The organism is Kineococcus anabasis (assembly GCF_054590795.1).
The window spans coordinates 58576-170327 of sequence record NZ_BAAIHU010000011.1; the positions used below are offsets into that span (position 1 = coordinate 58576).

The following is a 111752-nucleotide window of genomic DNA, read 5'->3' on the forward strand; positions in this document are numbered from 1 at the left end:
GGGCTCATGCCCCAGCTGCACCGTCTGCGCGTGCGCCTGCTGGCTGGTACCCGCTAGCACCTGGAGGCGGTGTCCGGCGACGCTGTGACGGATCGCCGTGACCGGGCACGTGTCAGGGCAGCGGGGTGGCTGTGCCGCTCACGGTCACCCCGCCCGCCGCCGGGACGTCGACGAGCAGGACGCTCGGCCGTCCCACGTGCCGGCCCTGGTGCACCACGACGCGAGCGGGAGGTGCGATGGCCCCCAGTTCGCGCAGGTACGCGCCCAGCGCCGCGGCCGCCGAACCCGTGGCGGGGTCCTCGGTGATGTCGCCGACCGGGAACAGGTTGCGGGCCTCGACCACGGTGTCGCCGGGCGCCGACGGATCGCTCTCGTGCGCGTGCACGACGGTGACGGTGCCCGTCCACCCCTGCTCGTCCATCAGGGCGCGCACCGCACCCGGCTCGAACGTGAAACCGTCGAAGACGTCCTCCTCGCTGATCGCGACGACGGGGTGCCAGTTCCCCGCGAAGGCCTCCCGCAGCGGCAGCCCCGGGTCGAGGTGCTCGCGCCCGAGACCCAGGAGCCGCAGCAGACGGGTTCCCACCTCCTCGTCCAGGGCGCGCACCTGCGGCTCGACGGTGGTGAAGGACGCCGTCGGGCGCCCTTCCCCGCCGAGGGCCGTGCCGACCCGGATCGGGCCGACCGCGGTGTCGAGGGTGAAGTCCCCCGCTCCGCGGCGTTCCGCCAGCGCCACGGCCGTCGCGATGGTGGCGTGACCGCAGAACGGCACTTCGGCCACGGGGGAGAAGTACCGGAGGCGCACGTGACGCTCGTCCCCGGTCACCGCGGTGTCGGTGACGAACGCGGTCTCCGAGTAACCCACCTCGGCCGCGATCGCCCGCATCCGCTCCTCGGTGAGACCCGTCGCGTCCAGCACGACGCCCGCCGGGTTCCCTCCGTCCTGCCGCGCCGCGAAGGCGGACAGGCGCAGCACCTCCACCGCCCCGGCAGAGGCAGCGGGGACAGCAGGGGCTGCCGCGGTGGTCGGGTCGGGAGCGGTCGCGTGGTCGATCACCGCCCCACCCTGGCGCGCCCGGGACCCCCCGGCACAGAGCCATTCCACGGCGATTGGCCTGGACCCGGCGCCGCTGGGGCGGTTCCCGCTCGCCACCGGTTCCGGGTTCCCCACCGCGCGGGACCCGTTCGCCGGGCGCTCGGGCCGGTAGCGGGCACGTCTGGCTACCCTGCCCGGGTGCGTGATCGTGTGGCGGGTGACGAGGTCGGTGCCCTCCTCGACGCCTGGGTCCGGTGCTGGGTGCTCGCACGTGGCGTGGGGGGAGCGGTGCGGACCTCCCACTGGTGGCGGGTTCCCACCGGCACGAGCGCGGAGCGCTGCCGGTGGGTGCTCACGACCGCCTCCCCCGAGGCCGTGCGCGACGCGGCGGCGGAGGCCGGCGTCGCCACCGACCACGTCAAGACCGCCGGTGAGCCCGTCACGTGGCTGCCCCACCTCGGTCAGGGCTGGCGACCGGAGTCCCCGACGTGGCTGATGAGCACCTGCCTGGACATGGCCGCGCCCCCTCGCGCACCGGCCGGGTACCGCGTCGAAGCCACCACGGCCGAGCACACCAGCACGGTCACGGTGTACGCCGACGACGGCACCCGGGCCGCTCGCGGACACGCCGCGGTGGTGGGCGGGTGGGCGACGTTCGACCGGATCACCACCGAGACGCAGCACCAGCGCCGGGGCCTGGGGTCCCTCGTCATGACGCACCTGACCGCGACGGTGGCCGGGGGCGGCGCCCGCCAGGGCGTGCTGGTGGCGAGCAGCGAGGGCCGGGCCCTCTACACCACGCTGGGCTGGCGCTCGCGCTCACCGATCACCGGCGCCTACCGCGTCGCGGCCACGGGAGGTCCCCGCTGACACCGCACCGGGACACGCCACCTGCGGCGGTGGGTCGTTCAGCCGGCGGGGGCGGGGCCGGCGGCAGCCAACGGCAGGGCCTCGACGACCAGCACCGGGCCGAGGAGAGCGGCGTGGGGACCCCGGAGGAGGTGGACGGCCGCCTCCTCCAAGCTGTCGCGGTGCAGGGCGTCGGTGACCGCGGCGAACAGGTCCTCGGGATAGGCGAAGCTGTGCGCGGTGGTGACGACGGCGATGCGGGCATGTTGCGGCAGCCAGCGCACCAGCGCCCGGGCACCGTCCTGCAGTCCCAGCGGAGCACTGCCGCAGTCGCCGTCGATGACGCAGGCCTCCACCGGCGTCCCCGTGGAAGGCGCGGCCCCTGACCGCGGCCGGCGCCTGGTGCCGTCCCCTGCCACCTCCCCGGCGGGCTGTCCCTCCTCGATCCCGGCGGAGGTGTGGCCGACGGGAGCATGGCCGGCGGGGAGGCCGTAGATGGCCGGGGCACCGCAGCGCACCGCCCGCGCCCGGCCGCTGGCCCCGACGTCGACGAGGGTCGCGCTCACGTACCCCCGCGGCGCCAGACCGGCGACCAGCGTGTCCAGCTCCCCCGCCACCTCCACCAGCGCCGCGTTGCTGCGCGCGGCGCTCACGGTGAACGCGGCCTCCACCTGAGCCGCCAGGGTGCACAGGTGCTCGACGTGGCCGGCGACCGTGCCGAGCAGCATCCGCAGGCCGCCGTCGGCACGGGAGACCACGGCAGCCAGCTGCCCGGCCTCTCCCGTGCTCAGCAGCACCACTGCGCGCGCCCCCCTGCCCCCCACCGCAGGGGTGGCGGTCAGGAGCGCTGAAGCGGTCGGCACCGTGTGTGGTGCAGGCGCCGTGGACGTGCCCACCACCGAACCCGCAGCAGCGCCCGCAGCGAGGCCCGGCGCGGTGTCCGGCGCCGCCCGGAGCGCAGGAGAGGGCGACGAGGCGCGGGGGGCGCCTCGCTCACGGACGTGGGCGAGCAGGGGCATGACGGTGAGGAAGACACCGGCGGCGACCCAGGACCGCGCCTCGTCGGCGTGCCCGTCCCGCACCGCGGACAGCGCCGGGCTGAGCGCGAGGAGCGCGGCGACGGCGGAGACCCAGCCGGCGAGGCCGGCGCGGCTCGCGCCTGCCACGACGCCGGGCACCAGTGCCCATCCCAGCGGGGAGTCCACCCGCGCGACGCCCATCGCCACGGCGTTCAGGCCCACGACCGTCAGGGCAGGAGGCAGCGTCAGCACGGCCACGGCGCCCACACGGACCTCGCCCACCCCAGCCCCCTCACATCGGACTTCCACCCCGGCGACCCGGGCCGTGCCGAGCCCTGTCGTGCGAGCTCCCGGCACGCGAGCTCGTGCGACACCATCGCCGCACCCTGTCGGCCCGGTGCGACGCGCCGGGCGTTCCCCCTCACAGCGTGCGTCCCTCCTGCGGGAGCCTACGACGGGGCTCCCACACCGCACACGTCCTGCACCCCCGGGTCGCCCCCGGCACGTACGCGCACATCGCGGGGGCGCCCGGGCGTGGGACGGCGAGGACCCCGCCCGGCGGGCCCCTCCCCCGGGAGGACGACCCGGGCGTAGTCCCGTGGTCGTGCACGAGCGCACCGATCCGGGGACCGGGTCCCGACCACAGGCGGACGCCACGTGCGCCGCGGGCTTCCTAGCGTGCTGCCGCGGCTCCGGAGCCGCCCACCGCACGACCACGACCCGGTGCGGGTGCACCGGGCCCAGCGTTGAGGAGATCCCGTGAGGTACACCGTCCGTGCAGCGACCGCCCTGATGGCCACCGTGGCCGTGGGGGTGCTGGCCGCGCCGGCTCAGGCCGACCCCAGGGTCGGCGGTGAGATCGGCGTCCGCTACGAGGCCCTCGGCGGCGAGCGCGGCCTGCTCGGCGCGCCCCGCACCCCCGAGATCCGCACCCCGAACGGCAAGGGCGCCTACGTGGTGTTCGACCGCGGCTCGATCTACTGGTCCCCGCAGAGCGGGGCCCACGAGGTGCACGGCGCCATCCGCGACGCCTACGCCTGGGGTGGCTGGGAGAACGGCTACCTCGGGTTCCCCACCACCGACGAGGTGCGCACCCCCAACGGACGCGGCGCCTACAACGTCTTCCAGGGCGGCTCGGTCTACTGGTCCCCCGCCACCGGCGCCCACGCGGTCCGCGGCGCCATCCGCGACACCTGGGGCGCCCACGGCTGGGAGGGCGGCACCCTGGGCTTCCCCACCAGCAGCGAGTTCAACATCCGCGGCGGCAAGCGCACGAACTTCCAGAACGGTTTCATCGAGTGGACCCCCCGCGCAGGGACCACCATCGTGGGGAACTCCGGGGTGGCCGGCTGCCCGTCCCCGTTCAACCGGGCCACCCCCGAGCAGGCCGCCGGCTGCACCGTGCGCGGCTGGGAACTGCGCCGCGGCGACGTCCTGGCGACCTACGCCACCAACGCCGTGGCCGGGGAACTCCTCGCCACCCCCTACACCCGCGCGACCGCCGACGGGTGCAGCCGCCCCGCCCGGCCGACCACCACCGGAACCTCCGGGATCGAGTGCGTCTACTTCCTGCCCCCCCGCGCCGGTGACCCCACCGGCGAGGGCGTCGAAGCCCACCTCGGCATCGGGGTCCACGACGGCTACGGCGCCGTCGTCGAGGACGTCGTGTTCATCGGCTGACCCGGCCGGCCGCCCGGGGGCACGGAGGGGAGCCGCCGCGCGGAACACGTGCGGAAACACGTGCGGGGGGACGGCCACGGGCCGTTCCCCCGCGCGTGGTCAGCCGGGAACGCACCACCCGGCGCCGGGGCTCTCAGTCCGCGTCGGCGGGCACCCGTGCCGGCGCCCCGAGCACCAGGTCGCCGTACTCGTCCCGGTGCTTGCGCACGAAGCGGTCCACGAACGGGCACAGCGGCACGATCGCCAGGCCCTGCCGGCGCACGTCGTCCAGGGCGTGGCGCACCACGACCGAGGCGATGCCCCTGCCCTCGTGGCCGGGCAGGACCTCGGTGTGGGAGAACACGAGGAACCGGGGGGCGCGGGAGTACGCGGCGAACGCGGCGAGTTCCCCGCCGACGCGGCCCTCGTAGCGGTGCATGTCGGCGTTGTCGGTCACGGTGACGTCCACGGTCGGCTCCGTTCTGTGCCCGGGTGTGAGCGGCGCACAGGCCCGGACACTACGCGGTCCACCCAGGACCCGGAACCGTCCTGGCCTCACCGCTCCCCCAGCCTGCCCGCCAGCGCCACCGCGTCGTACGGGGCGCGCGAGGCCATGGTGTTGTCGAAGTACACGTACACGTCCCTCCCACCCGGCGCGTCCGGGTGCGGCGTCAGCAGCGGCGCCCCGTCCGGGGTCCCGCCCGCCGCCCACGCGCGCACCCGCGCGGCCCAGGTGTCCAGCTCGCCGTCGGTGTAGCCGCTGGTGTACAGCTCGCGGGAGCCGTGCAGCCGCACGTACACGAAGGCCGCGGTGACGTCCGCCAGCACCGGGTAGCGTCCCGCGCTGTCGGCGACGACGAGCGCGACACCGTTGCGGCGCAGCAGCTCCACGGCCTCGGCGCACGCGAAACTCGGGTGCCGCACCTCCACGGCGTGCCGCACCGGACGATCCACCTCCGGCGTGGTGGCCGGGTGCCCGTGCCGGGCGGCCAGCTCCACGGCCCGCCCGGCCGTGCGGGGCAGCAGGTCGAGGAACGCCGCCAGCTTCTCCGGGTCGAACCGCAGCCCCGGCGGGAACTGCCACAGCACGGGACCGAGCTTCTCCCCCAGCTCCAGCACCCCGGAGGCGAAGAACGCCGCGAGGTCCGCCTCCACGCCCACCAGGCGCCTGGAGTGGGTGGCGGTCCGCTCCCCCTTCACGGCGAGCACGAAACCCCCGGGGGTGCGCTGCGCCCACGAGCGGTACGACTCCGGCCGCTGCAGCGCGTAGAACGAGCCGTTGACCTCCACCGACCCCACGTGGACGGCGAGGTGCTCCAGCTCCAGCCGCTGCGGCAGGCCCTGCGGGTAGAACTCCCCGCGCCACTCGCGGTAGGTCCAGCCGGAGGTGCCGACGAGGGTGCGGGGCACGGGCGCGGAACTCAGCTCAGGGCGGAGGGCCGCTGCAGGACGTCGAGCAGGTCGGGGACGCCGCAGGCCGCGGCGAGCGTGTCGGCGTAGGACTTCAGGAGCCCCTGGGCGACGGCCAGCTCCTCGCGCAGCGCCACCGCCTGCGGCCACGCCCGCTCGTGCGCGAGGGACGACACCCCCTCGGGCCGCTGCGCCTCCCAGTCCTCCAGCGCCGGGTGCCAGCGGCTGAGCAGCGGCCGCAGCCCCGCGTCCAGGACGGTGACGGCGAGGATGCCGAAGCTCAGGGAACCGTCCCGGCGGGGGCGGGCCACCTCGGGCCCGTGCTGTCGCAGGATCTCCCGGGTGGTGCCGAACAGGGAGTGCAGGCTGGTCAGCGCCTCCCGGAGCAGACCCTCGTCGGCGCGCAGGGGCACGACGGCGACGCGGGTGACCAGCTCGACGTACAGCTCCCACGCGGCGCTGCGCTCGACGTCGCCGGGCTCCCACTCCCCGGAGACCTCGAAGATCCCCAGCTTGAGGGCCACACCCACCGTCTTCGGTGCTCGCACGGGCACCCACCCCCTCGTCCTGTCACGGCACCGGAAGCTGACCGCCTCCGGCGGCTTCGCGCAACCCCTCGCGGAGGCACGGCACCGGCCCTACCGTGGGTGACGCAGCGTAGTGCGACACGGCGGGGTGCGCCGGATGCTGCCGGGGGGCCTGGATGAGCGAGGCGGTCCGCGACGGGTGGGTGTCCCCTCGGGTGCTCATCTCCTACGCCCACGACGACCCCGGGCACGAGGAGCGGGTGCGCCGGTTCTGGACGTTCCTGCTCGCGTGCGACGTCGACGCGCAGCTGGACCTCCTGGCGGCGAACGAGCAGCAGGACTGGTCGGAGTGGATGTCGCGGGAGCTGCGCACCGCCCGGTTCGTCGTCGTCGTGGCCTCGCCCGCCTACCGGGAGCGCGCGGAGGGCAGGTCGCCCGCGGGCACCGGCTGGGGCGTCGAGTGGGAGGCGCGTCTGCTGAGGGACCTCGTCGCCAGGGACGAGGAGCGCGCCCGGGAGGTGCTCGTGCCCGTCGTCCTGCCCGGCGGCAGCGTCGAGGACCTGCCGGACTGGCTGACGCCGACGATCCGCACGCACTTCCGCGTCGACGACTTCACCGTCGGAGGCGCCGAGGCCCTGCTGCGGCTGCTCACCGACCAGCCGGCGGAGGTCGAGCCGCCGCGCGGGCAGCGCCCCGTGCTGCCACCGCGCCCCCTGGCGTGGACCGCACCCGGGCGCACCGTCCGGGACCGCCGGACGGAGGTGCGGATCTCCGCCTCCGTCCGGGACGGCGAGCTGGTGAGCGAGGTGTCGATGGCCGGCTCGGTCCTCGGCGCCCGGACCGGCCCGCTACCGCGCGACCTGAGCGGTGTCTGGTCGTGCCTGTCCGGGAGCCCGGCGCGGGCGGGCGGGGAACTGGCCGCGGCGGGGCGGGCGCTCGCCGGCGCCCTGCTCGACGACGGGACGCACCGGCTCGTCGCGGACTTCCTCGCGACCCGCTCCGTGGAGCACCAGGTCGACGTGGTGCTGCACGCCGACCGGGAGGCCCTCGGCCTGCCCGTGGAGCTGCTCCGCCTGACCACCGGCTCGGGGGTGGACCTCGGTCCGCTGGGGCTGCTGCGGGGGACGACCGTGCGCCGCCGGGTGGCCGGGTTGCCGCCCGGCGCGCCGGCGGCCCGCCCGGGACCGTTCAAGCTGCTCGCGGCGGTCGCGGCTCCGGAGGAGACGCTGACGCGGAACCGCCCCCTGGACGTGGAGGCGGAGATGCAGGCGGTGCTCGGCGCCGTCACCGGTGTCGGCACCGGCGGTCAGGTCCGCATCCTGGAGGTGGCCTCGCCCGGCCAGATCGGGGAGGCGCTGCGGCGCGACGAGTACCACGTGCTCCACCTGTCCGCCCACGGGACGCCCACCGGGGTGGAGCTGGAGGACGAGGACGGTGCACCGCGTCCCGCGACGGCCGGGCAGCTGCTCGACGTCCTGGTGGACGCGGGCCGGCCGGCGCCCCTGGTGGTCCTGTCGTCCTGCTCGGGCGGGTCGGCGGACGCCGAGGCCCTCGCCGGGGCCCTCGTGGCGGCGGGCGCCGACCGGGTGCTGGCCATGCAGGCCCCCGTCACGGACGTGTACGCCACCCGGCTGGTGGCGGCGTTCTACGCGGAACTGGCCCGGGAGCCGCAACCGGTGGCGCAGGCGCTCGGGCGTGCCCGCCGCACGGTGGAGCGCGAGCTCGACACCCGGGACGTGCCGCACCGTCCGGAGTGGGGTGTCGCGACGCTGGTGTGCCGGGACGCGGACCCGCCGCTGACCGACGCCTCCGCGCGGGCCCCCCTGTCGTCCCCGCCCGTCGTGCCCTCCGGGACGTCCGTGCGGGAACTGGGGGTCGGTCAGCTCATCGGCCGGCGCCGGCAGGTCCGCGAGTGCCTCGCGGTGCTGCGCCGGACCCCGGCGGCGGTGGAGGAGCACGGCGCCGCGGCGGGGGTGCAGCTCCTCGGCATGGGCGGGATCGGCAAGACGGCGATCGCGGGCCGGGTGGTGTCCCGCCTCCGCGAGGACGGCTGGGTGGTCGCCGTGCTGGAGGGGCGCTGGAACCCCGGGCAGTTCTTCGCCTCGGTCGCCGGCGCCCTCGCCGCCGACAGCGGAGCGGCACAGCGCTTCGCGGCCGCGGACGACGAGCAGCGGCTCCTGGCGGTGCAGGAACTGCTCGGCACGCGGGAGCTGCTCGTGGTGTTCGACGACTTCGAGCAGAACCTCGGCCCGGGTGGGGAGGGCTTCCTGGACACGGGGTTCGAGGACGTCTTCACCCTGCTGGGCCGGTCGGCCAGGGCGGGCGCGCTGCTGGTGACGTGCCGGTACCCGGTCCCGGTGCAGCGGCTGGACCTCGTGGAGATCCGGGTGCCGCCGCTGAGCCCGGCGGAACTGCGGCGGCTCTTCCTGCGCCTGCCCGTCCTGCGGGAGCTGCCCGCCGAGGACCGGGCGCTGCTCGTCCGCACGATCGGTGGCCACCCCCGGCTCATCGAGTACGTCGACGCCCTCCTGCGGGGCAAGCCGGCGCGCCTTCCCGAGGTCCAGGACAAGCTCCGCGACCTGGCGGCGCGCGAGGGCGTCGACCTGCGCAGGCCGCAGCCGCTCGGCGCCGCCCTGGACCGGGCGCTGGTGCTGGGCAGCGCGGACGTCCTCCTGGGGGAGCTGCTCGGTCTGCTCACCCCGCTGGAGCGTCGCGTGCTGGACCAGGTGGTGGTGTGCCGCGCGCCGATGGACCTGGACGACCTGCTGTTCGCCCTGAGCCCGGAGGCCGCTCCGGTCGGCTCCGTGGACGTGCCCGGGACGCCCGCCGACGCTGACGTGGCAGCCGCGGTGGAGCGGCTGGCCGACCTCACCCTGCTCGTGCCGGGGCCGGGGATCCTCGTGCACCCCTGGACGGCGGAGCAGCTCTCGGCCAGCCGGCGGGACGAACAGCACCGGCGTGCGCTGGCCGTGCGCTGGCGCCGGAACGAACGGGGCGCTCTGACCTACGAGGACCTGGTCGACCTGCACCGGCACCACGCGGCGCTGGGCGAGTACGACGAGGTCGCGGGTCTGGCGGTGCGGACCTCACGCGTCTTCAGGAGCGCCCTCGTGCTCAGCGCGTTCGCCGCAGCCGTCCGCGCCCTGATACCGCCGGCGGAGCGTTCGTGGATCCTGGTGACCGAGATCGAGGTCGGCGCCCTGCTCGCCTGCGGGGATGCACCCGCTGCCACGCGGCTCGTCCACCGCGTGCACTCGGCGGCCCGACGACGCGCGGAGGCCGACCCGGACACCACCGAGTGGCAGCGCGACCTGTCCGTCAGCCACAACAAGCTCGGGGACCTGGCCCTCGCCGCCGGGGACGGCGCGGCGGCCCGCGCCCACTACGAGGCGGGCCTGGGCATCCGCCGGCGCCTCGCCGACCTCGATTCCGGAAACACCGAGTGGCAGCGCGACCTGTCCGTCAGCCACAACAAGCTCGGAAGCCTGGCTCTCGCCGTGGGGGACGGCGCTGCCGCCCGCGCCCACTACGAGGCGGGCCTACGGATCCGCCGGCACCTGGCCGACCTCGACCCCGGCAACACCCGGTGGCAGCGCGACCTGTCCATCAGCCACGACAGGCTCGGGGACCTGGCCCTCGCCGCCGGGGACGGCGCCGCGGCCCGCACGCACTACGAGGCGGGCCTGAGCACCGCCCGGCGCCTGGCCGACCTCGACCCCGACAACACCGAGTGGCAGCGCGACCTGTCCGTCAGCCACAACAAGCTCGGGAACCTCGCCCTCGCCGTGGAGGACGGCGCCGCCGCCCGCGCCCACTACGAGGCGGGCCTGGGCATCCGCCGGCACCTGGCCGACCTCGACCCCGGAAACACCGAGTGGCAGCGCGACCTGTCCATCAGCCACGACAAGCTCGGGAACCTCGCCCTCGCCACCGGGGACCGCGCCGCGGCCCGCACCCACTACGAGGCGAGCCTGACCACCGCCCGGCACCTGGCCGACCTCGACCCCGGGAACACCGAGTGGAAGCGCGACCTGTCCGTCAGCCACGACAAGCTCGGGGACCTCGCCCTCGCCACCGGGGACGGCGCCGCGGCCCGCACCTACTACGAGGCGGGCCTGAGCATCCGCCGGCACCTCGCCGACCTCGACCCCGGAAACACCCAGTGGCAGCACGACCTGTCCGTCAGCCACGACGAGCTCGGGGGCCTCGCCGTCGCCGCCGGGGACGACCGGGGAGCGGCCGATCACTACTCGGCGGCACTCGCGGTCCTGCAGCGGCTCGTCGACCTCGACCCGACGAACACCGGGTGGCGGGACGACCTCGCCCAGGTCCGGGACCGGCTCGCCGCGCTCCCCCGCACGATCGACGTCACCGACGTCGAGGAGGAACGGCCCGCGCGCCGCCGGTGGTGAGGACCGCGGCACTGAGCACCCTCCCCCGCCCGGCCTGAGCAGCCCGCCACTCACGCCGCGCCGCCCACCGGCCGCCACGCTCGTCGGTACCGGAGGTCTCCCGGCCACCGGCCAGCGAAGGAGGAGATCAGCATGAGCGCACAGCAGCGCGCGTGGCGCCGCCCGGTCCGGCGCGGCCTGCGGTCCGCCGCCGTCACCGCGGTCGCCACGGTGGCCGCGGTGGCACCGCTCGCCGTGACGGCGGCCCCGGCGGCGGCGGAGCCCGGGTGGATCCGCATCAACGCGTTCCACAGCAACCTGGTGGCCACGGTCCCGGCGCCGTGGACGGCGAACGGCCTGCAGGTCCAGCAGCACGCCTGGGGACCCAGCGCGTGGAACAGCCAGTGGAAGATGATCCAGCGGGGGTCGAGCGGCCGGACCTTCCAGTACGAGAACCGCTACAGCCACCAGTGCCTCGACGTGCGGGGCCGCTCGCTGCTGAGCGGCGCCGCGGTCGTGCAGCGGCCGTGCGACGCGACCTCGACGAGCCAGCGGTGGACCCGCGTCCAGGACCCGGTGCTGCCGGTGTGGCACATCCGCAACGTCCGCAGCGGCAAGTACCTCAAGGTCTCGGGCGGGTCGACGGCGGCCGGTGCGGGCTTCGTGCAGTGGAACTACTCGCCGACGTCGACGAGCCAGATGATGCAGATCTGGTGACCCGGCCGGACCCGCACCGGGAACGTCAGCGCGCCCGGTGCGGGTCGCTCCCCGCCCGCGCCAGTTCCGCCAGGGCCCGCAGCGAGCGCTCCATGCCCTCGCCCAGCGCGCCGCGCCGGTCGCGCCCGCCGAAGAACCGCTCGATGACGAACCACCCGAGCCGGGTGAGGGGGCGGGTGACCTCGTAGCCGACGGTGACGCGGGTGCCGTCGCCCTCGGGTTCGAACCTCCACCGCCAGGCGACGGTCCCGGCGAACGGCTCGGTGCGGGCGAAGGCGAAGAGGCGCCCGGGTTCGACGGCGGTGACGACGGGCCGGTTGGTGAGGCTGCGGCCGCCGATGGTGTTGGTGGCGGCGAAGCGGGCGCCGACGGCGGGGCCGGTCGCGCCGCCGGTCCAGCGGCAGGCGGTGACCTCCGGGGAGTACTCCGGGGTGCGGGTGACGTCGGAGACGATGCGCCACAGCACGTCGGGCGGGGCGGCGACGAGCAGGGAGCGCTCGTCGCGGTCGAGGGTCTGCATCAGGTCCTCCTGCGGAACCGGTGGTGGGCGAGGAACATCTCGAGCACGTCGTCGGTGAGACGGCTGAAGGAGCCGTCCTCGAAGGGGACTCCGGGTTCGTTGGCCAGCTGCTGGCTGACGAGGCCGCTGAGCAGCACGGTGAAGGTGCGCAGGGCGTCGTCGCCGTCGGCACCGGGGGCGAGCTGGCGCAGGCGGACGGCCTCGGTGAGCTGCACCCGCACCTGCGCCACGGTGGCGACGCTCGCGGCGAACGTCTCCGGCGAGGGCCGGAAACCCGGCACGGGCCGCCAGAGCATCAACTGCGCGAGGGCGGGGTTGAGGGTGCACCAGCGGACGAAGGCGCGGGTGCCGGCGCGCAGGCGCTCCACCCCGGGTGCGGCCTCCTCGGCGGCGGACCGGACGGCGGCGTCCATCGAGGCGACCCCGCGGGCGAACAGCGCGTCGTACAGGGCGTGGAGGGAGGGGAAGTACTTGTAGAGGGACGGTCCGCGCATGCCGGTGCGCCGCGCGACCTCCGAGACGGTGAGCGCCCCGACGCCGGCCTCCGTCACGACGGCGACGGCGTGGTCGAGGGCCTCCTCGACGACGGCGGCGCGGCGACGCGCCACCCGGTCAGGGCTAGAGGTCGTAGCCACAGCTTCAGCATGTAGCCCCTCGGCGGAGCGGTCAACCCCCCGGCACACTGCCCCGGTGATGGACGACGCGACCTACTTCGCCACCCTGCCCGCCAAACCCCTGGCCGCGGGGGTCCTGTTCGGCGACGGGTCCGGCCGCGTGCTCCTGGTCGAGCCGACGTACAAGCCGGTGTGGGAGGTGCCCGGCGGGATCGTCGACCCCGGGGAGTCCCCGCTGGCCGCGGCCCGGCGGGAGGTGCGCGAGGAGCTCGGGCTGGACCGGAAACCCGGCCGGCTGTGGTGCGTGGACTGGCGTGCCGCCGCGCCGCCCGCGCCGGAGGCCGTGCGCTTCCTCTTCGACGGCGGCACCCTGTCCGCCGGGGAGGCGGCGCTCGTCACGCTGCCCGCCGCGGAACTGCGCTCCTGGGCGTTCCACGACCTCGACACCGCCCGGGAGCTGCTGCAGCCCAACCTGTTCCGCTGCGTCGCCGCCTGCCTGGCCGCACCCGGCGCCACCCTCTACCTCGAGGACGGGCTGCCGCCGGCCCGGTGAGCGCCCTCAGCACACCACCCGGGTCAGCGCCTCCCAGCCCGCCGCGAGGTCCCCGCCGGAGACGGCCGGGGACCACAGGTGCCCCTGGCCCGTGCCCACGCCCATCAGGCGCAGCTCCGCCGCGACGGCGGCCCTCTCCACGCCCTCCGCGGTGACGGCCAGCCCGAGGGCGCCGGCGAGGTCGGTCACCGAGCGGACGATCGCGCGGTCCTTGGGCTCGGAGTCGAGGTGCTCGATGAACATCTTGTCGATCTTCAGCCGTTCCACGGGCAGTCGCCGCAGGTGCGCCAGGGACGCGTACCCGGTGCCGAAGTCGTCGATGGAGCACGAGACGCCCTGCGCGGCGAGGTCCTCCAGCACGTCGCGGGCGTCGTCGTCGGCGAGGGCGGACTCGGTGAGCTCGACGGTGAGGATGTCGCGGTTGTCCACCAGGCGGCGGCGGATCGCCGCGGCGGTCCCCGGGTCGCGCAGGCAGTGGATGCTCCAGTTCACCGCGACCGGCAGCGCGGGCAGGCCCGCCTCCCGCCACGCCCGGCACTGGGCCACCGCCTCGTCGATCACCCACAGCGTCAGCGGGCCGATGAGGCGGCTCTGCTCGGCGAGGCCGATGAAGTGCTCCGGCGCCACCGGTCCCCGGCCCGGGTGCCACCAGCGGGCCAGCGCCTCCACGCTGCTCGGTGCGCCCGTCACGAGGTCCACGACCGGCTGGTAGTGCAGCTCCAGCTCCCCGGCGCTGATGGCGGTGCGCAGGTCCCCGATGAGCTTCAGGCGCAGCAGCCGGGGGGCGTCGAGGGCGGGCTCGTACGCCGCCCAGGGGCTGCCCGCGGTCTTGGCCCGGTGCATGGCCACGTCGGCGCGGCGCAGCAGCGTCGAGGCGTCGGAGCCGTGCAGCGGCGCGAGGGCGTACCCGGCGCTGACGCCCAGGCGGATGTCGACGGCCGCGGCGGTGAACGGCTCCGCGAAGGCGTCGGCGATCCGGCCGGCGAGGGCCTGCAGGGCGGGCATCGTCGTGCCGGGCACGAGGACGGCGAACTCGTCCCCGCCGAGCCGCGCGGTCACCGAGGAGGCGGGCACGGCCGCGACCAGCCGCTCCGCGACGCGCTGGAGGACGAGGTCGCCCACGGCGTGCCCGAGGGCGTCGTTGACGTCCTTGAACCCGTCGAGGTCGAGCAGCAGCACGGCGCAGCTGTGCCGGGAGTGCAGCTCCTCCTCCAGCCGCTGGCGCAGCAGGACCCGGTTGGGCAGGCCGGTGAGGGCGTCGTGCAGCGCCTGCTGCCGGTTGGCCTCCTCCGTCAGGGAGCGGTCGACGGCCGCGGAGAGGAGGGTGGCGATCTGCTGGAGGAAGAGGACGTCCTGCGCGCCGACGTGCCCGGGGTCGTGGTGGGCGACGACGAGGGCGCCCCACACCTGCTGCGGGCACTGCACGGGCACCACCGCGGAGCTGCCGGCGTCGCAGCCCGGCACCAGGGGGCGGGCCGGGCGGGCGGGCGCCCCGCGGTCCGCGCTGTGGTCCGGCACGTGCACCGGGACCCCGCCGCGCAGGGCCAGGCCCAGGGTCGTGCCCGACAGCTCCGCCAGCGCCAGGTGGCCGGGCAGGGGACGGCCGTGCCGCCGCGGGGTGCAGGCGTGCAGGGTCACGTCCGGGCCCTCGACCCGGACCACCGCGACGGCCGCGCCGGGCAGGGCCTCGGCGGCGCTGCGGTGCGCGAGCTCCAGCAGCTCCCCGAGGTCGGTCCCCCCGACGGCGTGGCGGCCGAGGGCGACGACCGCGTGCTGGCGCCGCGAGAGCTGCTCCCGCTCCCGCAGCAGCCAGCGCAGGTCCGGGGAGGCACCGGGCCCGTCGAACCCGGCGGCCGCGTCCGCGAGCACCGCACCGTCCGCCGGCAGCGCACCGTCGGCCCACAGCGGCCGCGGGTGCGGGGCGGTGTCGGCGCCGTCGGGCGACCAGGGGTCGTGGAGCCGCCGGGCGTGACCGTCGAGGCTCCCGCGCACCACCTCCGTGGCACGCTCGCGCGCCGACCGCGCCCGCCGACGCGCGTCGGTGCTGTCACTCATGGTGAGCGTTTACCACAGGGGGCGCGGCCGGGCACAGGACCGACCCGTATCGATGGCCGTTCCCCCTCGGCCCGCGCGGCGGCGCGGTGCCCCGCACGGCGGGCGGGATCGGGGCGGCGGGAGGAGGGTGGGACGAGCAGGACCACCTTCCCGGCGGTCGCGCCGGCCGCCACCGGCTTAGCCTCGAGGAGGCGTGCGCCGCCGCCGCGCGGCGCCGCCGGCAAGCACCTCGGGACACAGCCCGTCCCGAGCAGCACCCCTGAGCAGCACCCCCGAGCAGCACCCCCGAGGAGCCCAGCCCCATGCCCACCGCTTCCGCCTACGCCGCCACGTCCGCCACCGCGCCCCTGGAGCCGACGACCGTCGAGCGGCGCGAGGTCGGCCCCCACGACGTCCTCATCGACATCAGGTTCGCCGGCATCTGCCACTCCGACATCCACACCGCGCGCGGCGAGTGGGGCGAGGTGCTCTACCCGCTGGTGCCCGGCCACGAGATCGCCGGGGTCGTGGCGGAGGTCGGCGCGGAGGTCTCGCGCTACGCCGTGGGCGACCGCGTCGGCGTGGGCTGCTTCGTGGACTCCTGCCGCGAGTGCGAGAACTGCCTCGCGGGCGAGGAGCAGTACTGCGCGAAGGGCGAGACCGGCACGTACAACGCGATCGGCCGCGACGGCAAGCCCACCGCCGGCGGGTACGCCACGAACATCGTGGTCGACGAGAACTACGTCTGCCGGATCCCCGAGGGCCTGGAGCTGGACGTGGCCGCGCCGCTGCTGTGCGCGGGGATCACCCTGTACTCGCCGCTGAACCACTGGGGCGCGGGGCCCGGCAAGAAGGTCGCGATCGTGGGCCTCGGCGGGCTCGGGCACATGGGCGTGAAGATCGCCGCGGCGATGGGCGCGGAGGTCACGGTCATCAGCCAGTCGCTGAAGAAGCAGGAGGACGCCCTGCGCCTGGGCGCCACCCACTACCGCGCCGCCAGCGACGAGAACACCTTCACCGAGCTCGCCGGGACGTTCGACCTGATCGTCAACACGGTCTCGGCGAACATCGACCTCAACGCGTACCTGAACCTGCTGAAGCTCGACGGCACCCTGGTGCTCGTCGGCCTGCCGGAGAACCCCATCCCGGTCCAGGCGTTCTCCCTCGTGCAGAACCGCCGCCGCTTCGCCGGCTCCAAGATCGGCGGCATCCGGGAGACCCAGGAGATGCTGGACTTCTGCGCCGAGCACGGCCTGGGTGCGGAGATCGAGGTCATCGGCGCCGACGAGATCAACGAGGCGTACGAGCGCGTCATCGCCAGCGACGTGCGCTACCGGTTCGTCATCGACACCTCCACGCTGCAGGGCTGAGGACGGCGGGTGCGGGGCGAGGGGGGCGGGTGCGCGCGGCACCCGCCCCCCTCGCACACCTGCCGCGCCCTCACCCCCCGGCGCCCGGCAGCGCCTGGCGGGCGGCGTCGACGGCCTGCGCGAACTCCTCGGCGGCCGCGCGGTCCGCGCGGGTGCGCAGCCGCACCGGGCGCCCGTCGACGACGAGCTCGACGCGCAGGCTCCCCGCCGCGCCGAGCAGTCCGCGCGGAGCGCGCACGCCCACCGCACCGACGGAGGCGAGCGGTACGGATGCGACGGACGGGCCGCCGAGGAGCTGCGGCTGCGCCAGCCAGAGCCGCGCGGCGCTGACCGCGAGGACCCCGGAGCCGGACGGGCCCGCGAACGGGCCCGACGCGAGGGGCAGGACCGCGAGCGGGGTGTCGCCCTCCTGGGCCATCCGGCCGAGCAGGAGCGCGTGGGAGGCGTCGCCGAGCACCCCCGAGTCCTACCGCAGCACGCGTCCCGAGCGGACAGGAGTACCGCCACGACACCCTCCCCTATTGACAATCGATAGGAACCGAGCGATCCTCGATACATGCTCACCGAGCGACGGGCGGTCGCCCTCCTGAGAGTCGTCCTCGTCGTCCTCTTTGCGGTCCTGGTCTTCTTCCAGGTCGTGTCCCTGCCCGGGGAGTTCGCGCACACCGCCCGGCAGGACCCCGAGCGCGCCCACCTGCGGTGGCCGGCGACGGCCGTGTCGGTGTTCTGGGTGCTCTGCGTGCAGGTGGTGGTCGTCTGCACCTGGAAGCTGCTCACCCTGATCAGAAAGGACCGCATCTTCAGCGAGGCCGCCCTGGTGTGGGTGAACGTGATCGTGTGGGCCGTCGCCGCCGCGTGGGCGGTGCTCGTCGCCGCGTTCCTCTACGTCGGGTTCAACGCCTCCGACCCGGGCCTGCCGCTGCTGCTGTTCCTCGCGACCACCGGCGTCACCGTGCTCGGCCTGCTCATGGTGGTGATGCGCGCCCTGCTGCGGCAGGCCACCACGCTGCGCACCGACATGGACGCGGTGATCTGATGCCGATCGTGGTGCGCCTCGACGTGGAACTGGCCCGGCGCAAGATGAGCGTCGCGGAGTTCTCCGACCTGGTCGGCCTCACCCCCGCCAACATCGCGGTGCTGAAGAACGGCCGCGCCAAGGCCGTCCGCTTCAGCACCCTGGAGGCCATGTGCCGGGTCCTCGGCTGCCAGCCCGGCGACCTGCTGGAGTGGGTCGAGGACTGAGCCCCCCGTGGAGGGGTCCAGGACGTGCCCTGCGGATCATCGGCGGCCATGGCCGCGCCCCATCAGCGTCATGAGCGGATGGTCCGCTCCTCCAGCATCGATCACGAGATGTCGATGACGAGGCGTGACCCTTCTGCGTCCGGTCCTTGCAGTCCCGCTGGTGTTCGCCCTCACCGGAGCCGGCGCGACGGTGGCGATGCCCGAGCTGACCGAGCACTCCCACCAGAAGCACCTGCGCGAAGCGGTGGAGGTGGCGCGCGGTCTGCAGGCACCCTTCGGCGCGGTGGACTCCACCGTCTGCAACGGCGACGGTCAGGTGGCGTGCTGGGAGAGCCCCGAGCCCGTCAAGGTCGTGGCCACCAAGCTCGCCCGCGGCATGGACGTCCAGGCCGACAAGGCAGCGGCTATCACCTGCGAGCAGGTTCCGGTGGGCACCACCGGCGCGCACCTGTCCGCTGACTCCTGCTTCGTCAGGGTCCGCTTCGGTAGCCATGGCACCTTCGCCTTCGTCGAGCCCCTCGTCGAGCGCGACGACACCGGGATTGCTTCCGTCGTCGGTACCCGCATCAGCCTCAGCGCCGCCTGACCACCCGGCTCCACGCCGCCCGGCACCGCGCCTGACCAGCGGCATGTGCGGGCGCGCCGTGGGGCGGCGAGCTGGACTGTCGTCCGCCGACCTCGCGCACGGGACGCAGCGAGCCGCCGTGGCTGTACGCCAGCACGGTGCTGTACGCCAGCACGGTGATGCCCGGCTCCAGCTCCTTCTGCAGCTCGTGCGCCAGCCGATGCCTCTCTCGGGTCCAGCGCTGGAGCACCTCGGCGGCGACGGGCACGTGGACGTCCCAGGATTCCCACTCATCGCGCCAGGCATCCGGCTGAGCCCGCGACTGTGCCGAGACAGCCAGCCGGTCGATGTCCACCGGGCGCCGCCACCGGCGCAGCGCCGCGTCCTCAGGCGTCCGAATGGTGGTGTCCTCACAGAACTCCACGCCGAGGTGCACCTCCACGGGCAGCGCCTCGTCATCTTCCATGAGTCCGGTCTGGCCGGGGCCCACTTCGCGCTCCTCGGCGGAGGGGTGAGGTCGGCGCGCGGTCATGATCGGGCACTGGATGCGGGCAGGGTCGGATGTTCGATATGGGCCATGACCGCGCCGGTAAGGGCATGACCGAGGACGCGTGCGCCTGTCAGACTTCCGCGGTGGCTGTCCACCATCCTGCGACGATCGTCCCCACCAAGCTGGAACTGTTGCAGGCGTGGGTACCCCACCAGCCGTGGCTCGGCGACGCTGATGCCTCCACCCTGACCAAGCTCGGCTCCTACCGCTTCGACGACCCCGACGGTGAGGTCGGCATGGAGACACACCTGCTCGCCACCGCCGACGGCCAGGTCCTGCAGGTGCCGCTGACCTACCGGGGTTCTCCCAGGGCGGGCGCGGAAGACTCGCTGATCACCACCATGACGCACACCACGCTCGGCGACCGCTGGATCTACGACGGCTGCCACGACCCCGTTTACGTGCGCGCACTGGTCACCACGATCCTGACCGGCGGGCGCGAGGCCGACCTGTACGCCGCCACCGACACCGGTCTGGTGCTGGAGCCGGCGACGACGCACGTGCGCGGCAGTGGATCGCTGCCGACCGCCGACGTTCCGGTCCTGACGTCGCCGGTGGTCGGCCACGCCGGGACGACGACGACCATCGACGTCGGCGTCAGGCTCACCCTGCCGCGGGTCGTGCTCGCCACGACGCCGGGAGCGGGGGCGGGTGCTGCGCTGAGCGGGACGTGGCCCGGGCAGGGGACCCCCGTCGTCTTGGCGACCGTCGACGGCCGTGCCTGATCGGACGTGCATCCGGCACGGCGACCATCGCCGCGGCGCAGCGTGTCAGGTGCTCGTGAGCAGATCCGCGGTGCGGCCCAGGTGAGCGTGTCGGCGTCCGGTGGAGACGTGCGCGTGGGTGGGTACGGGATGCCGCCCGTGCGCAGGCGTGCCTCGGCGGTGATCGTGTGCGGTGGCGCAGAACTCATGGTCAGTGAAGCCACCCACAGCAATTCCGGTCGCCACGACGGGCCGTCCTACCTCACCCTGCCTGGCGGGGGCGTCGGCGAGTCGCGTCCGGGCGTCCACGACGAGCCGTGCGAGTGCCCCGAGGTGGTCGCGCTGGAATGGGTGCCGATCCCCGTGGTGTGCTCGCTGGCCGAGACGCCCTCGCAGCTGGCGGAGTTCTTGCTCGATCTGCGGCACGGCTGACTGGCGCCGGCGCCACCGTTCACTGCGCCCGTAGGCATGCGCGGGCGACCATATCGGCGTCAGAGCACCAGGAGCGGCAGGCTGAGTGCATGAGCTTGTCCGCGCTGCTGCGTGATCTGCCGGTTGATGTGGACCTGCGGGCTCAGACGGAGCTGGGGTGCCCTCCACAGTTCCTGACCATCGAGGGCGTGCGGCGCACTCGCGGACGGGCGCTGGCGTCGGCTGAAGCCGTCACTCACGCGAAACGGGGTCGCCCCGCCTACGTGCTCACCTTCGGCAAGTGCTCCCAGGTGCCGCCAGAACTGCTGGCAGCGGTACTGGATGATGAGGACTTCCAGTTCAGCGCCCGATGCGATGAAGCAGACATCCGCATGTACGGACAGCGCCACCCCGGCGAGCCGGACACCCGACTCGTCGTGGCCACCATCGCCCTACGCGTCGAGTGATCGAGAGCCGGACCGCTCCAGCGCCCGCAGCGCGGTCAGCGGTCGGTTGGGCGGCTGCTGATCGGATATCCGGACGGTGAGGAGGAAGTCCTCACCGTCCGATGGGATCACGGCACCGGTCCGCAGGTCCTCCAGGTGGCCGCCGTCCTCTGGATCGTTGCCGCACAGGGCGTGCCCGCTTGGCAGCCGCAGGATCGGCCAGGTGACCCCGCCGCCCTGGACGACCTGGATGTCGATCACTCGTCCTCGGATGCGCTCGACGGGTCCGAGGTCGTGGTGGCTCTCGATCAAGTGCACCTGGCCGTCGGGACCTGTCCAGCGGAGGCATTCAAGATCGACGATCTGACCGCGTTCCACGGAGGACCCGCAGCACTGGTGCTCCCAGCCACCTACCTCCACCACCACGTCCACGCGAGCAACCTAACCGTGTGCCCCGGGCGGCCCACACCGCGCCCGCAGGGCGGCACGCGCGGGCGACCTGCACCGAGGCGTGGTGGCTAGTACGTGCCTGACAGTGCCGCGGTGTGTGCGCCTGACCGGCCGCGGCGGCGCTGGAGACCCGCATGGATGAGCCAGGTCGAGAGGGTCAGCACCAGGGCGGCGACCGTGCTGAGGAAGGCGAGCACGATCGCGCCGATGATGCCCAGGGGGTCGCTGTACACCACGACCGGCACGGCGACGGCGTTGAAGGGGATGAGCACCGCCGGCAGGACCGGCCAGGGGCCGATGCGGAGGGTGCCGACCACGGCCGTGGTGACCAGGAGCACCAGCAACGCCAGGAGAACCCAACCCACCCACGACGGCCACGAGGAGTCGTCGGGGCCGATCGACAGAGCTAGACCGAGGAACGCGGGAAAGGCCGCACCGGACGCGGCGACCCCCAGCATCCACGCCACGTCCCGCCCCTGACGACGGCGCACAGCCTGTCGAGTCTCAGACATCGCCGGAGTTCCCCACACGGTCATCCCTGGCACGATCATCGTTGGTCGGGCCGGCCGCCGCCTGATCGACCAGAGGGCCGCACCGGGTCAACCGCTCGCCCATCGGCAGGACCGGACCCCGACGCCGGTCATGATCGCGCCCGCGGGGCGTCATGAGCGACGCGCCCGCAGGGCGGTGTGAGCGGCACCCGGTAGCATCCGGTCGCGATCACCGCTGGGGGACCTGAGAGTGGACCCGGCACCCGCCCGGGTGCCGCTTCGACGATCTTGAGGAGTCCCCTGTGGGCATCGAGGACATCAAGCAGAAGGTCGGCGGCGCGGGCGTCGAGAAGGCCAGCGACGCGGGCATCGAGAAGGCCGGCGACGCCGTCGAGGCCAAGACCGGCGGCAAGGGCGGCACCATCGTCGAAAAGGGCGAGGACGCCGTCGACCAGCGGATCGGCGAGTAGTTCCTCCGCAGCGGCGCGGTCCGGTGCCCCCGGACCGCGCCGCCCCCGACGGGGTGGGCCGCGGCAGCAGGACCTGACGACGTACTACGAGAACTCGTCCTGCGGATCAGGGAAGCATCCCGAGCCGGCCATGGTCACGCCTGACCAGCGGCAGAGCCGGACATCGGTCGGGGGACGTCAGCCCGGAAGCAGAGCCTGTCGGGCGCGGGCGAGCAGCCCGGCTGGGTCGTGGAGGGTGCGGTGTCCGTCGCGGAGGACGCGATGGGTGCCCCGGTCCAGGGGGAGCTGAGCCCAGGAGGGTGGGACCAGGCCGATCTCCACCAGGAGACCGGAGCGCAGCCGGAAGCGCCGCTCCAGCAGCGGTCCCCAGGTCGCTGTCCGGACGAGTCGGCTTCCTGGTCGCATGCTCAGGAACCAGCCGGTGTCGGCAGCCAGGTGCGCGAACGCGGGCGTGAGCACGACGAGATCGACGTCACTGGCCATGCGGGCTCGCCCGTGGGCGTAAGAGCCCACGAGGGCGACCGCTTCCACGTCGTCGTGTCCTCGCGCCCAGCTCGTGACGTCTGTGAGCAGCCGCTCCACCTCTCGGTGGCGTCCCTTCAACCGCGCGCTCATCCAGGGATCATCCCGAGGTGAGCGCTGCCATCGGAACACCCGCTCATCGGTGCGGACGTTCCAGCACCCACCACGATCCGCAGGACACGCCCTAGTCGTGCACCCGCTCGCCCGCCCCCGCCGCGTCCTGCCGCTGCGGCGCCGTCCAGCTCGCCAGCAGAGCCAGCGCCTGCCGCGACGCCGAGCCCGGCTCGGCGCTGTGCACGACGACCACCTGCTCCACCGGGCCGGGCAGCAGCAGGTGCTCCACGGACAGCTCCAGCGGCCCCACCAGCGGGTGGTGCAGGCGCCGGACGCCGTGCAGGCGCGAGTAGACGCGCTGGCTGGCCCACCAGCGCGCGAACTCCTCGCTCACCACGGACAGCTCCCCCACCAGCGCGGCGATCACCGGGTCGCAGGCGTCCTTGCCGACCTGCCGGTGCAGCACGGCCACCGCGTCGGCGGCGACCTCCTCCCAGTCCACGAACAGCTCCCGCGCCGCGGGGTCCGTGCACAGCCAGCGCACGATGTTGCGCCGGGCGGCGGGCATGGCGTCGAAGTCCGCGAACACCGCGCGCCCCAGCGGGTTGCTCGCCAGCACCTCCCCCCGGCTGCCGAGGACGTACGCCGGCAGCCCCTCCAGGCTGTCCAGGAGCTGGCGCACCCCCGGCCGCACGTGCTGGGTGGCGCGGGCGCGGCTGCGGCCCGTCCCCGCGGAGGGCCCCACGAGGTCCCGCAGGTGCGCCACCTCCACCTCGTCCAGGCGCAGCGCCCGCGCGATCGCGCTGAGCACCGACTCGGAGACGTTCAGGGCGCGTCCCTGCTCCAGGCGCGTGTAGTAGTCCACGCTGACCCCGGCCAGCGAGGCGACCTCCTCCCGCCGCAGACCCGGCACCCGCCGCGCCCCCGGCGCCGCGGGCAGCCCCACGTCGGCCGGGGAGACCGCCGACCGCCGCGCCCTCAGGAAGTCCCGCACCGCGTGCTCGCGTCCCATGCGCCCAGTATCGGCGCAGGCCGTGCCCGCGCCCGGTCGTGCGGGAGGCCCGGTGGGCCGGGCGGGGAGCGGATCAGCGCACCGTCACGGGGAAGCACCCTCCGACACCAGGTGGTTCACTGGGGGTCACGTCGGCGACGAGATGACAGGAGCGGCGCACCCGCGCCCGGACCGGAGGTCGAGGGCCCTTGCTGCAGGTGGTCCTGCCTCCCAGGCCACGGTCCGTGGCGGTGGCCCGGTGGCTGCTCACGGAGTGGTGCAGCCCGTGGGTGGAGGCCGGCGATCTGGACGCCGACCTCGTGGAGCGCGCCGAGCTGCTGGTCTCCGAGGTCGTCACCAATGGCGTCGTCCACGGCTCCGGCCTGGTGCGGATGGCGGCCCGCATCGGCCCGCAGTTCCTGCACGTCGAGGTCGCCGACGAGGGCGGCGGCATGCCCCTGGTGGCCGCCCAGCGCAGCGACGCCGAGCACGGCCGCGGCATGGCGATGGTGGAGATGCTCAGCTCCCGCTGGGGTACCGAGCTCGGCGTGGGGCCGCTCGGCAAGACCGTGTGGTTCGAGCTGCGCCCGCTGACCGTCTGAGCGGCACCGTCCCCGGGGCCGCACCGGGTGGCAGCGGAGAGCTCAGCGCACCGTGCGCGGCCGGCCCGCCGCCCAGCCCGCACCGGCCTGGACGAGGGACAGCGCGAGCAGCAGCGCCAGCGGGGCCTCCCAGCCACCCGTCGCGCCGTTCAGGACGCCGACGACCACGGGGCCCGCCGCGGCGAGCAGGTAGCCGACGGCCTGCGCCATGCCCGACAGCGCCGCCGCGCCCCGCGCGTCCGCCGCGCGCTCGCCCAGGAACGACAGGGCCAGCACCACCGAGGTGCCCATCCCCAGGCCCAGCAGGACGCTGGAGAGGGCCACCGCGGCCGGGGCGAGGAGGAGCAGGCCGAAACCGGCCGCGGTGAGCAGCGAGCACGCCACCGCCGGGGCCACCCGGGAGCGGCGCCCGCGCAGCAGCAGCGGCACCGAGCTGCTGGCGAGCAGGCCCGCCACCTGCAGGAGGAACAGCTGCCACCCCGCGGCCACCGCGTCCAGGCCGGCGCGGTCACGCAGCAGCGTCGGCAGCCACGCCAGGGCCACGTAGAAACCCACCGACTGCAGCCCCATGAAGGCGCTCACCTGCCAGGCGAGGCCGGAGCGCCAGGGCATCCGGGCCGGGCCCGTCCCCGGCACCGCGCCGGTCGCCCCGCCGGTCGCGGGCCTCCCGGCCGGGCCGAGCCGGATCCGCGCCCACACCGCCACCGCCAGCAGGGCGGGCAGCGCCCACACCGCCAGCGCCGTGCGCCAGCCCCCCGGCGCGGAGTCGGCCAGCGGCTCGGCCGTGCCCGAGGAGAACGCCGCCCCCAGACCCATCACCACCACGTAACCGCTCGTCAGGGCCGCCACGCGCGCCGGGAACTCCGAGCGCAGCAGGGCGGGCAGCAGCACGTTCGCGACGGCGATCGCCACCCCCACGAGCAGCGTGCCGCCGTACAGGGCGCCCACCCCCGCGGCCCCGCCGGCCGGGACCCAGCGCAGCCCCGCCCCCGCGCACATCGCCGCCAGCCCCGCCAGCAGCGTCGCCCGGTTCCCCCAGCGGTGCGCCACCCCCGGTACCACGGCCGAGGCGCCCGCGAACGCGAGCAGCGGCAGCGCCGTGAGCAGCCCCGAGGCGGAGGGGCCCAACCCCAGCTCGGCGTCGATCCGCGGCAGCAGCGGGCCCACCCCCGTGATCGGGGAGCGCATGACGGTGGCGACGAGGACGAGGCCGGCGAGCAGCAGGGGGATCCGGGAGCGGGGCATCGCCGTCCATCGTCACCCGGGGGACCCGCGCCCGCCCCCGCACGCCCTCCCGGACCCGGGGACGACGGCGGGAGCGGCGCGTACCCGCGGCGCCGGCCGCCGGGTCACCAGCGGTGGGCGACGTCCACCACGAGCCGGTCGGTGTCCCCGGGACCGTCGAGGACCTGCACCCGGAACGGCAACCGCGCCCGCACGCCCAGCCCCACGGTGGTGTTCCCCTCGAACGTGCTGCCCCAGCCGACCTGCCGGAACGTGCGGAACCCCCGCACGTCCACCACCTCGGCGGGGTCCGCGGGCACGAACGTCGAGCGGCCGTCCTCGTCGTGGGCGGGCGCGGTGGCCACGACCTCCAGGCGCGCCCCGCCGCGCAGGGGAACGGGATCCCCGGAGCCGTCCGCGCGGACCTCGCGCACGTAGCGGACGAAGTGACCGGGCAGGCCGCCGTCCACGTCGACGACGAGACGGTCGAAGCACGCGTGCCGCCCGGCGCGGACCCCGGCCACCTCCCCGCGCGGCACGGCCCGCGAGACGTCCTCCGGCTGCGAGCCCCACCCCGTGGGGCACACCACCGCACCCGCCGGCGGGGCCGGGACCACCCACGCCAGCGATGCCAGCACCAGCGCGGGAACTCCCCGCCGCGCCCGGGTCCGGTTGCCGCCCACGACGACTCCTCCCCGCGGCGCCACCGGGGTGCACCGTCGCACCGGGCGCGGCGCCGACCTCCCGATCATCCTCCGCGCGGGCCCACCGCACCAGGGTCCCGTCCTGCGGTACACAGGCGTCTCCACCCGCGGCACGGAGGGAGCGCGACGGTGACGGGGTACCCCGTGGGAGAACCGCACGAGGAGGGCCTCCTCGACGTCGGCGACGGCCACCGCCTGTGGTGGTGCGCCAGCGGGAACCCCGCCGGCACCCCGGCGGTGGTGCTGCACGGCGGGCCGGGCAGCGGGTCCAGCCCGGCGTGGCTGACGGTGTTCGACCCGGCCCGCTACCGGGTGGTGCAGTTCGACCAGCGCGGGTGCGGCCGCAGCACCCCGCACGCCGCCGAGGACCCCGCCGCCCTGACCGCCAACACCACGGCGCACCTCGTGGCGGACGTGGAGCGGCTGCGCGAGCACCTCGGCGTGGAGCGCTGGCTGGTGCGCGGCGCCTCGTGGGGCTCGACGCTCGCCCTGGCGTACGCGCAGGCCCACCCGGGACGGGTCCGCGCGGTGGTGCTGTCCGCGGTCGCCACCACCACCCGCCGCGAGGTGCGGTGGGTGACCCGGGAGATGGGCCGGGTCTTCCCCCGCGAGTGGGAGCGGTTCCGCGACGGGGTTCCCGCGGACGCGCGCGACGGGGACCTCGCCGCCGCGTACGCCCGGCTGCTGCGCGACCCCGACCCGCGGGTGCACGAGCGGGCGGCGCGCGACTGGTGCGCGTGGGAGGACGTCCACGTCTCCCTGGTACCCGGGTACCGGCCGGACCCGCGCTACGACGACCCGGGGTTCCGCCTGGCGTTCGCGCGGCTGGTGACGCACTACTGGTCGCACGCGGCGTTCCTCGGGGAGACGGAACTGCTGGACGGGACGCCCCGGCTGGCGGGGATCCCCGCGGTGCTCGTCCACGGCCGCCTCGACGTGAGCAGCCCGCTGGAGACCGCGTGGCACCTGCACCGCGCCTGGCCGGGCAGCGAGCTCGTCGTCGTGGGGGACGGCGGGCACGGCGGCCCGCGTTTCGCCGAGCACCTCGCGCGCGCCCTGGACGGGTTCGCGGACACGGCCTGAGCTCAGCGCCCCGCGAGCGCGGCCCGGAGCCGGTCCCGCACGCCCGGCCACTCCGGGGCGAGCACCGAGTAGAACGCGGTGTCGCGCACCGTCCCGTCGGCGGCGGTGCAGTGCGCCCGCCGCACGCCCTCCGGCCGGGCCCCGAGCCGCTCGATCGCGCGGCGGGAGCGGGTGTTGCGGGCGTCGGTGCGGAAGCACACCCGCAGCGCGCCCCACACCCCGAACGCGTGGGTGAGCTGGAGGAGTTTGACCTCCGTGTTGACGCCGGTGCGCTGCGCCGAGGCCGCGTACCAGGTGCTGCCGATCTCCAGCACCGTGGGCGGCAGGTCGTCGGAGGGTCGCGGCGCCACCGCGGGGGGTGGCCCCGTCGCGGGCACGACCTCCAGGTCCCAGAACCGGGTGGTGCCCACGACGCGGCCGTCCGCGAGGCGGCGCACCGCGTGGGCGAGGCAGCCACCGGCGGCCTGCACGTCGAGGGCGTCCAGCACGTACCGCCGCGCCTCCTCCTCGCCGTCGGGCACCCGGGTGAAGGCGTAGGCGGAGCGGTCCCCGGCGGCCGCGGCGGCCAGCCCGGCGACGTGCTCCGGCGCCAGCGGTTCCAGGCGCACGCGGGTTCCCTGGAGGGTGGGGACGGTCAGCACCGGGCGAGGATGCCACGGCCCGGGCGCGGCCCCCTCAGCCGGCGGAGCGCTCCCGCCGCAGCCACAGCAGGCCCAGCACCGGCAGGACGAGGGGCACGAACAGGTAGCCCTGCCCGTAGACCGACCACACCGTCGCGTCGGGGAAGGCGGCCCGGTCGGCGAGGCTGAGGGTGCCGACGGTGAGCACCCCGGCCAGCTCGACGCTGCAGGAGGCCCACGCGAGCGTGCGCCACACGCGGCCCCGCCGGGCGAGGCCGAGGGTGGCGAGGACGTAGACGAGGGCCGCGAACGCGGACAGCGCGTAGGCCAGCGGCGCCTCCCCGAAGCGGGTGGCGATCTGCACGGCGGCGCGGGAGGTGGCGGCGACGGCGAAGAGGCCGTAGAGCGCGACGAGGACCCGGCCGAGCCCGCGGTGGTCCTCGCGGTCCCGGCCGCCCGGCCGTGCGCTCACCGCTGCACCTGCCACAGCAGGAGCATCCGGTAGGCGACGACGGCCAGGCCGAGGCAGGCGACGGTGAGCACGAGAGGGCTGTAGCGGGAGCGGTCCGCCAGCGACCACAGCGCGGCGGCGGGCAGCAGGAGGGGGGCGAGCACGAGGTAGGCGACGGCGGTGACCGTCTCCGCGGGGCGGGTGCCGTCGAGCGCGTCCACGGCGAGCGCGACGGCGAGGACCAGCAGCGCCAGCTCGGTCGCGGCCAGGGCCACCAGCAGCGGCAGGCCGACCCGCCGGGCGCGCGCGGCGAGGACCCCCGCCCACGACGCCGAGCCGAGCGCCAGGACGCTCACCACCGCCACCAGCGCACCCGTCACACCGGCACTCTAGGCGGCGCCTCCAGCTCGGCCGAACCACCGCCGTGACCCTCCGCGACGGCCCGCGGTGCGCGACCTGCCCGTTCGGCCTACCCGGTGGTGCCGTGGAGCACAACGGGTGAAAGTGCGTGCACAGAACTTGGTTGAGACTTCATCCTTCTGGTGCTGCCCAGTGCACCGCGACGGCGATGGCTGCTCCAGGGCGCCCCCCGGTCCGCGCCGGACCGGACCACCACCTCCCGAGGAGACCGCCCTCTCATGCCCAGCTCCACCACGCCGAACCCCGCCTCCCCGCGCCGGGCCGCCCGCCGCTCCGTCCCCCCGCTCGTGGTGCTGGCCCTCGCCGCCGGCCCGCTCGCCTCGCCCGCGCTCGCCGCCGACACCACCGCCCCGGCAGCGGTGCGGGGCATGGTGACCAGCTCGGACAGGTCGCGGGCGAAGCTGGACTGGACGGGCAACACCGAGAAGGACCTCGCGGGTTACCTCGTGTACAGGGCGACCTCCCCGGGCGGGAACTTCACCAGGCTCACCGCGGCGCCCCGCACGTCCTCCGACTACAGCGACACCACCGCCCCCGCCGGCTTCCCGTCCTACTACCGGGTGAGCGCCGTGGACACCAGCGGCAACGAGTCGGCCCCCGTCTCCGCGACCGTCACCCGCAAGGACGGCGTCGCCCCCGCCGCGCCGAAGGCCCTGACGGCCGTGCGCACCGCCGCGGGTGTGGTGCTGGAGTGGGCGGACAACACCGAGGCCGACCTCGCCGGGTACGTCGTCTCCCGCGCCTCCACCTCCGGCGGTACGTACACGAGGCTCACCGCCACCGCGCTGACGGCCTCCACGTTCACCGACACCACCGCCGCGGCCGGGGTGAACCACCACTACCGCGTCACCGCCGTCGACCACGGCGGGTACGCCTCCTCCACCGCCTCCGTCGCCGTGCTGCTGCCCGACACCACCGCCCCGGCGGCGGTGCGCGGCGCGGTGACCTCCGCGACGACCAGCGGCGTCAGGCTCGACTGGGCCTCGAACGGCGAGTCCGACCTCGCCGGCTACCACGTCTACCGCGCGTCCTCCGCCGACGGGGAGTTCACGAAGCTCACCGCGGCGCCCCGCACCTCCTCCGACTACACGGACACCACCGCCCCGGCCGGCGTCGTCTCCCACTACCGCGTCACCGCGGTGGACCGCGCCGGCAACGAGTCCGCCGCCGTCGCCCTCAGCGCCACCCGCCCGGACGGCGTCGCCCCCGCCGCGCCGAGGTCGCTGACCACCACCGGGACCGCCACGGGCGTCGTCCTCGACTGGGCCGACAGCACCGAGGCCGACCTCGCCGGGTACGTCGTCTCCCGCGCCTCCAGCTCCGGCGGCACCTACACGAGGCTCACCGCCACCCCGGTGACGGGCTCCACCTACACCGACACCACCGCCCCCGCCGGCGTCGTGTCGTACTACCGCGTCAGCGCCGTCGACACCAGCGGCAACACCTCCGCCACCGCCTCCGCCACCGGCGCCCCCGCCGACCTGCTCGCACCGGCACCGGTGACGGGCATGGTCACCTCCGCCGACACCTCCCGCATCAAGCTGGACTGGACCGGCAACACCGAGCGGGACCTCGCCGGGTACCTGGTGTACCGCGCGTCCTCCGCCGACGGGGAGTTCACGAAGCTCACCGCCACCCCCCGCACGTCGTCCGACTACAGCGACACCACCGCCCCCGCCGGCGTCGTCTCCCACTACCGCGTCACGGCGGTGGACCGCAGCGGCAACGAGTCCGCCGCGGTGACGGTCAGCGCGGTGCGCCGGGACACCACCGCCCCCGCGGTCGTGACCGGTCTGAGCGCCAGCGGTGACGCGAACGGCGTCGTGCTCGACTGGGCCGACAGCACCGAGGCGGACCTCGCCGGGTACGTCGTCTCCCGCGCCTCCGGCGCAGGCGGCACCTGGGCCAGGCTCACCGCCACCCCGGTCACCGGCTCCGCCTTCACCGACACCACCGCCCCCGCGGGCGTGGTCTCGTACTACCGCGTCAGCGCCGTCGACACCAGCGGCAACACCTCCGCCACCGCCTCCGCGAGCGCCCGGCGCACCGACACCGTGGCCCCGGCCGTGCCCGCCGGGCTGGCCGCGGAGCGCGCGACGTCCGGCACGGGCCTGTCCTGGTCCGCCGTCGGCGACGCCGACCTCGCCGGGTACGTCGTGTACCGCTGGTCCACCGAGGCCGGGCCGCTGACCGGCCAGAAGCTCACCGCGAGCCCGCTGCGCGCCACCACCTTCGCGGACACCGGCGCGGAGGCGGGCGTGGGCTGGTCCTACGCCGTGGCCGCCGTCGACACCAGCGGCAACGAGTCCCCGACGTCCGAGCCCGTCGCGGTCGCGGCGGTCGACGTGACCGCCCCCGCCGTGCCCGGCGGCCTCACCGCCACCGGTTCCGCCGGTGCCGTGGAGCTGGACTGGGCGGACGGCACCGAGCCCGACCTGGCCGGCTACCTCGTCTCCCGCGCCCCCGGCGCGGAGGGGGCGGAGTTCACGCCGCTGACCACCACCCCGGTCACCACCTCCGCGTTCACCGACACCACCGCCGTTCCCGGAACCGCCTACCGCTACCGGGTGACGGCCCTGGACACGACGGGCAACGCGTCCACCGCCGTCGAGGTCCAGGGCACCCGCCCGGTCGAGAAGGTCCCGGTGGCCGGCGCGGACGTCACCGTGGCCGCCGACGGCTCCGGCGACCACACCACCATCGCCGCGGCCCTGGCCGCCGCACCCGCCGGGAACGCCCCGTTCGTCATCGGCGTCCGGCCCGGCACGTACCGCGAGACCCTCGCCGTCACCCGCGCCGGCGTGACCCTCCTGGGCGCCACGGCGAACGCCTCCGACGTCGTCATCACCTACGGCAACTCCGCGGGGACCCCGAAGGCGGACGGCACCGGGACCCTCGGGACCTCCGGCAGCGCGACGGTGCTCATCAGGGGCAACGACGTGACGGTGAAGAACCTCACCATCCAGAACGACTTCGTCGAGACCGGTGCCGCCGGCGAGCAGGCCGTCGCCCTCAAGACCGTCGGGGACCGCCTGGTGTTCGACAACGTCCGCCTGCTCGGCGACCAGGACACCCTCTACGCCGACTCCCCCGGCGCGGGGGTCCTGGCCCGCTCGTACTACGTGAACTCCTACGTCGAGGGTGACGTCGACTTCATCTTCGGCCGCGGAACCGCCGTGTTCGACCGCTCCACGATCAAGGCCGCCACCCGCGGCAGCACCTCGAACAACGGCTACATCACCGCGCCGAGCACCGACCGGTCGCTGACGTTCGGGTTCCTCGTCACCGACAGCACCATCACCAGCGACGCGCCCGCCGGGACGTTCTCCCTCGGCCGCCCCTGGCAGCCCAGCGGTGACGTCAACGCCGTCGGCCAGGTCCTCGTCCGCGACACCGAGCTGCCCGCGGCCGTCAGGTCCAGCCCCTGGACGGACTTCGGCACGAGCGCCTGGCGCAACGCCCGGCTCTCCGAGTTCGGCAACAGCGGTCCCGGTGCCGGCACGAACGCCGACCGGCCGCAGCTGAGCGCGGCCGAGGCGGCGAGGTTCACCAAGTTCACCTACCTCGCCGGTGCCGACGGGTGGAACCCCACCGGGCAGACCCCGCCCCCGCCGCCCGCCGACACCACCGCCCCCGCCGTCCCGGCCGGCCTGGGCGCCGAGGCGGCCGACAGCTCCGTGGCGCTGACCTGGACCGCGGTGGGCGACGGCGACCTCGCCGGCTACAACGTCTACCGGTCCACCGGGTCCACCGTCGCGCTGACGGACGCGAACCGGCTGAACCCGGCCCCGCTGACCGCGCCCGGCCACACCGACCGCACCGCCGCCAACGGCAGCAGCTACACCTACGTGGTCACCGCCGTCGACAGGGCCGGCAACGAGTCCGCCGCCGGCACCGCGGTCACCGCCAGCCCGGTCGGGGTGGCGCTGCCCGCCCACGACGTCCTCGTCGCGGCCGACGGCTCCGGGCAGCACACCTCGGTGCAGGCCGCACTCGCGGCCGCACCGGCCGGTACCGCGGCGAAGCCGACCGTCATCGCGGTCAAGCCCGGCGTCTACAGGGAGATGATCACGGTCTCCCGGAACTTCGTGACGATCGTCGGCACGACCGGCAGGGCCTCCGACGTGGTCCTCACCTACGACAACGCCGCCGGCACGACCGTCCCGGGCACGACCACCACCTACGGCACCGGCCGGAGCCAGTCGGTGCTGATCTCCGGCAGCAACGTCACCGTCCGGGACCTCACCATCGAGAACTCCTTCGACGAGGCCGCGGTCGTGCTGTCCGGCGAGCAGGCCGTGGCGCTGAAGACCACCGGCGACCGCCTCGTCTTCGAGAACGTCCGCCTCCTGGGCAACCAGGACACCCTGCTGGTGGACTCCCCCGACGCCCCGCGGGTCGCGCGCTCGTACTTCTACGACAGCTACGTCGAGGGCGACGTGGACTTCATCTTCGGTCGCGGCACCGCCGTGTTCGACCGCAGCACCATCCACGCCCTGTCCCGCGGCAGCAACAGCAACAACGGCTACATCACCGCGGCCAGCACGTCCGACAAGAACCCCTACGGGTTCCTCATCACCGACAGCACCATCACCTCGAACGCCCCCGCGGGCACGTACTCCCTCGGCCGGCCCTGGCGCGGCTGGGCCGACGGCTACACCGTCGGCGGGGTCGTCCACAACTCCCGCGGGCAGGTCACCATCCGCAACACCGCCCTGCCCGCCGCGGTCCGCACCACCCAGCCCTGGGCGGACATGAGCCCCAACCTGTGGACCGACGGCCGCTTCTCCGAGCACGGCAACACCGGCCCGGGAGCGGGTGTCAACGCCAACCGCCCGCAGCTCTCCGACGCCGACGCGGCCGGGCGCACCGCCCAGGCGTACCTCGCCGGCACGGACGGGTGGAACCCCGTCCGCTGATCCCCGCGCGACACCGGGTGGCCCCCGCACGGATCCGTGCGGGGGCCACCTGCGTCCCCGGGCGCGTCGGGTGCGCCGTCCGCGGCGCCCGGGCGGGCGCGGTCCTCAGGAGCGGGCCAGGGCCAGCACCGCCCACGTCCCGGCGAGCGCCGCGAGCACCGCGGCGGCGGCCGTCGCGGCGAGCACCCGCCCGTCGGCGTCCCCGGAGCGGCGGTCCCGGTCGCGGCGGGAGGCGCCGTGGTGCAGGAGCGCCACCAGCGCCAGGCCGGTGGCGGCCGCGCAGACCGCCGCGATCCCCAGGCCCTCGACGAGCAGGCGCACCACGACCGCCGCCGCCACGACGAGGGCGAGGACCGTCCGCTGCCACGACAGGGCGGTGCGCTCGCGCTGCGCACCCGGCGGGGCCTGCCGCGGGGGCCTCACCGCAGCACCGTGCCCACGAGCAGCAGCAGCACCGCGAGCAGCACCCCGGCGGCCAGCGGCCCGGCCAGCACCGGCGCGGGCAGCGGCTCGGCGCGGCGCACCGCCCGCTCGGTGCGGGCCCAGCCCCGCCACGCCTGCACCGGCGCGGCGACGGCCAGCGCCAGGAGCACCAGGCTCGCGGCCAGGCGCAGGCCGGGGTGCACGGGCACCCGCAGCGCCTCCAGCGCCACCCCGGCCGCCAGCAGAGCCAGGGAGGTGCGGATCCAGGCGAGGAAGGTGCGCTCGTTGGCCAGGGAGAACCGGGCGTCCGGCTCGGAGCCGGTGCCGTACACGCTGCGGGGCCGGCGGCGATCCGGCCGCGCGGGGAGCTGCGAGGGCTGCTGCGGCACGTCGGCAGCCTGCCGCACGGCCGGGCGGGCCGCAGACCGCCCCCGCCCCGGCGTGGCACCGGCCACGCGACAGGGGCAAGATCGAGCCATCCGCTCCCGCAGCGGCCGACCAGGAGACCCGCCACCCGGAAGAGGACCCGATGACGCACCCCCGCGCCGGCAAGTTCGCCGAGGCGAGCGACCTGATCGACGTCGCTCACGTGGTCACCCGCTACTACACGGTGCAGCCCGACCCCGAGGACGTCGCCCAGCGCGTCAGCTTCGGCACCTCGGGCCACCGCGGCTCCAGCCTGGACGGCGCGTTCAACGAGGCGCACATCCTCGCGACGACGCAGGCGATCGTGGAGTACCGCCGCGACCAGGGCTACGACGGCCCGCTGTTCCTGGGCCGGGACACCCACGCCCTCTCGGAGCCGGCGTGGACGACGGCGCTGGAGGTGCTCGCCGCGAACGACGTGACGGTCCTGGTGGACGCCTCCGACCGGTACACCCCCACCCCTGCGATCTCGCACGCGATCCTGCGCGCCAACCGCGAGGGGGGCGGCTTCCGCTCCAGCGGCCTGGCCGACGGCATCGTCGTGACCCCCTCGCACAACCCGCCCCGCGACGGCGGCTTCAAGTACAACCCGCCGAGCGGCGGTCCCGCGGACACCGACGCCACGAGCTGGATCGCCGACCGCGCCAACGAGCTGCTCGCCTCGGGCCTGGACGGGGTGCGCCGCATCCCGTTCGGCCGGGCGCGCCGGGCGGCGGAGTCGTACGACTTCCTCGGCACCTACGTGGACGACCTGCCCTCGGTCCTCGACATCGACGCGATCCGCGGCGCACGGGTGCGCATCGGCGCGGACCCGATGGGCGGCGCGAGCGTCGACTACTGGGGCGCCGTCGCCGAGCGGCTCGACCTGGACCTGACGGTCGTGAACCCGCTGGTGGACCCGACGTGGCGGTTCATGACCCTCGACAGCGACGGCAAGATCAGGATGGACTGCTCCTCGCCGAACGCGATGCACTCCCTCATCGACCGGCGCACGGAGTTCCAGATCTCCACGGGCAACGACGCCGACGCGGACCGCCACGGCATCGTCACCCCCGACTGGGGGCTGCTGAACCCGAACCACTTCCTGGCCGTCGCCATCCAGTACCTGTTCTCCTCCCGCAACGGCTGGCCGGCGAACGCGGCGGTCGGCAAGACGCTGGTGTCCTCCTCCCTCATCGACCGCGTGGTGGCGGGCCTGGGCCGGCGGCTGCTGGAGGTGCCCGTCGGGTTCAAGTGGTTCGTGCCGGGCCTGCTGGACTCCTCCGTCGGTTTCGGCGGGGAGGAGAGCGCCGGGGCCTCGTTCCTGCGCAAGGACGGCTCGGTGTGGACGACGGACAAGGACGGCATCCTGCTGGCGCTGCTGGCCGCGGAGATCCTCGCCCGCACGGGCCAGACGCCGAGCCAGCTGTACAAGCAGCTCACCGAGCGCTTCGGGGAGCCGGTCTACGTGCGCAGCGACGCCCCGGCGACGCGGGAGCAGAAGGCGGCGCTGGGCAGGCTGTCGGCGGAGCAGGTGAGCGCGACGACGCTGGCGGGCGAGCCGATCCTGTCGAAGCTGACGGAGGCGCCGGGCAACGGGGCACGCCTCGGCGGCCTGAAGGTCGTCACGGAGAACGCGTGGTTCGCGGCGCGCCCGTCCGGCACGGAGGACGTGTACAAGATCTACGCGGAGTCCTTCCTGGGCGGTCAGCACCTGCGGCAGGTGCAGCACGAGGCGCAGGAGCTCGTGGACGGGGTGCTGTCGGGCCGCGGCGGCGACGGTGCGGGCATCCCGGTGTCCGCGGCGCTCGCCGGGGCCGCCGCGGGCGTGAGCGCGACGGACACCGCCACGGACACCGCCACGGACACCGCGACGGGTGACGCCACGGGCCCGGAGGACGGGGAGGGCCGGGAGACGCTCGACCTCACCGCCACCGAGGTCACCGACGCCGCGCAGGAGGAGGGCCAGGGCATGCCGTACGGGCTGATGGGGTCGATGCGGACGAAGCCCGGGACCCGCGAGGAGGTCGTCAAGATCCTCCTGGAGGAGGTCGAGGCCCTGCACTCGGTCGGCTGCTACCAGTACGTGGTCGGGGAGCTGGAGAACGACCCCGACACCATCTGGATCAGCGAGGTGTGGGAGAGCAAGGAGGCCCACGAGGCGTCGCTGCAGCTGCCCGCGGTCCGCGACGCGATCACGCGGGCGATGCCGCTGCTGACCGGTGAGTTCTCCAGCCACGAGGTGCGGGTCGTCGGCGGCCTGGGGATCTCCTCGGGCGCGGGGCTCTGAGGCCCGCCCGGCGGCCGGGTCCCGGAGGCCCGCCCCCGGCGCCGGGTTCCTGACACCGGGTTCCTGACACCGGGTTCGCAGGACGAGGACCGACGGGGGCGTTCCGCCCGTGACGCTGCGGCGTCCGGGCCGGGACGCCCCCGTCGGTCGTTCCGGGGCGTCCAGGCGGTATCGCGCCGACACTGCGTACCCGCGAGAGGACCAGCTGCACATCGCATCACCCGTTCGGACCACTCCCGCGCGCGGTGGTGCTGTCCCCTCAGCAGGGTGACGGGCGTGCCCTCCCTCATGACCCGCACCCTGTTGCTGCTCGCGGCCCTCGCCACGGCCGCCGGGGTGGTCTGCCTGGTCGTCGACGGGTGGCGCAACGCCGCGTTGTTCGCCGGGGTCGCCCTCGTCTGCACCGGGGCCCTGCAGTTCCGCACGGACGCGCCCGCCGGGGCCCGCGACCCCCGGGACAGCAGCGCCGACCAGCCCATCGGCGGCTGACGGGGCCCGTCCGCGCACCGCACACTGAGGCCCCGCACAGCCCGGCACCGGAGAGGGAGCATGCCCGAGAGACCGCAGGACCCCACCCCACCCGTCTCCGGCCTGCTGCGAGCCCTGCGCCGCGCCCAGCTGCTCCGCGAGCGGGAGGCCGCCGCCCTGCGCCGGCGGCTGCGGGGCCTGCGCCCCCGCCCGCCCCAGTCCATGCCGGTGCCCCGCGTGGCCCAGCGCCCCGGGTCCTCCCGCACCATCGCCCGCCCCGGCGGGAACGACGAGCCGCTGCCCGGCTGACGCCGCCCACCGGCTCCTACCCTCGTCACCGTGGAGGCAGCCGAGCACAGCGCCGGGACCGGTGACGCCGGCGAGGACGCCACCGCGTTCGCGCTCCGCGCGGCACGGGCGGCGGGGCACCCCGGCGGCTCGGTCGGCCGCCCGGACGTCGAGGGTGGCGAGAACTCCGTGACCGTGCTGGGCACCGGGGCCGGGCGCGTCGTCGTGCGCTCCCCCCTCCCGGGGCACACCTGCGACCTCGACCTCGAGGTCTGGTGCGCCCGGCGGGCCGCGGAGCACGGGGTCGGAGCGGCGGAGGTGCTCTGGCTGGGCGAGGTGGACGGGCGACCCGTCCTCGTGCAGCGCTACGTCCCCGACGCCGGGACCGCGGAGGTGCCGGCGGCCGAGCGGTGGCGGGTGCTCGGGCAGCTCGCCCGGCGGACCGCCCGCGTCCCCCTGCCCCCCGACGCGCCGGCCGGGCTGTTCTCCCGCTTCGGCCGGGACCTGCCCACCGCGTGGGTCGCGCACGTCGGGTACAACCTCGACGCGCTGGACGGCGACGACCTCCTCGTGACCCTCGGCGTCCACAGCGCCGCGGAGCGCGGGCCGCTGCGCGACCTGCTGGCCGAGGCCCGCGAGCTGCGGCTGGACTTCGGGCTGGTGCACGGCGACCTCGCCCCGCGCAACCTGCGCGTGGTCCCCGGCGCCGCGCCCGTCCTGCTGGACTGGGGCTCCGCGACCACCGGTCCCGTGCCCTTCACCGACCTGGTCCACCTGCTGCGCAAGCGGTCCGAGGTGGGCGAGCCGAGCGGGGAGCACCTCGCGGCGTTCCTGGACGGCTGGGGTGAGGCGGTGGAGGGGCGCGCGGTGGCCCTGACCCGGCTGGTGAGCTCCCTGGACCTGGTGCGCTGGGCGCTCGACCGGGCACCCGGCCGCGTCGCGGAACAGGTCCGCGTCGCCCGCCGGGAGGTGCGCCGTGCCCTGCCCCTCGCGGGCGGCGCGTGAGCCTCAGGAGCCGAAGTCGGTGCCCGCGCTCAGCTCCCGCCACTTCTCCAGCTCGGCGCGCTGGGCGTCGAGGACCCCCTCGAACGCGGCGAGCGCGTCCGTGCCGAGCAGCAGCAGCGCGGGCGGCTCCGGTGCCTCCACCGCGGTGATGACGGCCCGCGCCGCCTTCGCCGGGTCCCCCGGCTGGGTGCCGTGGACCCTGTCGCGCTCCTTGCGCCGGGGCCCGGCCGTGCCGGCGTAGTCGGCGATGGGCTCGGCGGACTGCGTCAGCGACCGGCCCGCGAAGTCGGTGCGGAAACCTCCCGGCTCCACGACGGTCACGCTGATGCCCAGCGGCTGGAGCTCGCTGCGCAACGAGCCGGACATCCCCTCCAGGGCCGCCTTGGCCGCGGCGTAGTAGCCCGACCCCGGCGGGCAGATGCGCGCGCCGATCGAGGAGACGTTCACGATGGCGCCGCTGCGCCGCGAGCGCATCCCCGGCAGCACCGCCTTGATCGCGGCCACCGCGCCGAAGAAGTTCGTGGCGAACAGCCGCTGCACGTCGGCCTCGTCGCCCTCCTCGACCGCGGCGCGGTAGCCGTACCCGGCGTTGTTCACCAGGACGTCCACACCGCCGAAGCGCTCCCCGGCCAGGCGCACCACCTCGGCCACGCGCGCGGGGTCGGTCACGTCCAGCGCCAGCGGCAGGGCGGTGCCGGGGTGCGCACCGGCCAGGTCCTGCACCGTCGTGACGTCGCGGGCGGTGACCACCGCGTTGTCGCCGTGGTCGAGCACCGCCTCCGCGAGCGAACGGCCGAGGCCGGTGGAACAACCGGTGATGAGCCAGGTGCGCATGCCCGGATCCTCCCCCCGGGCAGCGGGCCGCGCCACCCCCGCGCGCCACCCCTGCGCGCTCCACCCGCGCGCTCCACCCACCGGGTGCGGCCGGCACGTTGCGAAGGCGTGGCGCGGGGTAGGGGGACGCCATGACGCAGAGGACCACCGGGACAGGACCCGCGAACACCGAGCGCACGGCCGGCACCGTCCTGGTGGCCGGGGTGGGCGGTGTCATCGGCCGGTACGCCGCAGCCGAGCACGCCCGGCAGGGCCACCGCGTGGTCGGCCTGTCACGGCGGGTGCCCGACGACCTGCCCACCGGGGTCGAGCACCGCGCGGTGGACCTGGCCGGGGCCGCACCCGGCGCGCTGGACGGCGTGGACGACGTCACCCACCTGGTGTTCGCCGCCTACGTCGAGACGGGTTCGCCCGCCGAGCTCGTCGCCCCGAACGTCGCGCTGCTGCAGGGCGCGCTGGACCTCGCGCAGGGCGCCGGGAACCTGCAGCACGTCACCCTCTACCAGGGCGGCAAGGCGTACGGGGCGCACCTGGGGGCGTTCCGCACCCCCGCGAAGGAGTCCGACCCGCGCCTGCTCGCGCCGAACTTCTACTACGCGCAGGAGGACGTGCTGCGCGAGCGGGCGGCCCGGGACGGCTTCGCGGTCACGGTGCTGCGCCCGGAGGCGGTCATCGGCTACGCCACGGGCAACCCGATGAACCTGCTGATGGCCGTGGCCGTCTACGGGAGCCTCTGCGCCGCCTCGGGGGTGCCGCTGTCGTTCCCCGGCAGCCGCGCCGCCTACGAGGCGCTGTACCAGTCCACCGACGCGGAACTGCTGGCCCGCGCGACGGTCTGGGCCGGGCGCAGCCCGGCGGCCGACGGGCAGGTCTTCAACGTCACCAACGGCGACCAGTACCGGTGGGCCAACCTGTGGCCGAAGCTCGCGGACGCCTTCGGCGTGGGCGTCGGGCACCCGCTCACCTCACCCCTGGCGGAGACGGTGTCGGACAAGGAGCCCGTGTGGCGGCGTCTCGTCGAGCGCCACGGGCTGCGCCCCACGCCGTGGGAGGACCTGGTGCGCTGGCCGTTCGCGGAGTTCATCTGGAACTCCGGGTACGACAACGTCAGCTCGACGATCAGGATCCGGCAGGCCGGGTTCGCCGACTGCCTGGACTCCGAGGACCGCTACCTGGAACTGGTCGAGCGGCTGCGCGCCGACCGGGTCATCCCGCCCCGCGGCGCGCGGGCCTGACCCACCGGGAGCGGTCTGGTGGCGCCCGGCCCGGTGCGCTGGGAAGCTGGTCCCGTGGAGCTCGGCAGCTACGGCATCTGGCGTCACGCGGTGTCCCTGGAGCCGCAACTCGCCCGAGAGGTCGAGGACCTGGGGTACGGCACCCTCTGGATCGGCGGCTCCCCGCCCGGGGACCTGGAGCTCGCGGAGTCGCTCCTGGCCGCGACGGAGCGCCTCGTGGTGGCGACCGGGATCGTGAACATGTGGACCACCCCGGCCGAGGAGGTCGCGGCCTCCTACCACCGCCTCGCCAGGCGGTTCGGCGGCCGGTTCCTCCTCGGCGTCGGCATCGGGCACCCCGAGGCGACGGCGGAGTACCGCAGCCCCTACGCCACGATGGTCGCCTACCTCGACGCGCTCGACGCGGCGGGCGTGCCCGCGCAGCACCGGGTGCTGGCCGCGCTCGGGCCGCGGGCGCTGGTCCTGGCCGCCGAGCGCACCCGCGGCGCCCACCCCTACCTGGTCCCGGTGCAGCACACCGCGAGCGCCCGCGAGCTCCTCGGGCCCGGGCCGCTGCTCGCACCGGAGCACAAGGTGGTCCTCGACACCGACCCGGAGCGGGCACGCTCCGTCGCGCGGCCCGTCGTCGACCGGCCGTACCTGCGCCTGCGGAACTACACGACGAACCTGCGGCGGCACGGGTTCGGGGACGAGGACATCGCCGGCGGCGGCAGCGACCGGCTGATCGACGCGCTCGCCGCCCACGGCGACGCCGCGGCCGTGGCCGCCGGGCTGCGGGCACACCTCGACGCGGGCGCCGACCACGTGTGCGCACAGGTCCTCACCGCGGCCGGCGCCGACCCGCGCCCCGCGCTGCGGGAGCTGGCCGCGGCGCTCGAACTGAGCTGAGCACGGGCCGCCGCCCTCCCCCGTGGCGGCGGCCCGCTCAGCTCCCCCGCGGCGCGGGAACCGCTACCGCGCCTGTACCGGCACCCGCCCGGACCCGGCGAACGGGATCCCCGCCGGGCCGTCCTGCGCCGCCACGGGGTTCCGCCACAGGCCTCGGCGCGCCAGCACCGGCAGGACGCCCTCGCCGAACCAGTACGCCTCCTCCAGGTGCGGCACCCCGGACAGCACGAACTCCTCGACGCCGAGGGCGGCGTACTCCTCGATGCGGTCGGCGACCTCCGCGTGGCTGCCCACCAGGGCCGTGCCCGCACCACCGCGCACCAGACCCACCCCGGCCCACAGGTTCGGGGAGACCTCCAGCGCGTCGGTGCGCCCGCCGTGCAGGGCGAGCATCCGCTTCTGCCCCTCGGACCCGCTGCGCGCCAGACCTTCCTGGACGTGTGCCACGACCTCGGGGTCCAGCGCGGCGAGCAGGCGCTCCGCCTCGGCCCACGCCTGCGCGGAGGTGTCGCGGGTGATGACGTGCAGGCGGATGCCGAAGCGCACGGTGCGGCCGGCGGCCTGCGCCTCCCGCCGGATCCAGGCGATCTTCTCCGCGACCTGCGCGGGCGGTTCCCCCCACGTCAGGTACACGTCGACGTGCCGGGCCGCGACCCGCCCCGCCGCCGGGGAGGAACCCCCGAAGTACAGCGGCGGCACGGGGTCGGGCAGGCGGTTCAGCGACGCGCGCTCCACCCGCAGGTGCCGCCCCGCGAACGTGACCTCCTCACCCCGCCACAGGGCGCGGGTGATGCCGAGGAACTCGTCGGTCCGGGCGTAGCGCTCGTCCTTGCCGAGGAAGTCGCCGTAGGCGCGCTGCTCCGCGTCCTCGCCGCCGGTGACGACGTTGAGCAGCAGCCGGCCCGGGGAGTGCCGCTGGAACGTGGCCGCCATCTGCGCCGTCAGCGTCGGGGACACCAGCCCGGGCCGGATCGCGACGAGGAACTTCAGCCGCTCGGACTCCCGCGCGAGCATGGCGGTCGTCAGCCACGCGTCCTCGCACCAGGCGCCCGTGGGGATCAGCGCCCCGGTGAACCCGAGCTGCTCGGCGCCGCGGGCGATCTGCCCGAGGTAGGCGAGGCTCGCGGGACGGTCCCCCGCGGCGACGGTCAGGGCGGTGCCGTGCCCGCCGCCGACGAGGTAGCGGCTGTCCCCGTACGAGGGCAGGAACCAGTGGAAGACGAGGCTCATCGCGGAACTCCTGGGGCGGTGGCGTGCGGCGGGCGGACGGCGGTGGGCGCGTCCGGGGAGCGGGGCGGTGCACGGGTGACCGGGCGGGGTGCCCGGCGCGGGCGGGCGGCCGGGTGCGGTGCCGGGGGCGGCCGGGTGGGGCGCGGGCGCGCAGCGGGGACGAGGGGTCGCCCCCGCGTCAGCCGGTGGTCAGGCCCGACAGCCCTGGCCGCAGATGCGCCCGAAGTCCACGTGCAGCCGGCGGGTCAGGCCGCAGGAGGTGGCGCCGGTCGCGGCACGCGGCAAGGCGGCGCCCACGGGGGCGGGCACGCTGCGGCCGGACGACATGGACGGCACCCTAGCCACGGCCGGGAACGGCGGTCCACCCCGACCGGGGGGGCGGGGGCGGGGACGTTCTGCTGCGACACACCCGCGCGCCGCGCGCGGAACGTCCCCACCCCGGGCCGGGAGGACGCGGGCGGGGACGTTCTGCCGCGACACACCCGCGCGCCACGCACGGAACGTCCCCGCGAGCGGAGAGCCCCACGAGCGGAGGGCCCGCGCGGGGGTTCACCGGGGACGCGCCCACCCGCCCACGAGGTGGTCGGTGATGCGGAACGCGCCGGCGAGGACGGTGAGCACGGGGTTGACGCCCCCGTTCGTCACGTGGACCGAGGCGTCCGCGACCCGCAGGTTGCCGTGCCCCCACACCCGGCCCCACGGGTCCACCACCGACGTCGCCGGGTCGGTGCCCATCCGGCAGGTACCCGCCTGGTGCTGCCCGGAGCTCGGGCCCGCGGGGGTGCCCGTCACGGGGACCGCCCGCTCCGCCCCGGCGGCCCGCAGCCACGTCGACGCCAGCACGCTCAGCAGGTCCCGGCCGCGCACGTCCTCCGGGTGCACGCTGCCGCCGAGCCGGGCGACGGGCACGCCGAAGCGGTCCCGCACCCCGGGGTCGACGCGGACCCGCGCACCGGCGGTGGTGACCTCCTGCACGGGCCCGACGACCCGCAGCACGCGCCGGCGCAGGCGCAGCACCCCGGCCACGGACTCCTCCCCCCACCCCGGGACCAGGCCGGCCTCGACGAGCGTGCGGTACGCCGACGCCGGGGTGGGGACGAACTCGTTCGCGAGGATCCCGCCGCCGACGATGCCGGGGTTGCCGTGGCGGAAGTCGGTCGTGGCCACGGACGGGCCGGGCCCGTCGAGGTCGTCCACCTCGTCGGCGAACATACCGGTGGCGCCGCCGTACAGGTGGCCCTGCAGGTGGCGGCCGACCTGACCGGTGCGGTTCCCGACGCCGTCGGGCTCGGCGTCGCTGCGGCTGTTGAGGAGGAGCCGGGCGGACTCCACCGCGCCGGCGGCGACGACGACCTCCTGCGCGAGCACGGACGCGCGCCACGTGCGCCCGCCGGCGGACCCCACGAGCGCCACCCCGACGACCCGTCCGCGCCCGTCGGTCAGCAGCCGCTCGGCCTGCGCCTCCAGCACGATGCGGCAGCGGCCCGTGGCGAACGCGCGGGGCAGCACCGTGTTCTGGCTGCCGTTCTTCGCGTCCACCGGGCAGGCGAACCCGACGCAGGCGCGGCACCGCGCGCACGCGCCGCGGCCCAGGTGCTCCGCGGAGTTCACCAGCAGCGGCACGTCGACCGTCCCCCACCCCAGGGACGCCGCCGCACCGGCCAGCAGCTCCCGGGTCGGGCCGGAGGGCAGCGGCGGCATCGGGTACGGCGCCGAGCGGGGCCCGTCGTGCGGGCCGCGGACCGGACCGCCGCAGACGCCGACCTCCTCCTCCGCCCGCCGGTAGAACGGCTCGAGGTCGGCGTAGGTGATCGGCCAGTCGGCCAGGGCGCTGCCGTCGGGAACCCCGTAGCGGGTGGCCATCGCGAAGTCGTCGGGCGCGAAGCGCCACGCCTGGGCGCCGTAGACGCGGGTTCCGCCGCCGGCGGTCATCGCGTTGTTACCCCACGCCGGGTCCGACGGGCGCAGCAGCACCGGACCGCCTGCGGCGTCGAGGACGCGCGGCTCGCCGGGGCCGTCGTCGGGTCCGGTGCGGTGGCCCAGGCCCCACCAGGCGCGGGGGTTGCGCAGGTGGTCCCCGGTCAGCTCGGCGGGACCGGGCCAGCGGCCGCGCTCGACGACGAGCACCCTGCGCCCGGACTCGGCCAGGCCGCAGGCCGCGACACCGCCGCCCGCACCGGAGCCGACGACCACCGCGTCGTAGCGGGCGTCGAGGTCGCCGGGGTGCACGACGGCGGGGTCGGCGGTGGCGACGGGAACGGGGACGGGCCAGCCCCCCGCCGGGTCCGGGGACCAGCCGAGCAGATGCCAGGACGCGGCGCCGTCGTTGCCGCCGTTGCCCGGGTCGGCCCACCAGCCGCCGCTGACGACCCCGGCGAACCACGCCCAGTCGGCGGCGGTGCCGGCGCCCGTCGCGAGCGCCTGCACGGCCCGCGCGCGGGCGCCCGGGCCGGCCGCGGCGAAACCCTCCGGCGCGGTGCGGCGGTCCGCCTCGTCGAGGAGGGAGGTCACGCGCGGGGCGAGGTCCGGCCGCTCCGCCAGGTAGCGGTCGAGGAACCGGGCGGACCCGGCCGCGGAGGCGGAGGGCCACGCGCCGGACGGACCGGCGGGCACGACCACGTCGCAGAGGGCGTCCAGGGCGGCACGGCGGGCGGGGGTCTCCTCGTGCACGGGTCCTCCTCGGCGGCGCTGCGCGTGCGGGGGACGGTGCTCCCCCGCACGGATCCTCCCCGAGGCCGGGGACGTTCCGCCGCGACACGCCCGCGCGCCCCGCGCGGAACCTCCCCGCCCCGGGTGGGCGCGGCCCTGCGCTACGGTGCCGGCACAACCACACACCGCGGGAGCTCGCACCGAGCGAGCTGAGAGGACGGCTGGGGCCGTCGACCGTCGAACCTGTCCGGGTAATGCCGGCGTAGGGAGCGAGATCACGATGACGCCTCCGGCGAGCAGTTCCACCACGCCCACGAGCGGGATCCTCACCACCGGGCCCATCGCGGGCAGCAGCAAGCGGTACGAGCCGGTGCCGGGCCACGAGGGGATGCGGATCCCGTTGCGCCGCGTGCACCTCAGCAACGGCGAGCACCTCGACCTGTACGACACGTCCGGCCCCTACACCGACGACACCGCGGGGATCGACGTCGAGGCCGGTCTGCCGCGCACCCGCGACTCCTGGAACCGGCCGGAACCCGTCGGCGGCGCCGCCACCCAGCTCGCGTGGGCGCGGGCGGGGATCGTCACCCCGGAGATGGCCTACGTCGCGGCCCGGGAGGGTTTCGCCCCCGAGTTCGTGCGCGACGAGGTCGCCCGGGGCCGGGCCGTGATCCCGGCCAACCACCGGCACCCCGAGATCGAGCCGATGGTCATCGGCAAGGCGTTCGCGGTGAAGGTGAACGCCAACATCGGCAACTCCGCCGTGACGTCCTCCGTCGCGGAGGAGGTGGAGAAGATGGTGTGGGCCGCGCGCTGGGGCGCCGACACCCTCATGGACCTGTCGACCGGCAGGGACATCCACCTCACCCGCGAGTGGATCCTGCGCAACTCCCCGATCCCGGTGGGCACCGTGCCGATCTACGAGGCGCTGGAGAAGGTGAAGGGCGACCCGGCGAGGCTCACGTGGGAGGTCTACCGGGACACCGTGGTCGAGCAGTGCGAGCAGGGCGTGGACTACATGACCGTCCACGCGGGCGTCCTGCTGCGGTACGTGCCGCTGACGGCGCGGCGGGTCACGGGAATCGTCTCGCGCGGCGGCTCGATCATGGCGGCGTGGTGCCTGGCGCACCACCGGGAGAACTTCCTGTACACGAACTTCGCGGAGCTGTGCGAGATCCTGCGCCGCTACGACGTGACGTTCTCCCTGGGCGACGGCCTGCGGCCGGGCTCGATCGCGGACGCCAACGACGAGGCGCAGTTCGCGGAGCTGCGCACGCTGGGCGAGCTGACGAGGGTCGCGAAGTCCTACGGCGTGCAGGTGATGATCGAGGGCCCCGGCCACGTCCCCATGCACAAGATCGCCGAGAACGTGCGGCTGGAGGAGGAGCTCTGCGAGGAGGCCCCCTTCTACACGCTGGGCCCGCTCGCGACGGACATCGCTCCCGCGTACGACCACATCACCTCCGCGATCGGCGCGGCGATGATCGCCCAGGCGGGCACGGCGATGCTCTGCTACGTCACCCCCAAGGAGCACCTCGGCCTGCCGAACCGGGACGACGTGAAGGTCGGTGTCATCACGTACAGGATCGCCGCTCACTCGGCGGACCTGGCGAAGGGCCACCCGCGGGCGCAGGAGCGTGACGACGCCCTGAGCCGGGCGCGGTTCGAGTTCCGCTGGAACGACCAGTTCGCGCTGTCGCTGGACCCGGACACCGCGCGGGAGTTCCACGACGAGACGCTGCCGGCGGAGGCCGCGAAGACCGCGCACTTCTGCTCGATGTGCGGGCCGAAGTTCTGCTCGATGCGGATCTCCGCGGACGTGCGGGCCTACGCGGAGGAGAACGGACTCACGAGCGTGGCGGAGGTCGAGGCGGCGGCGGCTGCGCAGGAGGGGATGGCCGCCAAGTCCGCCGAGTTCCGCGAGCGCGGCGGCGAGGTCTACCTGCCGCTGGCCTGACGGCCCCCGGGTGGGTCACCCCGTGTGGGGACGTTCTGCCCGCGACACGCCGGTGTCGCGGCGCGCAACGTCCCCGTCTCACGGGGCGCCGCCCGGGTGGGGACGTTGTGCCCGCGACACGCCGGTGTCGCGGCGCGCAACGTCCCCGTCTCACGGGGCGCCGCCCGGGTGTGCGGGAACCCCACCCAGGAGTACAGGAACCCCGGGCGGGGCTCAGCCCACCGGCACGACAGCGCGGTGCTCCAGCCCGGCGGGGATGCCGGTGGCGCCGGCGGCGAGCGAGCGCAGCAGGACCTCCACGTCGCCGGCGGTCAGGCCGGTGAACCAGACGAGCCCGGTCAGGGCGCGGCCGCCGCTCCCGCGGGCGAGGCCGACCTGGGCGCCGGGCACGTCACGGCGGGGGGCGTCGAGCAGCACGAGGACCGCGTCGGGCCGCTCGCGCACGACGGGGCGCAGGCGGTGCAGCAGCCCGGGCTCACCGGGGGCGACGAGCACCCAGGTCAGCGCCGTCACGGCGGGCCCGCTCATCCCTGCCGGGCCTTCCAGCGGGGATTGCGCTTGTTGATGACGTAGACCTTGCCGTGGCGGCGGACGACGATCGAGCCGTCCTTGTTCTTCAGGGCCTTCAGGGACGCGCGGACCTTCACGGGGACCCCTCCCTCACCAGCTGGACTTGGTGACGCCGGGGAGCTGGCCGGCGTGGGCCATCTCCCGCAACCGGATGCGGGAGAGCCCGAAGGCCCGGAAGGTGCCGCGGGGGCGCCCGTCGACGGCGTCGCGGTTGCGGAGCCGGACGGGGCTGGCGTCGCGGGGCAGGCGCTGCAGGGCGAGGCGGGCCGCGGCGCGCTCGGCCTCGGTGGCGCCCGGGGCGACGGCGAGGCGCTTGAGCGCGGCCCGGCGGTCGGCGTGGCGGGCGACCACCTCGCGCCGCTGCTCGTTGCGCGCGATCTTGCTCTTCTTGGCCATGGGCAGCTCCCGGGACGTCGGCGGGTTCGGTGCGGACGCCCCAGTAAAGCATAACGATTCTCATTAAGGGAGCTGGTCCGCCTCCTCGCCGCGCAGGTCCAGCACCGGCGGGGGCGCGAACCCCGCACGCAGCGGCCACTCCCGCAGCAGCGCCACCAGCTCCCCCTCCGGCCGGGGCGAGCTGAACAGGTGCCCCTGCGCCCGCTCGCAGCGGTACCGGCGCAGCAGCTCGGCCTGCTGCGGCGTCTGCACCCCCTCGGCCACCACCACCGGCCCCAGCGCCCGGCCGACCCCCACGATCGCCCGCACCACCGCGTCGCAGCCCGCCTCGGCCCCCAGCCCCGCCACGAACCGCGCGTCCACCTTCAGCACGTCCACCGGCAGCTCGCTCAGCCGCGCCAGGCTCGAGGACCCCGTGCCCAGGTCGTCCACCGCGAAGCGGACCCCCCGCTCCCGCAGCACCCGCACGTCGTGGCCCAGCGCCTCCACCAGCAGCGGGGCCAGCGTCTCCGTCACCTCCAGCACCAGCCGGTCCGGCGGCAGGGAGTACCGCTGCAGCGCGTCCAGCACGTCGTCCGCCAGGTCCTGCGACTCCAGCTCGCGGCTGGAGACGTTCACGTGCACCAGCGGCGCGGCGGCCCCCAGCAGCTCCTGCCAGCCCGCCGCCAGCCGGCACGCCTCCGCCAGCACCCGCCGGCCCAGCTGCGGCATCAGCGGCCCCGCCTCCGGCAGGAACTCCACCGGCGGCAGCAGGCCGCGCTCCGGGTGGTGCCAGCGCAGCAGAACCTCCACCGCCACGACCGCCCCCGTCTCCAGGTCCACGATCGGCTGCCCGTGCAGGACGAGCTGGTCCTCCGCCAGCGCCGTCCGCAGCTCCTGCAACAGCCGCACCGACGCCGGCCGCCCCGGCTGCGCCGCGTCCCGGGTGACGATGCGGTCCTTGCCCGCCCGCTTCGCCTCGTACATCGCCTCGTCCGCCACGTGCACGACGTCGCCGGCGGCGTCGCCCGGGCCGGCCACGGTCGCGCCCACGCTCGCGGAGACGGTGAACGTCCCGCCCCGCAACCGGTAGGGCTGGCGCACCACCTCCAGGGCCCGCGCCGCCACCGCCACCAGGTCCGCCGCCGCGGCGATGCCTGGGCACACCACCGCGAACTCGTCCCCGCCGAGCCGGGTCACCGTGTCCCCCGGCCGCACGCACCCCTGCAGCCGCTCCGCCACCTGCACCAGCAGCTCGTCGCCGGCCGCGTGACCGGCGCTGTCGTTGACCGCCTTGAAACCGTCCAGGTCCAGGTAGAGCAGCCCGGTGCGCAGTCCCGAGCGGGCCGTCTCCGACAGCGCGTGCTCCAGCCGGTCCGCCAGCAGCGCCCGGTTCGGCAGACCGGTGAGCGTGTCGTGCAGCGCCTGGCGGGTCAGCACCTGCTCCGCCTCCCGCCGGCCCGTGACGTCCTCCACGATGAGGATGAGCTGGGGCTCGCCGCCGGTGTGCGGCAGGGCCGACACGGCGCACGCCCCCCACGCGACCGTCCCGTCCGGCCGGGCGAACCGCAGCTCCGCGCGCACCGTCCCGGCCCGTCCCGCGGCCAGGTCCGCCAGCGCCCCCGCCGGCAGCGCGTCCCCGCCCTCGCCGCCGAGAGCGGCCACGTCCGTGCCGAGCAGCTCCTGCGGGCCGCGCCCCGTCAGCCCGCACAGCGCCTCGTTGACCTGCAGCAGGCGCCCGGTGCCGCTCCGGTCGAGGGAGGCCAGCGCCATGCCGACGGGGGCCGTCTCGAACGCCAGCCGGAAGCGCTGCTCGCTCTCGGCCAGGGCCTGCTCGGCGCGCCACTGCTCCGTGACGTCCGCGGCGATCGCCATGAACCCGGTGATGGCCCCTGCGGTGTCGCGCATCGCGCTGACCGTCACCCGGGCCTGCAACCGGTGGCCGTCGCGCCGCACGAACGTCCACGCACCCGTGCCCGCCCGCCCCTGCACCGCCTCCTGGACGAGCACGGAGAAACGGGGCTCGATCCCCAGCTCCCCGGCGCGGTGGGCGATCTCCGCGGGGTCGTGCCACAGCACGGGCGTCCGCCCCAGCACCTCGGACTCGGTGTACCCGAGCATCCGCCGGGCGCCCTCGTTGAAGAGGGTGACGCGCCCCTCCGGGTCGGTCGCGATGATCGCCTGGTCGGTCGCGGCGGCCAGCACGGCGGCGAGGCGGTCGCGGGCGTCGCGCACCTCCTCCGCGGCGCGCCGCGCGTCGGTCACGTCGTGCAGCACGGCCACCACGGCGTGCTCCCCGGGCGGGCCGGGCAGCGGCCGGACGCTCACGCTGAGGATGCGCCCCTGCGGGCAGCCCGCGTGGCGCACGAGCAGCTCGCTGTCGGTGACCTCCTCCCCGGCGAGGGCCCGGGCCATGGGGCGCTCCCGCTGCGGGACCGGTGAGCCGTCCGGGCGGAACCAGCCGTGGTCGGCGGCCGGGCGGCTGAGGTCCACCACCTGGGCGCGGTGCCCGGTCAGCTCCTCCGAGCGCGGGTTGTGCAGCACGACCCGCCCGTCCGCGCCGAGCACGACGATGCCGTCGGCGGTGCTGCGGATCACCGCGTCGAGGAGCCCGGCCTGCTCCTCGGCCTCGCGGGCGGCGGCGTGCAGGCGGTCGATGAGGGCCTGCCGCTCGTCGCGGTGCAGCGCGACAGGCAGGCTGACGAGGGCCAGCACGAGCAGGTAGGACTGCGCCACGAGGACCCGGTCGGCGTCGAAGACCGCGGCGAACGGCCCGTGGTCCAGGTGCGTCAGGACGACGACGGCGGTGCCGACGAGCAGGACGTGCAGCGCGGTGACGGTGGCCCCGAACCGCGCGCCGACCCAGACGCTCAGGGGGAGCAGGACGAAGCTCAGCGGTGGGGAGGCGCCCATCCCGAAGACGGCGCCGTACCCGGCGGCGAGGAGGACACCGACCACCGCCAGTTCCACGGCCCGCCGTCCGCGCGGGAGCCACGGCGGCGCGTCGGCCAGCCGCAGCCCCGCGGCCGCGACGACGACGGTGCCCACGGTGGAGCGCAGCACCCACGCCCCCACGCCCTGCAGGAGCGTCTGCACGGTGAGCACGCCCGCCGCGGCGGCGACCACCCCGCCGACCGCGGCACCGGCGGCGGCACCCACCACCGCGGCGGTGAGCAGCGCCCACAGGTGCACGGGCCTGCGCAGGGGCCAGCCCGGGTCCCCGGCGAGGCGGCGGAAGGCGGCACAGGCCACGAGCGCGCTGAGGATGCCGCTGCCCGCGAAGAGGACCGCGAGCACGGGAGGCGCGCCGGTGAGGGCGTTGACGAGGGTGGCGAGGGCGAGGGCGAGGACGCAGTCGAGGGCGACCTGCCGGGGGCGGCCCCAGGAGGTGGCGAACCAGAGGAACGCGACGCCCACGGCCGGCCACACCACGGCCAGCACCCCTGTCGGCGTGGCGGTGGTGCGGGCCAGCCAGCACGCGGCGGCGAACCCGAGCGCGAGGAGGAGGCGCCGGAGCCGGGGGTCGGCGCGGGCGGCCGGGAGCCGCCCGGCACGGGTCCGCCCGTCGTGCGCCATGCCCAACCCCCACGCCCCGGTGCTCTGGTGATCACCACCGTAGGCACGCGAATCGCTTCACCGCCAGCGATGCGGCCGACACTCTCGGTAAACACTGCGCTGGAGACCCTGGCGCCGGGCCGAGGCCCGGGCATAGCGTCGGGAGCGGCCCGGGCCCGGGCCGACCGCCGTCCTCGGGCAGGCCCCCATGACCTTGCAGCTGCACGCACGACCGGCGGGTCCCGTGGCTCTCGTGACGGTCACCGGCGAGCTCGACGCCTGGTCCGCCGTCGACCTGCGCCGCGTGGTCGGCGACCTCATCCCCCGCAACCCCCACGTCGTGCTCGACATGGCCGGCGTCGGGTTCCTCGACTGTGGCGGCATCGGGGCGCTCGTCGCCCTGGACCGGGCCGCCACCGACGCCGGCGGCACCCTCGGGCTGCGGGGCCTGGACCCGCGCCACGTCGCGCTCCTGGACGTGTTCGGGCTCACCGACCGCTTCGGCGCCGGCCCGGCGCGGCCCACGCCCCTCGTCGTCCCGGAGGGCGGTCCCGGCCCGGGCTCAGGGGACCGGGTCGTCGCCGCGCGCGGAGGCTGACGACCTCTCCACCGGGCCCGCCGGGAACGATGCCGCGGACGCCCCGGCGCGCTGGACGACGGCCACGCCCGCGCGCAACCCCCGCCCCCGCCCGACGAGCACCACGCGCAGCCCCCCGGAGCGGGCGAAGAGCGCGGCCACGACCGCGGCGGAGCAGATCGCCAGCGCACCGGCCGTGACCAGCGCGGCGCGCACGCCCAGCACCTCCACGAGCCAGCCCTGCAGCAGCGCCCCGGCGGCGTGACCTCCCAGCAGCACCGGCGTGAAGAGCGCCATGACCCGGCCCCGCATCGCCTCGTCCGCGCTGAGCTGCACGATCGCGCTCGCGCTGACGAGGAAGGTGAGGGTGGCCGCGCCGACCACGACGAGCAGGACGTCGAAGACGAGGACGTGCGGCGACAGGGCCGCCAGCGCCTGGGTGAGGCCGAACACGGCCGCGCACGGCACGACCCCCCGCGCCCGCGCCAGGACGCCGCGGCCGGCGAGCACCGCGCCGAGCATCGAGCCGAGGGCGGACAGGGACGTGAACAGGGCGTACCCGCCGGCGCCGGTGTGCCACTCGTCCCGGGCGAACGCCGCGAGGACCACGGGCCCGTTCATGCCGAACGCCCCCAGGAGCCCCGCCAGCAGGACCATCCAGCGCAGCACCGGGCGGGACAGCACGTGCGCGAAACCGGCCCGCACGGCGGCGAGCCCCCGGGCGGCGCCGTCCACCGCCCCGCCGTGCATCTCGCCGGGACGCAGCATCCACAGCAGCACGAGGACCGCGGCCGCCGCCGCGGCGTTGAGGAGGAACGAGCCGGCCTCCCCCACGGTGTGGATGAGCACACCCGCCACGGCCGGGCCGACGAGGGCGGAGAGCTGGAAGGCGGTCGCGTTGAGGGTGATGGCGGGGCGGACGCGGGCCCCCTCCACGAGGTCGGAGACGATCACCTGGCGGGCCGGGGCGTCGATCGCGGACACGACGCCGAGGCAGGCGGCACAGGCGTACACCGCCCACAGCCGGACGGACCCGGTCGCGACCAGGACGCCGAGACCGGCGGCGAGCAGGCACGTGAGGCCCTGCGAGAGCAGCAGCAGGGAACGGCGCGGGAAGCGGTCGACGAGCACGCCGGCGAAGGGGCCCAGCAGCATCAGGGGGAAGAACTGCAGCGCGACGGCGACGCCGACGGCGGCCGGGCCGCCGCCGAGCTGGAGGACGAGCCAGTCCTGGGTGACGCGCTGCATGGCGATGCCGGTGGTCGACACCAGCTGCGCGACGAGGAAGATCCGGTAGTTGCGGACCGTGAGCACATCGCGCCACGGGCCCCGGACACGGCCGCTCGAGAGCACTGTCCCTCCTCCGGGGCGGCCTGCGACGGCGACCCCGGAGGAGGCTACCCAGGCCGGGAAAGCGTTTTCAAGACGTGGCCCCGCCTGCGCCGAGCCGGTGCGCCTCGCGGTCGGCGGAGGTGCGGACCGCGGCGAGCACGTCGTGCAGCCGCGTCAGCCCGTCGGCGTCCAGCCCGAAGGCGCGCTCCAGGGCCGCCGGGACCCCGGCCGCCTGCTCCTGCAGCGCCTCCCCGGCGGGCGTGAGGGTGATCTCCACGGAGCGCTCGTCGTCGGCGCGACGGTGCCGGGCGAGCAGGCCCCGGGCCTCCAGCCGCTTGAGGAGGGGCGAGACGGTGCCGTAGTCCAGATCCAGCTCGTCGACGATCTCGCGCACGCCGGCGGAGCGGCGCCGCCACAGCAGGAGGAGGACGAGGTACTGCGGGTAGGTCAGCCCGAGCGGCTCCAGGACCTGCCGGTAGACGCCGGTCACCGCGCGCGAGGCCGCGTAGAGGTCGAAGCACAGCAGGGGCGCGGCCTGTACCGCGTCCCCGGTCGTGACCGCCGCGTCCGGTCGGGTGTCAGCCATGCACCCAGGGTAGGCGATCGCATCGTCCACGATGCGATCGTGAGCCAGGTCACGCCGCACAGGGTTGCCCGCCCCGGTTACATCGTGCACGATTCAGTTGCACACGATGATCCAGCGACGAGGAGCAGCACGATGGCAACGGTCAAGGTCGGCACCGAGAACTCCACCGACGTCGAGCTGTACTACGAGGACCACGGCAGCGGGCAGCCCGTCGTCCTCATCCACGGCTACCCCCTCGACGGCGCCTCCTGGGAGAAGCAGACCGCCGCGCTGCTAGACGCCGGCCACCGCGTCCTCACCTACGACCGCCGGGGCTTCGGGCGCTCCAGCAAGGTCGCCACCGGGTACGACTACGACACCTTCGCCGCCGACCTCGACGCGTTCCTGACCGCCCTGGACCTGCGCGACGTCGTCCTGGCCGGTTTCTCCATGGGCTCCGGCGAGGTCGCCCGCTACGTCGGCACCCACGGCACGGACCGCATCGCGCGGGTCGCCTTCCTCGGCTCCCTCCAGCCCTTCCTGCTGCTGACCGGCGACAACCCCACCGGCGTGCCGCAGAAGGTCTTCGACGGCATCCTCGAGGCCGCCACCGCCGACCGGTACGCCTGGTTCGAGGCGTTCTTCGCGGACTTCTACAACACCGACGAGAACCTCGGCACCCGCATCAGCGAGGCCGCCCTGCGCGCGAGCTGGGCCACCGCGATCAGCTCCGCGCCCGTCGCCGCGCACGCCGTCGTGCCCACCTGGCTCACCGACTTCCGCGCCGACGTGGACGCCGTGGCCGCCTCCGGGATCCCCGCGCTCATCCTGCACGGCACCGGCGACCGCATCCTCCCCGTCGACTCCACCGCCCGGGTGTTCCGCGAGCGCCTGCCCGAGGCGACCTACGTCGAGATCGAGGGCGCCCCGCACGGGCTGCTGTGGACCCACGCCGCGGAGGTCAACACCGCGCTGCTGGAGTTCCTGCGCGCCTGACCGCACCACCGCAGGAGGACCACCCCTCCCCCCGGGGGCGGAGCCGCCGCACGCGCGGTTCCGCCCCCGACCCGACGCCCCGGGACCGGCCCGGCTGGTCGCCGGCTGAGCCACCGCGGTGTCCGATCCCCGCCAGACGGGGCCCGCTCCGGGCGGCAGACTCCAGGCATGCGCACGGCAGCAGCACCCGCGGCCCTCGACCCCGAGGCCTGCTACCGCGCCGTGGCCGGGCGCGACCCCCGCTTCGACGGGCGCGTCTACCTCGGCGTCTCCACCACCGGCGTGTACTGCCGCCCGTCCTGCCCGGCCCGCACCCCGCGGCCGGAGAACTGCCGCTGGTTCCGCACCGCGGCCGCCGCCGTCGCCGCGGGGTTCCGCGCGTGCAGGAGGTGCCGGCCCGACGCCCTGCCCGGCACCCGCGACCGCGACACCTCCGACGCCCTGGCCGACCGCGCGCTGCGCCTCATCGCCGACGGCGTCGTGGACGAGGCCGGGGTGGCGGGCCTCGCGCGGCGCCTCGCGGTCTCCGAGCGCCACCTGGGCCGCGTGCTGCTGGCCGCCGTGGGTGCGGGCCCGCAGCAGCTCGCCCGCACCCGCCGCGCGCAGACCGCGCGGATGCTCCTGGAGCAGACGGCGATGCCCGTCGCGGACGTGGCCTTCGCCGCCGGGTTCGCCAGCGTGCGGCAGTTCAACGACGTGATGCGGTCGGAGTTCGCGCTGACGCCCTCGGCGGTGCGCCGCCCCGGTGCCGGGCGGGACGGCGCGGCGGACGGGCGCGGCGGGGGCGGCGGCGGGGAGCTCACCCTGCGCCTGCGCCACCGGGCACCGCTGGACCTGCCCGCCCTGCGGGAGGCGCTGGCCCGGCGGGCGGCCCCCGGCCTGGACGTCCTGGAGGGCACCCGGCACACGCGCGCCGTCCCGGGCGGGCACGGCCCCGCCGTGGTGCGCGCCGACCTCGGCGGGGCGGCGGGACCCGGCCCGGCCGGTGCCGGCCACGTCGCCGTGCGGCTGCGCCTGGCGTCGCTGGACGACCTCGGCGCGGTGGTGGCGCGGGTGCGCCGCTGGCTGGACCTGGACGCCGACCCGGTGCAGATCGACGCCGCCCTCGCGGCGGACCCGCTGCTGGCGCCGCTGGTGGCCGCCCGCCCGGGGCTGCGGGTGCCCGGCGCCCCCGACCCGTTCGAGGCCGCGGCGCGCGCCGTCGCGGGGGACCCGCCCCCGCGGCTGCTCACCGCCCTGGGCGCGGACCTCGGCGGCGGCCTGCGCGCCTTCCCCCCGCCCGGGGTGCTGGCCGCGGCGGGCCCGGACGCGCTGGGCGGGCACGGCGTCGCACCGGGTGCCGCCCGCGCGCTGCACGCCCTCGCGGAGGCGGTGGCCTCGGGGCTGGACCTCGGCCCGGCGTGCGAGCGCGGCCGGGTGCGGGAGGTCGTGGCGCACCTGCCGGGCCTGGCGCCGCAGCGCGCCCGGGAGGCCGCGGGCGCGGTCGTCGCGCTGCACGACCCCGACGCCCTGCCCGCCGGCCCGGCGCTGCGCGGCGCGCTCGGCCTGCCGGACGCCGCGGCCCTGCGGGCCCGGGCGCGGGCGTGGCGCCCGTGGCGCGCGTACGCCGCCGCCCACCTGACCACCCGGACCAGCGCAACCGGCCCGATCCCGACCAGCCCGATCCCGCGGGAGGAACCGCGGGAGGAACCGGAGACGACGTGAGCACCGTCCTGCTGTCCTACGCCCTGCCGTGCCCCCGCAGCGTCCTGACGGTGCTCGTCACCGCCGAGGACGGCCTCGTCCGCGCCGCCGGGTACGGCGACCCGGCGGAACTGCACGGCCGCCTCACCCCGGCCCTGCGCGCGCTGCCCGTCACCCCCGGTGGGGCCGACGACCCGGTCGCCAAGGCGGTGGGCGCCTACGCCGCGGGGGACCTCACCGCCCTGGACGCCCTCCCCGTCGACCAGCCCGGCGGGGAGTTCCTGCAACGGGTGTGGACGGCGATGCGGGCGGTCCCGGCGGGCACCACGGCCACCTACACGGCGCTGGCGGCGGCGGCGGGCAGCCCGGCCGCGGTGCGGGCGGCGGGCACGGCGTGCGCGCGCAACCTCCTCGCCCCCCTCGTGCCGTGCCACCGCATCCTGCGCAGCGACGGCGGCCTCGGCGGGTACCGGTACGGCCTCGCCGTCAAGGAGGAGCTGCTGCGCCACGAGGGGGTCCTGCGGGGCTGACGGGCCCCGCCGGACCCGTGCGCGGGCAGCGTCCACGGGGCCTGACGGCGGAGTCGGCGGTCGTGGCCCGCGACGTCCCCGCCTGGGCGCGGCGGCACGACGACCCCTTCCTGACCGCGCGCCCAGCGGGATCCCCCTCGACGTCTCCGCGCTGCACACCCTCGCGCAGGCGCTGATCGGCACCGGCGACCACGCCGGGGCGGAGGACGCGGTCCGCACCAGCCGGCGCTACCGGGAGATGTCGCTGCGGGACCACCTCACGGACCTGCGGGACCGCCGCTACGTGGAGGAGCGACTGCCGGCGGAGGCGGACCGGCTGCTGTACGAGGCCGAGCACGGCGGCCGCGACCGCGTGGCCGGCGGCGCCTGAGCCTCACACCCGGCCGTCCCGCTCGGCGGGGACGGCGCGCGCCGCGCGCGGGTCGTCCGGGTGCCGCGCGGCCCACGCCTGTTTCGCGTCGAGCAGTTCCGCCGTCACCCGCCACGTCTCCAGCGTCGAGGGCGGGTGCACCCCGGCCGCGCGGGCGAGGTCGCGGCGGTGGGCGTCGGTCAGGGCCAGCACGTCCGCGCCGCTCAGGCCGTGGTCCCACGCGTGCACGGCCAGCGCCCTGGCCTTCGCGGCGCGGTTGCGCAGCGCCACGTCGGTGTGGGCGAAGTCCACCGCGGGCCGCGCCCCGCCGTCGTCCACCGCGGGCCGCGCCCCGCCATCGTCCCGCTCCGGGTCCCGCTCCTGCACGGGGCACATCCTGCCCGGGCCGGTCCGCCCACCGCTGTACGGTTCTGCCGCCACCGCGCCGGGCGGGCGGCGGGGAGGAGCGCGGGGACGTGGAACGGCGGCGCGAGGAGTACGTACTGACGGACGATCCCGCGCGGGTCGACCTCGCGCGCGTGCACCGCTGGCTGTCGGAGCAGTCGTACTGGGCGGCCGGGCGGTCGCCGGACGTGGTGCGCCGCTCGGTCGAGGGTTCCGTCCCGTACTCGGTCCTCGCCGGGGACGAGCAGGTGGGTTTCGCCCGGGTCGTCACGGACCACGCCACGTTCGCCTGGGTGTGCGACGTGTTCGTCGACGCCCCGCACCGCGGGCGCGGTCTCGGCAGGTGGCTGGTCGACGCCGTGGTCGAGGACCTCTCGGCGCGGGGGGTGCCGCGGTTCCTGCTCGCCACGAGGGACGCGCACGACGTCTACCGCGGGTGCGGTTTCGAGGACCTGGTGGGCGCCGACCGGTACCTGGAGATCGACCGCCGGCCCACCCGCGCCGCCGCCCTCGGCCTCGGCTGACGGGGCGAGCGGGTCCGGGACGCGGCGCCTGCGGGTGCGGCGCGGGGCGATCGCTGGTGAGCTTGCCGGGGACGGTCCCGGCGGCGGCCGGGCGGCGCGGGACACGGCAGCAGGACACGGCCACAGGACACGGCGGAGGAGCGGGCATGGGCGGCAGCCGACCGGGGACCCTGCTGGCCGCCGCGGCACGGGGAGCCGTGGCGGGCCTCGCCGGCGTCGCCGCGATGACCGCCGGCGAGAAGGCCGAACAGGCCCTCACGCACCGGCCCGACTCCTACGTGCCCGCCCGGGCGCTGCTGACGCTGCTGGGCCGCCGACCGGGCGAGGGCGAACGGCCGCTGCTCGCGAACCACGCGATGCACTGGGGCACCGGCGCCCTGCTCGGCGCGCTGCGCGGGGTGTGGGCGGTCACGGGGCTGCGCGGGCCGCGGGCGCACCTGGCGCACACCGCGGCGCGGCTGTGCTTCGACCAGACCGTGGAGAACGCCACCGGCGCCGGCGCACCCCCGCGCACGTGGCCGGTGCGCGAGCAGGCCGTCGACATCGCGCACAAGGCGGTGTACTCGGTGGTCACCGGGATCGTCGCCGAGCGCCTCGTGGCACCGGAGCTGGAGTCCCGGCGTGGCACCACCAGCCACTGAGACGGGGCGCTCGGCGCGCGCGGCGGCGGCGGTCGGGGTGGGCCTGATGGCCGCCGTCGACGAGATCGTGTTCCACCAGCTCCTGGGCTGGCACCACCTCTACGACCGCTCCACCCCCGCGGTCGGGCTGCTGTCGGACGGGGTCCTGCACGCGGTGGAGCTGGTGCTGCTCGTCGCGGGGGGTTTCGCGCTGGCGGACCTGCACCGCCGGGCGCTGCTGTCGGCGGCGTGGGCGCGGGCCGGGCTGCTGCTGGGCGCGGGGGGTTTCCAGCTGTTCGACGGCCTCGTGAACCACAAGGTGCTGCGGCTGCACCAGGTCCGCTACGTCCCGGACGTGCTGCCGTACGACGTGGCGTGGAACGGCGGCGCGCTGCTCCTGCTGCTGGCGGGTGCGGTGCTCGCGGTGCGGGCGCGGCGCGCCGGTGCCCGGTAGCGCCGGCTCCCCCGGGCACCTGCACGCGCACCTCGCCGGGCACGCGCACGGGGGCGGCGCGGATCCCGGCTGGTTCCTGCCGCTGGCGGTGCTCGCCGCGGGGCTGGGGCTGCACGCGCTGGCGGTGGCGCGGCGCCGCCGCCGGTCGGGGCGGGGCTGGAGCAGGTGGCGGACGGCGTCGTGGGTGGTGGGGGTCCTGCTCGTGGCGGCGGCGCTGAGCCCCCCGGTGGTGGGGTCCGCCCGCCAGGGGGTGAGCGGGCACGTCGTGCAGCACCTGCTGCTGGGGATGTTCGCCCCGCTCGGGCTGGTGCTCGCCGCCCCGTTCACGCTGCTGCTGGGTGCGGTGCCGCCCGCCGTGGGGCGCCGCCTCGGCGCGGTGCTGCGCAGCGCGCCGGTGCACGTCGTGGCGCACCCGGCGGTGGCCGTCGTGCTGGACGTGGGGGTGCTGTGGGCGGTGCACCTGACGCCGCTGCACGCCCTGACCGCCCGGCACCCCGCCCTGGGCGGGCTCGTGCTCGTGCACTACCTGCTGGCGGGGTGCCTGTTCACGTGGGCGGTGGCGGGACCGGACCCCGCGCCGCGCCGGCCCGGGTTCCGGGTGCGGGTGGGGGCGCTGCTCGTGGCGGTCGCCGCGCACGCCACGCTGGCGCGGTCGATGGCGGCGCGGGCGGCGGGGCTGGACGGGGCCGCGGCGGTGGACCTGGAGCAGGCCGCGCGGTGGATGTACGCCGGCGGCGACGGCGCGGAACTCCTCCTGGCCGTCGCGCTCTTCGCCGGCAGGTACCGGCGCGACCGCCCCCGGGGTGCGGGTACCGCGACCGGGCGCGCCGCTTCGCCGGGCCCTGCCGGCGGGACCCGCGCCGGCTGAGGACCCGGCCGGTCCGGCACCGGGCGGGGTCAGCCCTCCCGGGCCCTGCGGGTCTCGCGGTCGTTGGCCTTGCGGATCGCCTGCACCAGCTCGTCCTTGGTCATGGAGGAGCGGCCGGGGACGTCGAGCCGCTGCGCGATCCCCAGCAGGTGCTCCTTGGTGGCGTTGGCGTCCACACCACCCGCGGTGGGGCGGCCGGTGTCCCTGCCGCCCTCGGCCTGCGGGTCGGAGGGCCCCTTGTGGTCCTTGGGCTCCCAGTGGTCGCCGACCTTCTCGTGGGTGTGCTTCAGCGCCGCGTAGGCCGTCCGGTGGGCGCGCTCACCGTCGCCGTACTCCTCCTCGGCGTGCTCCAGCGTCTTCGCGTACGTCCGCTGCGCCTTGGCGTCGGAGCGGGCGATCGTGCTGGGCAGGTCGTCCGGGTCGGGCTGGTCCGGGTTCGTCGCCATGGCGGCGCGGTACCCGGGGCGGGATCGGGCAAACGGGCCGCCGCGTCGACCGGCGGCCTGCTGGGTATGACCTGTCCATGACCGGCCACCCCACCGACGTGCACGACGACGTGCGCCGCGCGGCGCTGCCCCTGCGCGACGAGGGCGACCTCGACCCGCTGCTGGAGCGCATCGGCGACGCCCGGTTCGTGCTGCTGGGCGAGGGGTCCCACGGGACGTCGGAGTTCTACACGTGGCGGACCGCGATCACCCGCCGGCTCGTCACCGGGAAGGGTTTCTCCTTCGTGGCGGTGGAGGGCGACTGGCCCGACTGCCACCGGGTGAACTGCTCGGTCACCGCCGCGCCCGGCGCACCGCAGGACCCGGCGGAGGTGCTGCAGGGGTTCGGGCGGTGGCCGACGTGGATGTGGGCCAACGAGGAGGTCGTGGACCTCACCCGCTGGCTGCGGGGGCACAACCTCACCCTGCCGGAGGACGAGCGGGTCGGCTTCTACGGGCTGGACGTGTACAGCCTGTGGGACTCCCTGCGGCAGACGCTGGGGTACCTGCGGGAGCACGAACCCGCGCACGTGGACGCCGCGCTGGAGGCCTTCTCCTGCCTGGAGCCGTTCGCGGAGGACCCGCAGGAGTACGCGATCGCCACCCGGCGCTGGGTTCCCACGACGTGCGAGGGGGCGGTGGCGGAACTGCTCGCCCGCCTGCGCAGCTCCCCCGACGGCACCGGCCGCGCACGGGACGCCCGGTTCGGGCGGTGGTGTGGGAGCACAACACCCACATCGGGGACGCCCGGTACACCGACATGGCGGCGGGCGGCATGGTGAACGTCGGCCAGCTCGTGCGGGAGCGGCACGGCGAGGACGACGCGGTGCTGGTGGGTTTCGGGACCCACAGCGGCAGCGTGGTCGCCGCCCGCGCCTGGGACGAGCCGTCGCGGTCGCTGCCGCTGCCCTCCGCGCGCGCGGGCAGCCTGGAAGCCCTGCTGCACGAGGCGCTGCACGACGCGCCCACCGGGCCGGACGCCCTGTTCGTGTTCCCGCGGGCACCGGAGCAGCCGGACTGGCTGGTGGAGGTGGTGGACCACCGGGCCGTGGGCGTCGTGTACCGCCCCACCCTGGACCGGGTCCGCAACTACGTCCCGACCGTGCCCGGCCGCCGCTACGACGCGTTCTGCTGGCTCGACCGGACCCGCGCGCTGACCCCGCTGCACCAGGAACCGCGCGCCGGCGAGGAGGACGACACCTGGCCGTTCGGGGAGTGAGACCGCATGCCCCCCGCCGTCGCGGGTAGGGGGCGGGTGACCGCGACGACGACCGGAGGGGACACCGTGTCCGACGAGTTCAGCAAGGGCGACAAGGTCGAGTGGAAGAGCCACGGCAGCACCGCCGAGGGCACCGTGGAGAAGAAGATCACCGAGCGCACCGAGGCGGCGGGCCGCACGGTCGCGGCCTCGGAGGACGAGCCGCAGTACCTCGTGAAGAGCGAGAAGTCCGGTGGCGAGGCCGTGCACAAGCCCGGCGCGCTGCACGAGAAGGAGTGAGCGGGGGCGCCGTGAGCACGACGAGGGCACCCGAGGGCCTCGAGGAGGTCTGGGACGACTTCCGCTCCGCGGTCAACATGTCCGCCGGGCAGCTGGAGGAGTGGCTGGACACCGACGAGTCGCAGTCCGTGGGCCAGAAGGACCCCGGCGGCGACGAGTCCACCGGGCACGCCTCCGGCCGGCGCATCGTCCAGATCCTGCACACGAAGAAGGGCGACCTCGACGACGACGACGTCCAGCACATGCACAAGGTCGTCGGCTACGTCCACCGCCACCTCGCCCAGCGCCCCGACGGGGACGTGGAGCACAGCCGGTGGCGGTACTCGCTGATGAACTGGGGTCACGACCCGCTGGAGGGTTGAGGTGCCCGGGACGACACCGCCGGGGCAGCCGCCCGGGCGGACGGGGACAGAGCCGCGGACCGCGCGCTCACCGCTGCAGCTGCGCCTGGTGCTGGCCGTCTTCGGCGTGCTCTTCTGCGGGGCGTTCGCGGTGGTGGCCCTCACGTCGGCGGACCGCCCCGGCTGGCTCACCGCCCTGGGGGTGGTCACCGCGCTCCTGGCGGTGGCCGGCGTCGTCGACGCCGTCGTGGTCACCGGCCGCATCAGGCGTTCGCACGCCGGGAGGCTCTGAGCGTCCCACCGACCGGGTGCCTCAGCGGGCACATCCTGTAGGACCGTCTCCGCCCTGCACCCCGGATCGTCGACCGGCGTACGGCAGAGGAAGAGGTCGCCCTGTGGTGGGGGGGGGGCCCCCACCACAGGGCGCCCGGCTCACGGGCGGCGCTTGCCGCCCGCGAGCTTGCTGACGATCTTCTGGATGACCGCACCCTTGAGGATCCCGGACACCAGGCCCATGGGCACTCCTTCCCGAGCAGTCGGTGATCTCCCTGTCGGCTGCCGGTACCCCCGCAGCGCCCGGCCATGCGCATCTCGTCCCCCAGGACCCCGACCACGGCCGAGCAGGTGCCGGACGTGGCGGCGGTGCCCGTCGTGCGCCCGCCGCCCGCCCCGGCCCCTCACGCGGCCTTGCCGGGGTGCAGCAGCACCTTCGTCCAGCCGTCCTCGCGGGCGTCGAAGCGCGCGTAACCCTCCACGGCCTGCTCCAGGCCCAGCTCGTGGGAGACGATGATCCCGGGGGTGGCGCGCCCGGCCACGATGAGGTCGCGCAGCTGCCGGTTGTACCGCTTGACGGGTGCCTGGCCGGTGCCCATCTGCTGGCCCTTGGTGAAGAACGTGCCGTAGTCGAAACCGATGCGCCCCTCCTTCGCGCCCTCCGTCGCGGCGCCGGGGTCCTGGGGCACGTACACGCCGACGACACCGATGCCCCCGGCGGCGCGCACCACCTGCACGAGGTTGTCCAGGACGAGCTCGGGGTGCTCCTCGCCGGTGTGGTCGTGGGCCTGGTAGCCGACGGCCTCCACGCCGCGGTCGACACCCTGCCCGCCGGTGGCCTCCAGGATCTGCTGGACGGGGTCACCGGCGGAGAAGTCCACCGGGGTCGCACCGAACCTGCCCGCCAGCGCGAGGCGGTCGGCCTCCTTGTCCACCACGAACACCTGCGAGGCGCCCTTGAGGACGGCGGCGTGCGCGGCCATCAGCCCGACGGGGCCGGCGCCGAACACGGCGACGGTGTCGCCGGACGCCATGCCGGACAGCTCCACACCGTGCCAGCCGGTGGGGAAGACGTCGGAGAGCAGCGTGAAGTCGTTCTCGTGCTCGGTGCCCGCGGGCAGTTCCAGGAGGTTGAAGTCCGCGTACGGCACGCGCAGGAACTCCGCCTGCCCGCCGTCGTAGGGGCCCATGTTCGCGTAGCCGTACGCTGCGCCGTCGACGCCCTCGGTGGGGTTGGTGCGCAGGCAGAACGAGGTCCAGCCGTGCTCGCAGTTGCGGCAGGAGCCGCAGGCGATGTTGAACGGCACCGAGACGCGGTCGCCGACCTTGATCCGGTCGACACCGGGGCCGACCTCCTCGACGATCCCCATGTTCTCGTGGCCGAGGACCTTGCCCTCCTCCACGCTCGTGCGCCCCTCGTACATGTGCAGGTCCGAGCCGCAGATGTTGGTGGTGGTGATGCGGATGACGGCGTCGTTCGGCTGCTCGACGCGCGCGTCCGGCACCTCCGCCACCTCGACCCTGCGCGGGCCCTGGTAGACGACGGCCTTCATGTCTGCTCCTCCGGGTCGGGACGGGCGACCGCTCGCGCACGGCCGCACGGGTTCCCCGCGCTCCTACCCGCCGGCCCCGGGCCCATGCGGAGGTCGTCCAGCGTTCACCTACCCGTGCCGGGCTGCGCAGCCGTCACTCCGGGGTGCCTCACGTCCGCGCCGTCGTCCCCCCATCGCCAGCAGGGCGGAGGAGGCGATGGGGAACACCGCGGGCGGCAGCAGGCTGAGGATGTCGTCCGCCCACGCCGCCAGCAGGTCGACCGACGGCCTCGCGGGTCCTCCGCGCACCGCGCGCGTGCCGCCACCTCGGAGATCCGTGACCAACGAGACGCTCCGCGCAGGCACACGGTCCGCGGCGAGCGCGGCGGCCTCCTCGGTGACCACCTCCCGGGGCAGGAGGACGGCGTCGATGTCGACGGTGACGCGGCGGACGTACTAGGCCGGGGCGATGGCCGCGCCGCCCACGAGGTACAGCTCCGCGCGCACACCGCGGGCGTCGAGGCGCCGGCCCAGCTCGGTGAGCAGCTGCCGGATCGCCGCGGCGTCCAGCTCGATCCGGCCGGAGCCGTGCGGGGGCGCCACCTCAGACCGCCCGCAGGGCGTCGGCGGTGATCCAGGTGCCGAGTTCGCCCAGTTCCGGCGGGGTGCGAGCAGCGGCGGCGCCGCGACGAACCACCACTGCCGCGACGGCCCGCACCGCGTCCAGGCGGGGCGGTCGATCCCCGCCAGACGGCACTCGCGCCCCACGGCGGCGGCGAGCAGGTGGGGGTACCGCCCGCTCGCGGGGGAGCCCAGCGCTCGTCACCGGTGGACGCGGGGGGCAGCAGGAACAGGTCGCGGTCGGCGGGCAGCTCCAGCGACCGCAGCACCGCCAGGGCGTGCGCGAGGAGCCGCAGCGCGAACGTGGTGTCCCCGCGCTCCAGCTCCGCGGCGAGCGCGCGCGCGGTGGAGGGAGCGGTGGGCAGGTCCCCCGCACGTAGCGCGAGGCGGGGCCGGGGGCGAGGAGTGCGGCCGCCCGGACCCCGTCGTCCTCGGTCACCGGCGCGGGGGCGCCGGTCAGGGCGGCCGCCCGGTCCGGGTCCAGGCCGAGCGTGCGCAGGTGCGTCCCGGGGCTCGCCACGTGCCGCAGCGCAGGACCGCACCGCACACGGACGCCCCCGCAACCGGTTCCCGGCGCGACGTTCCCGAACAGTGCCGGACATGATCCACCAGACGGCACCCCGCTCACCCACGGGTGGCACGGTTTCACGTACCGTGCGACCCTCGGCGGGCCGGACGGAGATGCCCGGCGGGACGACCTGGAGGTGGTCCGGTATGACACCCGAGGGAACGGCGACGGCCGAACCGCGGACGGCAGGACGCAGGCAGTTCCTCAACGACCCCGACGACGTCGTCGCCGAGGCGCTGGAAGGGTTCGAGCGCGCGCACCCGCGGCTGGTGCGCTGGAACCGCGAGCCCAGCTACGTGATCCGCGCGGACGCCGGGACGGGCGCCCGCCGCAAGGTCGGGCTGGTGTCCGGGGGCGGCTCCGGGCACGAACCCCTGCACATCGGTTTCGTCGGCACCGGGATGCTCGACGCCGCGGTCCCCGGGCAGGTGTTCGCCAGCCCCACCGCGCTGCAGGTGTCCGCCGCCACCCGCGCCGTGGACTCGGGCGCGGGTGTCGTGCAGATCGTGAAGAACTACACCGGCGACGTGCTGAACTTCCGCATCGCGCAGGAGATCGCCTCCGACGAGGGCGCGCGGGTGCGGCAGGTCCTCGTCGACGACGACCTCGCCACCGACCCGCTGCTGACCGGCAACCCCGACGGGCCGGGCCGGCGCGGCACGGCGGCCGTCCTGGCCGTGGAGAAGATCTGCGGCGCGGCCGCCGAGGCCGGGGCCGACGTCGTGGAGGTCGCCGAGCTCGGCCGCCGCGTCGCCGGCTCGGCCCGCACCCTGTCGATGGCGCTGCAGGCGGGCACCCACCCGGGGCAGCACCGGCCCTCCTTCGACCTCGGTCCCGCCGAGGTCGAGTACGGCGTCGGCATCCACGGCGAGCGCGGGGTGGGGCGCAGGGCGTTCGGCACGGCCGCGGAGCTGGTGCCGCAGCTGACGACGCCCGTGGTGGAGGCGCTCGGCCTGGCCCGCGGCGACGCGGTCCTCACCATCGTGAACGGCCTCGGCTCCACCACCCCCCTGGAGCTGTCGCTCGTCTTCCGGGAGGTGACGCGGGTCCTGGACGGGCTCGGCGTCACCACCGCCCGCTCCCTCGTGGGGCCGTACGTGACCGCGCTCGACATGACGGGGTGCTCCGTGACGCTGGTGAAGGTGGACGAGGACCTGGTGCGCCTGTGGGACGCACCCGTGCGGACGGCGGCCCTGACGTGGTGAGCGGGGCGGGCAGGCAGGCGGCGCAGGCCGCCGCGGACCTCAGCGTCAGCACCTCCGGCCCTGCCGCGGGCACCGACGGGCTGAGCGTGGTGCAGCCCACCGCCAGCGCGCGGCGGGCCGTCGTGGACGTCGAGCGCGCCCGCAACTGGTGGGACGGCTTCGCCCGCCAGGTCGAGGAGCGCTGCGAGGAGCTCACCGAGCTCGACCGCATCGCCGGCGACGGCGACTTCGGCACGAACCTGCGCTCGGCGGTCCGCAAGGCGCAGCGCCGGCTGGAGCAGGCCCCGCCGCGGGACGTCGGGGACGTCTTCACGGGCGTGTCGCTGGGCTTCCTCGACACCGGCGGCACGAGCGGCCCGCTGCTGGGCATGTTCTTCCGGGAGTTCGCCAAGGCGTGCGAGGGCCTGCCCGTCGTGGGCAGCGACGTGCTGGCCCGCGCGGCGCGTGCCGGCACGGAGGTCGTGCAGCGCCTCGGCGGCGCGTCGGTGGGCGACAAGACGTTCGTGGACGCCATGGCCCCGGCCGCCGACGCACTGGAGGGGGCCGTGGCCGCCGGCCAGGAGGTGACGGCCGCGATGGGCGCCGCGTACCGGGCCGCCGCCGACGGGGCGCGCGCCACGACGACGATGCTGGCCCGGCGCGGGCGCGCCAGCTACGTCGGGGACGTGGCCCGCGGCGTGGTCGACCCCGGCGCCCTCGCCGTCGCGTGGTTCTACGAGCGGGGCGCCACCGCCGCCTGACGCCCCGTCACCGCTGCCGGGCCCGGGCGGCCCGCCCCGGAGCCGGTCACCCGTTGTCACCAACCGCAGGCTGGTGGATCCGCGGAGGGCACTTATCCTCGGAGGGTGATGGAGCGGGTCAGCGACAGGGCCGAGGCGGCGATCCTCCCCGAGGTCGTCCACGACGAGTCCGCCGCGATGCTGCTCGTCGACCTGGAGCAGCGCGTGGTGCTCTTCGCCAACGAGCTCGCCGGGCAGCTCGCCCCCGGCCTGCGCCTGCCCGCCGACATCGAGGAGTGGGCCGTCCGCGCGGGGTTGCAGAGCCTGGACGGCGCGGAGCTGGGGGAGGCCTCCGAGCCCCTGACCCGGGTGGCCGCCGGGGAGCCGGTGCAGGGGGAGGTCGTCACCGCCGCCCGCAGCTCCGACGCCAGCGAGGCCCGCGAGCAGCTGTTCGTGGTGGGGCTGCCGCTCACCGGGGCACCCGACCCCCTGTCCCGGCAGGCGCTCGTGGTGTTCCTGCCGGTGCGGGAGGCCGCGGCGGTGCGGCGGGTGCAGCGGGAGGCACGTGACCTGCACTCCCGGGCCGTCATCGCCAGCGACCTGGCCTTCACGATCTCCGACCCGCGCCAGGCCGACGACCCCCTGGTGTGGGTGAACCCGGCCTTCGAGAAGGCCACCGGCTATCTCGCGACCGACGTCCTGGGTACCAACTGCCGCTTCCTGCAGGGCCCGGACACCGACCGGGAGGCCGTCACCCGCATCCGCGCGGCCCTCGACGCCGGGGAGCCGGTCAGCGAGATCCTGCTGAACTACCGCGCCGACGGCACCGCCTTCTGGAACGAGGTGGTCATCTCCCCCATCCGGGACGCGGACGGGACCGTCACCCACCACGTGGGCGTGCAGTCCGACGTGACGCACCGGGTGCGGGCCGAGTTCGAGCGGGACGCGGCGCGGGCGGCGGCCCGCAGCGCCCGCCAGCGCCTGGAGTTCCTCGCCCGCATCACCGACGCCCTCAGCCAGACCCTCGACCCGGAGGAGGCGCTGCGGCTCCTGCCGCACCTCGTCGTGCCGGAGATGGCGCAGTGGGCGTTCGCGACGGTGCTGGACGCCAAGGGCAAGCCGCGGCAGGTCAGCACCAGCCACGAGGACGCCGGCCACGACGGCGACGTGCACCGCTTCCAGGAGCTGCAGGGGCAGTCGCTGCTGGAGACGTCCACCACGCTGCAGGTGCTCCGGGGCGAGCTGGGGCCCACCCTCATCCCCGAGGTCACCCCCGCCCTCCTGGAGGCGGGCGCCGCGCCGGAGCTCGCCTCGACGATCACCAGCCTCGGCCTGGGCAGCGCCATCGTCGTGCCGCTGCGGGCGCGCAACGCCATCACCGGCTCCCTGACCCTGCTCTCCGGGGCCGATCGCGCCCCGTACACCGAGGACGACCTGCAGACGGCGGTCGACCTGGGCCTGCGCGGCGGCCTGGCGCTGGAGAACGCCCGCCTGTACGCGGAGCAGCGGCGCAGCTCCGAGACGCTGCAGCGCAGCCTCCTGACCCCGCCGTCGAGCCCCGCGGGTCTCACGGTCGTCACCCGCTACGTCCCGGCCGCGGAGGCCGCGCAGGTCGGCGGGGACTGGTACGACGCGCTCGCGCAGCCCGACGGCTCCGCGGTGCTCGTCATCGGTGACGTCATGGGCCACGACGTGTCCGCGGCGGCCGCCATGGGTCACCTGCGCACGGTGGTGCGGACCCTGGCCTACGACCGGGAGGCGCGGCCGGCGGAGGTGCTGCGCCGCACCGACCGGGCGATGCAGGGCCTGCAGGTTGACACCCTGGCTACGGCCGTGGTCGCCCAGGTCAGCCCGCCGGGTCCGGGGGGCCGGCGGGAGCTGCGCTGGTGCCGCGCCGGCCACCTGCCGCCCCTGCTGCTGCGCCCGGACGGCTCGGTGGATCTGCTGGACGGCACGGGCCTGGTCCTGGGCATCGACGCCGAGCACGAGCGCGAGGACAGCGTCGGGGAGGTGCTGCCCGGCTCGACCCTGCTGCTCTACACCGACGGCCTGGTGGAACGGCGGGACGTGTCGATGGACGAGCGCATCGACGTCCTGCGGGCGGCGCTGGCGGAGCTGGCGCACCTGCCGCTGGACGAGCTGTGCGACGCGCTGCTGGTGCGGATGCTGCCGGAGGGCAGCGACGACGACGTGGCGGTCGTCGCGGTCCACGTCGACCGCGGCTGAGCCCGCGCCGGCTCGCCCGAGCCGTCCTCGCGTCCCTCAGCCGTCCTTGCGCAGCGGGACGTCGCACCAGACGACCTTGCCCCCGGCGACGTGCTCCACGCCCCACCCGGTGCTGAGGTGCGCCACGAGGGCGATCCCCCGCCCCGAGGTGGCGTCCGGTGGCTGTTCGCGGCGCACGGGCGCCGCCCGGCTGCCGTCGGCGACGTGGACCCGCAGCACGTCCCCGGTGCGCCGCAGGCCGATGCGCAGAGGTGGCGCGCCGTGCTCCACCGCGTTGGCCACGAGTTCCGTGGTGACGAGCTCGACACGGCGCTGCAGGTCCGCGGTCGGCCCGGGGCCGTCGCCCCCGGCGGCCGGCTCCCCGGTGAGCTCGGCGCAGCGCGCGGCGGCCCAGTGCCGGGCCGCCGAGACGGAGCTGAGCCCGAACCCGAGGGCGAGTTCGCTCTCCTGCACCCGGCTCACCCGTGCCCCTCCGATCCGCACCCGTTCCGACCCTGTCCACCCGTGCCATACCCGTTCCCGCCGGTTCCACGAGCCTGCCGGATGCGGGCGGGCCCGGCATCCGGGGACCGGCATCCAGGGACAGGTCGCCACGGACCCCCGCTGCGACCGCCCGGCGTGCTGCTGCGAGCGGGTGAAACCCGCCCGCGGGGCATCCACCGCGGTGCGGGGCACGAACCCCCGTCATGACCACGACGACGCACAGGCCCGCCCACGACGTCGCGGGCGCCACTCCCGCGGACCCCCGGGCCGTCCCCGGCGCGGACCTCGACGCGGACCTCGACATGGAGCGCTATGCGCGCGCCACGACCCGCGTGCGCGTCGACGACCTCGACCTCCCCCGCTTCCGCGAGCGCCCGCTGGCCCCGGAGGTCCTGCGCAGCGTGCGCGCCCTGAGCGACCTGGAGACGCACAGCATCGTGTTCCTGCGGGACCTGCTGGTGACGCCCTCCCACGCGGACGCGGCGGTGTCGGCGTTCCTGACGATGTGGAACTACGAGGAGTACGGCCACGGGCAGGCGCTGGACGCGGTGCTGGCCGAGCACGGCCTCGACGTCAGCGACGCCCGCCTGGCCCGGCGCCGCGCCGGGCAGGGCTGGTGGGGGCGGATGGCACCGGTGCGCCGCTCCCTGCTGGCGAACGCGGTGGGCGAGGACTTCGTCGCGGTGCACCTGACGTGGTGCCTGGTCGCGGAGCGGGTGTCGCAGGAGGCGTACCTGAGCCTGGCGGCACGGTGCGGCGACGAGGTGCTGGCGGAGCTGCTGCACCGCATCGCGGCGCAGGAGGAGCGGCAGGGGCGCTGGTGCGAGGCGCAGGCCCGCACCCGCCTGGCGGGCAGCGCCCGCACCCGCCGGGTGGTGCGCGCGGCGCTGCGGACGTCGTTCTCCGCCCCCGGCGCGAAGGCCCTGCCGGCGGCGGAGACGCGGCACCTGGCCCGGCACCTGTTCGGCGGCGCGGACGGGCCGGCCACCGCGCGCCGCATCGACGCCGAGCTGGGCACCCTGCCCGGCCTGGCGGGCCTGCACGTCACCGAGCGCGCCCTGGTGCGGTCGCTGGGCTGACCCGCCGCGCGCTCGCCGGGTCGCGGCCCGCCGCGCTCACCCCCTCCGCAGCTCGCGCGGGTCGCGGTGGCGCGGCTGGGAGGGCCTGGGCTGCTCCGGCAGCGGCCCGACGGGCAGGGTCCGGGGGGAGCCGGGCTCGACGGTGAACTCCTCCCCGTGGTGGCAGGTGTCCACCGGGCCGCCGTGCACCACGGTGTAGGTGGCCTCCTGGGCGTCCCCGTCCCGCCGCACGACGACCTCCAGGCAGGAACCGCGGTGCAGGGTGCGGAAGCACAGCTCCGTCAGGCCCTCCGGCAGCCTCGGGCTGAAGGCGAGGCGGCCGTCGGCGTCGCGCATCCCGCCGTAGCCGGCGACGAGGACGGACCAGGCCCCCGCCAGGGAGGCGATGTGCAGGCCGTCGGCCGTGGAGGCCCGCAGGTCGTGCAGGTCCACGAACGCGGCCTCCCACACGTAGTCCTGCGCGAGGCCGAGGTGCCCCACCTCGGCGGCGATCACGGCCTGGGTGCTCGCGGAGAGGGAGGAGTCCCGGACGGTGAGCCCCTCGTAGTAGTCGAACGCGCGGCGCTTCTCCTCCGGGGTGAACGCGCCGGGGCGCAGGTGCATCGCCAGCACCAGGTCGACCTGCTTGGCGACCTGGCGCCGGTAGAGGCTGAAGTACGGGAAGTGGTCGGCCAGCGGGTACTGCTCCGGCGCGGTGCCCTCGAAGTCCCAGCGCAGCCGGTCCCCGGAGCCGGCGTCCTGCACGTGCATCCCGTCGGCGTCGCGGGGGACGTGGACCGCGTCGGCGAGGCGCTCCCACGTGGCGATCTCCTCGTCGTCCACGCCCAGGTCGCGGGCGCGGCCGGGGAAGCGCCGGGCGAGGTCGATCGCGGCGCGCAGGTTCGCCTGCGCCATGAGGTTGGTGTACGCGTTGTCGTTCACCAGCCCGCTGTACTCGTCGGGCCCGGTGACCCCGTCGACGTGGAAGCGGCTCTCCTCGTCCTCCCGGCCCAGGACCACCCAGGTGCGGGCGGTCTCCACGACCAGGTCGGTGGCGACGTCGCGGGCGAAGTCCTCGTCGCCGGTGGCGTCCAGGTGGCGCACGGCGGCGTCGGCGACGTCGGCGTTGAGGTGCACCGCGGCGGTGCTCGCCGGCCAGTACCCGGAGCTCTCCCGGCCGGTGATGGTCCGCCACGGGAACGTCGCGCCGGCCAGGCCCAGCTCGGCGGCCCGGGCGCGGGCGGCGGGCAGCATGGCGTGCCGCCAGCGCAGCGCCGCGGCGGCCGCCTCGGGGTAGACGTGGTTCAGCATGGGCAGCACGAACACCTCGGTGTCCCAGAACGTGTGCCCGTCGTAGCCGACACCGGTGAGGCCCTTGGCGGGGATGCCGCGGTCGGCGGCGCGCGCGGAGGCCTGCAGGACGTGGAACAGGGCGAAGCGCACCGCCTGCTGCAGGTCGCCGTCGCCCTCGACGCGCACGTCGGCCCGCTCCCAGAACTCCTCCAGCCGCTCGCACTGCTCGCGGGCCAGGCCCTCCCACCCGGCGCGGCGGCCGGCCTCCAGCTCCGCGTCGAGGTCCCCGAGGAGGGCCTCGCGCTCCTGCCGGTCCGACCAGCCGAGGGCGACGTACTTCACCACGCGCAGCGAGCCGCCGGGCCGCAGCCGCACCCGGGCGGTGGTGACGAGGCGGTCGGGCAGGCCGTGGGTGGCGACGGCGACGTCGGCGGGCCCGGTGATGTCGTGCGTGGCGGCGGCGGCGACGGCCAGCCCGCTGCCGTCGGTGCGCTGGCGCAGCCGCCCGCCGGCGCGGTCGGTGTCCACGTCGGGGTCGTGCAGCTCCTCGCTGGCGACAACCGCGGAGCGCACCTCCACCTCGACCCCGTCCGGGGCGGCACCGGTCGCGTCCTCCGGCAGCTCCACGCGGTAGTCCACGGCCAGCAGGCGGGGGTGCGTGAGCGGCACGAGGCGCTCCGAGCGCACCCGGACGGCGCTGCCGGAGGGCGAGGTCCAGGACACGGTGCGGCGCAGGGTGCCGCTGCGCAGGTCCAGGGTCCGCTGGTGCTCGTGCAGCTCGCCGCTGCGCACGTCGAAGCGCTCGCCGTCCACGAACAGCTCGATGCGGGTCGGGTCGGGCACCGCGACGATCCGCTCCTGCGCCGTCGGGTAGCCGTAGCTCGCCTCCGGGTAGCTGACGGGCAGCAGCTCGTGGGCGCCGCTGAGGTACGTGCCGGGAGACCCGGCGGGCGAGCCCTCGTCGAGGTTGCCGCGCACGCCGAGCCGGCCGTTGGCCAGGGTCAGCAGCGCCTCGGTCCGGTTGAGCCGCGACAGGTCGAGCGGCCCCTCGTGGACGGCCCAGGGGGCGGCGGGGTCGAGGTCCATGGGCGGATCCCACCAGCACCGGGCGGGTGGCGCACCCCGGCCCGGGGCCGTCCGGGGGACGCGGGGGGGGCTCAGCGCAGCCGGCTGAACTCCTCCGCCTGGTCGGGGGGCCCGGCGACGATGACGGTGTCGCCGATCTGCAGGACGGTGTCCTCGGTGGCGTAGGTGAACCGGCCGCCGCGGGGTTTGACGGCGACGACGGTGACGCCGTGCCGGGAGCGGATCTGGCACTCGGCCAGCCGGCGGCCGACGGCCTCGGCGGGGGCGCCGGTGGTGACGAGCGCGAAGTTCTCGTCGACCTGGACGTAGTCCTTCATGCTGCCGCGCACCAGGTGGGCCAGGCGCCGGCCCATGTCGGCCTCGGGGTAGACGACGTGCGGCACGCCGAGCTGGGTGAGGATCTCCCCGTGGGCGGAGGTGAGGGCCTTGGCCCAGACCTGCTCGATGCCCATCCGCAGCAGCAGCGACGTGGTGAGGATGCTGGCCTCCACGTCGAGGCCGATGGCGACCACGGCGCGGTCGAAGTCGGGCACCGACAGCTGCCGCAGCGCCTCCTCGCTGGTGGCGTCGGCCTGCACGACCTGCGTGAGGTAGCCGTTCAGCTCCTGCACGGTCCGCGGGTCGTCGTCGATGCCGAGGACCTCGGTGCCCTCGGCCATCAGCTCCAGGGCGAGGGCGCGGCCGAAGCGGCCGAGGCCGATGACGACGACGGAGTCGGCGGCGGCGACGCGGCGGGCGGCGCGCAGGCCCCTGCGGCCGGGCCGCCGGGAGCGGCGGAGGAAGCTAGCCAATGACGGGTCTCTCCTCGGGCAGTTCGTACAGCCGCGGGCGCTGTCGCAGCGCCAGGGCGGAGGCGAGGGTGACGGGGCCCAGACGCCCCAGGAACATGAGCACGACGAGCAGGAGCTTGGCCGCGTCGGGCAGCCCCGCGGTGATGCCGGTGGACAGCCCGACCGTGGCGAAGGCGGAGACGGACTCGAACAGCACCACGGACAGCCGGTGCTCGGTGAGGAGCAGCAGCCCGAACGTCCCCGCCACGACCGCGGTGGCCCCGAGGACGACGACCGCCAGGGCCTGCCGCTGCGCGCTGCGGGGCAGCCGCCTGCCGAACGCCGTCACGGACTGCTCGCCGCGGATCTCGGCGAGGACGACGAGCAGCACCACCGCCACGGTGGTGATCTTCAGGCCGCCCGCGGTGCCGGCCGGGCCTGCGCCGACGAGCATGAGGACGTCCGTGGCCAGCAGGGTCTCGTCGGTGAACTTCCCCACGTCCACGCTGTTGAACCCGGCGGTGCGGGAGACGACGGAGTGGAAGAACGCCGCCAGCAGTTTGCCGGGCGTGCCGAGCGGGCCGAGGGTACCGGGGTTGTCCCACTCCAGCGCCGCGGTCACGGCGGCACCCAGGGGCAGCAGCAGCGCGGTGGCGGTGAGGACGAGCCTCGTGCCGAGGGACCAGCGCAGCGGTGAGCGCAGCTCGCGGCGCAGTTCCAGCAGCACGGGGAACCCCAGGCCGCCGACCACGACCGCCGCGGCGATCGGCAGGCAGATCCACGGGTCCTCGGCGAAGCGGACGAGGTTGTCGGACCACAGGCCGAACCCGGCGTTGTTGAACGCGGAGACGGCGTGGAACCCGCCCAGCCACACCGCGCGCCCGACCGGCTCGCCGTAGGCGGTGGCGAAGCGCACGGCCAGCACCGCCGCCACGCACCCCTCCACGACCAGGCTGGTGCGGGCGATCCCGAGCAGCACCCGCCGCACGTCCCCGGAGGCGAGGCTGCGCGACTCGGTGGTGGCGGTGAGCCGCGCGCTCAGGCCGAGCCGGCGCGCGAGCAGCAGGCCGAGCAGCGACGCGGCGGTCATGACGCCGAAACCGCCGAGCTGGATCAGCCCGGCGATCACGACCTGCCCGAAGGGGCTCCAGTAGGTGGCGGTGTCGACGGTCGCCAGGCCGGTGACGCAGACGGCGGACGTGGCGGTGAACAGCGCGTCCACCCAGGGTGCACCATCGGTCGCCACGCGGGAGACGGGCAGCAGGAGCAGCACGGTCCCGGCGGCGACGGCCGCCGCGAACGCCGCCGCGATGAGCTGGGCGGGGCGGGCGGGGTGGACGGAGCGCGCGGGCGCGGCCGGCCGCGGACCGCCCGCCTCGCGCTGCCGGGGAGGAGGCACCGGGCGACCCTAGCCACGCACCGCGGCGCGGCGCACCGTGACGTGGCGTCGGGTTCCCGCCCGCGGAGCGGGTGGTCGTCTAGGGTCGGGCCCGGCGACGACACGACGGGAGCGTGCGGTGAGCGTGAGGTGGGGTTTCGTCGGCACGGGCGGGATCGCGGAGAAGGTCGGCGCGGCACTGGGCGCCGCGGAGGGCGGCACGCGGTTCGCGGTGGCCTCCCGCAGCACCGACCGCGCGGCGCGGTTCGCGGCGGACAACGGTTTCGAGCGCTCCTACGGGTCGGTGGAGGAGCTCGCCGCGGACCCGGACGTGGACGTCGTCTACGTCGCGACGCCGCACCCGCAGCACCTGGCCGCGGCCCGTGCGGCGCTGGCCGCGCGCAAGCCGGTGCTGGTGGAGAAGCCCATCACGGCCACGCTGGCGGGGGCGCGGGAACTGGTGCAGCTCGCCCGGGACGCCGGGGTGTTCTGCATGGAGGCGTACTGGACGAGGTTCGTGCCCGGCACGGTGGCGCTGCTGGAGCTGATCCGGCGCGGCGACATCGGGGAGGTCCGCTCGGTGCACGCCGACCTGGGCTTCCGGGCACCGCAGGAGGCGGCCCGGTTCTGGGACCCCGCGCTCGGCGGCGGGGCGCTGCTCGACCTGGGCCCGTACCCGGTGCGGCTGGCGCACCTGCTGCTGGGCCCGCCGACGAGCGTGCACGCGGCCGGTTCCCTGGCACCCACCGGTGTCGACGCGCAGGCTGGGCTGCTGCTCGGGCACGCCGGGGGCGCGGTGTCGATGCTGTCGGCGAGCATCGTCTCCCGCAGCGCCAGCCGGGCGTGGGTCGAGGGCACGGAGGGCTGGGTCGAGGTGGGCGACCCGGTCTACGAGATGAACCGCCTGGTGCTGCACCGGGGCGGGGAGGCGCGGCCCGTGGAGCTCGAGCCCTCCCGCGGCCACACCCACATGCTGGAGCACGTCCACGAGTGCCTCGCCGCCGGGCGCACGGAGAGCCCGCTGGTGCCGCTGAGCGGGACGCTGGAGGTCATGGCCGTGCTGGAGGAGGCGCTGGAGGCCCTGGGCGCGACCCGCCCCGCCGAGGTCGGCTGAGCGCACCCGCCCCTCCCCTCACCCGCCCGCGCCCGTCCCACCCGCCCATCTCCGGGTTTCGGCGGCGTCCGCGCCCGTCTCACTCACCCATCTCCGGGTTTCGGCGCCGTCCGCGCCCGTCCCACCCACCCATCTCCGGATTTCGGCGCCTCGCGGGGCTCCCCGGGGCGCCGAAACCCGGAGATGGGCGGGGTGGGGCGCGGGAAAAGGGGCGCGGGAAAAGGGGCGCGGCGTGAGGGGGCGCGGCTCACCCGCCCCAGCGGCCGGTGGCGGCGAGGCGCTCCAGCCACGTCGTGCAGGGCGGGGTCCCGCGCTCGCGCACGAGGTCCGCGGCGAGGGAGCCGGGCGGGGTCTTCCCGGCCCGGCCCCGCGCCTGCTCCACGATCGCGTCGGTGATGCTGCGCGCGAGGTCCAGGCGGGGCAGCGCCGCGTGCACCGCCGCGGCCGTCCCCCGCGGCACGATCTCCGCGCCGCGGCCGAAGTCCATCCCGATCCCGGCGCGCGCGAGGGCCACCTCGGGCTGCTTGCGCTCGGCGATCCCCGCGGAGGTGTGCAGCGCGATCGCGTCCCACACCAGGGCCGCGCGCGGCTCGGCGACACCGTGGGAGCGCAGCAGCGCCACCGCCGCGTCGGCGCCGTCCACCTCGAAACGCGCGCCGGTGTCCGCGGCAGCGGTGAGGCCGAGGTCGTGCAGCACGCACGCGGCGAACAGCAGCTCGTCGTCGTAGTCCTCCCCCGCCGCCCAACCGCGCGAGGCGGCGGCGAGGCGGGCGAACAGGTAGCTGCGGACGCTGTGGTTGAGCAGGAACTCCTCCTCCGCCTCCCGCGCGGCGGCGTACGCGGCGCGCGCCAGGGGGGTGGTGGGCAGCTCGACGCCCGCGACCTGCGCGAGCAGCCCGGTGGCGGCCGGCAGCGGCCGGCGCACGGGGCCGCGCGGGGTGTGCTCCAGGTCGCGGGCGACCTCCCGGGCCCGGGCGGCGCCGGCGAACCGCTCCACGAGCCACAGACCGAGGTCGATGCCCGCGGTGAGGCCGCCGGAGGTCACCACGTCCCCGTCGTCGACGACGCGGGCGGCGGGGTCCGCGATCGCGCCGGCCGCCGCGAGGTCGGCCAGCGCCCCGGCGTTGGTGACGGCCGGGCGGCCCCGCAGCAGACCCGCGGCCCCGAGCAGCAGCGCGCCGGTGCACACCGACGCCAGCAGGGTGCCGTCCGCGGCGAGGGCCGCCAGCGCGCGGGGCAGCTCCCCGCGCTGGGCCTGCGCCCAGGCCCCCTGCGGCGCCCGCGTCGTCCACCCGCCGCCGGGGACGACGACGACGTCCGCGCCGGGCCCGAGGGGGCGGACGGGGACCACGCGGCTCCCGTGGGCGGAGACGACCTGGCGGGGTTCGCCGCAGGAGACCAGCGCGACCTCGGCGCCGGCGACGGCCAGGACGTTCAGGGGCCCGAAGACGTCGAGGTCCTCGAAGCCGTCGAACACGACGACGTCAGCTCTCATGCCTGGATCGTGCGGCCGCGGGGGTTTCCCGGCCAGTGGCGCTGCGGCCGTCCTCCCCAAGGATCCGGCCACCACCCCGGCGGGCTCGCGGCCGGTACGGTCGCGGGGTGCACCGCGTCGCCGTCCTCGCCCTCGACGACGTCGTCGCGCTGGACCTGGCGATCCCCGCGCAGGTCTTCGGCCACCGCGAGCAGGTGGAGTACTCCCTCACCCTGTGCGGGGTGCGGCCCGGCCCGGTGCGCACCACGACGGGTTTCCCGGTCGTGGCCGGCGCCGGCCTGGGGGCGCTGCGGCGTGCCGACACGGTGGTCGTGCCGGGGTTCGAGCCGCACCTGCGCCCGCCGCCGCCGGAGGTCCTGGACGCCCTGAGCTCCGCGCACGCCCGGGGCCGCCGGGTGATGTCCATCTGCACCGGTGCGTTCGCGCTGGCCGCGGCCGGGCTGCTGGCCGGCCGGCGCGCCACGACGCACTGGCGGCACGCCGCGGAACTGGCCGCGGCGTACCCGGACGTCGACGTGGACCCCGCGGTGCTCTTCGTCGACGAGGGGAGCATCCTCACCTCGGCCGGTGTCGCGGCGGGGATCGACCTGTGCCTGCACGTGGTGCGCCTGGACCACGGCGCCCGTGCGGCCGCGTCCGTCGCCCGCCGCATCGTCGTGGCGCCGTACCGGGAGGGCGGGCAGGCGCAGTACCTGGACCGGCCGGTGCCGGGCCCGGACGGCGCGTCCCTGGCGCCCACCCGGCGCTGGGCGCTGGAGAACCTGCACCGGCCGCTGGCGGTCGCCGACCTCGCCGCGCACGCCTGCGTCTCCGCGCGCACCCTCACCCGCCGCTGGCAGGCGGAGACGGGCACCTCCCCGCTGCGGTGGCTCGCCGCGCAGCGGGTCCTGGCGGCGCGGGAGCTGCTGGAGTCCGCCGCGGACCTGCCCCTGCCGGAGGTGGCGCGGCGCTGCGGCCTCGGCACGGCCGAGAACCTGCGGCTGCACCTGCGCCGGGAGCTCGGGACCTCCCCCTCGGCCTACCGCCGCGCGTTCGGCGCACCCCGCGACCGGCAGGGGTGACGGCGGACCCCGCCCGGGTGCCCGCACACGCGACGCGGGGACGTCCCGGCGCGCGACACGGGCGTGTCGCGCGCGGAACGTCCCCGCGTCAGGTGGTGCAGACCAGGTGGTGCAGACCAGGTGGTGCCGGTCAGGTGGTGCCGGTCAGGTGGTGCCGGTCAGGTGGTGCCGGTCAGGTGGTGCCGGTCAGGTGGTGCCGGTCAGGTGGTGCGGGCCGGCAGGGCGCCGGACTCCACGACCCCGGCGTACCAGAGCGCGCTGTCCTTGAGGGTGCGGACCTGCGTGTCGTAGTCGACGTGCACGATGCCGAACCGCTTGGAGAACCCGTAGCCCCACTCGAAGTTGTCGAGCAGCGACCACAGGAAGTACGCCGTGACGGGCGCACCCGCCTCGACGGCGTCGAGCACCGCCGAGAGGTGGTCCTGCAGGTACCCGATGCGGTCCACGTCGTCGACGCGGCCGTTCTCGACGACGTCCGGGTAGGCGGCGCCGTTCTCGGTGACCATGAGCTCCAGGCCGGGGTGCTCGGCGTGCATGCGCAGCAGCAGCTCGCGCATGCCGCGCGAGTCGATGCTCCAGCCCATGTCCGTCTTGGCACCGGGCTGCTCGGGGAACTCCACGAGGTGCGCGCTGCCCACCCACGGGCTGTGCGAGCTGGCACCGTGCCCGTCGGCCTCCTCACGCGGGGAGGCGCCGTCCCAGGCGCGCACCACGGTGGGGCTGTAGTAGTTCACGCCGAGGACGTCGAGGGGCTGGTGGATCAGCTCGGTGTCACCGTCGAGCACGAAGGACCAGTCGGTGACCTCCTTGGTGTCGACGAGGACGTCGGCCGGGTACTCACCGCGCAGGACCGGGTCGAGGAACACCCGGTTCTGCAGCCCGTCGATGCGGCGCACCGCGTCCTGGTCGGCGTCGGAGGTGCCGTCGGTGCGGACCCACGCGAGGTTCAGCGTGAGGGCGACCCGCGCACCCGGGGCCGCCTTGCGCACGGCGACGGACCCGAGGCCGTGGGCGAGGTTGAGGTGGTGCACCGCCGCGAGGGCGGAGGCGGGCTCGGTGCGGCCGGGGGCGTGGACGCCGCTGGCGTAGCCGAGGTAGGCCGAGCACCAGGGCTCGTTGAGGGTGATGAACGTCTTCACGCGGTCCCCGAGGGCGCCGGCGACGACCTCGGCGTACTCGGCGAAGCGCTCGGCGGTCTTGCGGTTGGTCCAGCCGCCCGCGTCCTCCAGGGCCTGCGGCAGGTCCCAGTGGTAGAGGGTGATGGCCGGCTCGATGCCCGCGGCGATGAGCTCGTCGAGGAGCTCGGAGTAGAACCGCAGGCCCTCGGGGTTGACGGGGCCCAGGGCGTCCGGGGTGACCTGCGGGGTGATGCGCGGCCAGGCCACGGAGAAGCGGTAGGCCCCGAGGCCGAGGCGCTTCATGAGGGCGACGTCCTCGCGGAAGCGGTGGTAGTGGTCGCAGGCGACGTCGCCGGTGTCACCGTTGCGGACCTTGCCCGGGGTGCGGGAGAAGGTGTCCCAGATGGAGGGCGTGCGGCCGTCCTCCGCGACGGCGCCCTCGATCTGGTAGGAGGCGGTGGCCGAGCCCCAGACGAAACCGGGCGGGAAGGACCGGGGCGCGGAGCCCGTCTGCTCGTCGGTCGCGGGGCGTTCGTGGATCGTGGTCATGTGGTCGGGACCGCCGGGGGCCGGTGGACCCGCCTCCTCTCAGGTACGGGGTGGGGGTGGGACGGGGAGGCGGTCAGCCCTTGACGGCGCCGGCCATGATGCCGTTGACGATCTGCCGGCCGAGGAGCAGGAACACGATGATCACGGGCACGGTGCCGATGAGGGTTCCGGCCATGATGATCGACTGGTCGGGGACGTAGCCGCTGCCGAGGTTGTTGAGCGCCACCTGGATGGTGGGGTTGGACGAGTTCAGGACGATGACCGGCCAGAAGAACTCGTTCCAGGCCGTCATGAACGTCAGCATCCCGAGGACGGCCATGCCGGGGCGGGCGATCGGCAGCACGATGCTGAAGAACGCCCGGGTGGAGGTGGCTCCGTCCATGCGGGCGGCCTCCAGCAGCTCGTCGGGCAGCGTCTGGACGATGTACTGCCGCATGAAGAACACGCCGAAGGCGGTGACCATCGTGGGCAGGATGACGGACCACAGGTTGCCGGTGAGCCCGATGTCGGACATGACCATGTAGAGCGGCACGACGCCCAGCGTGGGGGGGATCATCAGGGTGCCGATGGTGATGCCGAAGAGCACGTTGTTGCCCTTGAACTTGAGCTTCGCGAAGGCGAAGCCGGCGAGGGTGCAGAACAGCAGGGTGGCGACGGTGATGATGCCGGAGACGATGAAGGTGTTCCACAGCGCCAGGCCGATGTTCTGCTGCTCCAGCGCCTTGACGATGTTCGACCACAGGTCCCCGCCCGGCAGGAACGGCGGGGGCGTGGTGTTCATCTCGGCCATCGGCCGGCTTCCGGCGACGATCATGTAGTAGAAGGGCACGACGAAGAGGAACGCCGTGATCCCCAGCGCGATGTAGGTCAGCGGGCCGGCCTCGTCCGGGGCGCGGTACCTGCGGCGCTTGCCGCCCTCGGGGCCGGGTGCGGCGATGGCCGCCTGGCGCACGGTGGTCGCGGTCATGCCCGGGCTCCCTTCCTGGCGGCCTTGGTGGCCTTCTTGGCGGCGATCAGCGCCGGGTCGCGGTCCCGCATCCGGGCGAGCCACGTGTTCAGCAGCACGAGGACGATGATGAGCGCGAACGTCACCCACGCGATGGCTGCGGCGCGGCCGAGCTGGCCGGGGTCGCCCCAGCCCTGCTGGTACATGAACAGGCCGAGCGTCTGGTACTGGTTCAGGGCGCCGCCGTTCGCGGTGCCGCCGCCGAACAGCAGGGGCTCGGCGAAGAGCTGCGTCGCGCCGATCGTGGAGACGACGACGGTGAAGAGGATCGTGGGGCGCAGGCCGGGCAGGGTGATGTGCCAGAACTGCTGCCAGCGGTTCGCACCGTCCAGGGCCGCCGACTCGTAGAGGTCGTGCGAGATCGACTGCATGCCGGCGAGGAAGATGAGGGCGTTGTAGCCCGCCCAGCGCCAGGTGACGATGACGGCGATGGCGATCTGCGCGGTCCAGTCACCGTTGCGCCAGTCGACCGCGTCGACGCCGAACCAGGACAGGATCCAGTTCGCGAAACCGGCGTCGCGGCCGAAGATCTGCGCGAAGACCAGCGTCGCCGCGGCGGCGGAGGTGGCGTACGGCATGATCATGGAGACGCGGAAGAGGTTGCGCCCGCGCATCTTGTAGTTCAGCAGGTGCGCCAGCCCGATGGCGATCATGAGCTGGGGCACGGTGGACAGGACGCCGAGGGTGAACGTCTTCCACAGCGAGTTGTAGAACTTGGGGTTCTCGAACAGCCAGACGTAGTTCTCCAGGCCGATGAACTCGGAGGTCGACGAGCCCAGCTTGAGCTTGTAGAGGCTGATCCAGCCCGTGTAGACGAGCGGGAACAGCCCGAAGATGATGAAGAGGATGAAGAACGGCGCGATGTAGGCGTACGGGGCGCCCTTCTCCTCCGCGCGGAACAGACGCTGCTTCCACGTGAGCTTCTCGGCCACGACCACGCGCGTGGAGGGACCGGCGGGTGCGGGCGGCGAGGTGGTGCTGGAGAGTGTCATGTCGTCTCCTCGTCGGCGGATCCTGGGGTGCAGAGGTGGGCCGGCCGGCGGGTGGACCCGCCGGCCGGCCCGGGATCTCTCCGGACTTCCCGGTCAGCCGACCGAGTTGCTGATCTNCGGGGGGGGGGGGGGGGGGGGGGGGGGGGGGGGGGGGGGCCCCCCCCCCCCCCGGCCCGGGATCTCTCCGGACTTCCCGGTCAGCCGACCGAGTTGCTGATCTCGGTCAGAGCGTTCTTCCAGGCGTCCTCGGGCTTCACGCCGTTGGCCTCCACGGACAGCAGCGCGTTGGTGACCGCGGTCTTGATGGTGGCGTCACCCTCACCGAGGACCTGCGTGGGGGCCGCCTCGGCCGCCTTGCTGAAGATCTGGCCGATGGGCGCGTTCTGGAAGTACGGGTCCGTGGCGTCGGTCACCATCTCGATGCCCTTGGTGTTGGACGGGAAGTTCCCGACGTTCTTGAAGATCGTGGCCTGCTGCTCGCCGTCGGTCATCCACTTGACGAGCTTGGCGGCCTCCTCCTTGTTCTTGGAGGACTCGGGGATGGCCAGGTAGGAGCCGCCCCAGTTGCCGCCCTTGCCGCCGGGCAGGGAGGTCACGTTCCACTTGCCGCTGCCGGCGTCGCCGGCCTTGCCCTTGATGTAGCCGATCATCCAGGACGGGCAGGCGATGGTGGCGAAGGCGCCGGAGGCGAAACCGGGGTCCCAGTTGGGGTCGTTGAACTGCTCCAGCTTGGCGGTCAGGCCCTCCTGGCCGGCCTTGGCGGCGGTGTCGAACGCCTTCTTGACGGCCGGGTTCTCCTCGACGACGACATCGCCGTCCTCGTTGTAGTAGATCTCCGACTCGGTGGAGATGATGGCGTTGTACAGACCGCCGCCGAAGTCGGTCCACGCGGAACCCGCGGGCGCCTTGGCCTTGTACTGGCGGCCGAGCTCCAGGTACGCGTCCCAGTCGGTCATCTTGGTGGCCAGCTCGGCCGGGTCGGTCGGCAGGCCGGCCTGCTGCAGCAGGTCGCTGCGGTAGCAGATGCCCATCGGGCCGATGTCGGTGCCCATGGCCAGGACCTTGCCGTCCTCCGTGGTGGCGGCCTTGGCCTTCCAGTCCACGTAGTTGCCGACCTGCTCGCCGGCGACGGTCTTGCTCAGGTCGACCCACTTGTCGGACTGGTTGGCGACGACGTCGGCGATGCGGCCGACCTCGATGCCCTGGATGTCGGCGAGGCCGTTGCCGGACTGCAGCTTGGTCTTCAGGGCCGGCCAGTACTTGCTCTCGCCCTGGGTGGACTCGTACTTGATCGTGACGTTCGGGTTCTGCTTCTGGTACTCGTCGAAGAGGCCGGCTTCCTTGAAGCCCATGGTGCCGAACAGCGAGACGCTGAGGACGGTCTTGCCACCGGCGGCGCTGGACGACCCGCTGGCGGAGGGCTCCGCGGCGGCGCCGGAGCCACCGCCGGAGCCGCAGCTCGTGAGCAGGAGGGCTCCGCTGACCATCGTGGCGAGCGTCGCGATGGTCGTCTTCTTCGTGCTGCGCATTGAGGCTCCTCGCCGGCCCCTCGGAAGGGGGCGGATCGTCGTTGACCAGGCTGGTGGTGCTGCTCGTGGGAGCGCTCTCAAGGTGAGGTCACCTCGGTGAGAGCGCTCTCAAGGGGTGTGCGAGAAGAGTCGCTGCCAGACCTGCCCGGTGTCAACCGACCGTTGCCGAACCGTGATGCAGATGCCCCAGAAAGCCGCCGGAAAGCGGTTTGGTGCCGCTGCCGAGGGGGTACCCCGGCCGCCGCGGATCAGGCGGAGGCGCGCCGGACGAGCTCGCCGGGCATGATCATCGGCGCGGGGTCGACCTCGCCGTCGATGACCCCGAGCAGCATCGAGGCCAGGGCGCGGCCCATCTCGATGACGGGCTGGCGCACGGTCGTCAGCGGCGGGGTGGCCGCCGAGGCGAGGGGGGCGTCGTCGAACCCGACGACCCGCACGTCACCGGGCACCGAGCGCCGGGCCGCGGCGAGGGCCTGCAGCGCGCCCGCGGCCATCAGGTCGTTCGCCGCGAACAGCCCGTCGAGGTCGGGGCAGCGCTCCAGCAGCTCCTCGGTCGCCCGCCGCCCGCCCTCGACCGTGAAGTCCCCGGCCGCCACGACCTCGGAGGGCACCTCGCGGCGGGAGGCGCGCAGCTCGTCGCGGAACCCCTCCAGCCGGTCCTGCGCGGCCGACATGTCCATCGGCCCGGTCACGGTGACGATCCGGCCGCACCCCGCCTCGAGCAGGTGGCGGGTGGCGATGCGGGCCCCCGAGATGTTGTCGGTCGAGACGAAGGGCACCGTGGAGGCCGGCTCGAACGGGCGGCCGGAGAGGACCACGGGGATGCCCGCGTCGCACAGGTGCTGCGGCAGCGGGTCTGGGCCGTGCACGGAGACGAGGATCGCGCCGTCGACGTGACCGCTGCGGGCGTAGCGCTCGAAGCGCTCCCGCTCGCGGGCGGTGGAGAGCACGACGAGCACGAGCTGGATCTCCCGCTCGGCGAGGGCGAGCTGCGCCCCGGTGAGCACGAGGGAGAAGTAGGAGTCCGAGAAGAAGCGCTCCACGGGCTCGACCACGACGAGGGCGACCGAGCCGCTGCGGCGGGTGACGAGCGCCCGGGCCGCCTGGTTGGGCACGTAGGACAGCTCCGTCGCGGCGCGCAGCACGGCCTCGCGGGCGGCGGGGCTCACCTTGGCGGAGCCGGCCAGGACACGGCCCGCGGTCGCTCGGGAGACACCGGCGCGCGCGGCGACGGACTCCAGGGTGGGCGCGCCGGTCGCGGCCACGGCACCTCCTGACGACGGCACCGCCGGAGGCGGGGCGGGAACGTGTGGGTGCGCCACTGTTGCACCTCCGGAGGCGTTCGGACGACTTCCCCGACCGGAGGACGGGAATGGTTGCATCTTCAACAAGGTTGGTGCTAACGTCCCACCTAGTTGAAGACTCAACCACCCGAGGAGACCGTCATGTCCTGGTTCCGCTCCAAGAGCGCCACCGCCACCCCCACCGCCGAGACCGTCCCCGCGCCCCGCGCGACCGTCGAGGTCCCCGGCTACCTGGCCGGCACCTGGGCCATCGACCCCGTGCACTCGGAGGTCTCCTTCACCGTCCGGCACATGGCCGTCAGCAAGGTCCGCGGCCGCTTCGGCGACGTCTCCGGCACCGTCGTCACCACCGCCGACCTCACCGGCTCCAGCGTCACCGCGACCATCGCGATGGCCTCCCTCACCACCTTCAACGACGCCCGCGACGAGCACCTGCGGACCTCCGACTTCTTCGACGTCGCCGGCCACCCCGAGATGACCTACCGCTCCACCGGCCTGCGCAGCGGGGACGGGGAGTTCCTCCTCGACGGCGAGCTCACCCTCAAGGGCGTCACCCGCCCCGTGACCCTGCGCCTGGAGGTCAGCGGTTTCGGCCCCGACGCCTACGGCGGCATCCGCGCCGGTTTCTCCGCCACCGGATCGCTCAACCGGCGCGACTTCGGCGTGGACTTCGACGCCCGCCTGGAGACCGGCGGGCTCGTCGTCGCCGACCGCGTCGACCTCCAGCTCGACATCGAGGCCGTCCTGCAGGACTGAGCGCCGCGCGCAGGACCGACGGCTCCCGCCGTCCCGATCCCACGGGCGCCGGGAGGTCTGCGGCGCAACGGGTTCAGCGCCGCCGGGGAACGGGCCGCAACCGCGGCCCGGCCACCCCGGCGACGGCCCGCAGCATCGGTCCCCACGGCGTGGACGCCATGAGCGCCAGGTCCTCCGCGGGCGAGGAGTTCCCGTCGAGGAACCGCAGGACCCGCGCCACCGGGTTCCGCCGGAACAGGCCGGTGAGGAGTTCCGCGCCCCCCACCGCGCCGGAGTCCAGGGCGCGCAGCAGCACCGAGTCCATCAGCAGGTGACGGCCCCGGTGCGGGACCGGCGGGAGCGGCGCGGAACCCGCCGCCAGCGCCGCCACCACCGCGTCCACCTGCCGCTGCACCGCGCTGAACGCGTACCCCGTCGAGGGCCGCACCGCCCCGCCGGCCGTGCCGATGCGGAACACCGAACGCCCCGCCCGCGGCGCGAACGGCACGTCCGTCATCGGGATCACCCCGTCCTCCACCTCCAGCACGGTGTGCTCCCCCACCCCCAGCACGCCGCCCAGGTACGAGCGCAGGGCGGCGTCGTACCCCTCGCCCGCCAGGCGCTCGCGGGAGAACTCCGTGTACTCCACCAGGGCCTCGCGGGCGGAGGTGGGCAGGACGTACCCGAACGCCACCCCCCGCGGCGGCTGCGGCACGCGGAAGTCCATCAGGGTGGCCGCCGCCGGGTCGAACACCGGCTCCGCCGTCCGCACCCGCCACCCGCGGAAGTGCTGCAGCAGCAGCGTGCGGCCCGCTCCCGGCACGGGCAGCGGAGGGGGCCGGGAGTCCAGCACCCAGCGCGCCCGGACCTCCAGCGGCCCGCCGCCCGGCCCCACCGCGCGCACCAGCGCCCCGGCGGGGCCGTCCACCACGTCCGTCACGGCCGCGGGGACCACCTCGACGCCCGCCGCCCCGGCCAGCTCCCGGCGCACCGCCGCCTCGAAGTCGTCCGAGCGGACGAGCCGGTACTCCAGCGCACCGAGCGGCGCGTCGAGCACACCCCCGTCGGCGCCGACGACCCGGATGCGCCCCCAGCGCGCGGACACGTCCCCGGCGTAGCGCCAGCGCGGCGGGCCCCACGTGCACCACGACCGCACCGGGCTGCGGCGGGCGTCGCCCGCCGGGGCGTCCAGGACGACGACGCGCAGCGGCCGGTCCCCGGCCAGGGCCCGCCCGTCCCGCACGAGGCGCCGCAGCAGGCTGCCGCCCGCCGCGCCCAGCCCGACGACGGCGACGTCGGCCTCCCCGCGCTCCACCACGGCGGCAGCCTGCCAGGCCGGGCCCCGGCCGCATCCCGCGCCCACCGCCGGGAGGCGCACCGGGAGGCGGAGCGCACGGGACGCCCCTACGGTGCGGGCCATGTCGGTTCTGCGTGGTTTCAAGGACTTCGTGCTGCGGGGCAACGTCATCGACCTGGCGGTCGCCGTCGTCATCGGCACCGCGTTCAGCGCCGTCGTCACCGCGATCGTGCAGGGACTGGTCAACCCGCTCATCGCCGCCGTCGGCGGGGCGCCGAGGCTCGCCTCCCTCAACCGGGGCGGTTTCCTCTTCGGCGACGTCCTCGAGGCGGTCCTCGGCTTCGTCATCACCGCCGCCGTCGTCTACTTCCTCGTCGTCACCCCCGTGAACCGGCTGTTCCTGCGCCTGGGCGCCGGCCGCGAGCCCGAGCCGGCGGCCGTGCCGGCGGACGTGCAGCTCCTCACCGAGATCCGCGACCTGCTGCGCGAGCGGGAGGACGGGCGCGCCGCGCGCTGAGGAAGCGCTTCACCGCTGCGATCGGGTGTCGATGTGGCCGGATCGCTTGCACCCGAGGACGACGCGACGCATCGTGTGCGGCACGGGGACGCGCCGGGGCGGCCCCGTTGCGAGGAGGAGCCGTGAGCGGGCACGAGAGACCGACCATCGTGGTCGGCGTGGACGGCTCGTGGCAGGCCGAGCGGGCCCTGGAGTGGGCCGCCGACGACGCCCGCAGGCGCGGGGCGGACCTGCGCATCGTCGCCGCCGTCCGCGCCCCCGTCTCCCCCGCCGCCTCGGCCGCGTTCACCGCCGGCAACGTCCTGGACGCCGCCCGCGAGGCCGCGCAGGCGTCGGTGGACGCCGCCGTGGAGCGCGCCGGGGACCTCGCGCCCGCCTCCCACGTCAGCGGGGAGGTGCGCTCCGGCTCGGCCGCGGCCGTGCTGCAGCAGGAGTCCCACCACGCCGACCTCGTCGTCACCGGCAGCCGGGGCCACGGCAGCCTCGCCGGTTTCGTCCTCGGGTCCGTCAGCGTCGCCGTCGCCACGTCCGCGCGCTGCCCGGTCGTCGTCGTGCGGCCCGACCGCCGCGCCGAGCACGCGGGGGACGAGCTGACCCCGTTCTCCTGGGCGACGGCCGGGCGCGTCGTCGTCGGCATCGACGGGTCCGAGGGCGCCGCCCGCGCCCTGGCCTTCGCCGCGGGCCACGCCGCGCGGGCGGGCCTCGGCCTCACGATCGTCTCCGCCCAGCCGGAGCCGGGTGCCCGCCCCCGCTGGTACGGCGAGCCGCCCGCGGCCGCCGCCCCGCACGCGGCGGGCACCCTCACCACCCTCGCGACGGACTGCGAGGCCGTGACACGCCCGGCCGCGACCCTCGTGCGGGTGGCGCACCCGCGCCTCGACGTGGACGTGCAGGTGGTGCGGGACGCGGTGGGCAGCTGCCTCGTCGGCGCCTCCCACCAGGCCGCGCTCGTGGTGCTCGGCAACCGCAACCGCCCCAGCCTCGCCGGGCGCCTGATGGGTTCCGTCAGCCGCGCCGTCCTGTCCGCCGCCGCCTGCCCGGTCGTCGTGGTGCACTGAGCGCCGGACGCCGGGCGCCCCCGGGTGCCCGGCGGGGCGGGGCCGGCGGGACGGGGTCAGCGGGGCAGGGTCCGGGTGTAGTGCAGCGTCGAGGTGTCCCGCACGAAACCCTCCCGCTCGTACAGGCGCTGCGCCCCCGTGTTGTCCGGGTACGTCTCCAGCGCCACGGCCACCGCCCCCGCCTCCGCGGCGAGGCGGGACACCTCGCGCAGCAGCGCCGTGCCGGCCCCGGTCCCCCGCGCGGTCCCCGTCACGAACAGGTCGTTGAGCACCCAGACCGGGGCCAGGCTCAGGGACGACAGCGTCGGGTAGACGTGCGCCAGCCCCACCGCCTCCGCGCCGGCGCGGGCGAGCAGCGCGACGCTGTCCCCGCGCGCGAACCGCTGCTCTAGGAACGCCCGCACCGCGGCCTCGGGGTGGGGGCGCTCGTAGAACTCCAGGTACTGCCGGAACAACCCCAGGACCTCCCCGAGGTCCCGCTCCGACGCCACCGCCACCACCACGTCCACGTCACCCACCGGCACATCCTGGCAGCCGGTCAGCCCGCCCCGCCCAGGGCGCCCAGGGCGCCCAGCACGTCCAGGTAGCCGCTCGCCGCGGCGTGCTGGGCGTCCGCCGCGGGTTCGAGCTTCCCCGGCGCCCAGCGCCGCCGCGCGTACCCGGCGGTGGTGGCGTGCAGCGCCCGCAGGCTCACGTCGCGCTCCTCCTCCAGCCGCGCCCGCAGCTCCCCTGGTCCCGGCGCGGGCAGCCGCACGTCCTCGGCGCGCCCCTCGTGCAGCGCCTGCAGCACGTCCTCGTGCAGCCCCGCGGCCGCGTCCCACACCAGCGCGGGCCGGTGCAGCACGTGGTTCCACACCGGCGCGTGCAGGGAGCGCCAGCACGGGCGCAGCGGCAGCTGGGACAGGCGGGTGGCGTTCGCCCAGTGCTGCGCGCCGCGCGGCGCGCACAGCCACGCGACGTCGTCCGGGGCGACGTCCACGCGCAGCGCGACGGGGACCTCGGCGACCTCCCCGCCGCCGCGCCCGTCCCCGCCCCGGTCCAGCAGCGGGCCCGCCACCCACAGCTCGGCCACCCGCAGCGGGAACAGCGACGCCGGCCGGGTCGCCATCTCCGCGCACGTCCGGGCGAGGGCCTCCACGTGGCCGAGGGCACGGGTCGTTCTCACCTCCCCCATCCTGCCCCTCCCCGGGTACGTCCCGGGACGCTCGCTGGGCTACCGTGCCCGCGGCCCCGGCAGGCACCCGCGCTGCCGCACAGGGTGCGGACGGACGGGGAGGGACCGTGGACGAGCTGCAGCTCACGGGTGAGCTGTCCTCGGTCCCGCAGGCGCGGCACTGGCTCAGCGGCCGGTGCGCCGAGGTGGGTTTCCCGCTGCCGGCGCGGACCGTCGCGGAACTGCTCACCACCGAGCTCGTCGGCAACGCCGTCGTGCACGGCAGCGGCCCGGTCCTGCTCCGCCTGGAGTTCACCGGCGACGGGATCACCGTCGGCGTCCGCGACTCCCACCCCGGCCGGCCGCAGCTGCGGCACGTGGGCGCGGAGTCCACCGGCGGCCGCGGGGTCGCCCTCGTGGACGCCCTGTCCACCCGGTGGGGCACCACGGACCCTCCCGACGGCGCACCCGGCAAGACGGTGTGGTTCTTCCTGGCGGCGACCTCCGGCTGGACCGCCGCCGGCGACGGCTGATCCGCGGCCGTCCCCGCGACGGCCACCCGGCTCAGGTGCCCGGCTCGGGCAGCAGGCGCAGCACCCGCAGCTCCCGCAGGCGGTCCAGGGCCGCCGCCACCTCGAAGCGGCGGGGCACGACCGCGTCCACCGGGACGCCGCCCAGCAGGCGCGCGACGGGCTCCGGCCCGCCGGTCTCGGCCAGGTCCGCGTCGAGCAGGTCCAGCGCGCGGGCCAGGGAGCGCCCCCGGAGGTGCCCGGCGGCCACGAGCCGCGCCAGGGCCAGGCCCACCCCCACGACGTGCGGGGCGTCCACGAGCTGCCGCAGGGCCCGCACGTCCACCTCGTGCTCCCCCAGCAGCAGGGTGTCCGTGCCGCGCGCCGACACCCGCACCCTGCCCCGCGCCACCGGCCGCACGCTGCCGGGGTCCACGACGCGGTGCCGCACCGCCGGGAAACCCCCGGCCTCCACGACCCGGCCGGTGGGCCGCGCGGCGACCTCGCGGGCCCGGGCCGTGGCGTCGGCGGCGCGCCAGTCGTCCATCAGCACCACCCGGTCCGCCACGTCGAGGTAGTCCCCGCTGGAGCCGGCGACGAGGACGGTGGACACCCCGCGGTCGCGGTGCAGGGACCGGACGAGGTCCACGAACGGGTTGAGCGGCTCGCGCTCCTTCGCCACCAGGGCCTGCATCCGGGCGTCGCGCACCATGAGGTTCGTCGCGGTGGTGTCCTCGTCCAGCAGCAGCACCCCCGCCCCGGCCTCCACCGCCTCGACCACCGCGGCCGCCTGGGAGGTGGAGCCGGACGCCTCGGCGGTGGTGAGGTCGGCGGGGTCCAGCCCGCCGGGCAGCGCGGCCACGAAGGCGCCGACGTCCACCCGGGTCACGGCCCGCCCGTCCTCCGCGCGCACCGCGACCGCGTCCGGGCGCGTCACGACCAGCTCGCGGCCGTCGCCGGGCGCGTGGTCGTGCACGCCCGCCTCCAGCGCCCGCAGCAGCGTGGACTTGCCGGAGAAACCGCCGCCGACGACGAGGGTGACGCCCTGCGGCACCCCCATGCCGGTGGTGCGGCCGCGGTGCGGCAGGTCCACCTCCACGCGCAGCTCCGGCGGGGAGGTGAAGGGCACGGCGCCCTCCGCGGGGCGCGGGTCGACGCCGCTGCGCCGGGCGAGGACCGCCCCGTCCGGCACGAACGCCACCAGCCCGAGGGCGGGCAGCCGCCGCCGCAGGGTGTCGGAGTCCTCGACGGTGTCCACCCAGCGGCGCAGCCGGCCGGTCAGGCCCGCGGCGTCGAGGGCCGGGTGGTGCAGCGCCTCCGCGGCGAGGGCGGGCAGGTCGCGGGTGAGGGTGCGGGCGGCGGCCCGGCCGTCGGCGCGGCGGCGCGGGCCGGGCAGGTGCGCGGCGAAGCGCAGCACCACCGCCCCGCCGTGCACCTCGCACGACGTGCGGCGCAGCACCTCCTGGCCCCCGGCGTCGAGGTGCACCTCCGGCGGGGCGAGCGCCGCGGCCCGCCGCGCCAGCCACGAGGCCAGCGCCCGCGCCCGCACGGGGGTGTTCCACAGCTCCGCCGGGGCGGCGAGCACGTCCGCGCCGGCGTGCAGCTCGAAACGGCTCGGCGGGGCGAAGGGGTCCGCCTGCACCCGCACCACGCGCAGCTCCGCGTGGCCGGTGCCCGCGGCGGTGGGCACCGGCAGCGGCCACGCCCCCTCCAGCGAGCGGTAGCGGGCGTAGGGGGCGCCGTGCAGGCCGGCCAGGGCCGCGGCGAGGTCGGTCGGCACCCCCCGACGCTAGGGCCCGCGGGGATCAGCGGGGAACGGCCTCCCGCGTCGGAGGGGGTGCCCGGCCGGCCGGCCGGGGGAGGCCCGGTGGACGGCGGGAGGAGGTCCGGGGGAGGTCCGTGCCGGGAGCGGGAACGCGGAAGGCCCCGGTCCTACGGGGGACCGGGGCCTTCGTCGCTGTGCGCGAGGGGGGAGTTGAACCCCCACGCCCTTTCGGGCACACGGACCTGAACCGTGCGCGTCTGCCTATTCCGCCACTCGCGCGAGTGCTGGAAAACCGTAGCACGCCGGGGTCGGGGCCCCGGACACGGGAACGGCCGCCCGTGAAGATCCCCCGGCCGCCACAGGTGCCCTGGTTACGATGCGGGTGCGCGGATCACCCGTGCGCACGGGCCGCACCGGCGGCGGGAGCTCGGGGGGAGGTACGGCGTGGGGGTGCTCGACCGGTTCGAGCGGGGCATCGAGCGGGCGGTCAGCGGCGCGTTCGCCAAGGCGTTCCGCAGCGAGGTCCAGCCCGTGGAGATCGCCAGCGCGCTGCGCCGCGAGCTCGACGACCGCGCGGCCGTCCTGGCCCGCGGCCGCACCCTGGTGCCGAACTCCTTCACGGTGGAGCTCAGCCCCTCCGACCACGACAAGCTGTCGTCCTGGCAGGACACCCTCGCCGACGAGCTCGTCGCGGCGGCCACCCAGCACGCGGAGAAGCAGCGCTACGCCTTCGTCGGCCCGGTGCGCGTCGCCTTCCACCGGGCCGACGACCTGCGCACGGGCGTCTTCCGCGTCCTCAGCGCCACCGTCAAGGGCCGCGTCGCGCCCGCCACGTCCGGCTCGGCCGGCACCGGGCGCCCCTGCCTCGACGTGGACGGCCGCAGCTACGTCCTCACCGAGGCCACCACGGTGCTCGGGCGCGGCTCGGACGCCGACGTCGTCGTGGACGACCCGGGCGTCTCCCGCCGGCACGCCGAGATCCGCGTCAGCCCGCACGGCGCGCGGCTGGTCGACCTCGGCTCGACCAACGGCACGTCCGTGGACGGGGAGCGCGTGAACAGCTCGGACCTCTTCGACGGCAGCGTCATCACGCTGGGGCACACGCAGGCCGTCTTCCGGGCCGCCCGGCGCAGCGCCGACGAGACCTGGGACTGAGGCGGGGAATGAGCGAGCTGACCCTCACGGCGCTGCGCCTCGGGCTGCTGGTCCTCCTGTGGGTGTTCGTGCTGGCGGTGGTGGGCGTCCTGCGCGCGGACCTGCTGGGCACCCGCGTCACCCCGCGCCGCACCGGCGGGCCCGCGCCGCAGCCCTCGCGCCGGCAGCGCCGCGAGCAGGAGCGCGCCGCGCAACCGGCCCGCCCCTCCCACGCCCGCACGCTCGTCGTGACGGAGGGCTCCCTGCGCGGCACGACCCTGACCCTGGACGGCTCCCCGGTGCTCATCGGCCGCGGCAACGACTGCACCCTCGTCCTGGACGACGAGTACGCCTCGACCCGGCACGTGCGGATCACCGCGGGCGGGGACGGCTGGGTGGCGGAGGACCTGCAGTCCACCAACGGGACCTACCTCGGCCGGGAGCGGCTCACCACGCCCGTGCCGTTCGAGCCCGGGGTGCCGCTGCGCATCGGCAGGACCGTGCTCGAACTGCGGAGGTGACGGGCGGTGGCCATCGCACTGCGCTATGCCGCGCGCTCGGACGTCGGGCTGGTCCGGTCCAACAACCAGGACTCGGGCTACGCCGGGCCGCACCTGCTGGTCGTCGCCGACGGCATGGGCGGGCACGCCGGCGGTGACGTCGCCTCGTCGCTGGCGGTGGGCGAGCTGGCGGTGCTGGACGGGGAGTCCCACGGCAGCGACGACGCCGCGCAGCACCTCGTGGACGCGGTGCACGCGGCCAACGAGCAGCTCCGCCGCCGGGTGGGGGAGGAACCGGCCCTGGCCGGGATGGGCACCACGGTCACGGCGCTGCTGCGCACGGGGGCGCGGCTGGTGCTGGCGCACATCGGCGACTCGCGGGCCTACCTGCTGCGCGACGGCGAGCTGACCCAGCTGACGCGCGACCACACGTACGTGCAGAGCCTCATCGACTCGGGGCAGCTCAGCCCTGAGGAGGCGGGCAACCACCCCCAGCGCTCGGTGATCATGCGCGTGCTCACCGGGGAGCGCGACGACCGCCCGGACGTCTCGGTGCGCGAGGCGCGGATCGGGGACAGGTTCCTGCTGTGCTCCGACGGGCTGTCCGGTGTGGTGAGCCACGAGACGATCCACGAGGAGCTGGCGGAGCCGGCGGACCCGGCGCAGGCGTGCCAGCGGCTGGTGGACCTGGCCCTGCGCGGCGGCGCGCCGGACAACGTGACGTGCGTCGTGGCGGACGTGGTGCCGCTCGGCGGGAACCCGGAGCCGCCGTCGATCACGCCGCAGGTGGTGGGGGCGGCGGCGTTCGCGCGCCCGCGGCGCCCCGCGCGGCCGGACTCCCCCGCGACGCGGGCCGCGCAGCTGAGCCGCCGGCCCGACGACGACGACGCGGAGGACGACCCGGCGCCGCCTCCCCGCGCACGCCGCCCGTGGCGCTGGGCGGGCGGGCTGCTGGTGCTGGTGCTGCTGCTGGCCGGTGGGACGTACGGCGCGTGGCGGTGGACGCAGGGGCAGTACTTCGTGGGCGAGGCCGCGCAGCGGGTCGCGGTGTTCCGCGGGCTCGCGCAGGACCTCGGCCCGCTGAGCACGTCGGAGGTGGTGCGCCCGACGGACATCCGCACGGCCGACCTGCCGTCGTGGCAGCGCTCGCGGGTCCGCCAGCGCATCACCGCGCAGGACCTGCCCGACGCGCTGCGCATCGTGGCGGGCCTGCGGCGCTCCGCGTGCCGGGAGCAGCCGCTGCCCACGCCCACGAGCCCTGCGCCCACGAGCCCCGCGCCCACGACGCCCGCCCCGGTGGCCCCCGCCCCGGCGGCGCCGGTGGTGGCCGCTGCGGTGCTCCCGGCCGCGCCGGCGCCCACGTCCACCTCCCCCGCGCCGACCTCCCCCGCGCCGACCTCCTCCGCGCCGGGCACCGCGCCCTCCGCGACGCCTGCGCCCGGCACACCCGACTGCTCAGGGGACTCCTGATGGCCACCGTCCTGCCCGTGTACCCGCGCACCCGCCGCGGCGTCGAGCTCGTGCTGCTGCTGGCGGCGGTGGGCCTGGCGATGGGCGCCTACGCCATCGTCGGCCTCACCGTCGACGAGGCCCTGCCCGCGGACCTGCTGTGGCACGCCGGCGGCCTGGGGGCGCTCGCCGCGGCCCTGCACGTCGTGGTGCGCCTGAAGGCCAAGCACGCCGACCCCGTGCTGCTGCCGGTGGCGACCCTCCTCAACGGCCTGGGCCTGGTGATGATCCACCGGCTGGACCGGGCGGAGGAGTCCGCCCTGGCCCCCAGGCAGCTCCTGTGGTCGGCGCTCGGCGTCGCCGCGGCCGCCGCGGTGGTGTGGTTCCTGCGCGACCACCGGGTGCTGCGCCGCTACACGTTCACGGCGCTCGTGGCGGGCCTGGTGCTGCTGCTGCTGCCCCTCGTGCCGTTCCTCGGCAGGACCGTCAACGGCGCCCGCATCTGGATCTTCCTGGGCGGGATGTCCTTCCAGCCGGGCGAGATCGGCAAGATCTGCCTGGCGGTGTTCTTCGCCGGCTACCTCGTCGTGCACCGCGACTCGCTGTCCCTGACGGGCCCGAAGGTCCTGTGGCTGCAGCTGCCCCGCGGCCGCGACCTCGGGCCGCTGCTCGTGGCGTGGGGCGTCAGCGTCGGCGTCCTCGTCCTGGAGCGCGACCTCGGCACGTCGCTGCTGTTCTTCGGCCTGTTCGTCGCGGTGCTCTACGTCGCCACGGAGCGGGTGAGCTGGATCGTGCTGGGCATGGCGCTGTTCGTCGGCGGCGCCGTCGTGGCGGCCCGCACCTTCAGCCACGTGCAGCGGCGGGTGGAGATCTGGCTGAACCCGTTCGACCCGGACAACCTCGACCGCAGCTTCCAGCTCGTGCAGGGCCTCTACGGCATGGCGGCGGGCGGGCTGCTCGGCACCGGCCTGGCCAAGGGCCGCCCCGACGTCGTGCCCTACGCGAGCAGCGACTTCATCTACGCCTCCCTGGGCGAGGAGCTGGGCCTGGCCGGCCTGTTCGTGGTGCTCCTGCTGTACGTGGTGCTCGTGGAGCGGGGCCTGCGCACCGCCATCGGGGTGCGCGACGGCTTCGGCAAGCTGCTCGCGGGCGGCCTGGCGTTCTCCGTGGCGCTGCAGGTGTTCGTCGTCGTCGGCGGCGTGACCCGGGTGATCCCGCTGACGGGCCTGACGACGCCGTTCCTGGCGTACGGCGGCTCCTCGCTGCTGTCGAACTGGATCATCATCGGGCTGCTGCTGCGCGTCTCCGACCTCGCGCGCCGCCCCGCCCCGGAGGGCCCCGTGCTGCCGGAGGGCCCCACGGGCGACACCGGCGTCACCCAGGTGGTGAGGCTGCCGTGAACCGCCCGCTGCGCCGCCTCGCCGGGGTCGTCGCCTTCCTGTTCCTGACCCTGTTCGTCAGCACCACGCACATCCAGTTCGTGGCGGCGGAGGGCATGAAGACCAAGCCGGGCAACAGCCGGCAGATCTACGCCGAGCTGGGCCGGCACCGCGGGCCGGTCGTCGTGGGCGACCAGGAGGTCGCGACCAGCGAGGAGTCCGGCGACGCCTACAAGTTCCTGCGGACCTACCCGCAGGGACCGACGTACGCGCACGTCACGGGCTACTACTCCATCCGCTTCCGCACCGGCGGGGTGGAGCTGGCCCTCAACGACGAGCTGGCGGGCACCGCGGACCAGCTGTTCTACCGCCGCCTCAGCGACTACCTCATCGGCGCGGAGCCGAAGGGCGCCTCGGTGGAGCTCACGCTCGACCCGGCGGCGCAGCAGGCGGCCGTGGAGGCGCTCGGGGACCGGCGGGGCGCGGTCGTGGCGCTGGACCCGGGGACGGGCGACGTGCTGGCGATGGCCAGCAGCCCCAGCTACGACCCGAACCGCCTGGCCAGCCACGACCTGGAGCAGGTCGCGAGGGCGTGGGAGGAGCTGAACGCCGACCCGGCCAAGCCGATGCTCAACCGCGGCATCCGGGAGCTGTACCCGCCGGGCTCCACGTTCAAGGTCGTCACGGCGGCCGCGGCCCTCTCCAGCGGGGACTACACCGCCGACTCCCTGCTGCCGGGCCCGGCGGAGCTGACCCTGCCGCAGACCAGCGTGCCCATGCGCAACCACGACTTCGCCCCGTGCGGTGCGAACGACCAGGTGACGCTCACCGACGCGCTGCGGATCTCCTGCAACACCGCCTTCGCGGACCTGGCGATGCGGGTCGGGGAGGACGCGCTGCGCGAGCAGGCCGCGAGGTTCGGGTTCGGGCAGGAGCTCGCCACCCCGCTGTCCGTGGTGCCGAGCGTCGTGCCCGAGGGCATGAACCAGCCGGAGCTGGCGAAGTCGGGCATCGGGCAGCAGGACGTGCGGGTCACGCCGCTGCAGATGGCGATGGTCTCGGCGGCCATCGCCAACGAGGGCGTCCTCATGAAGCCGAACCTCGTGCGCGCCGTGCGCGACGACAAGCTCGCCGTGGTCGACGAGCCGGCTCCCGAGGAGCTGGGCCGCGCCGTCGACGCCGACGTCGCGAGCACCCTCGCCTCGATGATGCAGACCGTCGTGGAACGCGGCACCGGCACCAGGGCGAAGATCCCCGGGGTCGTGGTGGCCGGCAAGACGGGGACCGCGCAGCACGCCGAGGGCGCCGCCCCGCACGCGTGGTTCACCGCCTTCGCCACCGGCGGCAGCCGCCCGGTGGCGGTGGCGGTCGTCATCGAGAACGGTGGTGGTCGGGGCGACGCGGCATCGGGCGGCGCACTGGCCGCCCCGGTGGCACGGCAGGTCATGGAAGCGGTGGTGGGCGGATGATGGGCTCAGGTGGTTCGGGCACGGCCCGCAGGCTGGGAGGACTCTCGTGAACGGCACCCCCCGCGTCCTGGGCGGCCGCTACGAGGTCGGTGCGGTCCTCGGCCGGGGCGGCATGGCCGAGGTCCACGTCGCCCACGACACGCGCCTGGGCCGCAACGTGGCCGTGAAGCTGCTGCGCCCGGACCTGGCGCGCGACCCGTCGTTCCAGGCGCGCTTCCGGCGCGAGGCGCAGTCCGCGGCGGCGCTGAACCACCCGAGCATCGTCGCGGTCTACGACACCGGTGAGGACGTCCACCCCGAGCCCGGCGGCGGGCAGGTGGTCCTGCCGTACATCGTCATGGAGTACGTCGAGGGCCGGACCCTGCGGGACATGCTGCGCTCCGGGCGGCCCCTGTCGCTGGAGGAGGCCCTGACGGTCACGGAGGGCGTCCTCGGTGCGCTGGAGTACAGCCACCGGATGGGCATCGTGCACCGCGACATCAAGCCCGCCAACGTCATGCTGACGCCCGCCGGCGAGATCAAGGTCATGGACTTCGGCATCGCCCGGGCGATCTCCGACTCCTCCGCGACGCTCACGCAGACGTCCGCGGTGATGGGCACCGCGCAGTACCTGTCGCCGGAGCAGGCCCGCGGGGAGCAGGTGGACGCGCGCAGCGACATCTACTCCACGGGCTGCCTGCTGTTCGAGCTGCTCACGGGCCGGCCCCCGTTCGTCGGGGAGGCCCCGGTCGCGGTGGCGTACCAGCACGTCTCGGAGCAGCCGCCGCTGCCCAGCTCCCTGGCCCCGGACCTCCCGCCGGCGGTGGACCAGGTGGTCCTCATGGCGCTGGCCAAGGACCGCTCGCACCGCTACCAGAGCGCCGCCGACCTCGCCGACGACCTGCGGCGGGCCGTGGAGGGCCGGCCGCTGCGGGGCGCCGTCATCGCCGGCGCGGGCCTGGCGGGCGCGGCGGCCGCGGGCGCCACGCAGCGGATGGACACCCTCCCCGGCGCCGGGGTCCCGGAGCGGACGGTGGCGATGCACACCGTGGAGCCGGTGGGCCCGCCGACGGGCTCGGTGCCGGTGCAGCCCCTGGAGCCGGAGCGCCGCCGCGCCCGCTGGCCGTGGGCGCTGCTGACGCTGCTGCTGGTGGGCGCCGTGGCGGCGTTCGCGCTGCTCGACCCGCTGGAGCGGGACACGCCGACGGCGCCGGCCACGGTGGCCGTGCCGCCGGTGGAGAACCTGGACCGCGTGGCGGCCGAGCGGGCCCTCACCTCCCTCGGGCTGGTCCCGGACTGGAGGGACGGGCCCCACGACACGGTCCCCGCGAACCACGCCATCAGCACCGACCCCGCGGCCGGGCAGCAGGTCGAGCGCGGTCGTTCCGTCGTCGTGCTGGTGTCCACGGGACCTGAGCAGGTGCAGGTGCCGAGGCTGGCGGGCCGGACCCAGCAGGAGGCGCTGCAGGCCCTGCGGGACGCCGGGCTGGAGCTGGAGAGCACCGAGCGCACGGACCGCGAGCCGGACGCCACCCCGAACACCGTGGTCGGCAGCGAGCCCGCCGAGGGTGCCTCCGTGGCGCGCGGCGCGGAGGTGACCCTCTACATCGCCAGCGGGCAGGTGGAGGTGCCCGAGGTGCTCGGCAGGCAGCGCGGGGAGGCCGAGGACCTGCTGTCCGCGGCGAACCTGCGGGTGGTCGTCGACCAGGAGGAGACCGACCAGGCGCCGCCGGGCGAGGTCGTGGACCAGAGCCTGGACCCCGGGGACCGGGTGGACGTCGGCAGCGAGGTCACGATCGTGGTGGCGGTCGCCCCCGAGGTGCCCGCGCCCAGCCCGACGTCGTCCTCGCCGTCCCCGTCCGAGACGCCGAGCGAGACCCCGACCCCGTCCGAGACGCCCAGCGAGACGCCCACCACCTCCCCGCCCACGGAGACCGAGGGCGGGGAGGGCGACGGGAACGCGAAGGGCCGGGCCGTGAAGCCGGTGGAGCCGGGCCGGGACAAGGCCCCCAAGCCGCCGCAGGACTGACCCCGTGGAGACGTTCACCCGCGACGGCCTCACGTTCACCGTCCGCGACAGCGGGCCGACGTCCACCGTCCGCGACAGCGGGCCCGCCGGCGGGCCCGTGGTGCTGTGCCTGCACGGTTTTCCGCAGGACGGCACCGCCTACGACGCGGTGGTGCCGCTGCTCGCGGGGCGGGGGCTGCGGGTGCTGGTGCCGGACCAGCGCGGCTACTCCGCGGGCGCCCGCCCGCCCGGCCGGCGCCCCTACGTCCTCGGCGAGCTGGTCGCGGACGTGGTGGCGCTGCTGGACGCGGCGGGCGCGGGGCGCGCGCACGTCGTCGGGCACGACTGGGGCGGGGCGGTGGCGTGGGCGCTGGCGACGCGGCACCCGGAGCGGGTGGCGTCGCTGACGGTGCTGGGCACCCCGCACCCGGACGCGGTGCGGGCGGCGCTGACCCGCGGCTCCCAGGCGCCGCGCTCGGCGTACATGGGGTTCTTCCAGCTCCCGCGGCTGCCGGAGGCGCTGCTGCTGGCGCGCGGGGGTGCGGTGCTGCGGGGGCTGCTGCGGCGCAGCGGGCTGGGCGCGGGGGCCGCGGAGCGCTACACCCGGCGGATGCTGGAGCCGGGTGCGCTGGCCGCGGCGCTGGCCTGGTACCGGGCGCTGCCGCTGGCGGGGGCGGGACCGCGGGGTTTCGTGCCGGTGCCGGTGACGTTCCTGCACGCCCGGCGGGACCCGGCGTTCGCGCCGCAGGCGGTGCGCGGCACGGGCCGGCACGTCACGGGGCCGTTCACGGCGCGGGAGGTGGACTGCGGGCACTGGGTCCCGGAGTCGCGCCCGCAGGTGGTGGCGGAGGCGGTCCTCGCGCACACCGCGAACGGCGGTCCCACCGTTCGGCAGTGACGAACTAGTAACTCCGAGTAACCTCTTCGTGTCGGCACCTGGACGGCCACCGTCCGCGGGGGAACGAGGGGTCATCGCGTGGACGCAGCGGAGCGGCCCGGCCGCCGCGACCCCTGGGTGTCCCCCCTGGCCGTCGAGGGCGTGCAGCGCCTCCTCGACCTCGCCCGCACCCACCTCGGCATGGAGATCTCCTGGCTGTCGCAGTTCGAGGGCGGGCAGCAGGTGATCCACGCCACCAGCGGCGACACCGGCGCGATGAACGTCGTGCGCGGCGAGGGCACCCCCGCGGAGGGCTCCTTCTGCGTCCGGGTCCTCGCCGGCACCCTGCCCCCCGTCGTCCCCGACGCCCGGCGCCACCCCGTCACCCGGGAGCTCCACGTCACCTCCGAGCTGGGCATCGGCTCCTACGTCGGCGCCCCCGTGCACGACCGCGACGGGCAGGTCACGGGGATGCTGTGCTGCCTCAGCCGCACCGCCAGCCCCGGCCTCGACCCCGGCGCCGCCCGGTACGCGGCCCTCGTCGCCGACCTCGTCAGCGACCACCTCGCCAGCGCCGCGGCCGTCGAGCAGCGCGCCGCCCACCGCACCCGCGCCCTCGTCGAGGACCTCCTGCGGGCCGGTGACCTTCGGATGCTCTTCCAGCCCGTCGTCCACCTGCACGACGGGCGCGTCAGCGGCTACGAGGCCCTGGCCCGGTTCGGCCCTCCCGGGTCGGGCCACCCGGAGTTCCCCACCCCCGCGCACGCGTTCGCCGCCGCCGGCCGCGTCGGGCTCGGCGTCGACCTCGAACTGCTCGCCGCGCGCCGCGCGCTGGCTTTCCTCGGGCGCGTGCCACCCGGCCTGCGCCTCAGCGTGAACCTGTCCGCCGAGGCCCTCCTCGACGAGCGCAGCACCGACCTGCTCCTGCGGTGGGCGCAGCGCGCCCGGGCGCGCGGCCGCACGATCGGCGTGGAGATCACCGAGCACACGCAGGTGCCGGACTACGCCGCGCTCCTCGCGGCGGTCGGGCGGCTGCGCACCGCGGGGATCACGCTCGCGGTGGACGACGCCGGCGCCGGGTACGCCAGCCTGCGGCACATCCTGCGGCTGCACCCGGACGTCATCAAGGCGGACCTGGAGATCGTGCGGGGCGTCGACACCGACACCGTCCGGCAGTCGCTCCTGCGCTCCCTCGTGGGGTTCGCCGCCGACATCGGCGCCGACCTCGTCGCCGAGGGCGTGGAGTTCCCCGCCGAGCACGAGACGCTCCTGCGGCTCGGCGTCCGGCTGGGCCAGGGGTACCTGCACGCCCGCCCGGGGCCCCTGCCCGGGGAGGACGCGGTGCCCGCCCGGCCGTCGCCGCAGCAGGGCGGGAGCCCCTGACCGCTGCCGCCGGGTCGCGGCCCGGCGCACCCGGCTGCCTACCATCGCCACGTGGCCGATGAGGGCGAGCACCTGCTGTGGCACTACACCGACCTCGCGACCCTGATGGCGATGGTGGAGGGTGAGGAGGCCGGGCGGATCGACGGCACCGGTCCCGGCGGCGACCGGGTGCCCTGCCTGTGGGCGGCGCACTTCGAGTACCTCAACGACTCCCGCGAGTTCCACTACGCCCGCGACCTGCTGCGCCGCGCGCTCGCGGACCTCGACGCCGAGGGTGACGGCGGCCGGCGCGAGGCGCTGCGCCGGATCCGCGCCGAGCTGGACGAGCCGCGCGCCGTCGAGCCCGCCGGCGGCCCGTTCATCGTGTGCCTGTCCTCGGCGGAGGACTCCCTCAGCCAGTGGCGCGGGTACGGCATGTCCCGGCGGTCCGTGGGCTGCGCCATCGGTTTCGACGAGCACGCCCTGGAGGAGCTGGGCGCGGAGCGGCACCTGGTCCGCTACCTCGGCGAGGAGCAGGGCGCCCGCTGGATCCGGGAGAACCTGCCGTGGTTCCGGGACGGGGAGCCGGACGGCGCCGGCCGCACCGAGCACGACGTCGAACAGGAGCTGTACTACGACCTGTTCGGGTACTCCGCGCAGCTCAAGCACGTCTCCTTCGCCGACGAGCAGGAGGAGCGCTTCGTGTGGCGGCAGGACGGCAGCCACCGCCTGCACTTCCGCACCAGCCAGTTCGGGATGACCCCGTACGTCAAGGTGCCGTTCCCGCGGCTGCGGCAGGCGGTCCGGCGCATCCGCATCGCCCCCAACCCCTACGAGGAGCACGCGCGCGTCGCGGTGTCGGCGTGGGCGGCGGACGCCGTCGGGGAGCACGTGCGGGTCCTGCCCAGCGAGAGCCCCTTCCGGGGCTGGTGAGGAGCACGACGCGGGCGGCGGAGCGGCCACGGGGCCGCGTGCCGCCTCGTCCCGCGCGGGCGCGGCGACCGCGTGCTGCCGCTGGCCGGGCCGGGGCTCAGGCGGGAGCGGGCGGCCGGGACCGGCGCGCCCGCAGCACGAGCAGCAGCGCCGGCACCGTGGCCAGCGCGACGGCGACGCCGAGGCCGGGGAACCCGGCCAGGGCCAGGAACGGGCCGGAGCCGAGCGCGGCCAGCGCCGCGACCGCGTTCATCAGTGCGTCCGTCAGCCCCTGCACCCTCGTGCGCACGTCCGCGGGCACGGAGGCGGAGACGAGCGCCGCGCCGGGCACGGTCACCAGCGACCAGCCCACGCCCAGCAGGAGCAGCGCCAGGGTCACGCCGGCCGTGGTGGTACCGGCCAGGGCGGCGACGGCACCGGAGACGAGCACGGTGCCGAGCCCGGCGAGCACCACGGGCAGCTGCCCGCGCCGGTCGGCCAGCGCGCCGACGAGCGGGGCGAAGGCGAACATGCCGAGCACGTGGACGCTGATGACGAGGCCCACGACGGCCACCGTCGCGCCGTGGTGGTCCAGGTGCACCGGGGTCATCGTCATGAGCCCGACCATCGCGGCGTGGGCCAGCACGAGCGCCACGAGGCCACCGCGCGCGGCGGGCAGGGCCCACACGACCCGCAGCGCCGCTCCGGTGCCGCCCCCGTGGCCCGGGCCGGCGGCGGGTGCGGGGGAGCTGGGCGCCGGCGGCAGCAGGGCGGACAGGGCCGCCGCGGCGGCCATGCCCCCCGCGGCGAGGACGAAGGCGCCCGCCAGGTGCGGCAGCCCCAGCGCCGCCTCCACGGAGCGGCCGGGGGTTCCGAGGTTGGGGCCGAGGACGGACCCGAACGTCCCCGACCAGACCACCAGGGACAGCGCCCGCGTCCGCAGGTGCGGCAGCGCCCGGTCCGCGGCGGCGAAGCGGGACTGCAGCTGCGCGGCGGAACCGGCCCCGAGGGCGAGCATCCCCAGCACGAGCAGCGGCACGGACGAGGCGACGGCCGACAGCACCAGCACCCCCGCCCCCAGCGCCGCCACGGCCCAGCCGGTGCCGAGCGAGACCCGCCGCCCGCTGCGGGCGGCCAGCGCGGCCAGCGGCAGGGCCAGCAGCGCGGCCCCGGCTGTGGAGGCGGTGCGCGCCACGCCCGCCCACGTCTCCGAGCCCGCGACGTCCTCGGCGAGCAGGACGCCCACGGACGGCGCCGCCCCCATGCCGAGGGCGCCGGCGACGGAGGCGGCGACGAGCAGCCGCAACGTGCGGCGCTGGGCGCGGCGGGCCGCCGCCCCGGGCCCTGCCGGGTCCTGCGACAACCCCTGCCCGTCGTCCTGCGCGTCGTCGTCCGCGGGCCGGTCCCGTCCTGCAGCCGCGTCCCCGCCCGTGCCGTGCACCGCGCCCCCTCCGTCCGGTGCACGCAGTCTGCCGTGCCCGCGCCCGCCCATCTCCGGGTTCGCGCGCACCGGGATGGGCCGAGCCCGCCCATCTCCGGGTTTGGGCGCACCGGGAGCCCCCCCAGCCCGCCCATCTCCGCGGTGTGGGTTGAGGACGTGCGGGCGGTGGGCACCCGCACGGCCCAGCGGGTGCTACCCGTCCGGACCTGCGCGGCGGGCCGCGAAACCTGTTCCCCCGCAGGACGGCTCAGGTGGGCGGCCCGGTCCGGGGTTTCGCCGTGGACCCGCCCCGCGGCGGCGCCGTCCCGTGCGGCGACTCCGCTACCGGTACGGCGGCGAGCGACGCAGGGTGATATCGCAGGGCCGGCCGGGTGAGTCCGAGCAGGAAACGCTCCGTGACCACACTCACCGTGGGTCACTACGGAGGTAGGTCCGGCCGTTTCGCGCCGGGCTCCCTCTTCTCTCCTGGAGCGAACCACCATGCGCACGTCGTCCCTCGTCGCCGCCGTCACCGCCGCAGTCGTCCTCGGCACCGGGGGTGCCGCCGTGGCCGTCGGGAACTCCACCGCGAAGCCGGCCGAGGGCGCCGCGAGCGTCGAGCGGCTGCTCGCCTCCGCCGACGAGGGCGCGTCGCGTCAGCTCCTGGGCGCGGCCCCTGTCGGGCGCAGCGGCATCCGCATCTCCGGCGCGGACCGGTACTCCACGGCGGTCGCCGTGTCGCAGGAGACGTGGAGCGAGGGTGACGTCTCCACCGTCTACCTCGCCTCCGGCGAGAACTACCCCGACGCGCTCGCGGCGGGCGCCTCCACGCTGCTCCAGGGTCCGCTCCTGCTGACGCGCCGCGACGTGCTGCCCGCGGCGGTCGCCGACGAGCTGCGGCGCCTGCAGCCGTGCCTCGTGGTCGTGGTGGGTGGCGCCGGTGCCGTGAGCGACGCCGTCGCCGCCCAGGCCGAGAAGTTCGCGGACACCACGCGCTGCGACGAGCCCGCCGAGCCGCAGGCCGACCCGGCCTCCTGATCCGGGCCTCACGGTCCCGGGGTCCTGACCGGGCGCGCCGGGGTTCTCCCGGCGCGCCCGCGGGGGCGGCGCCCGGCCTACGCTGGGCGGGTGGATCTGCGCGCCGTCGCCTACGCCGACGCGGTGCTGGCCGCCCTCGCGGACGGGGCGCTGGTGGCCGTGTCGTACGTGACTGAGGACCTGGAGAAGGGACGCGGCACGCCCCGGTACCGGGCGCGGGTCGCGGTGTCGGTGGCGTACGGGGCGCTGGCGGCGGCGGACTGGGTGGGCTGGGAGCTGCTGACCCGCCCGCCGGGTGCACCGCTGCTGCGGCTGCAGCCGCCCGCCGTCGAGGCCGCCGACCGCCGGTACCTGGTGGTCGCCGGTGTGGGCACCGGGGTGCTGGCCGTCGCGGGGAAGGTGGCGTCGGCGCGGGCCCGCCGCCGCGGGGACCGCCGGCCGCACCGCCGGTTCGGCGTCGTGGCGGGGATCGCGACGACCGCCGTGACGCTGCCGGTGTGGCTGGCCCGGGCCCGGGCGCGGGTCGACGCCGCGCAGGCGCAGGCTGCGGAGGAACGGGCCACGGCACGGGTGACGCTCCCCGGCGCCTGGACCTGAAGACCCGGCTCCACCCCGGCACGACCCCGCGCGCCCATCTCCGGATTCGCGCGCCCGCAAGACCTCCCCGCGCGCCCATCTCCGGGTTCGCGCGCCCGCAAGACCTCCCCCGCGCGCCCATCTCCGGGTTCGCGCGCCCCACGGGGCCTCGCCGGGGCGGGCCGGGGCGGGCCGGGGCTCAGGCGCCGATGCGCAGGGGGTGCACGCCGCCGGTCAGGGTCTTGCCGGTGCTGACGTGCCGGCACGGGACGCCGCTGGCGGCGGAGCAGGTGGGGCAGGGGCGGCGCAGGGCGGGGGCCGCGGTGGCGCGCGCAGCGGTGCGGGGCCGGGTGCGGCGGAAGACCGTGATGCTCATGACTGCTCCTCGCTGAGCTCCGTGACGCTGGTCGCAGGATGTGTGTCGGCACGCACCGCGGGTTTCCTGAGCGGGCGGCCGTGGTGGGCGTGCCGTGCGAGGGCAGCACGGCCGGTGGACGCGCGGGTGGCGCCGGGGTTGCGCCGGGGTTCCGCGCTGCCGAACCTTCCGGCGGTCCGCGTGCACGCACCGACGGTCCACGGACGGCGTCCGGGCGCTTGACGAACGGGGCCCGAGTCCTTACCTTTCCCGCAAGATTTCCGAAATCATTTCGGAAGAGGCAACGGAGCCGAAGGACCACCATGCGCACTCCCCGCACCACCCGCCGCTCGCTCGCCCGCATCGTCGCCGGGCTGGCCGCCGCCCCCCTGCTCGCCGGCGTCGCGGCGATGCCCGCCGCCGCGGACAAGGCCACCGGGCCCGGCCACGACCAGCGCCCCCCGGGCCAGGCCAAGAAGGACACCCTGCGCTGGGCCGCCCCGGACGACCTGGTGATCGGCACCGCCGCCGCCGGCGGCGGCCACCACCTGGAGCAGGACTACCCGGGCCTGGAGCCCGGCCAGTCCCCGTTCCTCCACGACCAGCAGTACCGCAAGCACCTGGCGGCGGAGTTCAGCTCCCTCTCGCCGGAGAACCAGATGAAGTGGGACTTCATCCACCCGGAGCGCAACCGCTACGACTTCGCCGAGGCCGACGCCGTCGTGGAGTTCGCCGAGCGCAACGGCCAGGACGTGCGCGGGCACACCCTGCTCTGGCACAGCCAGAACCCGGCGTGGCTGACGGAGGGGAACTTCACGGACGAGGAGCTGCGCGCGATCCTCAAGGACCACATCACCACGGTCGTCGGCCGCTACAAGGGCAGGATCGACCAGTGGGACGTCGCCAACGAGATCTTCACCGACACGTGGAACGACCCGCAGGGCAAGGTCTACCTGCGCACGACCGACAACATCTGGATCAAGCGGCTGGGCCCGGGCATCATCGCCGACGCGTTCCGCTGGGCGCACGCGGCCGACCCGCAGGCGAAGCTGTTCCTCAACGACTACGCCGTCGAGAACATCAACGCCAAGAGCGACGCCTACCACGCCCTCGCCAAGGACCTCCTCGCCCAGGGCGTGCCGCTGCACGGCTTCGCCTTCCAGGCCCACCTGAGCCTGCAGTACCCCTTCCCGGACGACTTCCAGGCGAACCTGCAGCGCTTCGACGACCTCGGCCTCGAGACCGCGGTCACCGAGCTCGACGTGCGCATGGTCCTCGACGAGAGCGGCAAGCCCACCGAGGCGCAGCTCGCGGAGCAGGCCAGGACCTACGCCGGCATCCTCGAGGCGTGCCTCGCCGTCGAGGAGTGCAACTCGTTCACCATCTGGGGCTTCACCGACAAGTACTCCTGGGTGCCGGTGTTCTTCCAGAGCGAGGGTGCGGCGACCGTGATGTGGGAGAACTTCACCCGCAAGCCCGCCTACCACGCGCTGCAGGACACGCTCTTCGAGGCCAGCGGCAAGCCGCGCCCGAAGGAGACCGGCAAGCGCTGACGTCCACCACGCGCGGGCGGCCGCGACCCCTGCCCGGGGTCGTGGCCGCTCGTGCGCCCGGCGGGCGCCGGGGCTTGACGTCCGGGGCATCACGTTCCTACGGTGACCGCAACAAGTTCCGGAACGATTCCGGAACCGGCAACGGAGCCCCAGGAGCTGTCATGCGCTCTCCCCGGTACACCCGCCTCCTCGCCGCGGTCGTCAGCGCCCCGCTGCTGCTGACCGCCGCCGCCCTGCCCGCCGCCGGCGCCGACGGCTCCACCGAATCCCGGCAGACCGACGCCCAGGCGGCAGCCGCGAAGAAGGACCGGGACAACCTGCGCTTCTACGCGCCCAAGGACCTGCGCATCGGCACCGCGGCCGCCGGTGGCGGCCACCACGTCGACCAGCCCTACCCCGACCCCTTCACCCACGACCAGGGCTACCGCCGCGTCCTCGCCGCGGAGTTCAGCTCGGTCTCCCCCGAGAACCAGATGAAGTGGGAGTTCATCCACCCCGAGCGGGGCACCTACCGCTTCGGCCCGGCCGACGCGATCGTGAAGTTCGCCCGGGACAACGGCCAGGTCGTGCGCGGCCACACCCTGCTCTGGCACAGCCAGAACCCGGAGTGGCTGGAGGAGGGGAACTTCACGAAGGCGGAGCTGCGCAAGATCCTCAAGGACCACATCACCACCGTCGTCGGCCGCTACAAGGGCCGGATCGACCAGTGGGACGTCGCCAACGAGATCTTCAACGGCGACGGCACCCTGCGGACCACCGACAACATCTGGATCCGCGAGCTCGGCCCCGGGATCATCGCCGACGCCTTCCGCTGGGCCCACAAGGCCGACCCGAAGGCGAAGCTGTTCTTCAACGACTACGGCGTGGAGAGCATCAACGCCAAGAGCAACGCCTACCACGAGCTCATCCAGCAGCTCCAGGCCGAGGGCGTGCCGGTCGACGGCTTCTCCGTCCAGGCGCACCTGAGCACCCAGTACGGCTTCCCCGAGGACCTGCGCCAGAACCTCCAGCGCTTCGACGACCTCGGCCTGGAGACCGCGATCACCGAGATCGACGTGCGCATGAAGGTCGCGCAGAGCCAGCAGCCCACCCCCGAGCAGGAGGCCCGCCAGGCGGCGGACTACCGCAAGGCGCTCGAGGCGTGCCTCGCGGTCGAGGACTGCAACTCCTTCACCGTGTGGGGCTTCACCGACAAGTACTCCTGGGTGCCGGTGTTCTTCCCCACCGAGGGCCACGCGACGATCATGACGGAGAACTTCCAGCGCAAGCCCGCGTACTTCGCGCTGCGCGACACCCTGGCGAAGGCGAGCGGCAAGCGGGTCCGCTGACCCGATCCGTCCGCCGGGGCGGCGGCCNNNNCCCGGCCCCGCCTCCCCTAGGCTGGGCCGCTGGGAGGTGCCGATGTCCGACGCTCGCGGCCGCGGGGTCACGATCACCGAGATCGCACGCGCGGCCGGCGTGTCCGTGCCCACGGTCTCGCGCGTGGTGAACGGCCGGGGTGACGTGTCCCCCACGACCCGTGAGCGCATCGAGGTGCTGCTGCGCGAGCACGGGTACCGCCCACCGCCGCGTGCACGTTCCGCGAGCCGTGCGGGCCTGCTCGACCTCGTCTTCAACGACCTCGACTCCCCGTGGGCGCTGGAGATCGTGCGCGGTGTGGAGGACGTGGCGCACGCCGCCGGCGCCGGCACCGTCGTCTCGGCCGTGCACCGCAAGACCGACTCCGCCCAGCAGTGGCTCGCCAACCTCCGGGCACGCGCCAGCGACGGCGTGATCCTCGTGACGTCCGACCTCGACCCGCCGCTGGCCCACGAACTGCGCCAGATCGCGGTGCCGCTCGTCGTCGTGGACCCCTCCGGCGTCCCGCCCTCGGACGTGCCCAGCGTCGGCGCCACGAACTGGGCCGGCGGGCTGGCCGCCACCGAGCACCTCGTCACCCTGGGGCACCGCCGCATCGCGCACGTCGCCGGGCCCTCGCAGGTCCTGTGCAGCCGCGCCCGGATGGACGGCTTCCGCGCCGGGCTGGAGCAGGCCGGGCTGGCGGTGGACCCCGCGCTCGTCCTGGAGGGCGACTTCTACCAGGAGTCCGGCTACCGGCTCGGCAGCGAGCTGCTCGCGCTGCCCGACCCGCCGACCGCGATCTTCGCCGCGAGCGACCAGATGGCCCTCGGCGTCTACGAGGCCGTGCGGCGCGCCGGGATGCGCGTGCCCGACGACGTCAGCATCGTCGGCTTCGACGACCTGGCCCTCGCCGCCTGGGCGTCCCCGCCGCTGACGACGGTGCGCCAGCCGCTCGCGGAGATGGGCGCG

At 75.7% G+C, this 111752-nt stretch carries 113 protein-coding genes, 1 tRNA gene and 1 pseudogene (2 of these 115 only partly in view); 63 read left to right on the forward strand and 52 right to left on the reverse strand.

Annotation, left to right across the window (positions count from 1 at the left end; all coding sequences use genetic code 11):
- Window positions 1-57: the final stretch of a hypothetical protein gene (locus ACYQBY_RS17900; RefSeq protein ID WP_459645364.1), read on the forward strand. Its footprint begins 129 nt before the window's first position; the window shows 57 of its 186 coding nt (coding positions 130-186); its start codon lies off the left edge, out of view; its stop codon occupies window positions 55-57.
- A gap of 55 nt (window positions 58-112) precedes the next feature.
- Here the strand turns inward: ACYQBY_RS17900 and ACYQBY_RS17905 are convergent, their stop codons facing one another.
- The gene (locus ACYQBY_RS17905; RefSeq protein ID WP_459645244.1) at window positions 113-1057 is read right to left on the reverse strand and encodes a PhzF family phenazine biosynthesis protein; all 945 of its coding nucleotides are present in this window, start codon (window positions 1055-1057) and stop codon (window positions 113-115) included.
- A gap of 177 nt (window positions 1058-1234) precedes the next feature.
- On the opposite strand from ACYQBY_RS17905, the gene ACYQBY_RS17910 reads away from it, so the two are divergent.
- Window positions 1235-1906, forward strand: coding sequence for a GNAT family N-acetyltransferase (locus ACYQBY_RS17910; protein WP_459645245.1), 672 nt, complete (start codon window positions 1235-1237; stop codon window positions 1904-1906).
- A 38-nt stretch (window positions 1907-1944) separates the two neighbouring features.
- On the opposite strand, the gene ACYQBY_RS17915 is transcribed toward ACYQBY_RS17910, so the two are convergent.
- The gene (locus ACYQBY_RS17915; RefSeq protein WP_459645246.1) at window positions 1945-3186 is read right to left on the reverse strand and encodes a hypothetical protein; all 1242 of its coding nucleotides are present in this window, start codon (window positions 3184-3186) and stop codon (window positions 1945-1947) included.
- 477 nt (window positions 3187-3663) lie between these two features.
- On the opposite strand from ACYQBY_RS17915, the gene ACYQBY_RS17920 reads away from it, so the two are divergent.
- On the forward strand, window positions 3664-4584 hold the full coding sequence (locus tag ACYQBY_RS17920; protein ID WP_459645247.1) for an LGFP repeat-containing protein: 921 nt from the start codon (window positions 3664-3666) through the stop codon (window positions 4582-4584).
- A gap of 133 nt (window positions 4585-4717) precedes the next feature.
- Here the strand turns inward: ACYQBY_RS17920 and ACYQBY_RS17925 are convergent, their stop codons facing one another.
- The 3 genes from ACYQBY_RS17925 to ACYQBY_RS17935 all read right to left on the reverse strand — a co-directional run bounded on the left by ACYQBY_RS17925 (window position 4718) and on the right by ACYQBY_RS17935 (window position 6521).
- Window positions 4718-5032, reverse strand: a complete 315-nt coding sequence (locus ACYQBY_RS17925; protein WP_459645248.1) for a GNAT family N-acetyltransferase — start codon at window positions 5030-5032, stop codon at window positions 4718-4720.
- Window positions 5033-5118: 86 nt separating this feature from the next.
- Window positions 5119-5973 (reverse strand): DUF72 domain-containing protein, encoded by an 855-nt coding sequence (locus ACYQBY_RS17930; protein WP_459645249.1) that lies wholly within the window; start codon window positions 5971-5973, stop codon window positions 5119-5121.
- An 11-nt stretch (window positions 5974-5984) separates the two neighbouring features.
- Entirely contained in the window at window positions 5985-6521 is a 537-nt protein-coding gene (locus ACYQBY_RS17935) for a hypothetical protein (RefSeq protein WP_459645250.1), read from the reverse strand.
- 155 nt (window positions 6522-6676) lie between these two features.
- Here ACYQBY_RS17935 and ACYQBY_RS17940 point away from each other — a divergent pair, with 155 nt between their 5' ends.
- Both ACYQBY_RS17940 and ACYQBY_RS17945 read left to right on the forward strand, forming a co-directional pair.
- Window positions 6677-10912: a CHAT domain-containing protein gene (locus ACYQBY_RS17940; protein WP_459645251.1), complete on the forward strand. Its 4236-nt coding sequence runs from the start codon at window positions 6677-6679 to the stop codon at window positions 10910-10912.
- Window positions 10913-11044: 132 nt separating this feature from the next.
- A complete protein-coding gene (locus tag ACYQBY_RS17945; RefSeq protein ID WP_459645252.1) occupies window positions 11045-11608 on the forward strand; it encodes an RICIN domain-containing protein in 564 nt (187 codons plus the stop codon).
- Window positions 11609-11633: 25 nt separating this feature from the next.
- Here the strand turns inward: ACYQBY_RS17945 and ACYQBY_RS17950 are convergent, their stop codons facing one another.
- Both ACYQBY_RS17950 and ACYQBY_RS17955 read right to left on the reverse strand, forming a co-directional pair.
- Window positions 11634-12128 (reverse strand): SRPBCC family protein, encoded by a 495-nt coding sequence (locus tag ACYQBY_RS17950; RefSeq protein ID WP_459645253.1) that lies wholly within the window; start codon window positions 12126-12128, stop codon window positions 11634-11636.
- Window positions 12128-12763 carry a TetR/AcrR family transcriptional regulator gene (locus ACYQBY_RS17955; protein WP_459645254.1) on the reverse strand — a complete coding sequence of 212 codons (636 nt, stop codon included), beginning with the start codon at window positions 12761-12763 and terminating at the stop codon, window positions 12128-12130. The genes ACYQBY_RS17950 and ACYQBY_RS17955 overlap by 1 nt, the downstream gene beginning before the upstream one ends.
- Window positions 12764-12821: 58 nt before the next feature.
- Between ACYQBY_RS17955 and ACYQBY_RS17960 the strand changes: the two genes are divergently transcribed.
- Complete coding sequence (locus tag ACYQBY_RS17960) at window positions 12822-13295, forward strand: NUDIX domain-containing protein (protein ID WP_459645365.1); 474 nt, start codon at window positions 12822-12824, stop codon at window positions 13293-13295.
- A gap of 6 nt (window positions 13296-13301) precedes the next feature.
- Here ACYQBY_RS17960 and ACYQBY_RS17965 read toward each other — a convergent pair whose 3' ends face one another.
- Window positions 13302-15350: a putative bifunctional diguanylate cyclase/phosphodiesterase gene (locus ACYQBY_RS17965; protein ID WP_459645255.1), complete on the reverse strand. Its 2049-nt coding sequence runs from the start codon at window positions 15348-15350 to the stop codon at window positions 13302-13304.
- Between the two features lie 302 nt (window positions 15351-15652).
- On the opposite strand from ACYQBY_RS17965, the gene ACYQBY_RS17970 reads away from it, so the two are divergent.
- Complete coding sequence (locus ACYQBY_RS17970) at window positions 15653-16699, forward strand: NAD(P)-dependent alcohol dehydrogenase (protein ID WP_459645256.1); 1047 nt, start codon at window positions 15653-15655, stop codon at window positions 16697-16699.
- A 70-nt stretch (window positions 16700-16769) separates the two neighbouring features.
- Here the strand turns inward: ACYQBY_RS17970 and ACYQBY_RS17975 are convergent, their stop codons facing one another.
- Window positions 16770-17156: a hypothetical protein gene (locus ACYQBY_RS17975; protein WP_459645257.1), complete on the reverse strand. Its 387-nt coding sequence runs from the start codon at window positions 17154-17156 to the stop codon at window positions 16770-16772.
- Window positions 17157-17255: 99 nt separating this feature from the next.
- Here ACYQBY_RS17975 and ACYQBY_RS17980 point away from each other — a divergent pair, with 99 nt between their 5' ends.
- The 3 genes from ACYQBY_RS17980 (at window position 17256) to ACYQBY_RS17990 (ending at window position 18527) form a co-directional block, all read left to right on the forward strand.
- Window positions 17256-17735, forward strand: a complete 480-nt coding sequence (locus ACYQBY_RS17980) for a DUF2975 domain-containing protein (RefSeq protein WP_459645258.1) — start codon at window positions 17256-17258, stop codon at window positions 17733-17735.
- Window positions 17735-17941, forward strand: a complete 207-nt coding sequence (locus ACYQBY_RS17985) for a helix-turn-helix domain-containing protein (RefSeq protein ID WP_459645259.1) — start codon at window positions 17735-17737, stop codon at window positions 17939-17941. Before ACYQBY_RS17980 ends, ACYQBY_RS17985 begins: the two co-directional genes overlap by 1 nt.
- 124 nt (window positions 17942-18065) lie before the next feature.
- Window positions 18066-18527, forward strand: coding sequence for a hypothetical protein (locus ACYQBY_RS17990; RefSeq protein WP_459645260.1), 462 nt, complete (start codon window positions 18066-18068; stop codon window positions 18525-18527).
- Here ACYQBY_RS17990 and ACYQBY_RS17995 read toward each other — a convergent pair.
- On the reverse strand, window positions 18514-18996 hold the full coding sequence (locus tag ACYQBY_RS17995; RefSeq protein ID WP_459645261.1) for a hypothetical protein: 483 nt from the start codon (window positions 18994-18996) through the stop codon (window positions 18514-18516). The genes ACYQBY_RS17990 and ACYQBY_RS17995 overlap by 14 nt on opposite strands.
- Window positions 18997-19139: 143 nt before the next feature.
- Between ACYQBY_RS17995 and ACYQBY_RS18000 the strand changes: the two genes are divergently transcribed.
- The 3 genes from ACYQBY_RS18000 (at window position 19140) to ACYQBY_RS18010 (ending at window position 20638) form a co-directional block, all read left to right on the forward strand.
- The gene (locus tag ACYQBY_RS18000) at window positions 19140-19781 is read left to right on the forward strand and encodes a CG0192-related protein (RefSeq protein ID WP_459645262.1); all 642 of its coding nucleotides are present in this window, start codon (window positions 19140-19142) and stop codon (window positions 19779-19781) included.
- Window positions 19782-19919: 138 nt separating this feature from the next.
- Complete coding sequence (locus tag ACYQBY_RS18005; protein ID WP_459645263.1) at window positions 19920-20192, forward strand: hypothetical protein; 273 nt, start codon at window positions 19920-19922, stop codon at window positions 20190-20192.
- Between the two features lie 89 nt (window positions 20193-20281).
- Window positions 20282-20638, forward strand: a complete 357-nt coding sequence (locus tag ACYQBY_RS18010) for a hypothetical protein (RefSeq protein ID WP_459645264.1) — start codon at window positions 20282-20284, stop codon at window positions 20636-20638.
- Here ACYQBY_RS18010 and ACYQBY_RS18015 read toward each other — a convergent pair.
- Both ACYQBY_RS18015 and ACYQBY_RS18020 read right to left on the reverse strand, forming a co-directional pair.
- Window positions 20624-21049, reverse strand: a complete 426-nt coding sequence (locus tag ACYQBY_RS18015) for a hypothetical protein (RefSeq protein ID WP_459645265.1) — start codon at window positions 21047-21049, stop codon at window positions 20624-20626. The genes ACYQBY_RS18010 and ACYQBY_RS18015 overlap by 15 nt on opposite strands.
- Window positions 21050-21135: 86 nt before the next feature.
- Window positions 21136-21558 carry a hypothetical protein gene (locus ACYQBY_RS18020; protein WP_459645266.1) on the reverse strand — a complete coding sequence of 141 codons (423 nt, stop codon included), beginning with the start codon at window positions 21556-21558 and terminating at the stop codon, window positions 21136-21138.
- 302 nt (window positions 21559-21860) lie between these two features.
- Between ACYQBY_RS18020 and ACYQBY_RS18025 the strand changes: the two genes are divergently transcribed.
- Window positions 21861-22028: an Rv0909 family putative TA system antitoxin gene (locus ACYQBY_RS18025; RefSeq protein ID WP_459645267.1), complete on the forward strand. Its 168-nt coding sequence runs from the start codon at window positions 21861-21863 to the stop codon at window positions 22026-22028.
- Window positions 22029-22205: 177 nt separating this feature from the next.
- On the opposite strand, the gene ACYQBY_RS18030 is transcribed toward ACYQBY_RS18025, so the two are convergent.
- Both ACYQBY_RS18030 and ACYQBY_RS18035 read right to left on the reverse strand, forming a co-directional pair.
- Window positions 22206-22643, reverse strand: coding sequence for a nucleotidyltransferase domain-containing protein (locus ACYQBY_RS18030; protein ID WP_459645268.1), 438 nt, complete (start codon window positions 22641-22643; stop codon window positions 22206-22208).
- Between the two features lie 91 nt (window positions 22644-22734).
- Window positions 22735-23616 carry a helix-turn-helix domain-containing protein gene (locus ACYQBY_RS18035; protein ID WP_459645269.1) on the reverse strand — a complete coding sequence of 294 codons (882 nt, stop codon included), beginning with the start codon at window positions 23614-23616 and terminating at the stop codon, window positions 22735-22737.
- A 197-nt stretch (window positions 23617-23813) separates the two neighbouring features.
- On the opposite strand from ACYQBY_RS18035, the gene ACYQBY_RS18040 reads away from it, so the two are divergent.
- On the forward strand, window positions 23814-24197 hold the full coding sequence (locus tag ACYQBY_RS18040) for an ATP-binding protein (RefSeq protein WP_459645366.1): 384 nt from the start codon (window positions 23814-23816) through the stop codon (window positions 24195-24197).
- Window positions 24198-24239: 42 nt separating this feature from the next.
- Here the strand turns inward: ACYQBY_RS18040 and ACYQBY_RS18045 are convergent, their stop codons facing one another.
- Both ACYQBY_RS18045 and ACYQBY_RS18050 read right to left on the reverse strand, forming a co-directional pair.
- Window positions 24240-25442, reverse strand: coding sequence for an MFS transporter (locus ACYQBY_RS18045; RefSeq protein ID WP_459645270.1), 1203 nt, complete (start codon window positions 25440-25442; stop codon window positions 24240-24242).
- Between the two features lie 104 nt (window positions 25443-25546).
- Entirely contained in the window at window positions 25547-26104 is a 558-nt protein-coding gene (locus ACYQBY_RS18050; RefSeq protein ID WP_459645271.1) for an AMIN-like domain-containing (lipo)protein, read from the reverse strand.
- A 150-nt stretch (window positions 26105-26254) separates the two neighbouring features.
- On the opposite strand from ACYQBY_RS18050, the gene pip reads away from it, so the two are divergent.
- A complete protein-coding gene (gene pip, locus ACYQBY_RS18055; protein ID WP_459645272.1) occupies window positions 26255-27208 on the forward strand; it encodes a prolyl aminopeptidase in 954 nt (317 codons plus the stop codon).
- A gap of 2 nt (window positions 27209-27210) precedes the next feature.
- On the opposite strand, the gene ACYQBY_RS18060 is transcribed toward pip, so the two are convergent.
- The 3 genes from ACYQBY_RS18060 to ACYQBY_RS18070 are packed head-to-tail and all read right to left on the reverse strand — an operon-like array spanning window position 27211 to window position 28659.
- Complete coding sequence (locus tag ACYQBY_RS18060) at window positions 27211-27849, reverse strand: GNAT family N-acetyltransferase (RefSeq protein WP_459645273.1); 639 nt, start codon at window positions 27847-27849, stop codon at window positions 27211-27213.
- A 34-nt stretch (window positions 27850-27883) separates the two neighbouring features.
- Window positions 27884-28300, reverse strand: a complete 417-nt coding sequence (locus tag ACYQBY_RS18065) for a hypothetical protein (RefSeq protein ID WP_459645274.1) — start codon at window positions 28298-28300, stop codon at window positions 27884-27886.
- The gene (locus tag ACYQBY_RS18070) at window positions 28297-28659 is read right to left on the reverse strand and encodes a hypothetical protein (RefSeq protein WP_459645275.1); all 363 of its coding nucleotides are present in this window, start codon (window positions 28657-28659) and stop codon (window positions 28297-28299) included. Before ACYQBY_RS18070 ends, ACYQBY_RS18065 begins: the two co-directional genes overlap by 4 nt.
- Window positions 28660-28917: 258 nt before the next feature.
- On the opposite strand from ACYQBY_RS18070, the gene ACYQBY_RS18075 reads away from it, so the two are divergent.
- A complete protein-coding gene (locus ACYQBY_RS18075; RefSeq protein ID WP_459645276.1) occupies window positions 28918-33618 on the forward strand; it encodes a pectinesterase family protein in 4701 nt (1566 codons plus the stop codon).
- Window positions 33619-33723: 105 nt separating this feature from the next.
- Here the strand turns inward: ACYQBY_RS18075 and ACYQBY_RS18080 are convergent, their stop codons facing one another.
- Entirely contained in the window at window positions 33724-34041 is a 318-nt protein-coding gene (locus ACYQBY_RS18080) for a DUF202 domain-containing protein (protein WP_459645277.1), read from the reverse strand.
- Entirely contained in the window at window positions 34038-34430 is a 393-nt protein-coding gene (locus ACYQBY_RS18085; RefSeq protein ID WP_459645278.1) for a YidH family protein, read from the reverse strand. The genes ACYQBY_RS18080 and ACYQBY_RS18085 overlap by 4 nt, the downstream gene beginning before the upstream one ends.
- A gap of 140 nt (window positions 34431-34570) precedes the next feature.
- Between ACYQBY_RS18085 and pgm the strand changes: the two are divergent.
- From pgm to ACYQBY_RS18110, 5 genes and pseudogenes are all read left to right on the forward strand, one after another.
- Window positions 34571-36211 (forward strand): annotated as a pseudogene (pgm, locus tag ACYQBY_RS18090) (phosphoglucomutase (alpha-D-glucose-1,6-bisphosphate-dependent)); the annotation flags it as partial.
- Window positions 36212-36433: 222 nt separating this feature from the next.
- Window positions 36434-36736, forward strand: a complete 303-nt coding sequence (locus tag ACYQBY_RS18095; RefSeq protein ID WP_459645367.1) for a putative quinol monooxygenase — start codon at window positions 36434-36436, stop codon at window positions 36734-36736.
- 276 nt (window positions 36737-37012) lie between these two features.
- On the forward strand, window positions 37013-37225 hold the full coding sequence (locus ACYQBY_RS18100) for a hypothetical protein (RefSeq protein WP_459645279.1): 213 nt from the start codon (window positions 37013-37015) through the stop codon (window positions 37223-37225).
- Window positions 37226-37285: 60 nt separating this feature from the next.
- Entirely contained in the window at window positions 37286-37513 is a 228-nt protein-coding gene (locus ACYQBY_RS18105; protein WP_459645280.1) for a hypothetical protein, read from the forward strand.
- Window positions 37514-37543: 30 nt separating this feature from the next.
- Window positions 37544-38497, forward strand: coding sequence for a phosphotransferase family protein (locus tag ACYQBY_RS18110; RefSeq protein ID WP_459645281.1), 954 nt, complete (start codon window positions 37544-37546; stop codon window positions 38495-38497).
- A 3-nt stretch (window positions 38498-38500) separates the two neighbouring features.
- On the opposite strand, the gene ACYQBY_RS18115 is transcribed toward ACYQBY_RS18110, so the two are convergent.
- Window positions 38501-39331 carry an oxidoreductase gene (locus ACYQBY_RS18115; protein ID WP_459645282.1) on the reverse strand — a complete coding sequence of 277 codons (831 nt, stop codon included), beginning with the start codon at window positions 39329-39331 and terminating at the stop codon, window positions 38501-38503.
- 131 nt (window positions 39332-39462) lie between these two features.
- Between ACYQBY_RS18115 and ACYQBY_RS18120 the strand changes: the two genes are divergently transcribed.
- A complete protein-coding gene (locus tag ACYQBY_RS18120) occupies window positions 39463-40566 on the forward strand; it encodes an SDR family oxidoreductase (RefSeq protein WP_459645283.1) in 1104 nt (367 codons plus the stop codon).
- 54 nt (window positions 40567-40620) lie between these two features.
- A complete protein-coding gene (locus ACYQBY_RS18125; RefSeq protein ID WP_459645284.1) occupies window positions 40621-41454 on the forward strand; it encodes an LLM class F420-dependent oxidoreductase in 834 nt (277 codons plus the stop codon).
- A gap of 63 nt (window positions 41455-41517) precedes the next feature.
- Here ACYQBY_RS18125 and ACYQBY_RS18130 read toward each other — a convergent pair whose 3' ends face one another.
- The 3 genes from ACYQBY_RS18130 to ACYQBY_RS18140 form a co-directional block, all read right to left on the reverse strand.
- On the reverse strand, window positions 41518-42684 hold the full coding sequence (locus ACYQBY_RS18130; protein ID WP_459645285.1) for an LLM class flavin-dependent oxidoreductase: 1167 nt from the start codon (window positions 42682-42684) through the stop codon (window positions 41518-41520).
- Between the two features lie 189 nt (window positions 42685-42873).
- Window positions 42874-43011, reverse strand: coding sequence for a hypothetical protein (locus ACYQBY_RS18135; protein ID WP_459645286.1), 138 nt, complete (start codon window positions 43009-43011; stop codon window positions 42874-42876).
- A 222-nt stretch (window positions 43012-43233) separates the two neighbouring features.
- Window positions 43234-45354, reverse strand: a complete 2121-nt coding sequence (locus tag ACYQBY_RS18140; RefSeq protein WP_459645287.1) for a GMC family oxidoreductase — start codon at window positions 45352-45354, stop codon at window positions 43234-43236.
- A gap of 259 nt (window positions 45355-45613) precedes the next feature.
- On the opposite strand from ACYQBY_RS18140, the gene thiC reads away from it, so the two are divergent.
- On the forward strand, window positions 45614-47290 hold the full coding sequence (thiC, locus tag ACYQBY_RS18145) for a phosphomethylpyrimidine synthase ThiC (RefSeq protein WP_459645288.1): 1677 nt from the start codon (window positions 45614-45616) through the stop codon (window positions 47288-47290).
- Window positions 47291-47503: 213 nt separating this feature from the next.
- On the opposite strand, the gene ACYQBY_RS18150 is transcribed toward thiC, so the two are convergent.
- The 4 genes from ACYQBY_RS18150 to ACYQBY_RS18165 all read right to left on the reverse strand — a co-directional run bounded on the left by ACYQBY_RS18150 (window position 47504) and on the right by ACYQBY_RS18165 (window position 51811).
- Window positions 47504-47818 carry a hypothetical protein gene (locus tag ACYQBY_RS18150; protein ID WP_459645289.1) on the reverse strand — a complete coding sequence of 105 codons (315 nt, stop codon included), beginning with the start codon at window positions 47816-47818 and terminating at the stop codon, window positions 47504-47506.
- Window positions 47815-47937, reverse strand: a complete 123-nt coding sequence (gene ykgO / locus ACYQBY_RS18155; protein ID WP_459645290.1) for a type B 50S ribosomal protein L36 — start codon at window positions 47935-47937, stop codon at window positions 47815-47817. Before ykgO ends, ACYQBY_RS18150 begins: the two co-directional genes overlap by 4 nt.
- Before the next feature lie 13 nt (window positions 47938-47950).
- Entirely contained in the window at window positions 47951-48256 is a 306-nt protein-coding gene (gene rpsN, locus ACYQBY_RS18160; protein ID WP_459645291.1) for a 30S ribosomal protein S14, read from the reverse strand.
- A 63-nt stretch (window positions 48257-48319) separates the two neighbouring features.
- Window positions 48320-51811, reverse strand: a complete 3492-nt coding sequence (locus ACYQBY_RS18165; RefSeq protein WP_459645292.1) for a bifunctional diguanylate cyclase/phosphodiesterase — start codon at window positions 51809-51811, stop codon at window positions 48320-48322.
- Between the two features lie 187 nt (window positions 51812-51998).
- On the opposite strand from ACYQBY_RS18165, the gene ACYQBY_RS18170 reads away from it, so the two are divergent.
- A complete protein-coding gene (locus ACYQBY_RS18170) occupies window positions 51999-52388 on the forward strand; it encodes an STAS domain-containing protein (protein ID WP_459645293.1) in 390 nt (129 codons plus the stop codon).
- Here the strand turns inward: ACYQBY_RS18170 and ACYQBY_RS18175 are convergent.
- Together ACYQBY_RS18175 and ACYQBY_RS18180 are read right to left on the reverse strand one after the other, a co-directional pair.
- Complete coding sequence (locus tag ACYQBY_RS18175; RefSeq protein ID WP_459645294.1) at window positions 52353-53720, reverse strand: MFS transporter; 1368 nt, start codon at window positions 53718-53720, stop codon at window positions 52353-52355. The genes ACYQBY_RS18170 and ACYQBY_RS18175 overlap by 36 nt on opposite strands.
- Window positions 53721-53787: 67 nt before the next feature.
- Complete coding sequence (locus ACYQBY_RS18180; protein ID WP_459645295.1) at window positions 53788-54285, reverse strand: MarR family winged helix-turn-helix transcriptional regulator; 498 nt, start codon at window positions 54283-54285, stop codon at window positions 53788-53790.
- A 132-nt stretch (window positions 54286-54417) separates the two neighbouring features.
- On the opposite strand from ACYQBY_RS18180, the gene ACYQBY_RS18185 reads away from it, so the two are divergent.
- From ACYQBY_RS18185 to ACYQBY_RS18200, 4 genes are all read left to right on the forward strand, one after another.
- On the forward strand, window positions 54418-55260 hold the full coding sequence (locus tag ACYQBY_RS18185) for an alpha/beta fold hydrolase (protein WP_459645296.1): 843 nt from the start codon (window positions 54418-54420) through the stop codon (window positions 55258-55260).
- Between the two features lie 168 nt (window positions 55261-55428).
- Window positions 55429-56964, forward strand: a complete 1536-nt coding sequence (locus ACYQBY_RS18190) for an AlkA N-terminal domain-containing protein (protein WP_459645297.1) — start codon at window positions 55429-55431, stop codon at window positions 56962-56964.
- Window positions 56961-57473 (forward strand): methylated-DNA--[protein]-cysteine S-methyltransferase, encoded by a 513-nt coding sequence (locus ACYQBY_RS18195; protein WP_459645298.1) that lies wholly within the window; start codon window positions 56961-56963, stop codon window positions 57471-57473. The genes ACYQBY_RS18190 and ACYQBY_RS18195 overlap by 4 nt, the downstream gene beginning before the upstream one ends.
- A gap of 238 nt (window positions 57474-57711) precedes the next feature.
- A complete protein-coding gene (locus ACYQBY_RS18200) occupies window positions 57712-57843 on the forward strand; it encodes a hypothetical protein (RefSeq protein ID WP_459645299.1) in 132 nt (43 codons plus the stop codon).
- Between the two features lie 3 nt (window positions 57844-57846).
- On the opposite strand, the gene ACYQBY_RS18205 is transcribed toward ACYQBY_RS18200, so the two are convergent.
- Window positions 57847-58209: a hypothetical protein gene (locus ACYQBY_RS18205; RefSeq protein ID WP_459645300.1), complete on the reverse strand. Its 363-nt coding sequence runs from the start codon at window positions 58207-58209 to the stop codon at window positions 57847-57849.
- 89 nt (window positions 58210-58298) lie between these two features.
- Between ACYQBY_RS18205 and ACYQBY_RS18210 the strand changes: the two genes are divergently transcribed.
- The 4 genes from ACYQBY_RS18210 (at window position 58299) to ACYQBY_RS18225 (ending at window position 60693) form a co-directional block, all read left to right on the forward strand.
- Window positions 58299-58751 (forward strand): GNAT family N-acetyltransferase, encoded by a 453-nt coding sequence (locus ACYQBY_RS18210; RefSeq protein ID WP_459645301.1) that lies wholly within the window; start codon window positions 58299-58301, stop codon window positions 58749-58751.
- Between the two features lie 146 nt (window positions 58752-58897).
- The gene (locus ACYQBY_RS18215) at window positions 58898-59392 is read left to right on the forward strand and encodes a hypothetical protein (RefSeq protein ID WP_459645302.1); all 495 of its coding nucleotides are present in this window, start codon (window positions 58898-58900) and stop codon (window positions 59390-59392) included.
- Complete coding sequence (locus tag ACYQBY_RS18220) at window positions 59373-59825, forward strand: DUF2243 domain-containing protein (protein WP_459645303.1); 453 nt, start codon at window positions 59373-59375, stop codon at window positions 59823-59825. Before ACYQBY_RS18215 ends, ACYQBY_RS18220 begins: the two co-directional genes overlap by 20 nt.
- On the forward strand, window positions 59815-60693 hold the full coding sequence (locus ACYQBY_RS18225) for a cytochrome c oxidase assembly protein (RefSeq protein WP_459645304.1): 879 nt from the start codon (window positions 59815-59817) through the stop codon (window positions 60691-60693). The genes ACYQBY_RS18220 and ACYQBY_RS18225 overlap by 11 nt, the downstream gene beginning before the upstream one ends.
- A gap of 29 nt (window positions 60694-60722) precedes the next feature.
- On the opposite strand, the gene ACYQBY_RS18230 is transcribed toward ACYQBY_RS18225, so the two are convergent.
- Complete coding sequence (locus ACYQBY_RS18230; protein ID WP_459645305.1) at window positions 60723-61139, reverse strand: ChaB family protein; 417 nt, start codon at window positions 61137-61139, stop codon at window positions 60723-60725.
- 77 nt (window positions 61140-61216) lie between these two features.
- Here ACYQBY_RS18230 and ACYQBY_RS18235 point away from each other — a divergent pair, with 77 nt between their 5' ends.
- The 5 genes from ACYQBY_RS18235 to ACYQBY_RS18255 all read left to right on the forward strand — a co-directional run bounded on the left by ACYQBY_RS18235 (window position 61217) and on the right by ACYQBY_RS18255 (window position 63309).
- Window positions 61217-61960 (forward strand): erythromycin esterase family protein, encoded by a 744-nt coding sequence (locus tag ACYQBY_RS18235; RefSeq protein WP_459645306.1) that lies wholly within the window; start codon window positions 61217-61219, stop codon window positions 61958-61960.
- On the forward strand, window positions 61891-62397 hold the full coding sequence (locus tag ACYQBY_RS18240; protein ID WP_459645307.1) for an erythromycin esterase family protein: 507 nt from the start codon (window positions 61891-61893) through the stop codon (window positions 62395-62397). Before ACYQBY_RS18235 ends, ACYQBY_RS18240 begins: the two co-directional genes overlap by 70 nt.
- 66 nt (window positions 62398-62463) lie before the next feature.
- Entirely contained in the window at window positions 62464-62676 is a 213-nt protein-coding gene (locus ACYQBY_RS18245) for a hypervirulence associated TUDOR domain-containing protein (RefSeq protein WP_459645308.1), read from the forward strand.
- 11 nt (window positions 62677-62687) lie between these two features.
- Window positions 62688-63038 carry a DUF3140 domain-containing protein gene (locus ACYQBY_RS18250; RefSeq protein WP_459645309.1) on the forward strand — a complete coding sequence of 117 codons (351 nt, stop codon included), beginning with the start codon at window positions 62688-62690 and terminating at the stop codon, window positions 63036-63038.
- A gap of 1 nt (window position 63039) precedes the next feature.
- A complete protein-coding gene (locus ACYQBY_RS18255; RefSeq protein ID WP_459645310.1) occupies window positions 63040-63309 on the forward strand; it encodes a DUF6343 family protein in 270 nt (89 codons plus the stop codon).
- Window positions 63310-63694: 385 nt separating this feature from the next.
- Here the strand turns inward: ACYQBY_RS18255 and ACYQBY_RS18260 are convergent, their stop codons facing one another.
- Window positions 63695-64843, reverse strand: a complete 1149-nt coding sequence (locus ACYQBY_RS18260) for a glutathione-independent formaldehyde dehydrogenase (RefSeq protein ID WP_459645311.1) — start codon at window positions 64841-64843, stop codon at window positions 63695-63697.
- Between the two features lie 435 nt (window positions 64844-65278).
- On the reverse strand, window positions 65279-65425 hold the full coding sequence (locus ACYQBY_RS18265; RefSeq protein ID WP_459645312.1) for a hypothetical protein: 147 nt from the start codon (window positions 65423-65425) through the stop codon (window positions 65279-65281).
- Between the two features lie 732 nt (window positions 65426-66157).
- On the opposite strand from ACYQBY_RS18265, the gene ACYQBY_RS18270 reads away from it, so the two are divergent.
- The 3 genes from ACYQBY_RS18270 to ACYQBY_RS18280 all read left to right on the forward strand — a co-directional run bounded on the left by ACYQBY_RS18270 (window position 66158) and on the right by ACYQBY_RS18280 (window position 70161).
- Window positions 66158-67216, forward strand: a complete 1059-nt coding sequence (locus ACYQBY_RS18270) for a dihydroxyacetone kinase subunit DhaK (protein ID WP_459645313.1) — start codon at window positions 66158-66160, stop codon at window positions 67214-67216.
- Entirely contained in the window at window positions 67177-67956 is a 780-nt protein-coding gene (locus tag ACYQBY_RS18275; protein ID WP_459645314.1) for a DAK2 domain-containing protein, read from the forward strand. Before ACYQBY_RS18270 ends, ACYQBY_RS18275 begins: the two co-directional genes overlap by 40 nt.
- A 108-nt stretch (window positions 67957-68064) precedes the next feature.
- Window positions 68065-70161: a SpoIIE family protein phosphatase gene (locus tag ACYQBY_RS18280; RefSeq protein WP_459645368.1), complete on the forward strand. Its 2097-nt coding sequence runs from the start codon at window positions 68065-68067 to the stop codon at window positions 70159-70161.
- A 36-nt stretch (window positions 70162-70197) separates the two neighbouring features.
- Here the strand turns inward: ACYQBY_RS18280 and ACYQBY_RS18285 are convergent, their stop codons facing one another.
- Window positions 70198-70623 (reverse strand): ATP-binding protein, encoded by a 426-nt coding sequence (locus tag ACYQBY_RS18285; RefSeq protein ID WP_459645315.1) that lies wholly within the window; start codon window positions 70621-70623, stop codon window positions 70198-70200.
- A 224-nt stretch (window positions 70624-70847) separates the two neighbouring features.
- On the opposite strand from ACYQBY_RS18285, the gene ACYQBY_RS18290 reads away from it, so the two are divergent.
- Complete coding sequence (locus ACYQBY_RS18290; protein WP_459645316.1) at window positions 70848-71723, forward strand: ferritin-like domain-containing protein; 876 nt, start codon at window positions 70848-70850, stop codon at window positions 71721-71723.
- A 36-nt stretch (window positions 71724-71759) separates the two neighbouring features.
- Here the strand turns inward: ACYQBY_RS18290 and ACYQBY_RS18295 are convergent, their stop codons facing one another.
- From ACYQBY_RS18295 to ACYQBY_RS18305, 3 genes are all read right to left on the reverse strand, one after another.
- Window positions 71760-74081 carry a glycoside hydrolase family 65 protein gene (locus tag ACYQBY_RS18295; protein ID WP_459645317.1) on the reverse strand — a complete coding sequence of 774 codons (2322 nt, stop codon included), beginning with the start codon at window positions 74079-74081 and terminating at the stop codon, window positions 71760-71762.
- 71 nt (window positions 74082-74152) lie between these two features.
- Complete coding sequence (locus ACYQBY_RS18300) at window positions 74153-74872, reverse strand: potassium channel family protein (protein WP_459645318.1); 720 nt, start codon at window positions 74870-74872, stop codon at window positions 74153-74155.
- Window positions 74865-76250 (reverse strand): TrkH family potassium uptake protein, encoded by a 1386-nt coding sequence (locus ACYQBY_RS18305; RefSeq protein WP_459645319.1) that lies wholly within the window; start codon window positions 76248-76250, stop codon window positions 74865-74867. Before ACYQBY_RS18305 ends, ACYQBY_RS18300 begins: the two co-directional genes overlap by 8 nt.
- A 118-nt stretch (window positions 76251-76368) precedes the next feature.
- Here ACYQBY_RS18305 and ACYQBY_RS18310 point away from each other — a divergent pair, with 118 nt between their 5' ends.
- Window positions 76369-77343, forward strand: a complete 975-nt coding sequence (locus ACYQBY_RS18310; protein ID WP_459645320.1) for a Gfo/Idh/MocA family protein — start codon at window positions 76369-76371, stop codon at window positions 77341-77343.
- Between the two features lie 247 nt (window positions 77344-77590).
- Here ACYQBY_RS18310 and ACYQBY_RS18315 read toward each other — a convergent pair whose 3' ends face one another.
- On the reverse strand, window positions 77591-78838 hold the full coding sequence (locus tag ACYQBY_RS18315; protein ID WP_459645321.1) for a DJ-1/PfpI family protein: 1248 nt from the start codon (window positions 78836-78838) through the stop codon (window positions 77591-77593).
- Window positions 78839-78945: 107 nt separating this feature from the next.
- Between ACYQBY_RS18315 and ACYQBY_RS18320 the strand changes: the two genes are divergently transcribed.
- Window positions 78946-79899, forward strand: coding sequence for a GlxA family transcriptional regulator (locus tag ACYQBY_RS18320; RefSeq protein ID WP_459645322.1), 954 nt, complete (start codon window positions 78946-78948; stop codon window positions 79897-79899).
- A 200-nt stretch (window positions 79900-80099) separates the two neighbouring features.
- Here ACYQBY_RS18320 and ACYQBY_RS18325 read toward each other — a convergent pair whose 3' ends face one another.
- The 5 genes from ACYQBY_RS18325 to ACYQBY_RS18345 form a co-directional block, all read right to left on the reverse strand.
- Window positions 80100-81566 (reverse strand): GH1 family beta-glucosidase, encoded by a 1467-nt coding sequence (locus ACYQBY_RS18325; protein ID WP_459645323.1) that lies wholly within the window; start codon window positions 81564-81566, stop codon window positions 80100-80102.
- Window positions 81567-81639: 73 nt separating this feature from the next.
- Window positions 81640-82533: a carbohydrate ABC transporter permease gene (locus ACYQBY_RS18330; RefSeq protein ID WP_459645324.1), complete on the reverse strand. Its 894-nt coding sequence runs from the start codon at window positions 82531-82533 to the stop codon at window positions 81640-81642.
- Window positions 82530-83564, reverse strand: a complete 1035-nt coding sequence (locus ACYQBY_RS18335) for a carbohydrate ABC transporter permease (RefSeq protein ID WP_459645325.1) — start codon at window positions 83562-83564, stop codon at window positions 82530-82532. The genes ACYQBY_RS18330 and ACYQBY_RS18335 overlap by 4 nt, the downstream gene beginning before the upstream one ends.
- A 197-nt stretch (window positions 83565-83761) precedes the next feature.
- A complete protein-coding gene (locus ACYQBY_RS18340) occupies window positions 83762-85093 on the reverse strand; it encodes an ABC transporter substrate-binding protein (RefSeq protein ID WP_459645326.1) in 1332 nt (443 codons plus the stop codon).
- Window positions 85094-85341: 248 nt separating this feature from the next.
- Window positions 85342-86358, reverse strand: a complete 1017-nt coding sequence (locus ACYQBY_RS18345) for a LacI family DNA-binding transcriptional regulator (protein WP_459645327.1) — start codon at window positions 86356-86358, stop codon at window positions 85342-85344.
- A gap of 180 nt (window positions 86359-86538) precedes the next feature.
- On the opposite strand from ACYQBY_RS18345, the gene ACYQBY_RS18350 reads away from it, so the two are divergent.
- Window positions 86539-87153 carry a YceI family protein gene (locus ACYQBY_RS18350; protein WP_459645328.1) on the forward strand — a complete coding sequence of 205 codons (615 nt, stop codon included), beginning with the start codon at window positions 86539-86541 and terminating at the stop codon, window positions 87151-87153.
- Between the two features lie 73 nt (window positions 87154-87226).
- Here ACYQBY_RS18350 and ACYQBY_RS18355 read toward each other — a convergent pair whose 3' ends face one another.
- The gene (locus ACYQBY_RS18355) at window positions 87227-88450 is read right to left on the reverse strand and encodes a lycopene cyclase family protein (protein WP_459645329.1); all 1224 of its coding nucleotides are present in this window, start codon (window positions 88448-88450) and stop codon (window positions 87227-87229) included.
- Between the two features lie 100 nt (window positions 88451-88550).
- Between ACYQBY_RS18355 and mscL the strand changes: the two genes are divergently transcribed.
- Entirely contained in the window at window positions 88551-88946 is a 396-nt protein-coding gene (gene mscL, locus ACYQBY_RS18360) for a large conductance mechanosensitive channel protein MscL (protein ID WP_459645330.1), read from the forward strand.
- A 122-nt stretch (window positions 88947-89068) separates the two neighbouring features.
- The gene (locus tag ACYQBY_RS18365; protein ID WP_459645331.1) at window positions 89069-90004 is read left to right on the forward strand and encodes a universal stress protein; all 936 of its coding nucleotides are present in this window, start codon (window positions 89069-89071) and stop codon (window positions 90002-90004) included.
- A 56-nt stretch (window positions 90005-90060) separates the two neighbouring features.
- Here ACYQBY_RS18365 and ACYQBY_RS18370 read toward each other — a convergent pair whose 3' ends face one another.
- A complete protein-coding gene (locus ACYQBY_RS18370) occupies window positions 90061-90522 on the reverse strand; it encodes an N-acetyltransferase family protein (protein ID WP_459645332.1) in 462 nt (153 codons plus the stop codon).
- A gap of 20 nt (window positions 90523-90542) precedes the next feature.
- The gene (locus ACYQBY_RS18375) at window positions 90543-91169 is read right to left on the reverse strand and encodes a DUF7711 family protein (RefSeq protein ID WP_459645333.1); all 627 of its coding nucleotides are present in this window, start codon (window positions 91167-91169) and stop codon (window positions 90543-90545) included.
- Window positions 91170-91285: 116 nt separating this feature from the next.
- On the opposite strand from ACYQBY_RS18375, the gene ACYQBY_RS18380 reads away from it, so the two are divergent.
- Window positions 91286-91690: an ATP-binding protein gene (locus tag ACYQBY_RS18380; protein WP_459645334.1), complete on the forward strand. Its 405-nt coding sequence runs from the start codon at window positions 91286-91288 to the stop codon at window positions 91688-91690.
- Between the two features lie 31 nt (window positions 91691-91721).
- Here ACYQBY_RS18380 and ACYQBY_RS18385 read toward each other — a convergent pair whose 3' ends face one another.
- Window positions 91722-93446 carry a P-loop domain-containing protein gene (locus tag ACYQBY_RS18385; protein ID WP_459645335.1) on the reverse strand — a complete coding sequence of 575 codons (1725 nt, stop codon included), beginning with the start codon at window positions 93444-93446 and terminating at the stop codon, window positions 91722-91724.
- Between the two features lie 180 nt (window positions 93447-93626).
- A tRNA-Leu gene (locus tag ACYQBY_RS18390) sits at window positions 93627-93710 on the reverse strand.
- Window positions 93711-93875: 165 nt separating this feature from the next.
- On the opposite strand from ACYQBY_RS18390, the gene ACYQBY_RS18395 reads away from it, so the two are divergent.
- The 9 genes from ACYQBY_RS18395 to ACYQBY_RS18435 all read left to right on the forward strand — a co-directional run bounded on the left by ACYQBY_RS18395 (window position 93876) and on the right by ACYQBY_RS18435 (window position 104521).
- The gene (locus ACYQBY_RS18395; protein WP_459645336.1) at window positions 93876-94586 is read left to right on the forward strand and encodes an FhaA domain-containing protein; all 711 of its coding nucleotides are present in this window, start codon (window positions 93876-93878) and stop codon (window positions 94584-94586) included.
- 8 nt (window positions 94587-94594) lie between these two features.
- The gene (locus ACYQBY_RS18400) at window positions 94595-95086 is read left to right on the forward strand and encodes an FHA domain-containing protein FhaB/FipA (RefSeq protein ID WP_459645337.1); all 492 of its coding nucleotides are present in this window, start codon (window positions 94595-94597) and stop codon (window positions 95084-95086) included.
- 6 nt (window positions 95087-95092) lie between these two features.
- Complete coding sequence (locus ACYQBY_RS18405; protein WP_459645338.1) at window positions 95093-96535, forward strand: Stp1/IreP family PP2C-type Ser/Thr phosphatase; 1443 nt, start codon at window positions 95093-95095, stop codon at window positions 96533-96535.
- Entirely contained in the window at window positions 96535-97914 is a 1380-nt protein-coding gene (locus tag ACYQBY_RS18410; protein ID WP_459645339.1) for an FtsW/RodA/SpoVE family cell cycle protein, read from the forward strand. Before ACYQBY_RS18405 ends, ACYQBY_RS18410 begins: the two co-directional genes overlap by 1 nt.
- Window positions 97911-99362: a peptidoglycan D,D-transpeptidase FtsI family protein gene (locus ACYQBY_RS18415; RefSeq protein ID WP_459645340.1), complete on the forward strand. Its 1452-nt coding sequence runs from the start codon at window positions 97911-97913 to the stop codon at window positions 99360-99362. The genes ACYQBY_RS18410 and ACYQBY_RS18415 overlap by 4 nt, the downstream gene beginning before the upstream one ends.
- A gap of 46 nt (window positions 99363-99408) precedes the next feature.
- On the forward strand, window positions 99409-101370 hold the full coding sequence (gene pknB, locus ACYQBY_RS18420) for a Stk1 family PASTA domain-containing Ser/Thr kinase (RefSeq protein ID WP_459645341.1): 1962 nt from the start codon (window positions 99409-99411) through the stop codon (window positions 101368-101370).
- A gap of 4 nt (window positions 101371-101374) precedes the next feature.
- Window positions 101375-102247, forward strand: coding sequence for an alpha/beta fold hydrolase (locus ACYQBY_RS18425; protein WP_459645342.1), 873 nt, complete (start codon window positions 101375-101377; stop codon window positions 102245-102247).
- Between the two features lie 78 nt (window positions 102248-102325).
- Window positions 102326-103609 carry a sensor domain-containing phosphodiesterase gene (locus ACYQBY_RS18430; RefSeq protein WP_459645343.1) on the forward strand — a complete coding sequence of 428 codons (1284 nt, stop codon included), beginning with the start codon at window positions 102326-102328 and terminating at the stop codon, window positions 103607-103609.
- Between the two features lie 51 nt (window positions 103610-103660).
- A complete protein-coding gene (locus ACYQBY_RS18435) occupies window positions 103661-104521 on the forward strand; it encodes a DUF2971 domain-containing protein (RefSeq protein WP_459645344.1) in 861 nt (286 codons plus the stop codon).
- Between the two features lie 97 nt (window positions 104522-104618).
- Here the strand turns inward: ACYQBY_RS18435 and ACYQBY_RS18440 are convergent, their stop codons facing one another.
- Entirely contained in the window at window positions 104619-105941 is a 1323-nt protein-coding gene (locus ACYQBY_RS18440; protein ID WP_459645345.1) for an MFS transporter, read from the reverse strand.
- Window positions 105942-106421: 480 nt separating this feature from the next.
- On the opposite strand from ACYQBY_RS18440, the gene ACYQBY_RS18445 reads away from it, so the two are divergent.
- Both ACYQBY_RS18445 and ACYQBY_RS18450 read left to right on the forward strand, forming a co-directional pair.
- On the forward strand, window positions 106422-106958 hold the full coding sequence (locus ACYQBY_RS18445; RefSeq protein ID WP_459645346.1) for a cell wall-binding repeat-containing protein: 537 nt from the start codon (window positions 106422-106424) through the stop codon (window positions 106956-106958).
- Window positions 106959-107048: 90 nt separating this feature from the next.
- Window positions 107049-107555, forward strand: a complete 507-nt coding sequence (locus ACYQBY_RS18450) for a hypothetical protein (RefSeq protein WP_459645347.1) — start codon at window positions 107049-107051, stop codon at window positions 107553-107555.
- A gap of 178 nt (window positions 107556-107733) precedes the next feature.
- On the opposite strand, the gene ACYQBY_RS18455 is transcribed toward ACYQBY_RS18450, so the two are convergent.
- Window positions 107734-107910: a zinc finger domain-containing protein gene (locus ACYQBY_RS18455; RefSeq protein ID WP_459645348.1), complete on the reverse strand. Its 177-nt coding sequence runs from the start codon at window positions 107908-107910 to the stop codon at window positions 107734-107736.
- 302 nt (window positions 107911-108212) lie between these two features.
- Between ACYQBY_RS18455 and ACYQBY_RS18460 the strand changes: the two genes are divergently transcribed.
- The 3 genes from ACYQBY_RS18460 to ACYQBY_RS18470 all read left to right on the forward strand — a co-directional run.
- Entirely contained in the window at window positions 108213-109442 is a 1230-nt protein-coding gene (locus tag ACYQBY_RS18460) for an endo-1,4-beta-xylanase (protein ID WP_459645349.1), read from the forward strand.
- Window positions 109443-109603: 161 nt separating this feature from the next.
- The gene (locus tag ACYQBY_RS18465) at window positions 109604-110770 is read left to right on the forward strand and encodes an endo-1,4-beta-xylanase (RefSeq protein ID WP_459645350.1); all 1167 of its coding nucleotides are present in this window, start codon (window positions 109604-109606) and stop codon (window positions 110768-110770) included.
- 73 nt (window positions 110771-110843) lie between these two features.
- Window positions 110844-111752, forward strand: partial view of a LacI family DNA-binding transcriptional regulator gene (locus tag ACYQBY_RS18470; RefSeq protein WP_459645351.1) — the 5' portion only. 117 nt of this gene lie beyond the right edge of the window; the window shows 909 of its 1026 coding nt (coding positions 1-909); the start codon lies at window positions 110844-110846; its stop codon lies beyond the right edge, outside the window.

Coding starts and splice junctions, on each gene's coding strand:
- ACYQBY_RS17940 (WP_459645251.1), top strand. CDS start 6,677: ATGAGCGAGGCGGTCCGCGACGGGTGGGTGTCCCCTCGGGTGCTCATC.
- ACYQBY_RS17945 (WP_459645252.1), top strand. CDS start 11,045: ATGAGCGCACAGCAGCGCGCGTGGCGCCGCCCGGTCCGGCGCGGCCTG.
- ACYQBY_RS17950 (WP_459645253.1), bottom strand. CDS start 12,128: ATGCAGACCCTCGACCGCGACGAGCGCTCCCTGCTCGTCGCCGCCCCG.
- ACYQBY_RS17960 (WP_459645365.1), top strand. CDS start 12,822: ATGGACGACGCGACCTACTTCGCCACCCTGCCCGCCAAACCCCTGGCC.
- ACYQBY_RS17965 (WP_459645255.1), bottom strand. CDS start 15,350: ATGAGTGACAGCACCGACGCGCGTCGGCGGGCGCGGTCGGCGCGCGAG.
- ACYQBY_RS17970 (WP_459645256.1), top strand. CDS start 15,653: ATGCCCACCGCTTCCGCCTACGCCGCCACGTCCGCCACCGCGCCCCTG.
- ACYQBY_RS17980 (WP_459645258.1), top strand. CDS start 17,256: ATGCTCACCGAGCGACGGGCGGTCGCCCTCCTGAGAGTCGTCCTCGTC.
- ACYQBY_RS17985 (WP_459645259.1), top strand. CDS start 17,735: ATGCCGATCGTGGTGCGCCTCGACGTGGAACTGGCCCGGCGCAAGATG.
- ACYQBY_RS18010 (WP_459645264.1), top strand. CDS start 20,282: ATGAGCTTGTCCGCGCTGCTGCGTGATCTGCCGGTTGATGTGGACCTG.
- ACYQBY_RS18030 (WP_459645268.1), bottom strand. CDS start 22,643: ATGAGCGCGCGGTTGAAGGGACGCCACCGAGAGGTGGAGCGGCTGCTC.
- ACYQBY_RS18035 (WP_459645269.1), bottom strand. CDS start 23,616: ATGGGACGCGAGCACGCGGTGCGGGACTTCCTGAGGGCGCGGCGGTCG.
- ACYQBY_RS18045 (WP_459645270.1), bottom strand. CDS start 25,442: ATGCCCCGCTCCCGGATCCCCCTGCTGCTCGCCGGCCTCGTCCTCGTC.
- ACYQBY_RS18075 (WP_459645276.1), top strand. CDS start 28,918: ATGCCCAGCTCCACCACGCCGAACCCCGCCTCCCCGCGCCGGGCCGCC.
- ACYQBY_RS18095 (WP_459645367.1), top strand. CDS start 36,434: ATGGGGTCGATGCGGACGAAGCCCGGGACCCGCGAGGAGGTCGTCAAG.
- ACYQBY_RS18105 (WP_459645280.1), top strand. CDS start 37,286: ATGCCCGAGAGACCGCAGGACCCCACCCCACCCGTCTCCGGCCTGCTG.
- ACYQBY_RS18115 (WP_459645282.1), bottom strand. CDS start 39,331: ATGCGCACCTGGCTCATCACCGGTTGTTCCACCGGCCTCGGCCGTTCG.
- ACYQBY_RS18120 (WP_459645283.1), top strand. CDS start 39,463: ATGACGCAGAGGACCACCGGGACAGGACCCGCGAACACCGAGCGCACG.
- ACYQBY_RS18130 (WP_459645285.1), bottom strand. CDS start 42,684: ATGAGCCTCGTCTTCCACTGGTTCCTGCCCTCGTACGGGGACAGCCGC.
- ACYQBY_RS18135 (WP_459645286.1), bottom strand. CDS start 43,011: ATGTCGTCCGGCCGCAGCGTGCCCGCCCCCGTGGGCGCCGCCTTGCCG.
- thiC (WP_459645288.1), top strand. CDS start 45,614: ATGACGCCTCCGGCGAGCAGTTCCACCACGCCCACGAGCGGGATCCTC.
- ACYQBY_RS18150 (WP_459645289.1), bottom strand. CDS start 47,818: ATGAGCGGGCCCGCCGTGACGGCGCTGACCTGGGTGCTCGTCGCCCCC.
- rpsN (WP_459645291.1), bottom strand. CDS start 48,256: ATGGCCAAGAAGAGCAAGATCGCGCGCAACGAGCAGCGGCGCGAGGTG.
- ACYQBY_RS18165 (WP_459645292.1), bottom strand. CDS start 51,811: ATGGCGCACGACGGGCGGACCCGTGCCGGGCGGCTCCCGGCCGCCCGC.
- ACYQBY_RS18170 (WP_459645293.1), top strand. CDS start 51,999: ATGACCTTGCAGCTGCACGCACGACCGGCGGGTCCCGTGGCTCTCGTG.
- ACYQBY_RS18180 (WP_459645295.1), bottom strand. CDS start 54,285: ATGGCTGACACCCGACCGGACGCGGCGGTCACGACCGGGGACGCGGTA.
- ACYQBY_RS18185 (WP_459645296.1), top strand. CDS start 54,418: ATGGCAACGGTCAAGGTCGGCACCGAGAACTCCACCGACGTCGAGCTG.
- ACYQBY_RS18190 (WP_459645297.1), top strand. CDS start 55,429: ATGCGCACGGCAGCAGCACCCGCGGCCCTCGACCCCGAGGCCTGCTAC.
- ACYQBY_RS18200 (WP_459645299.1), top strand. CDS start 57,712: ATGTCGCTGCGGGACCACCTCACGGACCTGCGGGACCGCCGCTACGTG.
- ACYQBY_RS18215 (WP_459645302.1), top strand. CDS start 58,898: ATGGGCGGCAGCCGACCGGGGACCCTGCTGGCCGCCGCGGCACGGGGA.
- ACYQBY_RS18230 (WP_459645305.1), bottom strand. CDS start 61,139: ATGGCGACGAACCCGGACCAGCCCGACCCGGACGACCTGCCCAGCACG.
- ACYQBY_RS18235 (WP_459645306.1), top strand. CDS start 61,217: ATGACCGGCCACCCCACCGACGTGCACGACGACGTGCGCCGCGCGGCG.
- ACYQBY_RS18260 (WP_459645311.1), bottom strand. CDS start 64,843: ATGAAGGCCGTCGTCTACCAGGGCCCGCGCAGGGTCGAGGTGGCGGAG.
- ACYQBY_RS18270 (WP_459645313.1), top strand. CDS start 66,158: ATGACACCCGAGGGAACGGCGACGGCCGAACCGCGGACGGCAGGACGC.
- ACYQBY_RS18280 (WP_459645368.1), top strand. CDS start 68,065: ATGGAGCGGGTCAGCGACAGGGCCGAGGCGGCGATCCTCCCCGAGGTC.
- ACYQBY_RS18290 (WP_459645316.1), top strand. CDS start 70,848: ATGACCACGACGACGCACAGGCCCGCCCACGACGTCGCGGGCGCCACT.
- ACYQBY_RS18295 (WP_459645317.1), bottom strand. CDS start 74,081: ATGGACCTCGACCCCGCCGCCCCCTGGGCCGTCCACGAGGGGCCGCTC.
- ACYQBY_RS18315 (WP_459645321.1), bottom strand. CDS start 78,838: ATGAGAGCTGACGTCGTCGTGTTCGACGGCTTCGAGGACCTCGACGTC.
- ACYQBY_RS18325 (WP_459645323.1), bottom strand. CDS start 81,566: ATGACCACGATCCACGAACGCCCCGCGACCGACGAGCAGACGGGCTCC.
- ACYQBY_RS18330 (WP_459645324.1), bottom strand. CDS start 82,533: ATGACCGCGACCACCGTGCGCCAGGCGGCCATCGCCGCACCCGGCCCC.
- ACYQBY_RS18335 (WP_459645325.1), bottom strand. CDS start 83,564: ATGACACTCTCCAGCACCACCTCGCCGCCCGCACCCGCCGGTCCCTCC.
- ACYQBY_RS18340 (WP_459645326.1), bottom strand. CDS start 85,093: ATGCGCAGCACGAAGAAGACGACCATCGCGACGCTCGCCACGATGGTC.
- ACYQBY_RS18350 (WP_459645328.1), top strand. CDS start 86,539: ATGTCCTGGTTCCGCTCCAAGAGCGCCACCGCCACCCCCACCGCCGAG.
- mscL (WP_459645330.1), top strand. CDS start 88,551: ATGTCGGTTCTGCGTGGTTTCAAGGACTTCGTGCTGCGGGGCAACGTC.
- ACYQBY_RS18400 (WP_459645337.1), top strand. CDS start 94,595: ATGAGCGAGCTGACCCTCACGGCGCTGCGCCTCGGGCTGCTGGTCCTC.
- ACYQBY_RS18410 (WP_459645339.1), top strand. CDS start 96,535: ATGGCCACCGTCCTGCCCGTGTACCCGCGCACCCGCCGCGGCGTCGAG.
- ACYQBY_RS18445 (WP_459645346.1), top strand. CDS start 106,422: ATGCGCACGTCGTCCCTCGTCGCCGCCGTCACCGCCGCAGTCGTCCTC.
- ACYQBY_RS18455 (WP_459645348.1), bottom strand. CDS start 107,910: ATGAGCATCACGGTCTTCCGCCGCACCCGGCCCCGCACCGCTGCGCGC.
- ACYQBY_RS18460 (WP_459645349.1), top strand. CDS start 108,213: ATGCGCACTCCCCGCACCACCCGCCGCTCGCTCGCCCGCATCGTCGCC.
- ACYQBY_RS18465 (WP_459645350.1), top strand. CDS start 109,604: ATGCGCTCTCCCCGGTACACCCGCCTCCTCGCCGCGGTCGTCAGCGCC.